106 protein-coding genes and 1 other RNA gene (2 of these 107 only partly in view) are annotated in these 112,593 nt (G+C 61.5%); 68 read left to right on the top strand and 39 right to left on the bottom strand.

Features of this window, described 5'->3' with window-relative positions:
• Positions 1-759: the 5' portion of a transporter substrate-binding domain-containing protein gene (locus tag ACEN93_RS15615; RefSeq protein ID WP_074690049.1), read on the bottom strand. 27 nt of this gene lie to the left of the window's left edge; only the first 759 of its 786 coding nucleotides appear in the window; its start codon is at positions 757-759; the stop codon falls past the left edge of the window.
• Positions 760-1,015: 256 nt separating this feature from the next.
• Between ACEN93_RS15615 and ACEN93_RS15610 the strand changes: the two genes are divergently transcribed.
• The 7 genes from ACEN93_RS15610 to ACEN93_RS15580 all read left to right on the top strand — a co-directional run bounded on the left by ACEN93_RS15610 (position 1,016) and on the right by ACEN93_RS15580 (position 9,219).
• On the top strand, positions 1,016-1,723 hold the full coding sequence (locus ACEN93_RS15610) for a FadR/GntR family transcriptional regulator (RefSeq protein WP_007951828.1): 708 nt from the start codon (positions 1,016-1,018) through the stop codon (positions 1,721-1,723).
• Between the two features lie 120 nt (positions 1,724-1,843).
• A complete protein-coding gene (gene trxA, locus ACEN93_RS15605) occupies positions 1,844-2,173 on the top strand; it encodes a thioredoxin TrxA (RefSeq protein ID WP_003206727.1) in 330 nt (109 codons plus the stop codon).
• Positions 2,174-2,421: 248 nt separating this feature from the next.
• On the top strand, positions 2,422-3,681 hold the full coding sequence (gene rho, locus ACEN93_RS15600) for a transcription termination factor Rho (protein ID WP_011336486.1): 1,260 nt from the start codon (positions 2,422-2,424) through the stop codon (positions 3,679-3,681).
• A 171-nt stretch (positions 3,682-3,852) separates the two neighbouring features.
• Positions 3,853-5,850 carry an acyltransferase family protein gene (locus tag ACEN93_RS15595; protein ID WP_495610238.1) on the top strand — a complete coding sequence of 666 codons (1,998 nt, stop codon included), beginning with the start codon at positions 3,853-3,855 and terminating at the stop codon, positions 5,848-5,850.
• 69 nt (positions 5,851-5,919) lie between these two features.
• Positions 5,920-7,386: a 4-hydroxy-3-polyprenylbenzoate decarboxylase gene (gene ubiD, locus ACEN93_RS15590; RefSeq protein WP_064379935.1), complete on the top strand. Its 1,467-nt coding sequence runs from the start codon at positions 5,920-5,922 to the stop codon at positions 7,384-7,386.
• A complete protein-coding gene (locus ACEN93_RS15585; protein ID WP_495610237.1) occupies positions 7,386-8,354 on the top strand; it encodes a CDP-6-deoxy-delta-3,4-glucoseen reductase in 969 nt (322 codons plus the stop codon). Before ubiD ends, ACEN93_RS15585 begins: the two co-directional genes overlap by 1 nt.
• A 196-nt stretch (positions 8,355-8,550) precedes the next feature.
• Positions 8,551-9,219, top strand: coding sequence for a gamma-glutamylcyclotransferase (locus ACEN93_RS15580; protein WP_039765337.1), 669 nt, complete (start codon positions 8,551-8,553; stop codon positions 9,217-9,219).
• Here the strand turns inward: ACEN93_RS15580 and glpT are convergent.
• Both glpT and ACEN93_RS15570 read right to left on the bottom strand, forming a co-directional pair.
• Positions 9,195-10,544: a glycerol-3-phosphate transporter gene (glpT, locus tag ACEN93_RS15575; protein WP_039765339.1), complete on the bottom strand. Its 1,350-nt coding sequence runs from the start codon at positions 10,542-10,544 to the stop codon at positions 9,195-9,197. The genes ACEN93_RS15580 and glpT overlap by 25 nt on opposite strands.
• A 338-nt stretch (positions 10,545-10,882) precedes the next feature.
• Positions 10,883-11,860, bottom strand: a complete 978-nt coding sequence (locus tag ACEN93_RS15570; RefSeq protein ID WP_039765341.1) for an NADPH:quinone oxidoreductase family protein — start codon at positions 11,858-11,860, stop codon at positions 10,883-10,885.
• A 150-nt stretch (positions 11,861-12,010) separates the two neighbouring features.
• On the opposite strand from ACEN93_RS15570, the gene ACEN93_RS15565 reads away from it, so the two are divergent.
• Positions 12,011-12,418 (top strand): flagellar basal body-associated protein FliL, encoded by a 408-nt coding sequence (locus ACEN93_RS15565; RefSeq protein WP_007951814.1) that lies wholly within the window; start codon positions 12,011-12,013, stop codon positions 12,416-12,418.
• 156 nt (positions 12,419-12,574) lie between these two features.
• On the opposite strand, the gene ACEN93_RS15560 is transcribed toward ACEN93_RS15565, so the two are convergent.
• The gene (locus ACEN93_RS15560; protein ID WP_039765343.1) at positions 12,575-13,027 is read right to left on the bottom strand and encodes an EVE domain-containing protein; all 453 of its coding nucleotides are present in this window, start codon (positions 13,025-13,027) and stop codon (positions 12,575-12,577) included.
• Between the two features lie 197 nt (positions 13,028-13,224).
• On the opposite strand from ACEN93_RS15560, the gene ACEN93_RS15555 reads away from it, so the two are divergent.
• A complete protein-coding gene (locus ACEN93_RS15555; RefSeq protein WP_007911192.1) occupies positions 13,225-13,380 on the top strand; it encodes a hypothetical protein in 156 nt (51 codons plus the stop codon).
• A 35-nt stretch (positions 13,381-13,415) separates the two neighbouring features.
• Here ACEN93_RS15555 and ACEN93_RS15550 read toward each other — a convergent pair whose 3' ends face one another.
• The 4 genes from ACEN93_RS15550 to ACEN93_RS15535 all read right to left on the bottom strand — a co-directional run bounded on the left by ACEN93_RS15550 (position 13,416) and on the right by ACEN93_RS15535 (position 14,834).
• Entirely contained in the window at positions 13,416-14,021 is a 606-nt protein-coding gene (locus tag ACEN93_RS15550) for a 5-formyltetrahydrofolate cyclo-ligase (RefSeq protein ID WP_039765344.1), read from the bottom strand.
• Between the two features lie 80 nt (positions 14,022-14,101).
• Positions 14,102-14,280, bottom strand: a non-coding RNA gene (gene ssrS / locus ACEN93_RS15545) — 6S RNA.
• Between the two features lie 30 nt (positions 14,281-14,310).
• Positions 14,311-14,628 (bottom strand): cell division protein ZapA, encoded by a 318-nt coding sequence (locus tag ACEN93_RS15540; RefSeq protein WP_039765346.1) that lies wholly within the window; start codon positions 14,626-14,628, stop codon positions 14,311-14,313.
• Positions 14,625-14,834: a TIGR02449 family protein gene (locus tag ACEN93_RS15535; protein WP_007940359.1), complete on the bottom strand. Its 210-nt coding sequence runs from the start codon at positions 14,832-14,834 to the stop codon at positions 14,625-14,627. The genes ACEN93_RS15540 and ACEN93_RS15535 overlap by 4 nt, the downstream gene beginning before the upstream one ends.
• Before the next feature lie 125 nt (positions 14,835-14,959).
• Between ACEN93_RS15535 and ACEN93_RS15530 the strand changes: the two genes are divergently transcribed.
• From ACEN93_RS15530 to gcvP, 10 genes are all read left to right on the top strand, one after another.
• Complete coding sequence (locus ACEN93_RS15530) at positions 14,960-15,520, top strand: YecA/YgfB family protein (protein WP_039765349.1); 561 nt, start codon at positions 14,960-14,962, stop codon at positions 15,518-15,520.
• 27 nt (positions 15,521-15,547) lie between these two features.
• On the top strand, positions 15,548-16,882 hold the full coding sequence (gene pepP / locus ACEN93_RS15525) for a Xaa-Pro aminopeptidase (protein WP_039765352.1): 1,335 nt from the start codon (positions 15,548-15,550) through the stop codon (positions 16,880-16,882).
• A complete protein-coding gene (gene ubiH / locus ACEN93_RS15520) occupies positions 16,879-18,066 on the top strand; it encodes a 2-octaprenyl-6-methoxyphenyl hydroxylase (protein ID WP_011336470.1) in 1,188 nt (395 codons plus the stop codon). The genes pepP and ubiH overlap by 4 nt, the downstream gene beginning before the upstream one ends.
• Positions 18,059-18,544: a DUF4442 domain-containing protein gene (locus ACEN93_RS15515; RefSeq protein WP_495610236.1), complete on the top strand. Its 486-nt coding sequence runs from the start codon at positions 18,059-18,061 to the stop codon at positions 18,542-18,544. The genes ubiH and ACEN93_RS15515 overlap by 8 nt, the downstream gene beginning before the upstream one ends.
• Positions 18,545-18,553: 9 nt before the next feature.
• Positions 18,554-19,771, top strand: coding sequence for a 2-octaprenyl-3-methyl-6-methoxy-1,4-benzoquinol hydroxylase (locus ACEN93_RS15510; protein WP_178082846.1), 1,218 nt, complete (start codon positions 18,554-18,556; stop codon positions 19,769-19,771).
• 107 nt (positions 19,772-19,878) lie between these two features.
• The gene (locus tag ACEN93_RS15505) at positions 19,879-20,883 is read left to right on the top strand and encodes an extracellular solute-binding protein (RefSeq protein ID WP_007951802.1); all 1,005 of its coding nucleotides are present in this window, start codon (positions 19,879-19,881) and stop codon (positions 20,881-20,883) included.
• Positions 20,884-21,050: 167 nt separating this feature from the next.
• On the top strand, positions 21,051-22,667 hold the full coding sequence (locus ACEN93_RS15500; RefSeq protein WP_039765360.1) for an ABC transporter permease: 1,617 nt from the start codon (positions 21,051-21,053) through the stop codon (positions 22,665-22,667).
• A gap of 157 nt (positions 22,668-22,824) precedes the next feature.
• Positions 22,825-23,907 carry a glycine cleavage system aminomethyltransferase GcvT gene (gcvT, locus tag ACEN93_RS15495; protein ID WP_495610235.1) on the top strand — a complete coding sequence of 361 codons (1,083 nt, stop codon included), beginning with the start codon at positions 22,825-22,827 and terminating at the stop codon, positions 23,905-23,907.
• A gap of 49 nt (positions 23,908-23,956) precedes the next feature.
• Complete coding sequence (gene gcvH, locus ACEN93_RS15490) at positions 23,957-24,340, top strand: glycine cleavage system protein GcvH (RefSeq protein ID WP_039765364.1); 384 nt, start codon at positions 23,957-23,959, stop codon at positions 24,338-24,340.
• Positions 24,341-24,474: 134 nt separating this feature from the next.
• Complete coding sequence (gene gcvP / locus ACEN93_RS15485) at positions 24,475-27,348, top strand: aminomethyl-transferring glycine dehydrogenase (protein ID WP_495610234.1); 2,874 nt, start codon at positions 24,475-24,477, stop codon at positions 27,346-27,348.
• A 52-nt stretch (positions 27,349-27,400) separates the two neighbouring features.
• On the opposite strand, the gene ACEN93_RS15480 is transcribed toward gcvP, so the two are convergent.
• The 3 genes from ACEN93_RS15480 to ACEN93_RS15470 form a co-directional block, all read right to left on the bottom strand.
• Positions 27,401-27,718, bottom strand: coding sequence for a DUF2388 domain-containing protein (locus ACEN93_RS15480; protein ID WP_007951791.1), 318 nt, complete (start codon positions 27,716-27,718; stop codon positions 27,401-27,403).
• 69 nt (positions 27,719-27,787) lie between these two features.
• Entirely contained in the window at positions 27,788-29,572 is a 1,785-nt protein-coding gene (tfpB, locus tag ACEN93_RS15475; protein ID WP_039765369.1) for a type IV pilus assembly ATPase TfpB, read from the bottom strand.
• Between the two features lie 90 nt (positions 29,573-29,662).
• Positions 29,663-30,001: an ACT-like domain-containing protein gene (locus ACEN93_RS15470; protein WP_085667365.1), complete on the bottom strand. Its 339-nt coding sequence runs from the start codon at positions 29,999-30,001 to the stop codon at positions 29,663-29,665.
• Between the two features lie 126 nt (positions 30,002-30,127).
• On the opposite strand from ACEN93_RS15470, the gene ACEN93_RS15465 reads away from it, so the two are divergent.
• A complete protein-coding gene (locus ACEN93_RS15465; protein ID WP_007951785.1) occupies positions 30,128-30,598 on the top strand; it encodes an Lrp/AsnC family transcriptional regulator in 471 nt (156 codons plus the stop codon).
• Between the two features lie 157 nt (positions 30,599-30,755).
• On the opposite strand, the gene ACEN93_RS15460 is transcribed toward ACEN93_RS15465, so the two are convergent.
• On the bottom strand, positions 30,756-32,126 hold the full coding sequence (locus ACEN93_RS15460) for a CYTH domain-containing protein (protein WP_236187539.1): 1,371 nt from the start codon (positions 32,124-32,126) through the stop codon (positions 30,756-30,758).
• Positions 32,127-32,282: 156 nt separating this feature from the next.
• Here ACEN93_RS15460 and argE point away from each other — a divergent pair, with 156 nt between their 5' ends.
• Both argE and argA read left to right on the top strand, forming a co-directional pair.
• Positions 32,283-33,431 (top strand): acetylornithine deacetylase, encoded by a 1,149-nt coding sequence (argE, locus tag ACEN93_RS15455; RefSeq protein WP_495610233.1) that lies wholly within the window; start codon positions 32,283-32,285, stop codon positions 33,429-33,431.
• 135 nt (positions 33,432-33,566) lie between these two features.
• Positions 33,567-34,865, top strand: a complete 1,299-nt coding sequence (argA, locus tag ACEN93_RS15450; protein WP_007951778.1) for an amino-acid N-acetyltransferase — start codon at positions 33,567-33,569, stop codon at positions 34,863-34,865.
• Positions 34,866-34,947: 82 nt separating this feature from the next.
• Here the strand turns inward: argA and tauA are convergent, their stop codons facing one another.
• Positions 34,948-35,937 (bottom strand): taurine ABC transporter substrate-binding protein, encoded by a 990-nt coding sequence (gene tauA / locus ACEN93_RS15445; RefSeq protein WP_039765377.1) that lies wholly within the window; start codon positions 35,935-35,937, stop codon positions 34,948-34,950.
• A gap of 365 nt (positions 35,938-36,302) precedes the next feature.
• Here tauA and ACEN93_RS15440 point away from each other — a divergent pair, with 365 nt between their 5' ends.
• The 8 genes from ACEN93_RS15440 (at position 36,303) to ACEN93_RS15405 (ending at position 43,577) form a co-directional block, all read left to right on the top strand.
• Positions 36,303-37,643: an OprD family porin gene (locus ACEN93_RS15440; RefSeq protein WP_495610232.1), complete on the top strand. Its 1,341-nt coding sequence runs from the start codon at positions 36,303-36,305 to the stop codon at positions 37,641-37,643.
• Between the two features lie 295 nt (positions 37,644-37,938).
• Positions 37,939-38,577 carry a peroxiredoxin gene (locus ACEN93_RS15435; RefSeq protein WP_011336455.1) on the top strand — a complete coding sequence of 213 codons (639 nt, stop codon included), beginning with the start codon at positions 37,939-37,941 and terminating at the stop codon, positions 38,575-38,577.
• Between the two features lie 245 nt (positions 38,578-38,822).
• Positions 38,823-39,416 (top strand): NADPH-dependent FMN reductase, encoded by a 594-nt coding sequence (gene ssuE / locus ACEN93_RS15430; RefSeq protein WP_011336454.1) that lies wholly within the window; start codon positions 38,823-38,825, stop codon positions 39,414-39,416.
• 89 nt (positions 39,417-39,505) lie between these two features.
• Positions 39,506-40,486 (top strand): sulfonate ABC transporter substrate-binding protein, encoded by a 981-nt coding sequence (locus ACEN93_RS15425; RefSeq protein WP_007953529.1) that lies wholly within the window; start codon positions 39,506-39,508, stop codon positions 40,484-40,486.
• A gap of 25 nt (positions 40,487-40,511) precedes the next feature.
• A complete protein-coding gene (ssuD, locus tag ACEN93_RS15420) occupies positions 40,512-41,660 on the top strand; it encodes an FMNH2-dependent alkanesulfonate monooxygenase (RefSeq protein ID WP_495610231.1) in 1,149 nt (382 codons plus the stop codon).
• Positions 41,661-41,669: 9 nt separating this feature from the next.
• The gene (ssuC, locus tag ACEN93_RS15415) at positions 41,670-42,452 is read left to right on the top strand and encodes an aliphatic sulfonate ABC transporter permease SsuC (RefSeq protein WP_134334162.1); all 783 of its coding nucleotides are present in this window, start codon (positions 41,670-41,672) and stop codon (positions 42,450-42,452) included.
• Positions 42,449-43,255: an aliphatic sulfonates ABC transporter ATP-binding protein gene (ssuB, locus tag ACEN93_RS15410; RefSeq protein WP_039765381.1), complete on the top strand. Its 807-nt coding sequence runs from the start codon at positions 42,449-42,451 to the stop codon at positions 43,253-43,255. The genes ssuC and ssuB overlap by 4 nt, the downstream gene beginning before the upstream one ends.
• Positions 43,256-43,361: 106 nt before the next feature.
• Complete coding sequence (locus ACEN93_RS15405) at positions 43,362-43,577, top strand: TOBE domain-containing protein (protein ID WP_007953520.1); 216 nt, start codon at positions 43,362-43,364, stop codon at positions 43,575-43,577.
• Positions 43,578-43,757: 180 nt separating this feature from the next.
• On the opposite strand, the gene ACEN93_RS15400 is transcribed toward ACEN93_RS15405, so the two are convergent.
• Positions 43,758-44,390, bottom strand: coding sequence for a TetR/AcrR family transcriptional regulator (locus ACEN93_RS15400; RefSeq protein ID WP_039765384.1), 633 nt, complete (start codon positions 44,388-44,390; stop codon positions 43,758-43,760).
• Between the two features lie 227 nt (positions 44,391-44,617).
• Positions 44,618-45,994, bottom strand: a complete 1,377-nt coding sequence (locus ACEN93_RS15395) for a glutamine synthetase family protein (RefSeq protein WP_039765386.1) — start codon at positions 45,992-45,994, stop codon at positions 44,618-44,620.
• Positions 45,995-46,723: 729 nt separating this feature from the next.
• Between ACEN93_RS15395 and ACEN93_RS15390 the strand changes: the two genes are divergently transcribed.
• From ACEN93_RS15390 to ACEN93_RS15360, 7 genes are all read left to right on the top strand, one after another.
• Positions 46,724-48,082: a glutamine synthetase family protein gene (locus ACEN93_RS15390; RefSeq protein ID WP_007953514.1), complete on the top strand. Its 1,359-nt coding sequence runs from the start codon at positions 46,724-46,726 to the stop codon at positions 48,080-48,082.
• A 56-nt stretch (positions 48,083-48,138) separates the two neighbouring features.
• On the top strand, positions 48,139-49,503 hold the full coding sequence (locus ACEN93_RS15385) for an aspartate aminotransferase family protein (RefSeq protein WP_039765388.1): 1,365 nt from the start codon (positions 48,139-48,141) through the stop codon (positions 49,501-49,503).
• 172 nt (positions 49,504-49,675) lie between these two features.
• Positions 49,676-50,788 (top strand): polyamine ABC transporter substrate-binding protein, encoded by a 1,113-nt coding sequence (locus ACEN93_RS15380; RefSeq protein WP_011336446.1) that lies wholly within the window; start codon positions 49,676-49,678, stop codon positions 50,786-50,788.
• 187 nt (positions 50,789-50,975) lie between these two features.
• A complete protein-coding gene (locus tag ACEN93_RS15375) occupies positions 50,976-52,073 on the top strand; it encodes a polyamine ABC transporter substrate-binding protein (protein WP_039765389.1) in 1,098 nt (365 codons plus the stop codon).
• Between the two features lie 73 nt (positions 52,074-52,146).
• Positions 52,147-53,289, top strand: coding sequence for an ABC transporter ATP-binding protein (locus ACEN93_RS15370; RefSeq protein WP_007953506.1), 1,143 nt, complete (start codon positions 52,147-52,149; stop codon positions 53,287-53,289).
• A gap of 35 nt (positions 53,290-53,324) precedes the next feature.
• Complete coding sequence (locus tag ACEN93_RS15365) at positions 53,325-54,206, top strand: ABC transporter permease subunit (RefSeq protein WP_170844921.1); 882 nt, start codon at positions 53,325-53,327, stop codon at positions 54,204-54,206.
• Positions 54,203-55,093, top strand: a complete 891-nt coding sequence (locus tag ACEN93_RS15360; RefSeq protein WP_007953503.1) for an ABC transporter permease subunit — start codon at positions 54,203-54,205, stop codon at positions 55,091-55,093. The genes ACEN93_RS15365 and ACEN93_RS15360 overlap by 4 nt, the downstream gene beginning before the upstream one ends.
• A 58-nt stretch (positions 55,094-55,151) precedes the next feature.
• On the opposite strand, the gene ACEN93_RS15355 is transcribed toward ACEN93_RS15360, so the two are convergent.
• Positions 55,152-55,793, bottom strand: a complete 642-nt coding sequence (locus ACEN93_RS15355; protein ID WP_495610230.1) for an HD domain-containing protein — start codon at positions 55,791-55,793, stop codon at positions 55,152-55,154.
• A gap of 190 nt (positions 55,794-55,983) precedes the next feature.
• Between ACEN93_RS15355 and ACEN93_RS15350 the strand changes: the two genes are divergently transcribed.
• Positions 55,984-56,949, top strand: coding sequence for a GlxA family transcriptional regulator (locus ACEN93_RS15350; protein WP_495610229.1), 966 nt, complete (start codon positions 55,984-55,986; stop codon positions 56,947-56,949).
• Positions 56,950-56,963: 14 nt separating this feature from the next.
• Here the strand turns inward: ACEN93_RS15350 and ACEN93_RS15345 are convergent, their stop codons facing one another.
• Complete coding sequence (locus tag ACEN93_RS15345; protein WP_495610228.1) at positions 56,964-59,375, bottom strand: penicillin acylase family protein; 2,412 nt, start codon at positions 59,373-59,375, stop codon at positions 56,964-56,966.
• A gap of 103 nt (positions 59,376-59,478) precedes the next feature.
• Positions 59,479-60,057: a DUF6436 domain-containing protein gene (locus ACEN93_RS15340; RefSeq protein ID WP_262158920.1), complete on the bottom strand. Its 579-nt coding sequence runs from the start codon at positions 60,055-60,057 to the stop codon at positions 59,479-59,481.
• Between the two features lie 97 nt (positions 60,058-60,154).
• Here ACEN93_RS15340 and bipL point away from each other — a divergent pair, with 97 nt between their 5' ends.
• Complete coding sequence (gene bipL, locus ACEN93_RS15335) at positions 60,155-61,105, top strand: phospholipase BipL (RefSeq protein WP_085667372.1); 951 nt, start codon at positions 60,155-60,157, stop codon at positions 61,103-61,105.
• Position 61,106: 1 nt separating this feature from the next.
• Here bipL and ACEN93_RS15330 read toward each other — a convergent pair whose 3' ends face one another.
• A complete protein-coding gene (locus tag ACEN93_RS15330) occupies positions 61,107-61,859 on the bottom strand; it encodes a DUF2059 domain-containing protein (RefSeq protein WP_011336435.1) in 753 nt (250 codons plus the stop codon).
• Between the two features lie 108 nt (positions 61,860-61,967).
• Here ACEN93_RS15330 and ACEN93_RS15325 point away from each other — a divergent pair, with 108 nt between their 5' ends.
• Positions 61,968-62,600 (top strand): 2OG-Fe(II) oxygenase, encoded by a 633-nt coding sequence (locus tag ACEN93_RS15325; protein ID WP_074690091.1) that lies wholly within the window; start codon positions 61,968-61,970, stop codon positions 62,598-62,600.
• A gap of 1 nt (position 62,601) precedes the next feature.
• Entirely contained in the window at positions 62,602-63,087 is a 486-nt protein-coding gene (locus ACEN93_RS15320; protein ID WP_490840573.1) for a 2-thiouracil desulfurase family protein, read from the top strand.
• Positions 63,088-63,098: 11 nt separating this feature from the next.
• Here the strand turns inward: ACEN93_RS15320 and ACEN93_RS15315 are convergent, their stop codons facing one another.
• A complete protein-coding gene (locus ACEN93_RS15315) occupies positions 63,099-63,677 on the bottom strand; it encodes a transporter substrate-binding domain-containing protein (RefSeq protein WP_285413297.1) in 579 nt (192 codons plus the stop codon).
• A 132-nt stretch (positions 63,678-63,809) separates the two neighbouring features.
• Between ACEN93_RS15315 and ACEN93_RS15310 the strand changes: the two genes are divergently transcribed.
• A complete protein-coding gene (locus ACEN93_RS15310) occupies positions 63,810-64,235 on the top strand; it encodes a DUF4399 domain-containing protein (RefSeq protein ID WP_007953489.1) in 426 nt (141 codons plus the stop codon).
• Between the two features lie 112 nt (positions 64,236-64,347).
• On the opposite strand, the gene serA is transcribed toward ACEN93_RS15310, so the two are convergent.
• Entirely contained in the window at positions 64,348-65,577 is a 1,230-nt protein-coding gene (gene serA / locus ACEN93_RS15305; protein ID WP_007953487.1) for a phosphoglycerate dehydrogenase, read from the bottom strand.
• A 204-nt stretch (positions 65,578-65,781) separates the two neighbouring features.
• Here serA and ACEN93_RS15300 point away from each other — a divergent pair, with 204 nt between their 5' ends.
• The 4 genes from ACEN93_RS15300 to ACEN93_RS15285 all read left to right on the top strand — a co-directional run bounded on the left by ACEN93_RS15300 (position 65,782) and on the right by ACEN93_RS15285 (position 70,064).
• Positions 65,782-67,176: an FAD-binding oxidoreductase gene (locus ACEN93_RS15300; RefSeq protein ID WP_039765411.1), complete on the top strand. Its 1,395-nt coding sequence runs from the start codon at positions 65,782-65,784 to the stop codon at positions 67,174-67,176.
• Positions 67,177-67,216: 40 nt separating this feature from the next.
• Positions 67,217-67,882 (top strand): fumarylacetoacetate hydrolase family protein, encoded by a 666-nt coding sequence (locus ACEN93_RS15295; protein WP_007953483.1) that lies wholly within the window; start codon positions 67,217-67,219, stop codon positions 67,880-67,882.
• 223 nt (positions 67,883-68,105) lie between these two features.
• Positions 68,106-69,029 carry an SdiA-regulated domain-containing protein gene (locus tag ACEN93_RS15290; RefSeq protein ID WP_074690097.1) on the top strand — a complete coding sequence of 308 codons (924 nt, stop codon included), beginning with the start codon at positions 68,106-68,108 and terminating at the stop codon, positions 69,027-69,029.
• 117 nt (positions 69,030-69,146) lie between these two features.
• Positions 69,147-70,064: an SdiA-regulated domain-containing protein gene (locus ACEN93_RS15285; protein WP_074690099.1), complete on the top strand. Its 918-nt coding sequence runs from the start codon at positions 69,147-69,149 to the stop codon at positions 70,062-70,064.
• 84 nt (positions 70,065-70,148) lie between these two features.
• On the opposite strand, the gene rpiA is transcribed toward ACEN93_RS15285, so the two are convergent.
• Positions 70,149-70,823 carry a ribose-5-phosphate isomerase RpiA gene (rpiA, locus tag ACEN93_RS15280; protein WP_007953476.1) on the bottom strand — a complete coding sequence of 225 codons (675 nt, stop codon included), beginning with the start codon at positions 70,821-70,823 and terminating at the stop codon, positions 70,149-70,151.
• A 146-nt stretch (positions 70,824-70,969) separates the two neighbouring features.
• Here rpiA and ilvA point away from each other — a divergent pair, with 146 nt between their 5' ends.
• Both ilvA and ACEN93_RS15270 read left to right on the top strand, forming a co-directional pair.
• Entirely contained in the window at positions 70,970-72,484 is a 1,515-nt protein-coding gene (gene ilvA, locus ACEN93_RS15275) for a threonine ammonia-lyase, biosynthetic (protein WP_011336426.1), read from the top strand.
• A gap of 41 nt (positions 72,485-72,525) precedes the next feature.
• Positions 72,526-72,939 carry a DUF2269 family protein gene (locus ACEN93_RS15270; RefSeq protein ID WP_039767881.1) on the top strand — a complete coding sequence of 138 codons (414 nt, stop codon included), beginning with the start codon at positions 72,526-72,528 and terminating at the stop codon, positions 72,937-72,939.
• Positions 72,940-73,056: 117 nt separating this feature from the next.
• Here the strand turns inward: ACEN93_RS15270 and ACEN93_RS15265 are convergent, their stop codons facing one another.
• A complete protein-coding gene (locus ACEN93_RS15265; protein ID WP_039767882.1) occupies positions 73,057-73,713 on the bottom strand; it encodes a histidinol-phosphatase in 657 nt (218 codons plus the stop codon).
• A gap of 143 nt (positions 73,714-73,856) precedes the next feature.
• Between ACEN93_RS15265 and ACEN93_RS15260 the strand changes: the two genes are divergently transcribed.
• Positions 73,857-74,336, top strand: a complete 480-nt coding sequence (locus tag ACEN93_RS15260; RefSeq protein ID WP_003229203.1) for an RNA pyrophosphohydrolase — start codon at positions 73,857-73,859, stop codon at positions 74,334-74,336.
• Positions 74,337-74,358: 22 nt separating this feature from the next.
• Positions 74,359-76,635 carry a phosphoenolpyruvate--protein phosphotransferase gene (ptsP, locus tag ACEN93_RS15255; protein ID WP_414882391.1) on the top strand — a complete coding sequence of 759 codons (2,277 nt, stop codon included), beginning with the start codon at positions 74,359-74,361 and terminating at the stop codon, positions 76,633-76,635.
• 225 nt (positions 76,636-76,860) lie between these two features.
• Here ptsP and ACEN93_RS15250 read toward each other — a convergent pair whose 3' ends face one another.
• Positions 76,861-77,607: an NRDE family protein gene (locus tag ACEN93_RS15250; RefSeq protein WP_495610227.1), complete on the bottom strand. Its 747-nt coding sequence runs from the start codon at positions 77,605-77,607 to the stop codon at positions 76,861-76,863.
• 131 nt (positions 77,608-77,738) lie between these two features.
• Here ACEN93_RS15250 and ACEN93_RS15245 point away from each other — a divergent pair, with 131 nt between their 5' ends.
• The 3 genes from ACEN93_RS15245 (at position 77,739) to ACEN93_RS15235 (ending at position 80,455) form a co-directional block, all read left to right on the top strand.
• Entirely contained in the window at positions 77,739-78,521 is a 783-nt protein-coding gene (locus ACEN93_RS15245) for a sulfite exporter TauE/SafE family protein (protein WP_085612006.1), read from the top strand.
• Between the two features lie 96 nt (positions 78,522-78,617).
• Positions 78,618-79,433, top strand: coding sequence for a prolipoprotein diacylglyceryl transferase (gene lgt / locus ACEN93_RS15240; protein ID WP_039767887.1), 816 nt, complete (start codon positions 78,618-78,620; stop codon positions 79,431-79,433).
• A 50-nt stretch (positions 79,434-79,483) separates the two neighbouring features.
• Positions 79,484-80,455 (top strand): thymidylate synthase, encoded by a 972-nt coding sequence (locus tag ACEN93_RS15235; RefSeq protein ID WP_011336420.1) that lies wholly within the window; start codon positions 79,484-79,486, stop codon positions 80,453-80,455.
• A gap of 119 nt (positions 80,456-80,574) precedes the next feature.
• Here the strand turns inward: ACEN93_RS15235 and cadR are convergent, their stop codons facing one another.
• A complete protein-coding gene (cadR, locus tag ACEN93_RS15230; protein WP_007953454.1) occupies positions 80,575-81,024 on the bottom strand; it encodes a Cd(II)/Pb(II)-responsive transcriptional regulator in 450 nt (149 codons plus the stop codon).
• Positions 81,025-81,108: 84 nt separating this feature from the next.
• Between cadR and ACEN93_RS15225 the strand changes: the two genes are divergently transcribed.
• From ACEN93_RS15225 to ACEN93_RS15190, 8 genes are all read left to right on the top strand, one after another.
• Positions 81,109-83,418, top strand: coding sequence for a heavy metal translocating P-type ATPase (locus tag ACEN93_RS15225; RefSeq protein ID WP_495610226.1), 2,310 nt, complete (start codon positions 81,109-81,111; stop codon positions 83,416-83,418).
• A 16-nt stretch (positions 83,419-83,434) separates the two neighbouring features.
• Positions 83,435-84,298 carry a LysR family transcriptional regulator gene (locus ACEN93_RS15220; RefSeq protein WP_490840577.1) on the top strand — a complete coding sequence of 288 codons (864 nt, stop codon included), beginning with the start codon at positions 83,435-83,437 and terminating at the stop codon, positions 84,296-84,298.
• Between the two features lie 233 nt (positions 84,299-84,531).
• On the top strand, positions 84,532-85,608 hold the full coding sequence (locus ACEN93_RS15215) for a putative 2-aminoethylphosphonate ABC transporter ATP-binding protein (protein WP_039767891.1): 1,077 nt from the start codon (positions 84,532-84,534) through the stop codon (positions 85,606-85,608).
• Entirely contained in the window at positions 85,608-87,332 is a 1,725-nt protein-coding gene (locus tag ACEN93_RS15210) for a putative 2-aminoethylphosphonate ABC transporter permease subunit (protein WP_495610225.1), read from the top strand. Before ACEN93_RS15215 ends, ACEN93_RS15210 begins: the two co-directional genes overlap by 1 nt.
• Positions 87,333-87,379: 47 nt before the next feature.
• Complete coding sequence (locus ACEN93_RS15205) at positions 87,380-88,405, top strand: putative 2-aminoethylphosphonate ABC transporter substrate-binding protein (RefSeq protein WP_074690117.1); 1,026 nt, start codon at positions 87,380-87,382, stop codon at positions 88,403-88,405.
• A gap of 152 nt (positions 88,406-88,557) precedes the next feature.
• Complete coding sequence (locus tag ACEN93_RS15200) at positions 88,558-89,691, top strand: TIGR03364 family FAD-dependent oxidoreductase (protein ID WP_495610224.1); 1,134 nt, start codon at positions 88,558-88,560, stop codon at positions 89,689-89,691.
• A complete protein-coding gene (locus tag ACEN93_RS15195; RefSeq protein WP_495610223.1) occupies positions 89,691-90,257 on the top strand; it encodes a phosphonate degradation HD-domain oxygenase in 567 nt (188 codons plus the stop codon). Before ACEN93_RS15200 ends, ACEN93_RS15195 begins: the two co-directional genes overlap by 1 nt.
• 86 nt (positions 90,258-90,343) lie before the next feature.
• Positions 90,344-90,769 (top strand): hypothetical protein, encoded by a 426-nt coding sequence (locus tag ACEN93_RS15190; RefSeq protein ID WP_085667380.1) that lies wholly within the window; start codon positions 90,344-90,346, stop codon positions 90,767-90,769.
• Here ACEN93_RS15190 and ACEN93_RS15185 read toward each other — a convergent pair.
• Positions 90,766-92,151: a GTPase/DUF3482 domain-containing protein gene (locus tag ACEN93_RS15185; protein WP_074690123.1), complete on the bottom strand. Its 1,386-nt coding sequence runs from the start codon at positions 92,149-92,151 to the stop codon at positions 90,766-90,768. The two genes, ACEN93_RS15190 and ACEN93_RS15185, sit on opposite strands and share 4 nt — an antisense overlap.
• Positions 92,144-93,517 (bottom strand): DUF2868 domain-containing protein, encoded by a 1,374-nt coding sequence (locus tag ACEN93_RS15180; protein ID WP_495610222.1) that lies wholly within the window; start codon positions 93,515-93,517, stop codon positions 92,144-92,146. Before ACEN93_RS15180 ends, ACEN93_RS15185 begins: the two co-directional genes overlap by 8 nt.
• 85 nt (positions 93,518-93,602) lie before the next feature.
• Between ACEN93_RS15180 and ACEN93_RS15175 the strand changes: the two genes are divergently transcribed.
• A complete protein-coding gene (locus ACEN93_RS15175) occupies positions 93,603-94,115 on the top strand; it encodes a dihydrofolate reductase (protein WP_039767902.1) in 513 nt (170 codons plus the stop codon).
• 72 nt (positions 94,116-94,187) lie between these two features.
• On the opposite strand, the gene ACEN93_RS15170 is transcribed toward ACEN93_RS15175, so the two are convergent.
• Positions 94,188-95,576 (bottom strand): L-cystine transporter, encoded by a 1,389-nt coding sequence (locus ACEN93_RS15170; RefSeq protein ID WP_039767903.1) that lies wholly within the window; start codon positions 95,574-95,576, stop codon positions 94,188-94,190.
• 241 nt (positions 95,577-95,817) lie between these two features.
• On the opposite strand from ACEN93_RS15170, the gene ACEN93_RS15165 reads away from it, so the two are divergent.
• Positions 95,818-96,879: an HAD family hydrolase gene (locus ACEN93_RS15165; protein ID WP_011336406.1), complete on the top strand. Its 1,062-nt coding sequence runs from the start codon at positions 95,818-95,820 to the stop codon at positions 96,877-96,879.
• A gap of 207 nt (positions 96,880-97,086) precedes the next feature.
• Here ACEN93_RS15165 and ilvD read toward each other — a convergent pair whose 3' ends face one another.
• From ilvD to ACEN93_RS15135, 6 genes are all read right to left on the bottom strand, one after another.
• On the bottom strand, positions 97,087-98,928 hold the full coding sequence (gene ilvD, locus ACEN93_RS15160; protein WP_011336405.1) for a dihydroxy-acid dehydratase: 1,842 nt from the start codon (positions 98,926-98,928) through the stop codon (positions 97,087-97,089).
• Between the two features lie 256 nt (positions 98,929-99,184).
• The gene (locus tag ACEN93_RS15155) at positions 99,185-100,402 is read right to left on the bottom strand and encodes a multidrug effflux MFS transporter (RefSeq protein WP_039767904.1); all 1,218 of its coding nucleotides are present in this window, start codon (positions 100,400-100,402) and stop codon (positions 99,185-99,187) included.
• On the bottom strand, positions 100,395-101,351 hold the full coding sequence (locus tag ACEN93_RS15150; RefSeq protein WP_039767905.1) for a diiron oxygenase: 957 nt from the start codon (positions 101,349-101,351) through the stop codon (positions 100,395-100,397). Before ACEN93_RS15150 ends, ACEN93_RS15155 begins: the two co-directional genes overlap by 8 nt.
• Entirely contained in the window at positions 101,348-102,421 is a 1,074-nt protein-coding gene (locus ACEN93_RS15145) for a SagB family peptide dehydrogenase (RefSeq protein ID WP_490840586.1), read from the bottom strand. Before ACEN93_RS15145 ends, ACEN93_RS15150 begins: the two co-directional genes overlap by 4 nt.
• 441 nt (positions 102,422-102,862) lie before the next feature.
• Entirely contained in the window at positions 102,863-104,059 is a 1,197-nt protein-coding gene (locus ACEN93_RS15140) for a class I SAM-dependent rRNA methyltransferase (protein ID WP_085667381.1), read from the bottom strand.
• 123 nt (positions 104,060-104,182) lie between these two features.
• Positions 104,183-104,722, bottom strand: a complete 540-nt coding sequence (locus ACEN93_RS15135; protein ID WP_039767908.1) for a type 1 glutamine amidotransferase domain-containing protein — start codon at positions 104,720-104,722, stop codon at positions 104,183-104,185.
• Between the two features lie 227 nt (positions 104,723-104,949).
• Here ACEN93_RS15135 and ACEN93_RS15130 point away from each other — a divergent pair, with 227 nt between their 5' ends.
• From ACEN93_RS15130 to ACEN93_RS15120, 3 genes are all read left to right on the top strand, one after another.
• Positions 104,950-105,762: an HDOD domain-containing protein gene (locus ACEN93_RS15130; RefSeq protein WP_163976907.1), complete on the top strand. Its 813-nt coding sequence runs from the start codon at positions 104,950-104,952 to the stop codon at positions 105,760-105,762.
• A 29-nt stretch (positions 105,763-105,791) separates the two neighbouring features.
• Positions 105,792-106,604: a bifunctional DNA-formamidopyrimidine glycosylase/DNA-(apurinic or apyrimidinic site) lyase gene (mutM, locus tag ACEN93_RS15125; RefSeq protein WP_007953423.1), complete on the top strand. Its 813-nt coding sequence runs from the start codon at positions 105,792-105,794 to the stop codon at positions 106,602-106,604.
• A gap of 69 nt (positions 106,605-106,673) precedes the next feature.
• Positions 106,674-106,997 (top strand): multidrug transporter, encoded by a 324-nt coding sequence (locus ACEN93_RS15120; protein ID WP_074690137.1) that lies wholly within the window; start codon positions 106,674-106,676, stop codon positions 106,995-106,997.
• A gap of 38 nt (positions 106,998-107,035) precedes the next feature.
• Here the strand turns inward: ACEN93_RS15120 and ACEN93_RS15115 are convergent, their stop codons facing one another.
• From ACEN93_RS15115 to ACEN93_RS15095, 5 genes are all read right to left on the bottom strand, one after another.
• Positions 107,036-107,287 carry a YfhL family 4Fe-4S dicluster ferredoxin gene (locus ACEN93_RS15115; protein ID WP_003195146.1) on the bottom strand — a complete coding sequence of 84 codons (252 nt, stop codon included), beginning with the start codon at positions 107,285-107,287 and terminating at the stop codon, positions 107,036-107,038.
• 102 nt (positions 107,288-107,389) lie between these two features.
• Positions 107,390-107,869 (bottom strand): pantetheine-phosphate adenylyltransferase, encoded by a 480-nt coding sequence (gene coaD / locus ACEN93_RS15110; RefSeq protein WP_007953414.1) that lies wholly within the window; start codon positions 107,867-107,869, stop codon positions 107,390-107,392.
• 115 nt (positions 107,870-107,984) lie between these two features.
• Positions 107,985-109,580, bottom strand: a complete 1,596-nt coding sequence (locus ACEN93_RS15105; protein ID WP_495610221.1) for a GMC family oxidoreductase — start codon at positions 109,578-109,580, stop codon at positions 107,985-107,987.
• Between the two features lie 42 nt (positions 109,581-109,622).
• Positions 109,623-110,168, bottom strand: a complete 546-nt coding sequence (locus tag ACEN93_RS15100) for a hypothetical protein (protein ID WP_039767912.1) — start codon at positions 110,166-110,168, stop codon at positions 109,623-109,625.
• Between the two features lie 24 nt (positions 110,169-110,192).
• A complete protein-coding gene (locus ACEN93_RS15095; RefSeq protein ID WP_495610220.1) occupies positions 110,193-111,623 on the bottom strand; it encodes a coniferyl aldehyde dehydrogenase in 1,431 nt (476 codons plus the stop codon).
• 146 nt (positions 111,624-111,769) lie between these two features.
• On the opposite strand from ACEN93_RS15095, the gene ACEN93_RS15090 reads away from it, so the two are divergent.
• Positions 111,770-112,441, top strand: a complete 672-nt coding sequence (locus ACEN93_RS15090; RefSeq protein ID WP_039767914.1) for a TetR/AcrR family transcriptional regulator — start codon at positions 111,770-111,772, stop codon at positions 112,439-112,441.
• Positions 112,442-112,469: 28 nt separating this feature from the next.
• Positions 112,470-112,593: the 5' portion of a sulfurtransferase gene (locus ACEN93_RS15085; protein WP_163976725.1), read on the top strand. It continues 731 nt past the right edge of the window; only the first 124 of its 855 coding nucleotides appear in the window; it begins with the start codon at positions 112,470-112,472; its stop codon lies beyond the right edge, outside the window.

Raw genomic sequence — 112,593 nt, 5'->3', positions numbered from 1 at the left:
GAGCCAGGTCTGCGCGTTCTTTTCCAGCGCGCCGTCAGCCTTGGCGGTGGTCAGGATCTCGTTGACCTTGCCCAGCAGCGCCGGCTCGTTCTTGTTCACGCCGACGTAGACCGGCGAATCCTTGAGCTTCACTTTCAGCGCGGGGACGCGTTTGGGGTTCTTTTCACTGATCGCGACCATTACCACGTTGCCACTGGCGATCAGGTCGACCTGACCTGCGAGGTAGGCGGCGATGGTCGAGTTGTTGTCTTCGAAGCGTTTGATGGTCACGCCTTCTGGGGCGACCTTGGTCAGCTCGATGTCTTCGATGGCACCACGGGTGACGCTGATGGTTTTGCCCTTGAGATCGTCGAGGGTGCTGACCGCTGCGTCCGGCGGGCCGAACACGGCGAGGTAGAACGGCGCATAGGCGCGGGAGAAATCGATGACCTTCTCGCGCTCGGGGTTCTTGCCGAGGCTGGAAATCACCAGGTCGACCTTGCCGGTGGTCAGGAACGGGATGCGGTTGGTGCTGTTGACCGGGGTCAGTTCGAGTTTGACCTTGAGCTGCTCGGCCAGCAGTTTCGCGGTGTCGATATCGAGGCCGCGCGGCTTCATGTCCGGGCCGACCGAACCGAACGGCGGGAAGTCCTGGGGCACGGCAACTTTCAAGGTGCCGCGTTTGACCACGTCATCCAGACCGTCGGCATGGGCGGGGGTCTGGCTCAGCATCAGACCGGCAAACAGGGCGGCGAGGAGGGCGCTGTAACGCTTCGTCATGGACAATCTCCGGATCGGCGGGAAGTGAATTCTGCGTTCGGACAGAGCACGGGCCGTGCCAAGACAGGGGTTCGGCGTCGCAAAGCCACGGGTTTGGCGGGTTTGTTCGGTCTTACTGGTCTGAACAGTCAGGTCGGATTTCGCACTGCGATAGCGCATCGACGCGCACCGTCGAACCCCGCTGGGGCACGACTTGCCTGATGCCTCGAATAGCTTTACAACTGGCCGCACCTTGGCCTGGTCCGTCTGGAAAACCATGAACTCGATCTCCCGCGCCGTACCCGAAGTGGCGCTGCAAGCGATCCGCAAACTGATTACCGAGCAGGGCTTCGGCCCCGGCGATGCGCTGCCCTCGCAACGGGATCTGGCGGTTCAGCTGGGCGTCAGCCGCGCCTCGTTGCGTGAGGCGTTGTCGTCCTTGAGTGCGCTGGGTGTGGTCAGCATTCAGCCGGGCAAAGGCGTGTTCGTGCAGGCGCCGGTCGAGTTGCCTCGTGGCGAGGGCGCACCGGCCTGGCCGTTCGCCGCCCAGGCTTCGCCGCTGGAAATCTTTCAGTTGCGCTATGCGCTGGAAGGGTTTGCGGCCGGTCTGGCGGCGGTGACGTTGAGCACGTTTGATCTGGACGAACTGGAAGACAACGTCGCCGCCATGCGCGAGCAACTGCGCGCCGGCGACTTCGAGGCAGCGGCGAAACTGGATTTCGAATTCCACCGGCGGATCCTGCTGGCCAGCGGCAATCAGGCGATGCTGAGCATCCTCACCGCCAGCGCCGACATCTTTCTGGAGAGCCAGAAACTACCGTTCATCCGCGCCGAACGGGCCATGGAAACCTGGCAGGAACACCGCAAGATCCTCCGCGCCCTGGCCCGCCGGGCCTCCGCTGCCGCGCAGAAGGCCATGCAGGAGCACGTGCGCAATGCGGCCCTGCGTACCGGAATTTCCTTCATCGCCCCCGCCAGCGCGTGACTTGAGCTATACCCAAACTCATCGAGTGCCATAGCAAGACTCAATCATCTGCGGCTTCCTGAACAAGGGAAGGGCGGCTATGATGGGCCACGTTTTTTTGCTTACAACCTGGAGAATTCCATGAGCAGCGATCTGATCAAACACGTTAGCGACGCTAGCTTCGAAGCCGACGTACTCAAGGCCGAAGGCGCTGTCCTGGTCGACTACTGGGCTGAATGGTGCGGCCCTTGCAAAATGATCGCTCCGGTTCTGGACGAGATTGCAGAGACTTACAAAGGCAAGCTGACCGTTGCCAAACTGAACATCGACGAAAACCAGGAAACCCCTGCCAAGCACGGCGTACGTGGTATTCCGACCCTGATGCTGTTCAAGAACGGCAACGTGGAAGCGACCAAGGTCGGCGCTCTGTCGAAGTCGCAACTGGCTGCTTTCCTCGACGCCAACATCTAAGCGTCGCGGTAAAGTTGTCCTCAAAAAGCCCCGCAAATTGCGGGGCTTTTTGCGTATTCAGGGCTAGACGCTCCGAAACTCAGGTGGTACATTCGGCCCCGCACTGGTTTCTCCACTGCCCCCTGCTAGCCGTCGCCGACGCACTTCCTTTCGAATAAGTACGCGATCCTGTCGCCTTCTCCGCGGCGCGGCCTCATTAAGCCAAAAGCTTAATTTCCCCCCTCCATAAATGATTACGTCATTCCTATATGAATCTGACTGAACTCAAGCAAAAGCCGATTACCGAACTGCTCGAATTGGCCGAACAGATGGGCATAGAAAATATGGCCCGTTCGCGCAAGCAGGACGTGATTTTCTCCCTGCTGAAAAAGCACGCTAAAAGCGGTGAGGAAATCTCCGGTGATGGCGTGCTGGAGATTCTCCAGGACGGCTTCGGCTTCCTGCGCTCCGCTGACGCTTCCTACCTCGCCGGCCCTGACGACATCTACGTCTCGCCGAGCCAGATCCGCCGTTTCAACTTGCGCACCGGTGACACCATCGTTGGCAAGATCCGCCCTCCGAAGGAAGGCGAGCGTTATTTCGCCCTGCTCAAGGTCGACACGATCAACTTCGATCGTCCTGAGAACGCGAAAAACAAGATTCTCTTCGAGAACCTGACCCCGCTGTTCCCGACCGTGCGCATGAAGATGGAAGCCGGCAACGGTTCCACCGAAGACCTGACCGGTCGTGTGATCGACCTGTGCGCCCCGATCGGCAAAGGCCAGCGTGGTCTGATCGTTGCACCGCCGAAAGCCGGTAAAACGATCATGCTGCAGAACATCGCAGCGAACATCGCCCGTAACAACCCTGAAGTTCACCTGATCGTGCTGTTGATCGACGAGCGTCCGGAAGAAGTGACCGAAATGCAGCGCACCGTGCGCGGCGAAGTGGTTGCCTCGACTTTCGACGAGCCACCGACCCGTCACGTGCAAGTGGCTGAAATGGTGATCGAGAAGGCCAAGCGCCTGGTCGAACACAAGAAGGACGTGGTGATCCTGCTCGACTCCATCACCCGTCTGGCCCGTGCCTACAACACTGTGATCCCGAGCTCCGGCAAGGTGCTGACCGGTGGTGTCGATGCCCACGCCCTGGAGAAACCGAAGCGTTTCTTCGGCGCCGCGCGAAACATCGAAGAAGGCGGCTCGCTGACCATCATCGCCACCGCGCTGGTTGAAACCGGCTCGAAGATGGATGAAGTGATCTACGAAGAGTTCAAGGGCACCGGCAACATGGAACTGCCACTGGACCGTCGTATCGCCGAGAAGCGTGTGTTCCCGGCCATCAACATCAACAAGTCCGGTACCCGTCGTGAAGAGCTGCTGACTGCCGACGACGAACTGCAGCGTATGTGGATCCTGCGCAAACTGCTGCACCCGATGGACGAAGTCGCGGCCATCGAGTTCCTGGTCGACAAGCTGAAAACGACCAAGACCAACGACGAATTCTTCCTGTCGATGAAGCGCAAGTAACATCGTCGGTTGATTCAGAAAATGGCGTCCTTTCGAGGGCGCCATTTTTTTGCCTGTTTTTTGTCCGGCCGATAGGAGGTTTGCGATCTGGTAAGGTCAGTGACTGGGCAAAACAAGAAGCAGCGTTCGATGCTGTACAAAAAATAACCATCTGATTGGCATTAAAGATTTATGAGCACACTCGCTTATCGAAGGGATATCGACGGCTTGCGGGCAGTCGCGGTGATAGCCGTGGTGCTGTTCCATTTTGGCGTCCCTGGGTTTACCGGCGGTTTTGTCGGTGTGGACGTGTTTTTCGTGATCTCCGGTTACCTCATCACCTCGATCATCTGGAACCAGCGCCAGGCCGGCCGGTTCAGTTTCGTCGAGTTCTGGTCGCGGCGTGCGCGGCGGATCCTGCCGGCGCTGTTTGCGATGATCATCGCGGTGCTGGCGGTGGGCTGGTTTCTGATGGCGCCCAAGGACTACGAAGAACTCGGGCGCTCGGTGCGCTATCAGGTGCTGTTTGTCTCGAACATCCTGTTCATGCGCCAGGACGGCTACTTCGATGTCGCCTCGGATCTCAAACCGCTGCTGCACACTTGGTCACTGGCGGTAGAGGAGCAGTTCTACATTGTCTTCCCGCTATTGCTGACCCTGATGTCGAGCCGCTTGAAGCACTGGCGGCTGGCGCTGTTCGGCGTGCTGCTCGTTTCATTCGGGTTGAGCGTCTGGGCGGTCCACCACCATCCGGAAAAAGCCTTCTTCCTGCTGCCGATGCGCGCATGGGAGCTGCTGGCGGGGGCGATGCTGGCGATCGCACCGAAGCATGCCTGGCGCCTCAAGCCGATGGCCGCGCAACTGTTGAGCCTGCTCGGCATGGGCCTGATTCTGTTGGCGGTGTTCGGTTTCGACAAACGTACGCCGTTCCCCGGTGCGGCCGCATTGCTGCCGGTGCTTGGCGTGGTGCTGTTGATCCTGGCCAACGGTCATCGCCAGACCTGGGTAGGTCAATTCTTGAGCGGTCGGGTCATGGTAGGTCTGGGTCTGATTTCCTATTCCTGGTACTTGTGGCACTGGCCGGTGTTCGTGTTTTCCAGCTACGCCAGCGTCGACGAGCCGAGCGCCTTCGACAGCGCCGGGTTGATCCTGCTGACCCTGGTGCTGGGTTATCTGTCGTGGAAATTCGTCGAGACGCCGTTCCGCGAGCGGCGCTTGCTGGCCGGACGTCGGCAGATTCTGATCGCCGGTGCGTTCGGCGTGCTGATAATCGGACTGGCCGGGCAAACCCTGCGCTGGACCGACGGCCTGCCGTGGCGCCTGTCCGATCAGGCATTGCAATACGCCAAGGGGCGCGAGTGGCGGCCGGAGTTGATGGCATGTCTGGCGGACGACAAGACCCCGGATGACAAGTTGTTCTGTCATTACGGTCTGCAGAACCAGGCTTCGCGAGCGCTGGTCTGGGGCGACAGTCATGCCACGGCGTTGATTCCGGTCTTCGATGATGGTGCGCAAGCCCATGGCGTCAGTGTGATCCTCGCCAGTTCGCCGGGGTGCATACCGGTGGAAGGTCTGGAGCATGACGCCCGCTGCGCACGGTTCAACCAACGTGTGGTGCAGGCAATCAAACCGCAAACCGTCAGTGATGTGGTGCTGGTTGCGCGCTGGAGTCTGTATCTCTATGGCGATGCCAGAGGTGATCTGGGCCATGTCTTGAGAACGCCTGACGGGCACTACGACCGTGCCGTCGCCGAGCAGCGTCTGGCTGACGGTCTGCGCGCGCGAGTGGCGCAATTGCGTGCGGGCGGGCATCGGGTCTGGCTGGTGAAAGAGGCGCCGTTGCAGGCTTTCAGTCCGCCGTACCGTCTGACGCGACTGGCGATGCTGGATCGTCCGGTGGATGACGTCGGGCTGAATGTCGCCGAACACCAAAAGCGCCAGGCCTTCATCAGTCAGCTGTTCGCCGATCTGGCGAAAGACCCGGCGGTACGCGTGGTCGATCCGGCGCCGAAGCTGTGCGATGAAAGCGGTCTGTGCCGTGCCGAGCTCGGTGGGTATTCGCTGTACACCGATGACAATCACCTGTCGGAGGTCGGCGCGCGTTTCGTTGCGCCGATCCTCGAACCGCTGTTTGTCGACCTGCAGGCCAGGGCAAATCTGGGAAAAGGTCAGGCGAATGCAGCCAAGTAAGCAGTGACGGGCTGCCAGCGACCGGCATAGCAGGTAGGATGTACGCCTATTTTGAGGGTGCCATCGTCAATGAAATTCAAGGATCTTCGGGATTTCGTGCAGCAGCTTGAGCAGCGCGGAGAGTTGAAACGCATCCAGATTCCCGTTTCGCCGGTGCTGGAAATGACCGAGGTGTGCGACCGCACACTGCGGGCCAAGGGCCCGGCGCTGCTGTTCGAGAAGCCGACCGGTTACGACATCCCGGTGCTCGGCAACCTGTTCGGCACGCCCGAGCGGGTGGCCATGGGCATGGGCGCCGAGTCGGTCAGCGAGCTGCGCGAAATCGGCAAGCTGCTGGCGTTCCTCAAGGAACCGGAGCCGCCGAAGGGTTTGAAGGACGCGTGGTCGAAGCTGCCGATCTTCCGCAAGATCATTGCGATGGCGCCGAAAGTCATCAAGGACGCGCCGTGCCAGGAAGTGGTCATAGAAGGCGACGACGTCGATCTGGCGATGCTGCCGGTGCAGACCTGCTGGCCGGGCGACGTGGCGCCGCTGATCACTTGGGGCCTGACGGTCACCAAAGGTCCGAACAAGGATCGGCAGAACCTTGGCATCTACCGTCAGCAAGTGATCGGCCGCAACAAGGTCATCATGCGCTGGCTCAGCCACCGTGGCGGTGCGCTGGATTTCCGTGAGTGGTGCGAGAAGCACCCGGGCCAGCCGTTCCCGGTGTCCGTGGCCCTCGGTGCCGATCCGGCGACCATTCTCGGCGCCGTTACTCCGGTGCCGGACAGCCTCTCCGAATACGCCTTCGCCGGTCTGCTGCGCGACAGTCGCACGGAGCTGGTGAAGTGCCGTGGCAACGACCTGCAAGTGCCGGCCACTGCCGAAATCATCCTTGAAGGCGTGATCCATCCGGGCGAGATGGCCGACGAAGGCCCGTACGGTGACCACACCGGTTACTACAACGAAGTCGACAGCTTCCCGGTGTTCACCGTCGAGCGCATCACCCACCGGATCAAACCGATTTACCACAGCACCTACACCGGCCGTCCGCCGGATGAGCCGGCGATTCTCGGCGTGGCGCTGAACGAAGTGTTCGTGCCGATCCTGCAGAAGCAGTTTCCGGAGATCACCGACTTCTACCTGCCGCCGGAAGGCTGCTCGTACCGCATGGCCGTGGTGACGATGAAGAAGTCGTATCCGGGCCACGCCAAGCGCGTGATGCTGGGTGTCTGGTCGTTTTTGCGACAGTTCATGTACACCAAGTTCGTTATCGTCACCGACGACGACATCAACGCGCGTGACTGGAACGACGTGATCTGGGCCATCACCACGCGCATGGACCCCAAGCGCGACACGGTGATGATCGACAACACGCCGATCGACTACCTCGACTTTGCCTCGCCGGTGTCGGGACTCGGCTCGAAGATGGGCCTGGACGCCACCCACAAGTGGCCGGGCGAAACCACTCGCGAGTGGGGCCGCGTCATCGTCAAGGATGATGCCGTCACTCAACGGATCGATGCCATCTGGAATCAGTTAGGAATAGATTGATGCGTGTAACCCTGCAGCCCTCCGGAGCGGTGCTCGAGATACAGCCCGGAGAGCAGATTCTCGATGGTGCGCGGCGCCTGGGCTACGAATGCCCGCAAAGCTGTCGCAACGGCAATTGTCACGTGTGCGCGGCGCTGCTGGTGGAAGGCCGGGTCCAACAGGCCGGCAAGGTGCACGACCACGGCGAGTTCTACACTTGCATAGCGGAGCCGCTGGAAGACTGCATCGTGCTGTGGGATGGCGTGCTCGCGCTGGGAGAACTGCCGGTGCGCAGCGTGTCGTGTCAGGTCATCGAATGCAGGGACGTCGGTGGCGATACCTTTCGCGTGCGCCTGCGGGCGCCGGCCGGCAAACCGCCGCGCTACCACGCTGGCCAGTATTTGATGATCGAGCGCGAGAACGGCGAGAAGTCGGCGTTCTCCATGGCCTCGGCGCCCCACGGCGGGCGCGATCTGGAAATCCATGTGCTGGCGCGCGAATCCAGTGCGCTGAGCCTGATCGATCAGCTCAAGCGCAACCCGATGGTGCGGGTCGAACTGCCGTTCGGCGACACCCATCTGGCGGAACTGCCGGACGGGCCGCTGGTGCTGATCGCCGCCGGCACCGGCATGGGTCAGATCCACAGCCTGATCGAACATTGCCGGGCTTCGGGCTTCAAACATCCGGTGCACTTGTATTGGGGCGTGCGTCGTCCGGAAGATTTCTACGAAATCGAACATTGGGACGAATGGCTGAAATTGCCCAATCTGTTCCTGCACAAAGTCGTCAGTGACCAGTGCGGCTGGGAGGGGCGCTGCGGGATGTTGCACGAAGCGGTGTGCGAGGATTTCCCTGATCTGAAACCGTTGCACGTCTATGCCAGCGGCTCGCCGGCCATGGTCTACGGCACGCTGGATGCGCTGGTGGAAGCAGGGATGGATGCCCATCAGATGCGTGCGGATGTGTTTGCTTACGCACCCCGCGCCTGAGTTCGTTATAACTCTCCATATAGCCGATCGGTATTTATGTAATTGCATAAATGCCGGTAGGTTATATATCAAACAGGCATCAATTAAGAACTGTGCCATGGCACTCAAATTGCCTTAAAACATATGTGCCTTATTGTTACAGCGGTGCGTTCTATTAAGTAATTCTTCACCCGCGGGGAGCTGAACGCTATTCGCCATGAGCGCCATTGAAAACGCTTTTCTGAATCTGGCTTACCCTCCGCGGCTCGATCTTGGGCCGCAGCTGACGCACGAACAACTTCTCGCATCCATGCAATCGACCATGGCACGCCACAAGGGCGGGCCGGTTTGGCTGTTCGCCTACGGTTCGCTGATCTGGCGGCCGGAATGCACAGCCGTGGAGCGGGTGCGTGGGCGCGTGCATGGCTATCACCGTGGCTTGTACTTGTGGTCCCACGAGCATCGCGGCACGCCGGAAATGCCGGGTCTGGTCTTTGGTCTGGATCGTGGCGGCTCGTGCAGCGGCTTCGCCTACCGGTTGCCGGAAGACAATCTGGACAGCGCGCTGTATGCGTTGTGGAAACGCGAAATGCCGTTCCCGTCCTATCGGCCACACTGGCTCAACTGCCGACTCGAAGATGGCAGCCAGGTTCAGGCGTTGGGATTCGTATTGGAGCGACACCTGCCCAGCTATGCCGGCAACTTGCCGGATCATGTGCTGAGCCAGGTGTTCGAAAGCGCTTGCGGGCGGTACGGCACGACTCGCGATTATGTCGAGCAGACCGCTCACGCCCTGCGCAGCCACGCCATGCCAGACCGGAATCTGGAGGCGCGGCTCAAGCGCTGTAAGTCAAAGGCCGATCAGGCGACTGCTTCGCGGCTCTGACTGGCGACTTGCTTGTGCCACAGGGTCGGGGCCAGGAAGGCCATCGACAGCAGGCAAGCGCCCACCAGCAGCACGAAACCGCCATCCCAGCCGAAGTGGTCCACGGTGTAGCCCATCGCTGCACTGGCCGCGACCGAACCACCCAGATACCCGAACAGACCGGTGAAGCCTGCGGCAGTGCCGGCGGCTTTCTTCGGCGCCAGTTCCAGCGCCTGCAGGCCGATCAGCATCACCGGGCCATAGATCAGGAAGCCGATGGAGAACAGAGCGATCATGTCGATGGTCGGGTGGCCGGCCGGGTTAAGCCAATACACCAGGGTCGCGACGGTCACCAATGCCATGAACACCATACCGGTCAGGCCACGGTTGCCACGGAAGATCTTGTCCGACATCCAGCCGCACAGCAGCGTGCCCGGAATCCCCGCCCACTCGTAGAAGAAATAGGCCCACGAGGTTTTATCCACGGTGAAACCCTTGGCTTCTTTCAGGTAGGTCGGCGCCCAGTCCAGCACGCCGTAGCGCAGCAGGTAGACGAAGACGTTGGCCATGGCGATGTACCAGAGCATTTTGTTGCGCAGCACGTATTTGACGAAGATTTCCTTGGCGCTGAATTCGTCTTCGTGGCTGGCGTCGTAGCCTTCCGGGTAGTCGTTCTTGTACTTCTCGATTGGCGGCAGGCCGACCGATTGCGGGGTGTCACGCATGGTCACGAAAGCGAACACCGCTACTGCCAGCGCCACGGCGGCCGGGACGTAGAACGCTGCGTGCCAGTCGTTGAACAGGCCCATGCCGATCAGGAACAGCGGGCCGATCAGACCGCCACCGACGTTATGCGCCACGTTCCACACCGACACCACGCCGCCACGTTCCTTCTGCGACCACCAGTGCACCATCGTGCGTCCGCTCGGCGGCCAGCCCATGCCCTGGGCCCAACCGTTGATGAACAGCAGGATGAACATCATGGTCACGCTGGAGGTTGCCCAAGGCGCGAAACCGAAAATGAACATGACCCCGGCCGATACCAGCAGGCCGAACGGCAGGAAGTAACGCGGGTTGGAGCGGTCGGACACCAGGCCCATGAGGAACTTGGACAGACCGTACGCGATGGCGATTGCCGACATCGCCAGACCCAGATCGCCACGGCTGTAGCCTTCGTCGATCAGGTACGGCATGGCCAGCGAGAAGTTCTTGCGCAGCAGGTAGTAACCCGCATAGCCAAAGAAGATGCCGGCGAAGATCTGCCAACGCAGGCGTCGGTAGGTGCTGTCGATTTTTTCTTCAGGCAATGGAGCCTGATGTGCGGCAGGACGAAAGAAAGCAAACATTCAAGAGCTCCAGATTTCTTGTTTTGACTGCGGATGCGAATGTTACAGTTTCGTTACCGAAAATAGCACCGCTTCCCATCGGCAAAACAGTGGAAATGTTGGATGTCGCACGTTCCTTTATGAACATGTCGCTCAGATATAAGTGCAGGGCGTTGTGGGAATGGTTACCTCCGCAGCTTCCTGCCGGGTTTCAGGATTTTGCAGGACGCAGGTTTGAGAAATGTCCTGCGAGCAATGCAGAAGGTGCTTTCTGTTTGAGGCTGCCGGCACATTTGCAGCCTGGAATGTTCTGAGGGGCGATCCGGAGGTGGGCATCAATTCCGGGTCGCCCGAGCAGGTCAGCGCACTTGCACCACAACCTTGCCTACAGCCTTGCGCTGCCCGAGATCATTGATCGCCTGCGCGGCATTGCCCAGCGGATAGACCTGCGACACCAGCGGCTTCAGCTTGCCCTCGGCAAACCAGCCGAACAATTGCTGGAAATTCGCCGCGTTGTCCTGCGGCTGGCGCTGGGCGAAGGAGCCCCAGAACACGCCGAGTACCGCAGCGCCTTTGAGCAGGGCGAGGTTGACCGGCAGTTCGGGAATGCGGCCGCTGGCGAAACCGACCACCAGCAGGCGGCCGTTCCAGGCGATGGCGCGGACAGCCTGATCGAAAAGGTCGCCGCCGACCGGGTCGTAGATCACGTCGGCGCCCTGGCCGTCGGTCAGGCGCTTGATCTCGTCCTTGAGGCTGGTTTCGCTGTAGTTGATCAGTTCGTCTGCCCCGGCAGCCTTGGCCACCGCGAGTTTTTCCGCGCTGCTGGCGGCGGCGATCACCCGCGCGCCCATGGCTTTGCCGATTTCCACGGCGGCCAGGCCAACGCCGCCGGAGGCGCCGAGTACCAGCAGGGTTTCGCCTGGTTGCAGATTGCCGCGCTGCTTGAGGGCGTGCATCGACGTGCCGTAGGTCATGCTGAAGGCGGCGGCGGTGTTGAAATCCATCGATGGCGGGATCGGCAGCACGTTGTAGCCCGGCACTGCGACCTGCTCGGCGAAGCTGCCCCAGCCGGTCAGTGCCATGACCCGGTCACCGACTTTCAGGTGACTGACCTTTTCCCCCACCGCGCTGACCACGCCGGAGGCTTCGCCACCCGGCGAGAACGGGAAGGGCGGCTTGAACTGGTACTTGCCCTCGATGATCAGCGTGTCCGGGAAGTTGACCCCGGCGGCGTGCACGTCCAGCAGGATTTCGTTCTTCTTGGCGACAGGACTGGCGACGTCTTCCAGCACCAGCGATTCGGCAGGGCCGAAGGCTTTGCACAGCACGGCTTTCATCAGGGCTATTCCTTTGGGAGTGATGGCCGATAAGTGTAGGTGTGGCAGTCAACGGGTCAACGAGCATGCCCGGCCCTGATAGTCCGCCATAAGCTTGTGCTTGCGCGGCGGGTCGTTATGCTAGGCCGCAAACCGGATAAGGAGCGAATTGTGAAAGCGTGGATCATGTTGTTGCTGGCCCTGTCTCTGCCTGTGGCAGCGCTGGCCGAAGAAGCCAAAGAGGGCGAGGCGCCGAAGGTCAACTACATCACCCTGAGCCCGCCGTTCGTGGGCAACTACGGGCTGGATGGCACCCCGAAACTCAAGGTCTACAAGGCCGACGTGGCACTGCGGGTGACCGGTGAAGAGGCGACCAAACTGGTCAAGGCCAATGAACCGCTGATCCGCAATCAGCTGGTGGCGCTGTTCACTCAGCAGACCACCGATGCGATGGGCAGCATCGAGGGCAAGGAAAAACTGCGTCAGGAAGCCTTGAAACAGACCCAGCAAGTGATGAACGACGAGACCGGCAAGCCGGTGGTTGAAGACCTGTTGTTCAACAACCTGATCATTCAGTAACAACTTTGCTGTCCGGCCCGGCCCCTTCGCGAGCAAGTCGAATCGTCGCACCGCAGCTCCCATAGGTATTTCTGGTGGTCACAAATTATGTGTTCACTAAAAATCCCTGTGGGAGCTGGCTTGCCAGCGAAGGCATCTTGTCAGGCGAAGGATGATTCAGGGTTTGAGCGCCATCACCGCCGCCCACTGCTCGGCAGTCACCGGCATCACCGACAGCCGCGAACCTTTTTGCACCAGCGGCATCTCGGCCAGCGCGGTCTGCTGCTTCAGATAATCCAGCTTCAAGACCCGGTTGAATGTCTCTACGTGGGCGACATCGATCGCGCTCCAGGCGTTTTTCTCCGGCGTGGCTTTCGGATCGAAGTAATGGCTTTCCGGTTCCAGTGCGGTGGGATCCGGGTACGCGGCTTCGATTATTTTGCCGATTCCGGCAATGCCCGGCTCCGGGCAGCTGGAGTGGTAGAAAAAGAACTCGTCCCCCACCGCCATGGCGCGCAGGAAATTGCGCGCCTGATAGTTGCGAACCCCGTCCCAGCGCGCTTTGCCGAGCTTTTCCAGGCCCTTGATCGAGAGCTCGTCGGGCTCGGATTTCATCAGCCAGTAGGCCATGGTGTGTGCTCCTCAAGCGGTCATTGGGCAGGTTGTCCGGCAATTTTATGACAAACCGACGGTCGGTTGACGTCAGCATTTGCGCGACGGTTCACGTTGTCGCAAAATGCCGGCCTTTAAAGCTTGACGCTGCTGCACGGCCTACGAATGGAAACCGCTGCTGTCATCGTGATGATGTGCCTTGAGGGGGGCAATCGATGAAACGCAAACCGGATTTGCTGTGGACTTTGGTAATTTTGTTCGGTCTGGGCGTCGTGACCACCGGTTATGCGCAAAGTCTGTGGGCCAACAAGGCCGATGCACCGATTGAAGTGGCGCAACAAGTACAACAGTCGACAGCCTTCAAGCGCTGAAACTGCTTTTTCGACGCCGCTGATCCGCGCGGCGTCTATCCCGCGAAATACCACGCCTTGTCTGTCACCGTTCCCTGCAACGGCACATCCCAGCTCGCTTGCGCGAGACGTTCGACTTTCTGACATTCATGGGCCAGTCCCAATAGCGTCGGCTTGCGCCAGTTCTGGCGTCGGGCCAGATAGGCCAGGCTGCGATCGTAGAATCCGCCGCCCATGCCCAGGCGCCCGCCGACATCGTCGAATCCCACCAGTGGCAACAACACCAGATCCAGTGCCCAGACCTTGCGCTGACGGGCCAGATTGGCGCGCGGCTCAAGAATGCGGAAACGGTTGGGTTTGAGCTTTTCGCCGGGGCGGATCTGCTGAAAGACCATTTTGGTCCGTGGCCAGGCACTGAGCACCGGCAGGTAGGTTTTCTTGCCGCGACGCTGGGCAGCGCTGAGCAACAGGCGCGGGTCGATTTCACCGTCGGTGGGCAGGTACAGGGAAATGTGTTTCGCCCGGCGAAAGTGCGGGTTTTGTGCCAGTTGTTTATACAGGCCTTCGGCGGCCTGGCGTTGTTCGCTTCGCGTCAGCGAGCGGCGGGCCTTGCGCAACAGGCGGCGCAGTTGGGGGCGGGGCAGCAACGCGGGTTCGGTCATGGTTCGGCTTCGGCAGGGTGGGACGAAAACGTACGCATAAAAAATCCGATGCCGGCATGCACCGGCATCGGATTCGAATCAGGCTCCCCGGATGAGCCGCTGTCGACTTAGCCCTTGAACCCGAGAGTTCAAGGTGGAGGATGCAGTAGGCTTTAAGGCTTTCCGTCTGGCGGACATGCACACCAGCCCAACGTGCAACCCCCAGGGTAGTGCAAATCGGCTCAGGGACATCGTCAACTGGCAAGCACCCCAGGGAGTGCGGCGAGTATAACTCAAGCGGCCTGGCGAATCAGCCCTTGGTGACGTCCGGATCGGTCGCCAGCACCAGATCGACACGATCGAGCAAGTCACGCACCTGTTCACGGGTCGAACCGCTGGCCTGGATGTCCGGACGCTCTTCTTTGTGCAAGAGGTCGTGGGTGATGTTCAGCGCGGCCATCACGGCGATGCGGTCGGCGCCGATGACTTTGCCGCTGCTGCGGATCTCGCGCATCTTGCCGTCCAGGTAGCGGGCGGCGCTGATCAGATTGCTGCGCTCTTCCTGGGGGCAGATGATCGAATACTCTTTGTCGAGGATCTGCACGGTAACGCTATTGCTTGAACTCATGAGTCTTGCTCCAGGGCCTTGAGGCGCGAAATCATCGATTCGACCTTACGCCGGGCGATTTCGTTTTTTTCAATGAGGTGCGCGCGTTCCTCGCGCCAGGTCTTTTCCTGAGCAAGTAAGAGTGCATTTTGACTCTTTAGTTGCTCGACTCGGGTAATCAGCAGTTCGAGTCTGGCCATCAGCGCTTGCAGGTCGGTGTCTTCCATTGTGTCCACTGATTCGGTCTGATGGGTTTGGCTGGCGGACAGCCTTTAATGGTCTTGGCGAGTCTGTCGATGTAGGATACAAGGCCTTCATTCTAGACATAGCGCCGTCTGGCGCCTAGCTGCCCATGCCCATTCAGAATTCCCCGTACCAAGGCTTTGCCACCCTGCTGAACTCCAGCGGTCACTCCGTTTCGCCTGCCGAACTGCACGGCCTGTTGCTGGGCCGCAGTTGCGCTGGCGCCGGCTTCAATGCCGAAGAGTGGCTGATCGATGCCGCCGAGCTGCTCGAGAGTGAGCCGCAGGACAACGTCCGCAACGCGCTGATCGGTCTGCAGGAAATGGTCAAGAGCGAACTCACCGGCGATGACGTCACCGTGGTTCTGCTGTTGCCGAACGATGACACGCCTCTGGCCGAGCGTGCCGCCGCGCTGGGCGAATGGTGCCAGGGCTTCCTCACCGGGTTCGGCCTGAACTGCCGCGACAGCAGCATGCTGAGCACCGAGGCCACGGAAGTGTTGCAGGATCTTGCAGCGATCTCCCAGGTGCAAGACGCACTGGAAGAGTCCGAAGACGGCGAAAGCGACTATATGGAAGTCATGGAGTACCTGCGTGTCGCGCCGCTGCTGCTGTTCTCCGAAACCAAAAAGGCCGACGTGCCGCCAGCGGCCAAGCCGTCGCTGCACTGATCGCGTGCCAGGGAAAGCCATCTGCCCATGATCCATATCCCGAAAGCGGAATACGCCCGGCGCCGCAAGGCGCTGATGGCGCAGATGGAACCCAACAGTATCGCGATCCTGCCGGCCGCCGCGGTCGCCATCCGCAACCGCGACGTCGAGCACGTCTATCGCCAGGACAGCGACTTCCAGTACCTCAGCGGTTTCCCCGAGCCACAGGCGGTCATCGTCCTGATGCCCGGTCGCGAACACGGCGAGTACGTGCTGTTCTGCCGTGAACGCAACGCCGAACGCGAACTCTGGGACGGCCTGCGCGCCGGCCAGGAAGGCGCGATCCGCGATTTCGGCGCCGATGACGCTTTCCCCATCACCGATATCGACGACATCCTGCCGGGCCTGATCGAAGGCCGCGACCGGGTGTATTCGGCCATGGGCAGCAACCCGGAATTCGACCGCCACCTGATGGACTGGATCAACGTGATCCGCTCCAAGGCGCACCTCGGCGCCCAGCCGCCGAACGAATTCGTTGCTTTGGATCACCTGCTGCACGACATGCGCCTGTATAAATCGGCGGCAGAAGTGAAGGTGATGCGCGAGGCCGCGCGGATTTCCGCCCAGGCCCACATCCGGGCGATGCAGGCCAGCCGGGCCGGGCTGTATGAGTACAGCCTCGAAGCCGAACTGGATTACGAGTTCCGCAAGGGCGGGGCGAAGATGCCGGCCTACGGTTCGATCGTCGCTGCCGGGCGCAACAGCTGCATCCTGCATTACCAGCAGAATGACGCGCTGCTCAAGGACGGCGATCTGGTGCTGATCGACGCCGGTTGCGAGATCGACTGCTACGCCAGCGACATCACCCGCACCTGGCCGGTCAACGGTAAGTTTTCCGCCGAGCAGAAAGCGATCTACGAACTGGTGCTGGCTTCGCAGGAAGCGGCATTCGCCGAAATCGCTCCGAACAAGCACTGGAACCAGGCGCACGAAGCCACGGTTCGGGTCATCACCACCGGGCTGGTGAAGCTGGGGTTGTTGCAGGGCGAAGTCGACGAGTTGATCGCCTCCGAGGCCTACAAGGCGTTTTACATGCACCGCGCCGGTCACTGGCTCGGGATGGATGTGCATGACGTTGGCGAATACAAGGTCGGCGGCGAATGGCGGGTGCTGGAAGTCGGCATGGCGCTGACCGTGGAGCCGGGCATCTACATCGCCCCGGACAATCAGAACGTAGCGAAGAAATGGCGCGGCATTGGCGTGCGCATCGAGGATGACGTGGTAGTGACCAAGAGCGGTTGTGAAATCCTGACCGGCGGCGTGCCGAAAACCGTCGCCGAGATCGAAGCCCTGATGGCGCAAGCACGGACCTGCGCGGCATGAGTCGGGTCAATCTGGCAATCATCGGTGGTGGTCTGGTCGGCGCCAGTCTGGCGTTGGCCTTGCAGGCCGGGGCCAAGGCCCGTGGCTGGAAGATCGTGCTGATCGAACCGTTCGCCCCCGGTGACACCTGGCAGCCAAGCTACGACGCGCGCTCCTCGGCGCTGTCTTTCGGTTCGCGGCAGATTTATCAGCGGCTGGGCGTGTGGCAGGAAATCTCCCGCCGCGCCGAGCCGATCAAACAGATTCACGTGTCCGACCGTGGTCGGTTCTCCACTGCTCGCCTGTCGGCGATGGAAGAGGGCGTCCCGGCGCTCGGCTATGTCGTTGAAAACGCCTGGCTCGGCCAGTGCCTGTGGCAGCACCTCGACAAAGACGTGATCAGTTGGCGCTGCCCGGCGGAAGTTTCCCGCATGGAGCCGCTGCCCGACGGCTATCGGCTGACCCTCAACGATGAAACCACGGTCGAATGCGATCTGGCGGTGCTCGCCGATGGCGGCCGTTCCGGTCTGCGCGAGCAACTGGGCATCAACGTGCGCAAGCGCCCGTACAACCAGAGCGCGCTGATCGCCAACATCACCCCGAGCGAAGCGCACAACGGCATGGCGTTCGAGCGCTTCACCGACGAAGGCCCGATGGCGCTGCTGCCGCTGCCGGAAAACCGCTGCGCGCTGGTCTGGACCCGTCTGGGCATGGACGCGCAACGTCTGGCCGACCTGAGCGAGCGTGATTTCCTCAGCGAGCTGCAAGGTGTGTTCGGCTACCGTCTCGGCACTCTGAAACAGGTTGGCGCGCGGCATCTGTATCCGCTGTCGCTGGTGGAGGCGGAAGAGCAGGTGCGTTCGCATCTGGCCGTTCTCGGCAACGCCGCCCACAGCCTGCACCCAATTGCCGGGCAGGGTTTCAACCTGTCCCTGCGCGATGCCGATGCGTTGGCCGCCGCGCTGCTGGCCAGCGACAAACCGCTGGGGGATTTCGCCACGTTGCAGGCCTATCGCGAGCGTCAGCGCCTCGATCAGGACCTCACCGTCGGTTTCTCCGATCAGGTCACGCGCCTGTTCGGCAGTACCCAGCCGCTGGTATCGCTGGGGCGCAACATCGGTCTGCTCGGCCTTGATCTGCTGCCGCCGGCCAAACGCTGGTTCGCCCGTCAGGCCATGGGACTGGGGACGCGGCCGGATGCGTGAGTGGCTGATCAAACAGTTTGGCAAGGCGCGGCTGATGCGCTGGATCATGACGCTCTACCCGCCGTACTTCGGCGCCGGTGTCCGGGTGCAGCACATCAGCGATGACTTTCGTGACATCCGGGTCTCGATGGGCCTGGGCTGGTACAACCGCAATTACGTCGGCACCCAGTTTGGCGGCAGTCTGTATTCGATGGTCGACCCGTTCTTCATGTTGATGCTCATGGAAAACCTCGGCTCGCGGTACATCGTCTGGGACAAGGCTGCCGACATTGATTTCATATCGCCGGGCAAAGGCCCGGTGTTCGCCCGGTTCAACATCGACGACACCCTGCTCGACGAGATCCGTCGGCAGACCGCCAGTGGCGAGAAATACCTGCCGCAGTTGCAGGTCGACATTCATGACGGCGCCGGCAACCTGGTGGCGCGGGTCGGTAAAACCCTTTACGTGCGGCTCAAGCCGCCAGCGAGACAGGCTTAAAGCATGGAAATGCGCGCGGATGTGCTGATTGTCGGAGCCGGAATGGTCGGCAGTGCCCTGGCGCTGGCGTTGCAGGGCAGCGGGCTGGAAGTCCTGTTGCTCGACGGCAGCCCGCTGAGCGTCAAACCCTTCGACGGCGATGCGCCGTTCGAGCCGCGGGTGAGCGCGCTGTCGGCGGCCAGCCAGCGGATCCTCGATCGCCTCGGCGTATGGGACGGCATCGTCAACCGACGCAGCAGCCCGTACACCGACATGCACGTCTGGGACGGCAGCGGCACCGGCCAGATTCACTTCTCGGCCAGCAGCGTGCACGCCGAGGTGCTCGGCCACATTGTCGAAAACCGCGTGGTCCAGGATGCCTTGCTCGACCGTCTGCACGATTGCGACCTGGGCCTGCTGGCCAACGCGCGGCTGGAGCAGATGCGCCGTTCCGGTGACGACTGGCTGCTGACCCTGGCCGATGGCCGCACCTTGCGCGCGCCGCTGGTGATCGCGGCGGACGGCGCCAACTCCGCGGTGCGCCGTCTGACCGGCGTCGCCACCCGCGAATGGGATTACTTGCACCACGCCATCGTCACCAGCGTGCGCAGCAGCAAGCCGCACCGCATGACCGCGTGGCAGCGTTTCACCGATCACGGGCCGCTGGCGTTTCTGCCGCTGGAGCGTGACGGGCAGCAGGACTGGTGCTCGATCGTCTGGTCGACCACACCGAGCGAAGCCGAACGGCTGATGGCGCTGGATGAGGCGGATTTCTGCCGCGAGCTGGAGCGCGCGTTCGAAGGTTGCCTCGGCGAGGTCATCAGCGCCGACCCGCGCCTGTGTGTGCCGCTGCGTCAGCGTCACGCCAAGCGCTACGTGGCCGAAGGCCTGGCGCTGATCGGCGATGCCGCACACACCATTCACCCGTTGGCGGGGCAGGGCGTGAATCTCGGCTTCCTTGACGCCGCGGTGCTGGCCGAAGTCTTGTTGCAGGCCAACGAACGCGGCGAACGCCTGGCGGACGTGAAAGTCCTGAGCCGCTACGAACGCCGGCGCATGCCGCACAATCTGGCACTGATGGCGGCGATGGAAGGCTTCGAGCGGCTGTTCCAGGCCGATCCGCTGCCGCTGCGCTGGCTGCGCAACACCGGACTGAAAATCGTCGAGCAGATGCCTGAGGCCAAGGCGTTGTTCGTGCGCGAAGCATTGGGGCTGACCGGGGACTTGCCGGCCTTGGCCAAGGCCTGACAAATGTTGTGCAACATCTGGTAACTCCTTGGGAAAGTGTTCGATTGAGCTGGTAAATGTGAGTCCTTATCATTTGGGCCACTTTTCCCGACCGAGAGACCGCTCCCATGTTGGCATCCAAGCGTGTTCTGACCGCACTGGCCCTGACCCTGATCGGCAGCACTGCCGCCCAGGCCGCCGACGAGGTGGTGGTCTACTCCTCGCGTATCGATGAGCTGATCAAGCCGGTGTTCGATGCCTACACCGCCAAGACCGGGGTGAAGATCAAGTTCATCACCGACAAGGAAGCGCCGCTGATGCAGCGGATCAAGGCCGAAGGCGAGAACGCCACCGCCGACCTGCTGCTGACCGTCGATGCCGGCAACCTCTGGCAGGCCGAGCAGATGGGCATTCTCCAGCCGTTCACCTCGAAAACCATCGACACCAACATTCCCCTGCAATATCGCTCGTCCAGCCACGCCTGGACCGGCCTGAGCCTGCGCGCACGGACCATCGCCTACTCCACCGAACGGGTGAAACCGGGCGAACTGACCACCTACGAAGCACTGGCCGACAAGAACTGGGAAGGTCGCCTGTGCCTGCGCACGGCGAAGAAGGTCTACAACCAGTCGCTGACCGCCACCATGATCGAAGTCCACGGTGCCGAAAAGACCGAGAAGATCCTCAAGGGCTGGGTCAACAACCTGTCCACCGACGTGTTCTCCGACGACGTCGCGGTGCTGGAGGCGATCAACGCCGGCCAGTGCGACGTCGGCATCGTCAACACCTACTACTACGGTCGCCTGCACAAGCAGAAGCCGGAACTGCCGGTGAAACTGTTCTGGCCGAATCAGGCGGATCGTGGCGTGCACGTCAACCTGTCGGGCATCGGCCTGACCAAACATGCGCCGCACCCGGAAGCGGCCAAGGCTTTGGTCGAGTGGATGACCACGCCTGAGGCGCAGAAGATCTTTGCCGACGTGAACCAGGAGTTCCCGGCCAATCCAGCGGTGAAGCCTTCGGAAGAAGTGGCGGCGTGGGGACAGTTCGTGGCTGATACGCTGCCGGTTGAAGTGGCGGGCAAGCGTCAGGCTGAAGCGATCCGGATGATGGATCGGGCGGGTTGGAACTGAGTCATTCCTGACAGCACTGTTTGATCGTTCCCACGTCGAACCGTCTGCGTGGGAATGCAGCCCTCGGTGCTTGCTCTGCGTCGCATCATCGACAGCGTGACGCGGAGCGTCACAGAATGTGTGCCCACGCAGAGCGTGGGCACAATCATTTGAACGAGACTGTTTCCTTGGCCCACCCCGCCCAACGCCGCTGGTACCCCATCGTCTTCGCCATCGCCGCGTTGGTGCTGCTCCCCCTCAGCGTGCTCCTGCTCTCATGGCAAACCATCGATCACCAGATCTGGTCGCACCTCTGGGAAACCCAGATGCCACGCCTGCTGGGCAACACCCTGACACTGGTCTTCGGCGTAGGCATCGGCGTAACCCTGCTGGGCGTAAGCCTCGCCTGGCTCACCAGCCTTTGCGAATTCCCCGGCCGCCGCTGGCTCGACTGGGCGCTGATGCTGCCGTTCGCAATCCCGGCCTACGTGCTGGCGTTCGTGTTCGTCGGCCTGCTGGACTTCGCAGGCCCCGTGCAAACCCTGCTGCGCGAATGGTTCGGCAGCGGCCTGCGCCTGCCGCGAGTGCGCTCCACCGGTGGCGTGATTCTGGTGCTGGTGCTGGTGTTTTATCCCTACGTTTATCTATTGGCGCGTACTGCGTTCCTGGCTCAGGGCAAGGGCCTGATGGAAGCGGCGCGAGTGCTCGGTCAGTCACCGTGGCAAGCGTTCTGGCGCGTGGCATTGCCGATGGCGCGGCCGGCCATCGGTGCTGGTGTGGCGCTGGCGCTGATGGAAACGCTGGCGGATTTCGGCGCGGTGTCGGTGTTCAACTTCGACACCTTCACCACCGCGATCTACAAGACCTGGTACGGCTTTTTCAGTCTGCCCAGCGCTGCGCAACTGGCCAGCCTGTTGCTGCTGGTGGTGATGTTGGTGCTGTACGGTGAACGTCGCGCGCGCGGCGCCAATCGGGCGAGTAACGAGCGGCCACGGGTCAAGGCGCTGTATCACCTGCGCGGGCCCAAGGCCTGGGCGGCGACCGGCTGGTGCGGTCTGGTGTTCGCCTGTGCATTTGTCATTCCGGTGCTGCAACTGGTGGTCTGGTTCTGGCAGCGCGGGCGCTTCGACCTGGATGAGCGCTACGCCGGGCTGATTCTCCATACGCTGTATCTGGGCGGCATGGCCGCGTTGATCACAGTCAGCGTGGCGATGTTGTTGGCCTTCGCCCGGCGTCTGGCGCCGACCCGGACGATCAACTCCGCAGTCGGTCTGGCCAATCTCGGTTATGCCTTGCCGGGCTCGGTGCTGGCGGTGTCGATCATGCTCGCGTTCAGCTATCTGGACCGGGAGCTGGTGATTCCGCTGTCCGGCTGGCTTGGCGGGGCGGGCAAGCCGTTGCTGCTGGGCAGTCTGGCGGCGTTGCTGCTGGCGTATCTGGTGCGGTTCGTGGCCGTGGCCTATGGGCCGCTGGAAAGCAGTCTGGCGCGTATACGGCCTTCTTTGCCTGAAGCGGCACGTAGCCTGGGTGTCAGTGGGCCGCGACTGTTTTTCAAAGTGTATCTGCCGTTGCTGCTGCCCGGCACGCTCAGCGCCGCGCTGCTGGTGTTCGTCGACGTGCTCAAGGAAATGCCCGCCACCCTGCTGATGCGCCCGTTTGGCTGGGACACACTGGCGGTGCGGATCTTCGAAATGACCAGCGAAGGCGAATGGGCAAGGGCGTCGTTGCCGGCGCTGACCCTGGTATTGGTCGGTCTGTTGCCGGTCATCGGTTTGATCCGACGCTCGGCGCACAGAAACACTTAGTCGTCAGTCCTGAATCATGCGGCTACAATGCGCGGCATTCGGTGCGGTCCGTCTGACAGACCCTGTCGCTGAAATCGGCTGAAGGCCCTTTTTTACAGGGCTTTCCGAACCGTGCAGCAGCGCTCCGCACCTTCGCCACGCCCGGAAGGAGAAACCCATGGGACAGCGTACGCCTCTGTATGACCTGCATCTCGCCCTCGGCGCGAAGATGGTCGATTTTGGCGGTTGGGACATGCCCCTGCATTACGGCTCGCAGGTCGAGGAGCACCACGAGGTGCGTCGCGATTGCGGGGTGTTCGATGTTTCCCACATGACCGTGATCGATGTCACCGGCCCCCAGGCCAAGGCCTGGCTTCAGCATTTGCTGGCCAATGACGTCGAACGCCTGCACAGCCCCGGCCGTGCGTTGTACAGCACCATGCTCAACGAGCGCGGCGGCATCGTCGACGACATGATCGTTTACCGCCTCGAAGACGGTTATCGTCTGGTGGTCAACGCCTCCACTCGCGATCAGGATCTGGCCTGGATGCAGGCACAGTTGGGCAGCTTCGATGTGCAAATGCACGAACGCTCCGAGCTGGCGATGCTTGCCATTCAAGGCCCCCATGCCCGGCACAAGATTGCCGAACTGGTGACCCAGTCCCGCGCCAACCTGATCCAGATGCTCAAGCCTTTCGAGGGCCACGTCGACGGCGACTGGTTCATTGCGCGCACCGGCTACACCGGTGAGGACGGTTTGGAAATTGCCCTGCCGGCCGATCAGGCCCCCGGATTTTTTAACGATCTGGTGGGCGCCGGTATTTCCCCCATTGGCCTCGGCGCTCGCGACACGCTGCGGGTCGAAGCCGGCATGAACCTTTACGGTCAGGACATCCACCAGGACGTTTCGCCACTGGCCTCGAACATGGCCTGGAGCATCGCCTGGGAGCCGGCCACGCGTCGGTTCATCGGTCGCGATGCGCTGGAAGCGGAAAAAACCGCCGGCGTGCAGCACAAACTGGTCGGTCTGGTGCTTGAGGAACGCGGGGTTTTGCGGGCTCATCAGGTGGTTCGTATCGCTGATGTTGGCGAAGGGGAGATCACCAGTGGTAGTTTCTCTCCTACGCTTAGCAAGTCGATTGCCCTGGCGCGTGTACCGATGGCGACTGCCGACCGCGCCGAAGTGGAAATCCGTGGCAAGTGGTATCCGGTACGTGTGGTCAAACCGACCTTTGTCCGTCACGGCAAAACCTTGATCTAAACCTTTTCCGGCGGGCACGACCGCTGACAATTTCTTGAGGACACCGAGCATGAGCAACATCCCAGCTGAACTGCGTTTTGCCGAAAGTCATGAATGGGCGCGCCTGGAAGCCGACGGCACCGTCACCGTGGGCATCAGCGATCACGCCCAGGAAGCGTTGGGTGATGTGGTGTTCGTTGAACTGACCGAAGTGGGTAAGGTTTTCGCCGCCGAAGACCAGGCCGGTGTCGTTGAGTCGGTGAAAGCCGCTTCCGATATCTACGCTCCGATCAGCGGTGAAGTGATTGCCGTCAACGAAGAGCTGAGCGGCTCGCCGGAGCTGTTGAACTCTGATCCTTACGGTGCCTGGATCTTCAAGCTCAAGCCAAGCGACAAGGCCGAGCTGGACAAGCTGCTTGACGCTGCCGGCTACAAGGCTGCCATCGGCGAATAAGCTGCACGCCAGCCCCCAAAGCCCCGACCCGTCGGGGCTTTTTTCTGCCCGGGACTTTGGCTTTCGGGGTGGCTGCTATGCTGGTTTGACCGTGTTGCATTGACGCTGAGCCGCCAGCCAAGAGAGAGCCCGTCATGTCCCAGTTGCCATCCCTGAGCCAGTTACGCGATCCCCATGCCTTTCTGCGCCGCCACCTCGGCCCCGATGCCGCCGAGCAACAGGCGATGCTCGACAGCCTCGGCCTCGGCAGCCGGGTCGAACTGATCGAACAGACCGTGCCGCCGGGCATTCGCCTCAACCGCGAGCTGGACCTGCCGCCGGCGCTGGACGAGCAGGCAGCGCTGGCCAAACTGCGTGGTTATGCCGAACAGAATCAGGTGTGGACCAGCCTGATCGGCATGGGCTACCACGGCACCCTGACGCCGACCGTCATCCTGCGCAACGTGCTGGAAAATCCCGGCTGGTACACCGCCTACACGCCTTACCAGCCGGAAATCGCTCAGGGTCGGCTCGAAGCGTTGCTCAACTTTCAGCAATTGACCATTGACCTCACCGGCCTTGAACTGGCCAACGCTTCGCTGCTCGATGAAGCCACCGCCGCCGCGGAAGCCATGGCCCTGGCCAAGCGCGTGGCGAAGTCGAAAAGCAATCTGTTCTTCGTCGACGAAAACTGTCATCCACAAACCATTTCCGTGGTGCAGACCCGCGCCGAAGGCTTCGGCTTCGAGTTGATCGTCGACGCTGTGGATAACTTGAAGCAGCACCAGGTATTCGGCGCGCTGCTGCAATACCCCGACACCCACGGCGAGATCCGTGACCTGCGACCCTTGATCGATCACCTGCACGCGCAGCAGGCGCTGGCCTGCGTGGCGACCGACCTGTTGAGTCTGTTGCTGCTGACCCCGCCGGGCGAACTGGGTGCCGATGTGGTGTTCGGCTCATCCCAGCGCTTCGGGGTGCCGATGGGTTACGGCGGCCCGCACGCGGCGTTTTTCGCCAGTCGCGAGGAATACAAACGAGCGATTCCCGGGCGGATCATCGGCGTGTCGAAAGATGCCCGTGGCAACGTCGCGCTGCGCATGGCCCTGCAAACCCGCGAGCAGCATATTCGTCGGGAGAAGGCCAATTCGAACATCTGCACCGCCCAGGTCTTGCTGGCCAACATCGCCAGTTTCTATGCGGTCTATCACGGCCCGGAAGGACTGAAACGAATCGCCCAGCGCGTGCACCGATTGACCTGCATTCTCGCCGCCGGGCTTGAGCGCCATGGCATCCAGCGCCTCAACCAACACTTCTTCGACACCCTCACGCTGGACGTGGGCGGGGCGCAAACCGCGATCATCGAAAGCGCTCGGGCCGCGCAGATCAACCTGCGCATCCTCGGTCGTGGTCGACTGGGTCTGAGCCTTGACGAGACCTGTGATGAAAGCACCGTGGCCAGACTGTTCGATGTGCTGCTGGGCGCCGATCACGGGTTGAACGTCGCTGATCTCGACGCTGAAACGCTGACCTCCGGCATTCCCGACGCGCTGCAACGCAGCACGCCGTACCTGCGTCATCCGGTGTTCAACGCCCACCACAGCGAAACCGAGATGCTGCGCTACCTCAAGCAACTGGAGAACAAGGATCTGGCGCTTAACCAGTCGATGATTCCGCTGGGCTCCTGCACCATGAAACTCAACGCCACCAGCGAAATGATCCCGATCACCTGGCCGCAATTCGCCAACCTGCACCCGTTCGTGCCCCGGGAGCAGGCAGTCGGGTACACGCTGATGATCGAGGAACTGGAGCGCTTGCTGTGTGCGATCACCGGGTTCGATGCAATCTGCATGCAGCCCAACTCCGGCGCTCAGGGCGAGTACGCCGGGTTGCTGGCGATCCGCAAATACCACGAGAGCCGCCAGCAGGGCGGGCGCGACATCTGCCTGATTCCTTCTTCGGCCCACGGCACCAACCCGGCCTCGGCGCAGATGGCCGGGATGCGCGTGGTGATCGTCGAGTGCGATGAGGCGGGCAACGTTGATCTGGAGGATTTGAAAGCCAAGGCGTCCGAAGCCGGAGCCAAGCTGTCGTGCCTGATGGCGACCTATCCGTCGACCCACGGCGTGTACGAGGAAGGCATCAGCGAAATCTGCGAAGTTATCCACCAGCACGGCGGCCAGGTGTACATGGACGGCGCCAACCTCAATGCCCAGGTCGGGTTGGCGCGGCCGGCGGACATTGGCGCCGACGTGTCACACATGAACCTGCACAAGACCTTCTGCATACCCCACGGCGGAGGCGGGCCGGGCATGGGGCCGATTGGTGTGCGTGCGCATCTGGCGCCGTTCGTTGCCAACCATCCGGTGGTGCCGATCGACGGGCCGCAACCGCAGAACGGAGCGGTCAGTGCCGCGCCGTGGGGCAGTGCGAGCATTCTGCCGATCAGCTGGATGTACATCGCGATGATGGGGCCGCAACTGGCGGATGCCAGCGAGGTGGCGATCCTCGCGGCCAATTATCTGGCGCAGCATCTATCCGGTGCTTTCCCCGTTCTGTACACCGGCCGCAACGAGCGGGTCGCCCACGAATGCATTCTGGATCTGCGGCCACTCAAGGCTGCCACCGGCATCAGCGAGGAAGACGTCGCCAAGCGCCTGATGGATTACGGCTTCCACGCGCCGACCATGTCATTCCCGGTGCCAGGCACCTTGATGGTCGAGCCGACCGAGAGCGAGTCCAAGGCCGAACTGGATCGCTTCATCGGCGCGATGCTGAGCATCCGCGCAGAAATCACCGAGGTGCAGAACGGCAACTGGCCGGCCGAGGACAACCCGCTCAAACGGGCGCCGCATACCCTGGCCGATATCACCGGCGTGTGGGAGCGGCCGTACAGCATCGAGCAGGGCATCACGCCGGATGCACACACCAAGGCGCACAAGTATTGGCCGGCAGTGAACCGGGTCGATAACGTCTACGGCGACCGCAACCTGTTCTGCGCTTGCGTGCCGGTGGACGATTACCGCTGATCAGCGGGCAAAAAAATGCCGCTCATGTAGAGCGGCATTTTTTTTGAGCCTCTTATTCCGACGCCACGGCATTCTTCGCCAGGATCGCGTTCGCCAGTTCCATATCGGTGGCCTGCAGGCCCGGGTTGTCGGCGCGGACTTTCTGCATCGCCGCTTCCAGGTACGGGCCACGGATACCGCCGTCGCTGGCGACGAAGCTGCCCGCGTCGTCCTGGGCGGCAACGATCAGTTTGTGATCCTTGAAGGTCAGGTAGGTCGAGCCGGTGGTGGCACCGGACGAAATGACGTTACGCCAAAAGCTGTCGGCCATCGCTGAACCAACAGGGAGGGACAGCAAGGCGAGGGTGGCGACAGCAAGTTTGAGACGCATGTTGGGTGACTCCACTGGTGTTGAATAACCGCTTGGATCGCCGTTTCCCCGATCCGGTTCCGTGAGCGGCTATTTCTGCTCGCTCTGTGGTGTCACCCGCAATACTTCTTCAAGAGTTGTCAGCCCCGCCGCGACTTTCTGCGCGCCGGACAATCGCAGGCTGCGCATGCCTTCCTTGAACGCCTGCCGACGGATCGCGGTGAGATCGGTGTCGGGGCTGATCAAGGCCTTGAGGCTGTCGCTCAGTTGCATGATTTCGTAGACCCCGGCGCGCCCGTGATAACCGGTGTCGCGACACTCCAGGCAACCGATGGCCCGTTGCGCATTGCCCGGCAGCGGCGCCTGCCACGGCCGGGTCAGGGTTTGCCAGTCTTCTTCATCAAGAGTCAGCGGCGCCTTGCAGTGCGGGCACAGGGTTCGCACCAGTCGTTGCGCCATCACACCGAGCACGGTGGCCTTGATCAGGTAATGCGGCACGCCGAGTTCCAGCAGACGGCTGATGGCGCTCGGCGCGTCGTTGGTGTGCAGGGTCGAGAGCACCAAGTGCCCGGTCAGCGCCGCCTGGATCGCCATTTCGGCGGTTTCCAGGTCGCGGATCTCGCCGATCATGATGATGTCCGGGTCTTGTCGCATCAGCGCGCGCACACCGGCGGCGAAGGTCAGGTCGATGTTGTGCTGGACCTGCATCTGGTTGAAGGCCGGCTCGACCATCTCGATCGGGTCTTCGATGGTGCAGAGGTTGACCTCCGGGGTCGCCAGTTTTTTCAGCGTGGTGTACAGCGTGGTGGTCTTGCCGGAACCGGTCGGGCCGGTGACCAGGATGATGCCGTTGGGCTGGCGGGTCATGTCCTGCCAGCGGCGCAGGTCGTCGGCGGAAAAGCCAAGTTGATCGAAATCCTTGAGCAGCACCTCCGGGTCGAAGATTCGCATGACCATTTTTTCGCCGAACGCGGTGGGCAGGGTCGACAGCCGCAACTCGACTTCACCGCCGTCCGGAGTCTTGGTCTTGACCCGGCCGTCCTGGGGTTTGCGTTTCTCGGCGACGTTCATCCGGCCAAGGCTTTTCAGGCGGCTGACGATGGCCATCGTCACCTGCGGCGGAAATTGATAGACGTTGTGCAGCACGCCGTCGATGCGAAAACGCACCGTGCCTTGTTCGCGCCGGGGTTCGATGTGGATATCGCTGGCCCGTTGCTGGAAGGCGTACTGGAACAGCCAGTCGACGATGTTGACGATGTGCGCATCGTTGGCGTCCGGCTCCTGATCGCTGGCGCCGAGGTTGAGCAGTTGCTCGAAGTTGCCGAGGTTGCCGCCCTGCGCATCGGCATTGCTGGCGCCGCTGACCGATTTGGCGAGGCGGAAGAACTCGACGCTGAAACGCTGAATGTCCGCCGGGTTGGCCACCACTCGCTTGATCGGCAATTTGAGGACGTGAGTCAGATCCGCCTCCCAGCCGCTGACATAGGGCTGGGCGCTGGCCACGGTCACCGCGTCGCGGTCGACCGACACCGCGAGGATCTTGTGGCGCTGCGCAAAGGCATAGGACATCAGCGGCGTGATGGCGGCGACGTTGATCTTCAGCGGATCGATTCGCAGGTACGGCTGGCCGGCCTGCTGCGCCAGCCACAGGGTCAGGCTTTCCAGGTCGAGGTGTTTGCCCGGACGGCTGAGGTCGTCCAGTTGCTGGCTGGCGATGAATTCCAGCGGGTGCTTCTGGCCGTGGGCGGCATGCCGGCGCCGGGCATTCAGCGCCTGCTCGGCCGAGTCCTGGCTGATGAAACCCTGGGCGACCAGTTCACGCAGTACCTCATTGAGATCCAGCCAGCGGTCCTGAGTGGCGAGTTGAACGGACATGCGGGCTCCTTTTGAACGACAGTGCGCAAAGGATAGTCGTGGCCCCGCCGACCGTTGGGCCACTACCCGACGAAGACGTTTCGGTTCTTGTCAGCCGGCCGCCTGTGCTGGCGCATCCCACGCCGCTTCGGGGTTTTGCAGGTCCACCGAGCAGACGCTGATCAGGTTACGAAGTTTTTCCGCGATCACCTGGGCGCGGTGCCAGCTCAGGCCACCCATGACGATGTCGATCGACAGCAAGTCGTCCAGCCGCTGGACATTGAGCTGTTCCGGGGTGAGGCACTGCAAGGCGAACAGGTTCAGCACCCGCACCAGCAAATCCGGCTCGGCCTCGGCCAGGATCTGGTATTGCGCAAGGCAGTGGGCGTTGCTGGCGTTCCACACATCGGCACGGGGCGCAGGGGTGTTGACGGCTTCGAGGTGTGGCATGGCAGGTCTCCGAAATCAGTGGAGGAATTTTTACATTCGATGCCGGGCATTTCTTATCTAAGATGAGCCGATTACGTTATTGATCGGGTAGATCAATTCAGGTTTGGTTGAATTTGAGGATTATTTATGCACAGCGAGCTGGACAGCTACGACCGGCGCATTCTCGCCCTGCTGCAAGAGGACGCTTCCTTGTCCAGCGCACAGATCGCCGAACAGGTGGGCCTTTCGCAGTCGCCGTGCTGGCGGCGGATTCAGCGGATGAAGGAGGAGGGGATCATTCGCGGCCAGGTGACCTTGCTCGATCGCAAGAAAATCGGCCTGAACACGCAGATTTTCGCCGAGATCAAACTCAACGCCCACGGCCGTTCGAACTTCACTGAGTTCACCGAGGCGATTCGCGGCTTTCCCGAAGTGCTGGAGTGTTACGTGCTGATGGGGGCGGTGGATTTTCTGTTGCGGATTGTCGCGGCGGACATCGAGGCGTATGAGCGGTTCTTTTTCGAGAAGCTGTCGCTGGTGCCGGGGATTCAGGAAGTGAACTCGATTGTGGCGTTGTCGGAGATCAAGTCGACGACGAGTTTGCCGGTACTGCGCTGATCACGCGGGGGATGATCGTTCCCACGCTCCGCGTGGGAATGCCTCAATGGACGCTCTGCGTCCGCTTTGGGACGCGGAGCGTCCCGGGCTGCATTCCCACGCAGACGGTTCGACGCCTCGACGTGGGAACGATCACAGTCTGCTGGCAATGGCGGTGTTACATGCGCAGCAGCATTTTCCAGGCACGGTTCTGGTAAACCGCAATCGCCTGATGCTTGCGTGCATCGAGCAGTTCGTCGGTGATGGTCGGTTCGTTGGCCAGTTGCGCGAGTTTGTTCAGCTCGCCGTACAGGCGATCCATTTCCGGGATCTCCAGCACGTTGCGCGCGTGGTGCAGCCAGACCTGGATGCGTTCGATGCGCGGCAATTGCTCGGCCAGATCTTCCGGCTGCTGCTGATAACGCTGCAGTTGCAGCGAAGTGGCTTCTTCGCCCAGCAGGCGCGGCAGCCAGCTTTGCAACTGCGCGGCACCCTGACGATTGCCACGGGTGTTGCGGTCAGCAGTCCAGGTACGGGCCAGCAACCAGCGCGAAGCGTTCAGCGAGAACAGGCCCCAGCGCGGGTCTTCCAGCTCTTCGAGGAACTGCTCCGGCGCGGCTTTGCGCACGTCTTCGTCTTCGATGCCGACTTGTACCAGCGGGCGCCAGTCTTCCAGCAGGGCATCGAGGGCAACGCGCAAGTCGTGGGTCGACGGACGCGGTGCGGCCTGGCCGAGGCTGCTGAGCAGGGCGCGCATTTCCGCGAGGTTCTCGACCCAGTCCTGCAGCAGGCGCCAGTGGCCGTTGAAGCGATACTGTTCGGCCAGACGCTGGCTGCTGCCGAGCAGGTGCCAGGCCAGGGCGGCGAAAGCGTCGTCCAGCGGGGTTTCGGCGGTAATGGCCGGCGCCGGCAGGCTCAGCGAATAGCTGTTGGCGTCGTACAGGCGATAGCCGCGCTCGGCCTTGCTGATGTCGCACGGCATCAGGGCCAGGGTTTCGGCCAGCTCGGCGGCCAGTTCCAGCAGCGCGGCAGGCTCGCCTTCGCGCAGCTCCAGTTCCAGCTCGCAGATTTCTTCTTTCTGTTTGCCGACTACCACGTGGCCCAGGTCCAGCGCGGCTTCGATGACCACTTTGGTCTTGCCACGGCCCCAGGCGATTTCGGCGCGTTCGCGGACGAAATCGGTGGTGAAGATCGGCTTCAGGGTTTTCTTGTCCAGCTCGGCGAGGGACTCGGGCCAGCATTCACCGTCGAGTTTTTTCACGTCGAGCTTGGCTTTGGGCAGGTTCCAGTCGTACTCGTTACGCTCGGACAGACCAGCAACGCTCTGGCCACGGGTCTTGAGGGTCTGAATCACGTCTTCGCCGTCCTTGCGCAGGCGCAGGGCAACCTTGGCCCGGGCCAGGTCACGCTCAGGCGTGTCGAAGTACTGATTCATCAACTCACGGCGTTCCCAGCCACTTTTGTTGCGTTTTTTCAGGAGAGGGTGCTCGCGCAGGGCGGCGAGGGTTTCGCGGCTGACGCGGAGTTTGATTTCGGTTTCTTTCTGCATGGCCGGAAAATCCAGGATCGGGAGCGCAGCCGGGGGAATGTGTGGCTGCCAAGGCCGTGCAGTGTACAGGACTGAACCTTCCTACGCTTTGCGGCGGTTTATTCTCGGCGCCGGATGGTTCTATGATGAACCTCAATCCGGGAGTTGGAGTCAGCGATGCCTTTGCCGTCCATGCAAGACCAGTTCGCTGCACTGATCGCCGCGCCGTCGGTCAGTTGCACCCAGCCGGGCCTCGACCAGTCCAACCGGGCGGTGATCGATCTGCTCGCGGGCTGGCTCGGCGACCTGGGTTTCAGCTGCGACATCCAGCAGGTCAACCCCGGCAAATTCAATCTGCTCGCCAGTTTCGGCAGCGGCCCCGGCGGGCTGGTGCTGGCCGGACACAGCGACACGGTGCCGTACGACGATGCGCTGTGGAAAACCGACCCGCTGAAACTCACCGAAGTCGACGGCCGCTGGGTCGGCCTCGGCAGTTGCGACATGAAGGGCTTCTTCGCCCTGATCATCGAAGCCGTGCAACCGCTGCTCGATCAATCGTTCAAGCAGCCGCTGCTGATCCTCGCTACCTGCGATGAAGAAAGCTCGATGTCCGGTGCCCGTGCGCTGGCCGAAGCGGGGCGACCGCTGGGCCGGGCGGCAGTGATCGGCGAGCCGACCGGGCTCAAGCCGATCCGCATGCACAAGGGCATCATGATGGAGCGCATCGATATCCTCGGGCAGAGCGGCCATTCGTCGGATCCGCGGCTGGGGCACAGCGCCCTCGAAGCGATGCACGACGCCATCGGCGAGCTGCGCGGCCTGCGCCTGCTGTGGCAGCGCGAATTCAACAACCCGCAGTTCAGCGTGCCGCAGCCGACCATGAACTTCGGCTGTATTCACGGTGGCGACAACCCGAACCGCATCTGCGGCCAGTGTTCGCTGGAGTTCGACCTGCGGCCGTTGCCGGGGATGGACCCGAAAGTCTTGCGCAGCGAGATCCTGCGCAAGCTCAACCCGGTTGCCGAGCGGCATAAAGTGAAGATCGATTACGCGCCGCTGTTTCCCGAAGTGCCGCCGTTCGAACAGGCCGAAGACGCGGAACTGGTGCGAATTGCCGAAAAACTCACCGGCCACAAGGCCGAAGCGGTAGCGTTCGGCACCGAAGCGCCTTATCTTCAGCGCCTTGGCTGCGAAACCATCGTGCTCGGCCCCGGCGACATCGGCTGTGCGCACCAACCGGGCGAGTACCTCGAAATGTCACGTTTGCAGCCTACCGTGCATCTATTGCGGCAGTTGATCGAACATTACTGTCTCAAAGCTGTATAAATTGCCCAAACACCCACCCGTATTCATGAGGAGAGCGCGCGTGTCGCCAAGCCTGTTCCGACGATAACCATCAGCCCGCTGTGCGTTTTCCGTTCTGCCCTTTTTCCGGCTGCTATTTATTACAGGCCCAGGTTCATGCCCGAATACGTCAATTGGCTTCGCCACGCGTCTCCCTATATCAATGCTCACCGCGATTGCACCTTCGTCGTCATGCTTCCGGGCGACGGCGTGGAGCATCCGAATTTCGGCAACATCGTCCATGACATCGTGCTGCTGCACAGCCTCGGCGTGCGGCTGGTGCTGGTGCATGGTTCCCGCCCGCAGATCGAAACCCGCCTTGCCGCACGCGGCCTGACCCCGCATTACCACCACGGCATGCGCATCACCGATGCCGCGACGCTGGAGTGCGTGATCGACGCGGTCGGCCAACTGCGCATCGCCATCGAAGCGCGTCTGTCGATGGACATGGCCTCCTCGCCGATGCAGGGCTCGCGCCTGCGGGTGGCCAGCGGCAACCTCGTGACGGCGCGGCCGATCGGCGTGCTGGAAGGTGTCGATTATCACCACACCGGCGAAGTGCGCCGGGTCGACCGCAAAGGCATCAACCGCCTGCTCGACGAGCGCTCCATCGTATTGCTCTCGCCGCTGGGCTATTCGCCGACCGGTGAGATCTTCAACCTGGCCTGCGAAGACGTGGCGACCCGTGCCGCCATCGATCTGGGCGCCGACAAGCTGCTGCTGTTCGGTGCCGACCTCGGTCTGATCGATGAAAACGGCAAACTGGTGCGTGAGCTGCGTCCGCAACAGGTGCCGGCGCATTTGCAGCGTCTGGGCAGCAACTATCAGGCGGAACTGCTGGATGCCGCCGCCGAAGCCTGTCGTGGCGGCGTGGCGCGCAGCCATATCGTCAGTTATGCCGAGGACGGCGCGCTGCTGACCGAACTGTTCACCCGTGACGGTGGCGGTACGCTGGTGGCCCAGGAGCAATTCGAACTGGTACGCGAGGCGGCGATTGAAGACGTCGGCGGCTTGCTCGATCTGATCAGCCCGCTGGAAGAGCAGGGGATTCTGGTGCGTCGCTCGCGCGAAGTGCTGGAGCGCGAGATCGAGCAGTTCAGCGTGGTCGAGCGTGAAGGGATGATCATCGCCTGTGCGGCGCTGTATCAGATTGCCGATTCGGATGCCGGCGAGCTGGCGTGCCTGGCGGTGAATCCTGAGTATCGCCATGGCGGTCGCGGCGACGAACTGCTCGAGCGCATCGAGACCCGTGCCCGGGCGCAAGGCCTGAAAACCCTGTTCGTTCTCACCACCCGCACCGCCCACTGGTTCCGCGAGCGTGGCTTCGAACCAAGCAGCGTCGAACGTCTGCCGGCGGCTCGGGCTTCTCTTTATAACTATCAGCGCAATTCGAAGATCTTCGAGAAGTCTCTGTGATGTGACGCCCTCATCGCGAGCAGGCTCGCTCCCACAAAGGTTCACCGAGCCTGTGGGGGAGCGAGCCTGCTCGCGATAGCGTTTATTCGGCTACAAACTTCGCACTGACATACGGCGAGTAGTCAGGCAAAACGCTTTCGACCTTGCCCTGCTCCTTCAAAAACTTCGCCGTCTCACCAATCGCCTTCGCCGTGCCGCCGTCCAGCAGCGCCGTGGTCTGTTGCGCCTTGGCGTCCGGGAACGCCGAGCCCGCGAGCAATTCCGGAACGTCGGCAGGATTGGCACCGGTCAGTTTGGCGATTTTCTGTACAGGTACGGAATCGGCTGTCCAGCTGTCTTTATGGGCGGCGTAATCAGCGAACGAGTCCAGAGTCACCTTGGCGAATTTGGCCACGGCTTCAGGATGCTTCTCGGCAAAGTCCTTGCGCGCTACCCAGACTTCAAAGGTCGGCGCGCCCCACTGGCCGACCTGCGCGGCATCGGTCAGGGTCTTGCCGGTTTTGCGGATTTCACCCAGCGCCGGCGACCAGACAAAGGCGCCGTCGATGTCGCCACGTTTCCAGGCGGCCGCGATTTCTGCGGGTTGCAGGTTCACCACTTTGACTTTCGAAGTGTCCAGGCCCCAGTGCTTGAGCGCGCCGAGCAGGCTGTAGTGGGAGGTGGAAACGAACGGGGTGGCGATGGTCTTGCCGATCAGGTCTTCGGGCTTGTTGATACCGCTGCCGTTGCGCACCACCAGCGCTTCGGCGGCATTGATCTGCGCCGAGACGATAAAGGCCACGATTGGCAGATTGCGCGAAGCGGCGGCCGCCAGCGGGCTCGAGCCGAGGTTGCCGATCTGCACATCGCCGGAGGCGATGGCTGTCACAACTTCCGGGCCGCTGTTGAACCGACGCCAGTCGATTTTCTCGCCGATGGCCTTCTCGTACACGCCGTCGGCCTGGGGGACTTTGCTTGGGTCGATACCGGTCTGGTAGCCCACGGTGAGGTTGGCGGCATGGGCTGAAAAAGAAATCAGCGCCGACACACAAACTGTAACAAATTGACTAGATAGTGCGCGTTTGGCCATCATGGCGTCGCCTTTTCGATAGGGTTTGACGAATCGGGGTTGCGTCAAAGCTAATCGATCTAAAAAAAGGCTAACGAATACCATTTAGTAATGAGCTTAGTCGCCGATACGCTGTATCCCGGTGCAGATGGCAATTGGCTGGCCATATAGCCGAATGGTATGAAAAAGAATGAATAAATTCTTTTTGGGTTTATCAGGAAGTCTTTACCCTGCAGGGACCAAATCACTGCGATTAGACCTTGGTCGTAGACATACAAGGTTACGATTGACTTGTCAGTCACGGTCTGGCGCTAATCGCGCATCTTAGGATCCAGGGGCATCAGACCCCGGACCAGGAACACAAGAATTAGAAACGAGAGGAGCGAAACATGAACAAGTCCACCTTGGCCCTGGCCGTGGCCGTAGGGGTTTTGGCGCAGCAGGCAGGCGCCGCCGGTTTCATCGAAGACAGCAAGGCCACTCTGGGTCTGCGTAACTTCTACATCAACACAGACAACCGTGACAGCGCTGCCAACACCCCTGCCAACAAGCGTGCAGGCGTTCAAAGCAAGCAGGAAGAATGGGGCCAAGGCTTCGATCTGCGCTTCATCTCCGGTTACACCCAAGGCACTGTAGGCTTCGGTATCGACGCCATCGGCCTGCTGGGCGTGCGTCTGGATTCGGGCGGCGGCACCAACGGTGCAACCTCGTCTTCCTACGGCGGCACTGTGTTCCCGAGCAAGTCCAACGGCGAAGCTGTTGATAACTTCTCGAGCCTGGGCCTTACCGCCAAGGCCAAGATCTCCCAGACCGAACTGAAGCTGGGTACTCTGCAGCCGAAGAACCCGGTGATCGTGACCAACGACGGTCGTCTGCTGCCACAAACCTGGCAGGGTGGCCAGATCACTTCCGCCGAGATCAAGGACCTGTCTCTGGTCGCTGGTCAGATCGAGGAAGTCAAAGGTCGTAACTCCAGCAACAACGAGAACCTGGCCATTGGTGGCGTGAACCCACGCATTTCCAACAGCAACAAGTTCATCTATGCCGGTGGCGACTACAAAATCACCAAAGACCTGACTGCCCAGTACTACTACGGCAACCTGGAAGATTTCTACAAGCAACACTTCCTGGGTCTGGTACACAACTGGGCAATCGGCCCGGGCGTATTGAAGTCGGATCTGCGCTACTTCAACAGCCGTAGCGACGGTGCCAACGGTCATGACAGCACTTACTTCACCAACGGTTACTACGGCGGCACAGTCACCAAAGGTAAAGTCGACAACAACCTGTACAGCGGTCTGTTCCTGTACACCGTCGAAGGTCACACCTTCGGTGGCGGTTACCAGGTCAGCAACGGTGACAGCGACTTCCCTTGGCTGAACCAGGGTGACGGTTCGTCCAACTACACCATCACCGACATGCAGATCCAGAAGTTCGGCCGTGCCGGCGAACGCACCTGGCAGGGTCGCTACTCGTACGACTTCGCTAAAGTGGGCGTGCCTGGCCTGACCGCCGGTGTCGTTTACCTGCGTGGCGATAACATCGACAACGCCACTGGCGACAAGACCGAATGGGAACGCGACCTGACCATCGGTTACGTCGTACCTGAAGGCCCGCTGAAAAACGTCGGCTTCATGTGGAAAAACGCTGTATGGCGCAACGACATTCCAGGTCAGCGCGACCAGGATGAAAACCGCCTGATCGTCAGCTACTCGATCCCGCTGCTGTAATAGCGCGCTCAGGTAACTGACGAAAAAAAGCCCCGTCCGGCATCGCGCCGGACGGGGCTTTTGCGTTTTCGGGTCCGGCTCACCCGCGTAAGCCTTTCCCGATGTTCCCCTCTTTACAGCAACTCAAGGCCTTCTCGAACCTTGAGGGCGATGTTCGTCGCGATGCTGCGGGGCGTCCAGTGAACAGATGTTTAATATTCAATAAAGATATAGATATCTAGTTATTTATTCTTTTTCAGAAGAACGAATCACAAGCTACAGTTGAGGTCTCCAACCACTCATCAGGAGCCGCACCATGAGCCTCAGACTTGGCGATATCGCCCCCGATTTCGAACAGGATTCCAGCGCCGGCAAGATTCGTTTCCACGAATGGCTGGGCGATAGCTGGGGCGTGCTGTTTTCCCACCCGGCAGACTTCACCCCGGTGTGCACCACCGAGCTGGGCTTCACCGCCAAACTCAAGGACGAGTTCACCAAACGCGGCGTGAAGGCCATTGCACTGTCGGTCGACCCGGTGGATTCGCACCACAAGTGGATCGAGGACATCAACGAAACCCAGAACACCATCGTCAACTTCCCGATCCTGGCCGATGCCGATCGCAAGGTGTCCGATCTGTACGATCTGATCCACCCGAACGCCAACGACACCCTGACCGTGCGTTCGCTGTTCGTGATCGATCCGAACAAGAAGATCCGCCTGACCATCACCTACCCGGCGAGCACCGGGCGCAACTTCCACGAGATCCTGCGGGTGATCGATTCGCTGCAGCTCACCGACAACTACAAGGTAGCCACCCCGGCCAACTGGCAGGACGGTGAAGAAGTGGTGATCGTGCCGTCGCTCAAGGACGAAGACGAAATCAAGCAACGCTTTCCGAAAGGCTACCGCGCGGTGAAACCGTACCTGCGCCTCACCCCACAGCCGAACAAATAACCTATCTCGGATCGTTCCCACGCGGAGCGTGGGAACGATCAGTCACTAGGAACCACGATGCAGGGTTTCAGGCCGTTTTCACGGCCTGTTTTTTTGTCCGCAGGAAAGTGAAATGCATATCTCCATAAGGAATAACCAAATGAATAAATATGATTTATGGATATATAAATCAGCTGGTAAGGTCACTCACATCGAAGCGAGATCGCAACCCGCGAATCGCCTGTAACGCGCAAGGAATTTTCTGAATGCTGGTCGTCTCACTCGGTGGCAGTCCCAGTCAACGTTCCCGCTCCGGGGTGTTGCTGGAACGCTCGCAACGCTGGTTGCAGCAGCAAGGGGTGGAAGTGGTGAGTTATCAGGTGCGGGACTTCCCGGCCGAAGATCTGCTCCACGCCCGCTTCGACAGCCCGAAGGTGCTCGACTTGCTGCAACAGATTGAAAACGCCGATGGCCTGCTGATCGCCACGCCGGTGTACAAGGCGTCGTTTTCCGGTGCCCTGAAGACCGTGCTGGATCTGCTGCCCGAGCGTGCGCTGAACCACAAGATTGTTTTGCCGATGGCTACCGGCGGCAGCATCGCTCACATGCTGGTGGTGGATTACGCCCTCAAGCCTGTGCTGTCGGCGTTGAAGGCCCAGGAAATGCTGCAAGGGATTTTTGCCGAGGACAGCCAGATCGCCTACGGCGAAGGCAGTGCCCAGGCCCAGTTGGCTCCGGCTCTGGAGCAGCGGTTGCATGAAGCGCTGGACCAGTTTGTCAGCGCCATGGCCCGCCGGCCGAAGCCGCTGGAGCCGGGGCTGCTGAACGAACGTTTGTTGAGTGCTCGCTGGAGCATTTGAGCCACACCGAAACTTGAAGTACTCACCTTACTCAGCCGCCAACGGCCAAGCAGGTGCAGCCAAAACCCAACAGCAAAAAGGAGAGCGCTATGCGCACTGTATTTTTGCGTCGTGGTCTGGTCGCTCTGTTTGCTGCGGCTGTGTCCTTCGGCGCCATCACTCAAGCTCAGGCCGAGACGCTACGAATCGGTTATCAGAAATACGGCACGCTGGTGCTGCTCAAAGCCAAGGGCACCCTGGAAAAACGTCTCGCCGCCCAAGGCGTCGACGTGCAATGGACTGAATTCCCCGGCGGCCCGCAACTGCTCGAAGGCCTGAACGTCGGCTCGATCGACTTCGGCGTCACCGGCGAAACCCCGCCGGTCTTTGCCCAGGCGGCCGGTGCCGATCTGCTCTACGTGGCCTACGAGCCGCCAGCGCCGAACAGCGAAGCGATCCTGGTGCCGAAAGATTCGCCGATCAAATCGGTGGCGGATCTCAAGGGCAAGAAAGTCGCGCTGAACAAAGGCTCCAACGTCCACTACCTGCTGGTGCGTGCGCTGGAAGATGCCGGCCTGAAGTACACCGACATTCAAACCGTATTCCTGCCGCCGGCCGATGCCCGCGCCGCGTTCGAGCGTGGCAGCGTCGACGCCTGGGTCATCTGGGACCCGTACCAGGCCGCCGCCGAGAAGCAACTGCAAGCGCACACCCTGCGTGACGGTAAAGGCATCGTCGACAACCACCAGTTCTACCTGGCGACCAAACCCTACGCACAGAAAAATCCCGAGGTGATCAAGACCCTCGTGGAAGAAGTGCGCGCCGTCGGTGAGTGGTCCAAGGCCAACCCGGAAGACGTGACTCAACAGGTATCGCCGCTGCTTGGCCTGCCGGCAGACATCACCCTGACCTCGGTGAAGCGCCAAGGCTACGGCGCGTTGTTCCTGACCCCGGAAGTGGTCGCCGCGCAACAGAAAATCGCTGACACCTTCTACCAGCTCAAGCTGATTCCCAAGCCGTTGAGCATCAAGGACGTGATCTGGACCCCGCCGGCCGCAGTGGCCCAAAGCTCGGTCACCCAAGCCCAGTAAATCGAATCCCCAAGGAGACCACTCCATGAGCCTCAACATCTTCTGGTTCCTGCCTACCCACGGCGACGGCCATTACCTTGGCACCGCCGAAGGCGCCCGCGCCGTCGATCACGGCTATCTGCAACAGGTCGCGCAAGCGGCGGATCGCCTGGGTTTCGGCGGCGTGCTGATTCCCACCGGCCGTTCCTGCGAAGACTCGTGGCTGGTGGCGGCCTCGCTGATCCCGGTGACCCAGCGTCTGAAGTTCCTTGTCGCCCTGCGCCCCGGGATCATTTCCCCGACGGTGGCAGCGCGTCAGGCAGCAACGCTGGATCGGTTGTCCGGCGGTCGTGCGCTGTTCAACCTGGTGACCGGTGGCGATCCGGAAGAGTTGGCCGGCGACGGTCTGTTCCTTGATCACGAAGCGCGCTATCAGGCCTCGGTGGAATTTACCCGGATCTGGCGTCGTGTGCTGGAAGGCGAAACCGTGGATTACGACGGCGAGCACATCAGCGTGAAGGGCGCCAAATTGCTCTATCCGCCGATCCAGCAACCGCGTCCGCCGCTGTACTTCGGTGGTTCTTCGGAAGCCGCGCAGGATCTGGCCGCCGAACAAGTGGAAATGGTCCTGACCTGGTGCGAGCCGCCCGCCGCCGTTGCCGAGAAAATCGAGCAGGTTCGCGCCAAAGCCGCCAAGCTCGGCCGCACCGTGCGCTTCGGCATTCGTCTGCATGTGATCGTGCGGGAAACCAATGCCGAGGCCTGGCAAGCGGCAGATCGCCTGATCTCGCACCTGGACGACGACACCATCAAACGTGCCCAGGCTTCGCTGGCGCGGTTCGATTCGGTCGGCCAGCAGCGCATGGCCGCGCTGCACGGTGGCAGCCGCGACAACCTCGAAGTCAGCCCGAACCTGTGGGCCGGCGTCGGTCTGGTGCGCGGGGGTGCCGGGACGGCGTTGGTCGGCGACGGCCCGGCCGTAGCTGCACGGGTGAAGGAATACGCGGATCTGGGCATCGATACCTTCATCTTCTCCGGTTATCCACACCTCGAAGAGTCGTATCGGGTGGCCGAACTGCTGTTCCCGCACCTCGACGTCGAGCGCCCGGAACTGCCGAAAAGCGCCGGTTACGTCAGCCCGTTCGGGGAGATGGTGGCCAACGACATTCTTCCCAAAGCCGCGTCCCAGAGCTGAGGCGCCGCCATGAAGAAATTTATCCACAGCCTCGCGCCCTGGGCGTTGCCGGTGTTGTTGCTGGCGGTGTGGCAGGTGTCGGTGTCGGCCGGTTGGCTGTCGACGCGGATTCTGCCGGCGCCGGTGGCGGTGATCGAAGCCGGCGTGAGCCTGGTACGCAGCGGCGAAATCTGGACGCACCTGGCAATCAGCGGCTGGCGCGCCGCGCTGGGCTTCACCATCGGTGGCAGCATCGGCCTGGTGCTGGGGTTCATCACCGGCCTGTCGAAGTGGGGTGAACGCCTGCTCGACAGCTCGGTGCAGATGATCCGCAACGTGCCGCACCTGGCGCTGATTCCGCTGGTGATCCTGTGGTTCGGCATCGATGAGTCGGCGAAGATTTTCCTGGTGGCATTGGGCACCTTGTTCCCGATCTACCTCAACACCTATCACGGCATCCGCAACGTCGACCCGGCGCTGGTGGAAATGGCGCGCAGTTATGGCCTGTCCGGTTTCAGCCTGTTCTGGCAGGTGATTCTGCCGGGCGCGCTGCCTTCGATTCTGGTCGGCGTGCGCTTCGCCCTGGGCTTCATGTGGCTGACGCTGATCGTGGCGGAAACCATCTCCGCGAGCTCCGGCATCGGTTACCTGGCGATGAACGCCCGCGAGTTCCTGCAGACCGACGTGGTGGTGCTGGCGATTCTGCTGTACGCGGTGCTCGGCAAACTGGCCGACCTCGCGGCCCGTGGACTTGAACGTGTGTGGCTGCGCTGGCATCCGGCGTATCAAGTGGCGAAAGGAGGTGCGGCATGACCGCTCAACAACCTCCACGCCTGCTGCGCGGGATTCCGCTGGCGGTGCGCAACCTGCAAAAGACTTTCGGCTCGCGGCAGGTACTGCGTGACATCGATCTGCACATTCCGGCAGGGCAGTTTGTCGCCGTGGTCGGGCGCAGCGGATGCGGCAAGAGCACATTTCTGCGCTTGCTCGCCGGCCTCGATCAACCCACTGGCGGCGATCTGCTCGCCGGTGCCGCACCGCTCAGCGATGCGCGGGATGACACCCGGTTGATGTTCCAGGAAGCGCGGCTGCTGCCGTGGAAAAAGATCATCGACAACGTCGGTCTCGGTCTCAAGGGCGACTGGCGTCCGCAAGCCTTGCAGGCGCTGGATGCAGTAGGCCTCGCCGATCGCGCCAATGAATGGCCGGCGGCATTGTCCGGTGGGCAGAAGCAGCGCGTGGCGCTGGCCCGGGCGCTGATCCATCAACCGCGTCTGTTGCTGCTCGACGAGCCGCTGGGCGCACTGGATGCGCTGACCCGGATCGAGATGCAGCAACTGATCGAGCGTCTCTGGCAACAGCACGGGTTCACCGTGTTGCTGGTGACCCACGACGTCAGCGAAGCGGTGGCGATTGCCGACCGGGTGATTCTGATCGAGGACGGCGAAGTCGGCCTCGACCTGCAAGTGGAGCTGCCGCGCCCTCGGGTGCGTGGCTCCCATCGCCTGGCCGCGCTGGAAACCGAAGTGCTCAACCGAGTGTTGTCCCTGCCCGGCGAGCCGCCGGCGCCGGAACCCGTTTCACCCTTGCCTACGCAACTGCGTTGGGCGCAATGAAGCAGCTGCGAGCAGCAAGCTACAAGCTGCAAGTAGAAGCTCAGTGCTTTTGCTTGCAGCTTGAAGCTCGCAACTTGCGGCTTATTTCGACCTCAGGAGAAATATCATGACTATCAAAGCCATCAACGTACGCAACCAGTTCAAAGGCGCGATCAAGGAGATCGTTCTCGGCGACGTGCTGTCGGAAATCGACGTGCAGACCGCTTCCGGCATCGTCACGTCGGTGATCACCACCCGTTCGGTCAAGGAGCTGGAACTGGAGGTCGGCAGCGAAGTGATCGCCTTCGTGAAATCCACCGAGGTGTCCATCGCCAAGTTGTAAGGGCGTGGGACAAAAACAACCCCGAAGGGTGTGAGCCCTTCGGGGTTTTTTATTGGCTTGAGATTGACCGTGCTGATCGTTCCCATGCTCTGCGTGGGAATGCCTCTGGGGACGCTCCGCGTCCAGTGACGCGGAGCGTCACGGGCTGCATTCCCACGCAGAGCGTGGCAACGATCATCGCTAGAGAATCCGTTTGGGCAGATAGGGCGGAAGATACAGCCCGATGTAGGCATCGAACACCCGCATGCCTTCCTCGGCCATGCGCGGGGTGATCTGCCCGTGCTGCTGCACCGAGCGGGCGTAGACGCGGTCGCCCAGTTCCATGGCCAGTGCGAACACATCGACGTCATCCGGCAGTCGCGGCAGTTCGAAGTGATGATCGAACAGCTTGTGCATCAGGTCGCCGAGTTCGAGGTCGTGCTGGCGGTCGGCCTGGGTGACTTCGGTGAGGCCGTGCTGCGCGAGGATCAGTTGGCGGGCGGCGGCATCCTCGCCATAGATCTCCAGCATCCGCTCTTCGACCAGCCGCGACAGGTCGCGCCAGTCGCGCAGGGCATCGTGATCGATCGGTGCTTGCAGGCAGGCACGGAAGGCCGCGTGCACATCCGCCGTCAGCGCTTCGAGCAGCGCCGGAACACTGGCGAAGAAGTGGTAGACCGAGGAGGGCGGAATCTGCGCGCGCTCGGCCACGCTGTAGATCGACAGGCTCGCCACGCCCTCGGCGGCCAGCAGCGTGCGCGCGGCGTCGAGTATCGAATCGATCCGCGCCTGACTGCGGGCACGAGGTTTGCGAACGGGGGCGGGACGCGTCATGAAAGTCTCCTGCGGGGCAGCGGGCATTGTACGAGCCGGCTCTTGCGTTGTCTTGTCGGCCGCCATCGCTGGCAAGCCAGCTCCCACAGGTATCTGTGTCGAACACAAGATTTGAGTACACAACAGAACCCTGTGGGAGCTGGCTTGCCAGCGATCCGCCGCAGGCGGCCATAAAAAAACGCTGCGGGCTGATGAAGCCGGCAGCGCTTTTTATTCCTGCAATCCGCTTAAACGGTATGCAGGTACCAGTTGTACTCGAGGTCGGAGATGGAGTGTTCGAACTCCTCCAGCTCGCTCTCTTTACAGGCGACGAAGATATCGATGTATTTCGGATCGATGTACTTGGCCATCACCTCGCTGTCGTCCAGCTCGCGCAGGGCATCGCGCAAGTTGTTCGGCAGGCTCTGCTCGTTCTGCTCGTAGCTGTTGCCTTCGGTGGGAGGCGGCGGCTCGATCTTGTTGGTCAGGCCGTGATGCACGCCCGCCAGCACCGAAGCCATCAGCAGGTACGGGTTGGCGTCGGCGCCGGCCACGCGGTGTTCCAGACGGACCGCGTCGGCGGAGCCGGTCGGTACGCGCAGGGCCACGGTGCGGTTGTCCAGGCCCCAGCTCGGCGAGTTCGGCACGTAGAACTGTGCGCCGAAACGACGGTAGGAGTTGACGTTCGGGCAGAGGAAAGCCATCTGCGCGGGCAGGGTCTCGAGCACACCGCCGATCGCGTGACGCAGCGCGGCGTTCTGCTCGGGATCCTCGCTGGCAAAAATGTTTTTGCCTTCTTTGTCGAGAACCGAAATGTGGACGTGCAGACCGTTGCCTGCCTGGCCCGGGTACGGCTTGGCCATGAAAGTGGTGTCCATTTCATGGTCGTAGGCGATGTTCTTGATCAGACGCTTGAGCAGGACCGCGTAGTCGCATGCCTTGATCGGGTCGGCGACGTGGTGCAGGTTCACTTCGAACTGCGCCGGGGCACTTTCCTTGACGATGGCGTCGGCCGGAATGCCTTGCTCTTTCGCGCCTTCCAGAATGTCCTGGAGGCAGTCGACGTATTCGTCGAGGTCGTCGATCAGGTAAACCTGGGTCGAATGCGGGCGTTTGCCGGAGATCGGCGAGCGTGGCGGCTGAGGGCGGCCGTTCACGTTTTCCTGGTCGATCAGGTAGAACTCGAGTTCGAACGCGGCGCAGATGGTCAGGCCGAGCTCGTCAAACTTTGCAACAACTTGACGGAGCACTTCGCGCGGGTCGGCGAAGAAAGGGTCACCTTCCAGTTCGTGCATGGTCATCAACAGTTGCGCGGTCGGGCGCTTCTGCCATGGCTCGTTGCACAGGGTATCGGGGATTGGATAGCAGATACGGTCGGCGTCGCCGATGTCCAGGCCCAGGCCGGTGCTTTCCACCGTGGAGCCATTGATATCCAGAGCAAATAGAGAGGCCGGCAGGTTGATGCCTTTCTCGTAAACCTTGTGGAGGCTGGTGCGTTCGATGCGCTTGCCGCGCACCACACCATTCATATCCGCAATCAGAAGGTCAACGTACAGAACCTCAGGATGTTCCTTAAGGAACGCGTTCGCTTCGTTAAGCTGAACGGCACGCGGGGGTACCGACATGATGCAACACCTTTGTTGTTAAAAATATCAATCATTGATCTTTTCTGGTTTCAGTCAACCCGAACGGCCTGCCGAAGTCAAGCGAGGCCTTTTGTGCCCTGAAAAAGCGCTGCGAGGGCGTTTATGGGGCACTTTGGGGCATTTTTTTATCCGTGAAAGACGCGCCACCCGCAGGCTTGAGCAGACCGTGTTGTATTTTTTACGGGGGTGTTGTGTAAAAAAATGAACAAGGCTAAGCTCCGATCAAACCCATAACAGCAATAATACCGGGGTGCTTCATGTCTCGCCTGCCGTTAATCGGCGTCACCGACTGCTCTTTGCAGTCCGGTCTGCATGCTTATCACATCAGTGGCGACACGTCCGTCCGCAGCACGGCCAGCAAGGCCTGCAACGTGTCAGCGATCTCCCAGCCCGTGGCAGATCGAGCGGCAGCGTCCGATATTCTGGACGTGTGCGAAGGCATCCTCTTTAGCGGTTCTCCTTTCAATATAGATCTCTTTCCCGCTCCCGGCCCGCACCGCGTCCGTCGTCGTGCCCGTGATTCTGCACGCCCGGGATGTGCACAGGAAATGCAACGCCAGCGTAAAGGGCAGGTAAGCTCCTCCTTCATTGTCTATGCGCGGTGCCGGGCGTAAGCCGGCACTGCGCGCAAGCAAGGCCCTTTAACGCGACGCCTGGTGCGTCAAACATTGCCTGACATCTGTCAGGAGACTCAGCCCAGAGGCATTTATGAGTAACAACCTCGACCAGCTCACCGATTGGTTGAAAGACCACAAGATCACAGAAGTCGAATGCATGATCGGCGACTTGACCGGCATTACCCGGGGCAAGATCTCGCCGACCAACAAATTCATCGCCGAAAAAGGCATGCGCCTGCCAGAGAGCGTTCTGTTGCAGACCGTGACCGGCGACTACGTCGAAGACGACATCTATTACGAACTGCTCGACCCGGCCGACATCGACATGATCTGCCGTCCCGACCAGAACGCCGTGTACCTGGTGCCATGGGCCATCGAGCCGACCGCCCAGGTGATCCACGACACCTACGACAAGCAAGGCAACCCGATCGAGCTGTCGCCGCGCAACGTCCTCAAGAAAGTCCTGAAACTCTATGCCGACAAGGGCTGGCAGCCGATCGTGGCGCCGGAAATGGAGTTCTACCTGACCAAGCGCAGCGACGACCCCGACTATCCGTTGCAGCCGCCGGTCGGCCGCTCCGGGCGCCCGGAGATCGGGCGTCAGTCGTTCTCCATCGAAGCGGCGAACGAATTCGATCCGCTGTTCGAAGACGTCTACGACTGGTGCGAATTGCAGGAGCTGGACCTCGACACGCTGATCCACGAGGACGGTACGGCGCAGATGGAAATCAACTTCCGTCACGGCGATGCCCTGTCGCTGGCCGACCAGATCCTGGTGTTCAAACGCACCATGCGTGAGGCCGCGCTCAAGCACAACGTGGCCGCGACCTTCATGGCCAAGCCGATGACCGGTGAGCCGGGCAGTGCGATGCACCTGCACCAGAGCATCATCGACATCGAGACCGGCAAGAACGTGTTCTCGAATGAAGACGGGACCATGAGCCAGCTGTTCCTGCACCACATCGGTGGCCTGCAGAAACTGATCCCTGAGCTGTTGCCGCTGTTCGCCCCGAACGTCAACTCGTTCCGCCGCTTCCTGCCGGACACCTCGGCGCCGGTGAACGTGGAGTGGGGCGAAGAAAACCGCACCGTGGGCCTGCGCGTCCCGGATGCCGGCCCGCAGAACCGCCGGGTGGAAAACCGCCTGCCGGGCGCCGACGCCAACCCGTACCTGGCGATTGCCGCGAGCCTGCTCTGCGGCTACATCGGCATGGTCGAAGGCATCAACCCGAGCGCGCCGGTCGTGGGCCGTGGTTACGAGCGCCGCAACCTGCGCCTGCCGCTGACCATCGAAGACGCCCTGGAACGCATGGAAAACAGCGCGACCATCGAGAAGTACCTGGGCAAGACCTTTATCACCGGCTACGTCGCGGTCAAGCGGGCCGAGCATGAAAACTTCAAGCGCGTGATCAGTTCCTGGGAGCGTGAGTACCTGCTCTTCGCCGTCTGATACGCCGGGCGCGGTGGTCAGCCGCCGCGCCTTCACCGATAACAAGGAGAATTGGCATGACCAGCAACAACCCGCAAACCCGTGAGTGGCAAGCCCTCAGCAGCGATCACCACCTGGCCCCGTTCAGCGACTTCAAGCAGCTGAAAGAAAAGGGTCCACGGATCATCACCAACGCCAAGGGCGTGTACCTGTGGGACAGCGAGGGCAACAAGATCCTCGATGGCATGGCGGGTCTGTGGTGTGTGGCGATCGGTTATGGACGCGATGAGCTGGCGGATGCTGCCGCCAAACAGATGCGCGAACTGCCTTACTACAACCTGTTCTTCCAGACCGCGCACCCGCCGGCGCTGGAACTGGCCAAGGCCATCGCCGACGTGGCGCCAGAAGGCATGAACCACGTGTTCTTCACCGGCTCCGGTTCCGAAGGCAACGACACCATGCTGCGCATGGTTCGCCACTACTGGGCGATCAAGGGCCAGCCGAACAAGAAAGTCATCATCAGCCGCAAGAACGGCTACCACGGTTCCACCGTGGCCGGCGCAAGCCTGGGCGGCATGACCTACATGCACGAACAGGGCGACCTGCCGATTCCGGGCATCGTCCACATCGCCCAGCCGTACTGGTTCGCCGAAGGCGGCGACATGACCCCGGAAGAGTTCGGGATCTGGGCGGCAAATCAGCTGGAAGAAAAGATTCTGGAAGTCGGCGTGGACAACGTCGGTGCCTTTATTGCCGAGCCGATCCAGGGCGCCGGCGGTGTGATCATTCCGCCAGACACCTACTGGCCGCGCATCAAGGAGATCCTCGCCAAGTACGACATTCTGTTCGTGGCTGACGAAGTGATCTGCGGTTTCGGCCGTACCGGTGAATGGTTCGGCAGCGATTTCTACGACCTCAAGCCACACATGATGACGATCGCCAAAGGCCTGACGTCCGGCTACATCCCGATGGGTGGCCTGATCGTGCGTGACGAAGTGGTGGCGGTGCTCAACGAGGGCGGCGACTTCAACCACGGCTTCACCTACTCCGGTCACCCGGTGGCGGCGGCGGTGGGTCTGGAAAACATCCGGATTCTGCGCGAAGAGAAAATCATCGAACGCGCCCATGAAGAAACGGCACCGTATTTGCAGAAACGTCTGCGCGAACTGAACGATCACCCGTTGGTGGGTGAAGTGCGCGGAGTCGGTCTGCTGGGGGCCATCGAGCTGGTGCAGGACAAGGCCACTCGCAAGCGTTACGAAGGCAAGGGTGTGGGCATGATCTGCCGCCAGTTCTGCTTCGACAACGGGCTGATCATGCGTGCCGTGGGCGACACCATGATCATCGCGCCGCCGCTGGTGATCAGCAAGGCGGAGATCGACGAGCTGGTGACAAAGGCACGCAAGTGCCTGGACCTGACCCTGAGTGCGTTGCAGGGCTAAGTGCTAGGCTCTGAGCGATGGAGCTGTTGCGCTGTCGCTCGGAGCTGTCAGAAGGGCTGGTCTTTTCTTGAAAGACTGCCTCGGATCTTGCCAGACTAGCCGCGGTTCCAGTTGTCCGGGTTCGGCCGCTGAACAAAGTGGTTCAAAAAAGAAAAATTTGGAGCATTAACGCATGAAGGCATTAGGCAAAAAGCTCGCTGGCAAGACTCTGCTCGCCATGTCCCTGATGGGCGTGATGGCGGGTGCGGTTCAGGCGGACGACAAGGTGTTGCACGTTTACAACTGGTCCGACTACATCGCGCCGGACACGGTTGCCAATTTCGAAAAAGAGACGGGCATCAAGGTCGTCTATGACGTTTTCGACAGCAACGAAACCCTGGAAGCCAAGCTGCTGGCCGGCAAATCCGGTTACGACATCGTGGTGCCTTCCAACAACTTCCTGGCCAAACAGATCAAGGCCGGCGTTTATCAGGAACTGGACAAGTCCAAGCTGACGAACTGGAAGAACCTCGACGAAGACCTGCTCAAGGCCGTTGGCGACGCCAGCGACCCGGGCAACAAGCACGCGTTCCCGTACATGTGGGGTTCGATCGGCATCGGCTACAACCCGGCCAAGGTCAAGGCTGCACTGGGCATCGACAAGATCGATTCCTGGGACATCGTGTTCAAGCCTGAAAACATCGAGAAGCTGAAAAGCTGCGGCGTGAGCTTCCTCGACGCGCCGACCGAAATGATTCCGGCGGCTCTGCACTATCTGGGCAAACCGACCAACAGCAAGGACAAGGCTGACCTGAAAGCCGCCGAAGACCTGTTCCTCAAGATTCGTCCTTCGGTGGCTTACTTCCACTCCTCGAAGTACATCTCGGACCTGGCCAACGGCAACATCTGTGTAGCGGTCGGCTACTCGGGTGACCTGGAGCAATCCAAGACCCGCGCCAAGGAAGCCGGTGACAAGGTCAAACTGGCCTACACCATTCCAAAAGAAGGTGCCGGTACTTTCTACGACATGGTCGCCATTCCAAAGGATGCCGAAAACGTCGAAGCCGCCTACAAGTTCATGAACTACCTGCTCGAGCCGAAAGTGATGGCCGAAATCACCAACGCCGTGCGTTTCCCGAACGGCAACAAGGCGGCCACCGCCCTGGTGGACAAGGAAATCACCAGCGATCCGAGCATCTACCCTTCGGCTGAAGTGAAGAAGCAGCTCTATGCGATCAGCGATCTGGACGCGGCCACCCTGCGCCTGATCACTCGCAGCTGGACCAAGATCAAATCCGGTAAATAAGCCGGTTTGAAGCGGCCACCGTTGGCCGTCGCCTTCAACCGGGCGGTCAGCGGTGCAATTAAATGACGGAAAGTTTTGCTGGAACGGTTTTTCGAAGGTAAGTTGCGCGCCGGTTTTGTTGCCGGGCAACCGTGACTGTCATGCAGCACGGGGCAACTTGGGCCCAACTAAATCAGAGGACCTCCACTTGCCTGTTTTTTCTTCTTTGCGCAATGCCCTGCTGGCCGCTGCCGGCCTGACGTTCGCTGTCGGTGCCCACGCCGCCGGTACTGTGCATATTTATAACTGGTCGGATTACATCGGCGAGACCACCCTGGCCGATTTCCAGAAAGAAACCGGGATCAAACCGGTCTACGACGTGTTCGACTCCAACGAAACCCTGGAAGGCAAACTGCTCGCCGGGCGTACCGGTTACGACGTGGTCGTGCCGTCGAACCACTTCCTCGGCAAGCAGATCAAGGCGGGCGCTTTCCAGAAGCTCGACAAGGCGCAGCTGCCGAACTATTCCAACCTTGATCCGGTGCTGCTCAAGCGTCTGGAGCAGAACGATCCGGGCAACCTGTACGCCGTGCCGTACCTGTGGGGCACCAACGGCATCGGCTACAACGTCGACAAAGTGAAAGCCGTGCTCGGCGTCGACAAGATCGACTCCTGGAGCGTGCTGTTCGAGCCGGAGAACATCAAGAAGCTGCAGAGCTGCGGCGTGGCGTTCCTCGATTCGGCCGATGAAATGATGCCGACCGTGCTCAACTACATGGGCCTGAACGCCAACAGCACCAATCCCAAGGATTACGAGAAGGCCACGGCCAAGTTGCTGGCGGTGCGTCCTTACGTGACCTACTTCCATTCTTCGAAATACATCGGTGATCTGGCCAACGGCGACATCTGCGTGGCCATCGGTTTCTCCGGCGACATCTTCCAGGCCAAGAATCGCGCCGAAGAAGCCAAGAAGGGCGTGAACATCGCCTACTCGATCCCGAAAGAGGGCGGCGCGCTGTGGTTCGACATGCTGGCGATTCCGAAGGATTCGGCCAACGTCAAGGAAGCCCACGCCTTCATCAACTATTTGCTGAAACCTGAGGTGATCGCTCAGGTCAGTGATTACGTCGGTTACGCCAACCCCAACCCGGGTTCGGACAAGCTGATGGAGCAGTCCATCCGCACCGATGAGTCGGTTTATCCACCGCAGGCGGTGCTCGACAAGACCTACGTGTCGATCGAGCTGCCACCGAACATTCAGCGTTTGATGACCCGCAGCTGGACCAAGGTCAAGTCGGGTAAATAGCGTCAACGTACCAACTATCCTGGGTTCGTCTTGCGTGGGCGGACTGCACTCTTTTTTTCTGGGAGTTTCGTAAATGGCAGTTGCCTCCGGCGCCTATAAGAAAGCCCTCGAGGGCGACCAGACACCGAAACAGGTGCTGGTCAAAATCGACCGGGTCACGAAGAAGTTCGACGAGACGGTTGCCGTGGACGATGTGTCCCTGGAAATCAAGAAGGGCGAAATCTTTGCCCTGCTCGGCGGTTCGGGATCGGGCAAATCCACTCTGCTGCGGATGCTGGCAGGGTTCGAACGGCCCACGGAGGGGCGCATTTTCCTCGACGGCGTCGACATCACCGACATGCCGCCGTACGAGCGACCGATCAACATGATGTTCCAGTCCTACGCCCTGTTCCCGCACATGACCGTGGCGCAGAACATCGCCTTCGGCCTGCAACAGGACAAGATTCCCAAGGCCGAGATCGACGCCCGCGTGGCCGAGATGCTCAAGCTGGTGCAGATGAGCCAGTACGCCAAGCGCAAGCCGCACCAGTTGTCCGGCGGCCAGCGTCAGCGTGTGGCACTCGCGCGTTCGCTGGCCAAGCGGCCGAAACTGCTGCTGCTCGACGAGCCGATGGGCGCACTGGACAAAAAATTGCGTTCGCAGATGCAGCTGGAGCTGGTGGAGATCATCGAGCGCGTCGGCGTGACCTGCGTGATGGTGACCCACGACCAGGAAGAGGCCATGACCATGGCCGAGCGTATCGCGATCATGCACCTGGGCTGGATCGCCCAGATCGGCAGCCCGATCGACATCTACGAAACGCCGACCAGCCGTCTGGTCTGCGAATTCATCGGTAACGTGAACATCTTCGAAGGCGAAGTGATCGACGACGCCGAAGGCCACGCGACCATCACCTGCAAGGACCTCGACCGGCAGATCTACGTCGGCCACGGCATCAGCACCTCGGTGCAGGACAAGTCCGTCACCTACGCGATCCGTCCGGAGAAACTGCTGGTCACCGCCGACCAGCCGACCTGCGAATACAACTGGTCGAGCGGCAAGGTGCATGACATCGCCTACCTCGGCGGCCACTCGGTGTTCTACGTCGAATTGCCGAGCGGCAAGCTGGTGCAGTCGTTCGTGGCCAACGCCGAACGCCGTGGCGCACGTCCGACCTGGGGCGATCAGGTCTACGTGTGGTGGGAAGACGACAGCGGCGTGGTACTTCGCTCATGAACATGCGCAAATTCAAACGCCGGCTCAATCGAATAATTCCCGGTGGCCGCCAACTGGTCATCGGGGTCCCGTTCATCTGGCTGTTCCTGTTCTTCATGCTGCCGTTCTTCATCGTCCTGAAGATCAGCTTCGCCGAAGCGGACGTGGCCATTCCGCCGTACACCGAGATCTACACCTACGCCGAGCAGAAGCTGCAACTGCTGCTGAATCTGGGCAACTACGCGATGCTCGGCGACGACGAGCTGTACATCGCCGCCTACCTCGGCTCGCTGAAGATGGCGTTTTTCAGCACGCTGCTGTGCCTGTTGATCGGTTACCCGATGGCCTACGCCATCGCCAGCGCCCGCAAAGAGCTACAAACGGTGCTGGTGCTGCTGATCATGATGCCGACCTGGACCGCGATCCTGATCCGCGTCTATGCGTGGATGGGCATCCTCAGCAACAACGGCCTGCTCAACGGTTTCCTGATGAGCATGGGCCTGATCGATGAGCCGCTGCAGATCCTCAACACCAACCTCGCGGTGTACATCGGCGTCGTCTACTCGTACCTGCCGTTCATGATCCTGCCGCTGTACGCCAACCTGGTGAAGCACGACACCAGCTTGCTGGAGGCTGCCTCCGACCTGGGTTCGAGCACCTTCAACAGCTTCTGGAAAATCACCGTGCCGCTGTCCAAGAACGGCATCATCGCCGGCTGCATGCTGGTGTTCATCCCGGTGGTGGGCGAGTTCGTGATCCCGGAACTGCTTGGCGGTCCGGAAACCCTGATGATCGGTAAAGTGCTCTGGCAAGAGTTCTTCAACAACCGTGACTGGCCGGTGGCGTCCGCCCTGGCGGTGGTGATGCTGGCGATCCTGATCGTGCCGATCATCCTGTTCAACCGCAGTCAGGCCAAGGAAATGGAGGGTAAAGAATGAAGCGCTTCCGTTTCTCCAGCCTGATGCTGGTGCTCGGCCTGTTGTTCATCTACCTGCCGATGCTGATCCTGGTGATCTACTCGTTCAACGCCTCGAAACTGGTAACGGTGTGGGGCGGCTGGTCGGTGAAGTGGTACGTCGGCCTGCTCGACAACTCGCAACTGATGGGCTCGGTGGTGCGCTCGCTGGAAATCGCCTGCTACACCGCGATTGCCGCCGTGGCGCTGGGTACGCTGGCAGCCTTCGTGCTGACCCGCATCACCCGCTTCAAGGGCCGCACGCTGTTCGGCGGCCTGGTCACCGCGCCGCTGGTCATGCCTGAGGTGATTACCGGTCTGTCGCTGTTGCTGCTGTTCGTGGCGATGGCGCAGATGATCGGCTGGCCACAGGAGCGTGGCATCGTCACCATCTGGATCGCCCACACCACGTTCTGTGCGGCGTATGTGGCGGTGGTGGTGTCGGCGCGTCTGCGGGAGCTGGATCTGTCGATCGAAGAAGCGGCGATGGACCTTGGTGCGCGTCCGTGGAAGGTGTTCTTCCTGATCACCATTCCGATGATCGCGCCGTCGCTGGCGGCGGGCGGCATGATGTCGTTCGCGCTGTCGCTGGATGACCTGGTATTGGCGAGCTTCGTCTCCGGCCCGGGTTCAACGACCCTGCCGATGGAAGTGTTCTCGGCGGTGCGTCTGGGCGTGAAGCCTGAGATCAACGCCGTGGCCAGCCTGATTCTGCTGGCGGTGTCGCTGGTGACCTTCCTGGTCTGGTTCTTCAGCCGCCGTGCCGAAGAAGCCCGCAAGAAAGCGATTCAGCAGGCCATCGAAGAGGGCGCTGCGGATTCGTGGAAGCAACCGGACGTGCGCCGGGCGCCGACGCCGGAAGCGGCTTAAGTCTGCGGATACAAAAAACCTCGCGACCGGAAATGGTCGCGAGGTTTTTTTATGCCGGTCAGGAAACCCAGGGCGACTGGCGAATCACCTCGACGAAGTTCATCGGCTTGAACCCCGGCACCTGATCCTTCAGCACATCGGTCTTCACATTGCCGAACGTGGTCTGCGGACGATGACGCAAGCCGTCGGCGAACGCGCAGATGATGCATTCCTTGAAGCTCTGGCCCCGTGGGTGCGCATGCACCACCGCCTCACGCTGCACCGTGGTGAACGCCGCGTAGTCCATGCCCAGCACGTCCATCTCGACGCCTGCGGTCACCAGCGCCACGGTCGGGCGCAGATGCTTCGGCACCCCCGGCGTGGTGTGCAGGGCGATCGACATCCACACCTGCTCGATGTCGTCGTCGCTCAGCCCATACGGTTTTAGAAACGCTGCGGCTGCGTTGGCACCATCGACCTCGAAGCGCTCGTCGTCGCTGCGGTGGCCTTCGACCAGACCCAGGTCGTGGAACATCGCGCCGACGTACAGCAGCTCCGGATCGTAGGCCAGTTGCTGGCGTTCTCCACTCAAGGCACCGAACAGAAACACCCGGCGCGAGTGGTGGTAAAGCAGGTCGGATTCGATGTCGCGGATGTATTCGGTGGTGGCCCGGGCGAGGGCGCTGTCGGGGATCCGGATACCGGCAATGGTCGTGGTCATGTTGAGCTTCCTCGTCGAAAACGCCGTCACGGCGCTGATGGAGAAAGTCTGTTCCCGGGGGCCAGACCGGACAATCGATCCATGGCTGCGATCCTTGCCATTGCACCTGCAAATCGTGCCAGCTCGCTTCTGCGGCGAGGATTGGCTAGGGTTGGCGCTGATCCGCCATTCCCCGGGAGCTGACATCGTCATGAACAAAACCGTCGCCATCGTGGTGTTTCCCGGCGTGCAGGCGCTGGATGTAAGCGGGCCGATGGACGTGTTTGCCGAGGCCAACCGCTTCCTGGCGCCGGAGGATCATTACCGGCTCGACGTGATCGGCGTCGAGCGCGGGCCGATGGCGTGTTCCAACGGGCTGACCCTGAGTGCGCATCGGCATTTCAGCGAAGCGTCGCAGGTCTACGATTTGCTGCTGGTGGCGGGCGGACCGCAGTTGCCGTTTCTGGATTTCGGCGAGGCATTCGATGCCTGGTTGCGTGAGGCCTGTGGTCGGGCGCGGCGTTTTGGCTCGATCTGCAACGGCGCGTTCATGCTCGCCCGTGCCGGGTTGCTGGATGGGCGCACGGTCACCACCCACTGGAACGACGCCGAGGCACTGGCGCAGTTGTGCCCGTCGAGCCGGGTTGAGGCCGATCGGTTGTACGTCGAGGACGGCCAGCTCTACACCTCGGCGGGGGTGACGGCGGGGATCGATCTGTCGCTGTACCTGCTGGCGCGTGATCACGGGGCCGAGGTGGCGCTGAGTGTGGCCAAGCGGCTGGTGGTGTTCACCCAGCGCTCGGGCGGGCAGTCGCAGTTCAGTCCGTTCCTTACGCCCCACGCCGAACCGACGTCGGCGGTGGCGATGGTGCAGCTGTATGTGCTGGCCAATCTCACCGGCGACCTGACCATCGCTGATCTGGCGAATGCCGCGAACATGAGTGCGCGGAATTTCTCTCGGGTGTTTGCCAGGGAGGCGAAAGTCACCCCGGCGGAATTCGTCGAACGGGCGCGGGTGGATGCGGCGCGGGTGATGCTCGAAAGCACCAGGGCGCCGCTGAAGACGGTGGCGTATCAGTGCGGGTTTCGTGATGCGCAACATATGCGCAGCGTGTTCAGCCGGCGGTTGGGGGTGACGGCGCAGCAGTTTCGGCTGAATTTTGCGGCGATGGTTTGAGCCGAGGGCGGCTTTTATGGCTCAGCCCGCTTTGGCAGCAGCTTCAGCGTACTCCGCGTATTCGCCGTCACCTCTTCCTCACTGAAATGCGCCTGCACATACATCCCGTCCACATACGCCTCTGCCTGATCGTCATAGTGACTGTCGAACGGCACGCCGCTCTGGCCGACCGGGTTGATGGTCAGGCTGTGAGCCGGATCAGCGAAGTCCACCAAGCGCCGGGTCGACGGGCCGTAGGTCACGGGCCACGGCGCCGGGCCGATCTTCGCCGAGAGGTTGTTCGGCACTTCATGGGAGCCCGGTGCGGCGAACGGGCCGACGTTGAAAATGCGATCCAGCGGTTTCTGCTGACCCAGCGGATGACCATGGGTTAGGGTGTGGGCCTTGCCCCATTGCCAGCCGGAAGCGTCGTCGCCGAGGGTCGACTTCAGGTGCGCCATGCTCGCCTGCCATGCGCTGCGCACGGTGTCGACGCGGGTCTCCTTGTTCGGCGTGCTGCGGTTGTCCCACCACGGTGAATCGGCATTCGCCGCGAGCCGGGGCAGCGCCGCATCGATCACTCGGGTCGACAGCAGGGTTTCGAAGAAATCATTGCCCAGCTCATCGCGCATTGCTGCGTCGGCGAGGTTGAACAGGAACTGGTTGAACACCGTCGCACTGACCGAATCCAGCGGATAGTCGCCTTGCCACTGGGCCAGTTGCTCGATCAGCTTCTGCTCGGCGGGATTGCCCGCCACTTCACGCAGCACCGGCAGCAACGGCGCCAGCAGACGCGGGCCATAACCGGTGGCGGTACCCAGTTGCAGCTTCTGGTTGGCCTCGTTGTCCCATTTCACGTTCTTGTCGGCGAGCTGGCGGTTGAGCTGCTGGCCACGGTCGGCGAGGTTGTAGTAACCGGGAATCTCCATGCCGGTCGGTGACACGGGCTGGAAGTTGGCCGAGACGATATAGCCCCGTGCCGGGTTTTCTTCCTGCGGGTTGGCGCTGAACGGGAAGTAGCCGTCCTTGTCCGCCTGATTGCTGCTGCCGTCGAGAATGAAGCCAGGCTTCACCCCGGTCGGACGTTTGGGCAACAGCGCCGAGGCCCACCAGGCGATATCGCCCTTGGCGTTGGCATAAACGATGTTCAGCCCCGGCGCCTGCACCTTGGCGGCTGCGGCACGAGCCTTGGCCAAGGTGTCGGCGCGGTTGAGCTGGTAGAAACCTTCAAGGATCGGATTCGGTGTTTCGATAAACGCCCACCACATCGCAATCGGGGTTTTTCCGGCGGCGCTGCCGAGGGCGTCGTTGACGATCGGGCCGTGGGGCGACTGGCGCAGGGTGATGGTCACCGGGGCCTGGCCTTTTACCGCGATCTGCTGCTCGGTCTTGACCATGTCGGTCCACTGGCCGCGATGCCAGACCTGATCCGGGTTGTCCGGATTGACCTTCTCGGCGATCAGATCCAGGTCATCGTTCTGGAACATGGTCAGGCTCCAGCCGAAATCCAGGTTGTGGCCGAGAAAGGCAAACGGCACCAGCGCCTGATGATGACCGTAGAGTTCGAAGCCCGGCGCCGACAGCTGCGCCTCGTACCACACCGACGGCACCGAAAAACGAATGTGCGGATCGCCCGCCAGCAACGGCTTGGTGCTCTTGCTGTGGCTGCCGGCGATCACCCAGGCGTTGCTGCCTTCGAATTGCGGCAGGCCGTTGTCGATCAGCGCCTGTTCGCTGACGCGGGCGAGGGTGTTCAGGTCTTTCCAGTCTTCGGCGGCGAGGGTCGGTGCGCTGCTGGCGTGGCCCTTGGCGAGCACGCCCTTGGGCTGCCAGTCGAGGTCGAAGACGTTGAGGTAATCGGCGCCCAGTTGATCGCGCACGTAGGTCAACAGCGGTTCGGTGCGAAACGCGGCGGCAAAGCTGTAGGCCATGTAGCCGGCGACGCTGATGCTGTCTTCGGCGGTGAACGGCCGCTTGGGGATGCCCAGCACGTCGAACTCCACCGGGGCGGCGTGCGAGTCCTGATATTGATTGATGCCGTCCAGATAGGCTTGCAGGGCCTTCCACGCCGGGGACTGCTTGTCGAGGCCGGCCACGTAACTGGCGGCGCGTTCGCGGATGCGCAGGCTGCGGAACAGCTTGTCGGTGTCGAGCAGTTTCGGCCCGAGCACTTCGGCCAGCTCGCCCCGGGCCAGACGACGCATGGCTTCCATCTGAAAGAGGCGATCCTGGGCGTGCACATAGCCGAGGGCGCGGTAGAGGTCGGTCTCGTTTTCGGCACGGATGTGCGGCACACCGCGCTCGTCGTAACGCACGGTCACCGAGCCTTGCAGGTTGCGAAGTTCCACCTGCCCCTGACGCGTCGGTTGCTTGCTGTAGACATACCACCCGCCAGCGGCGAGCAGGACAACGATGAGCAAGGCAAGAACGGTGAAGACGCGTTTCATGGTGACTCCTTGTGCATTCGGGGTTGCCGCCCGTGCGGGCTGCAAACAATTAGCACACGCCTCGTGTGCTGCGCATCGCCGTCCTTGAAAAGTCCGGAATGCCTTACTTCGTCTCCGCCGGCCACGGACAGTAGCAACCGACCGCCAACGTATGAGTCGCATTGACCGGGCGATCATCACTCAACGCTTGCAGGATCGGTTCGATAAAACTGTTGCTGGAGTTGCACGTCAGGCCTTCGCTGTACGGGCCGAAGTACGCCAGTCTGCCGCTGCGGTCCCAGATCGCCACGGCCGGGCTCGCGGGAATCTGTTCGGAGCCGGGCAGCACCGCGATGGTTTTGAGATTGCTGAGGGTGGCGGGCAACTGGCCGTGGCTGCCGGCCTTCTGCACGGCGAAGAACTCCACGCCCTTGGGGCCGAACTGTTCGACCATTTCGGTCAGGTGCTGTTGATTGCCGACGTTGCATGGGCAGGCCGGATCCCAGAAGTGCACCAGACGGATATTGCCGGGGCCGGCGAGGTCGTCGGGCAGGCGCAATGGGTCGCCGGAAAACACCGCAGTGTGTTCGCTGAACGCCCGCAGGTAGCGGCCCTGAAACCAGTCGTACGCGGCCCACAGCACGCCGGCACACACGATGGCGAGCAGGCTGGCAAACAGTGCGGTGCGGTAGGGCGAACGCATGGTTTTGATTCCTCGAAGGCCGGCTAGCTTGCCATGCTTGCCGCGACAGATGAATATCGCAGGCCGATAAAGTCCGTTTACCGTTCTGGAATTGCCCATGTCTGTTGCTTTCGATCCCGATCATCTGCGTGCGAGCCTCAAGCCTCTGGCCGAGTGGCAGCCGTTGTCCGAGGAGGCGAAGGCGTATCAGCGGTTCTACAAGACCGACTTTCCGGAACGTGATGTCTGGCGCGGCATGGGCCGGTTCGACATCAATGGCTATCAACTGGTCAGCCATTGCTGGTGGCCGGCGGAAACGGCCAGGGCCACGCTGTTTCTTGTGCACGGTTTTTATGATCACACTGGTCTTTACCGGCATGTGATCGAGTGGGCACTGGATCAAGGCTTCGCGGTGATTGCCTGCGATCTGCCGGGGCATGGTCTGTCCAGCGGCGAGCGGGCGAGCATCCGTGACTTCTCGGAATATCAGGATGCGCTGCAAGGCCTGTTCGCCGAGGCGCGCTCGATGGCCCTGCCGCAGCCTTGGCACCTGTGCGGGCAAAGCACCGGCGGCGCGATCATTGTCGATCACGTGCTCAATCATGGTGAAAACAGCCCGGCCCAGGGGCAGTTGATTCTGCTGGCGCCGTTGGTGCGCCCGCGTGCCTGGGGTTGGTCGCAGTTCAGTTATTACCTGCTGCGGCCCTTTGTCAGGGGTATCGCCCGGCGTTTCAGCGAGAACTCCAATGACCCGGATTTCCTGCCGTTTCTGCAGGCCGATCCGTTGCAGCCAAAACGCTTGCCGACCGCATGGGTCGGGGCGTTGTCACGCTGGATCAACCGCGTTGAATACGCGAAGAAAAGTCCGCGCCGGCCGCTGATTGTTCAAGGCCAGGCGGACATGACCGTGGACTGGCAGCACAACCTGCAGGTGTTGAAGTGGAAGTTCGACCGGCCACAGATTCTGTTGCTGGCCGAGGCGCGGCATCACCTGGCCAACGAGACGGCAGAAATGCGCGAGGAGTATTTCGAGTTTCTGAGCAAGCGGATCAAGGGCCGCAACCCCTAGATCACTGACTGAGGTTCGAGGTGCTCTGGCCTACGGCCAGCCCGGCGCGGATCGCGGCCAGCGCGGCCTGGTAGTAGGCCTTGCCTTCGGTGGATTCGGCAAAGGTCGCGAACTCTTCCAGTTCTTCATCCGACAGGTCGCGATAGACGTACAGCAGGGTGTTGTTCAGGTCGGCACCGATCTGATCCATCAGGCGCTGGCGTTGACCGTTCAACATGCCCTGGGCCTGACCGCCGCCGAGCAGGCCGGGGATCATCGAACTCAGGCTGTCCGCCGCCACGCCGGCAATCGCCAGGCTGACTTCGGCGCCGGCTTCACGGGCGGGAAGGGCCTGGGCGAGGTGGCCGATGATCAGCAGGCGGCTGTCGCTGGCCGGCATCTTCGGCAGGCCCTTGGCGTTTTTTGCCAGTTGATCGCGGCGGGTCGCCAGCAGTTCGGCGGCGACGATCTTCTTGCCCAACGGAGACTGAAAGAACGACAGGGCCGGTTGCGGATCAGCGAGGTTCTTGCGCAGTTGCGCTTCGGCGCGTTGATCCACGGCCTGGGGGGCGAAGCGCTGGTTGCTGTTGTTCACCAGCGCCTGAAACACCGCCGGCGGCAGGCTGTTCTGGTAACGCTGCTGCGCGGCACTCAGGGCGTCGTTGAAATGCGCGCGTTGTTCTGGCCAGCCGGCGACCTTGTACAACTGGTCGTGGCCGTCCGCCCAGGCGGGCAAAACGCAGAACATCAACAGTGAAAAAAGCAAACGGCGCATAAGGACTCCTGTCGGCAGCCGACTATTCTCCGTGCGGTGCCAGTACTTGTCGAGAATTCGTATCCAGCCGCCGCGTGGCTCTGTCGGATTTCTTGCCGCAGGCATACTATGCGCGCCATGCAAATATCCTCTGATCACCCGCTGCTGTTACGTATCGTCGACGACCTGGCCGAGCACGGCTGGTCGCAGCAGAACATTTTCCTGCCTGCGGATTTGACCCGCGCACTGGCGGCCGAGTGCCGCAAACGTGACGCCGAAGGTGAACTGGCGCCGGCGGGGGTCGGACGTGGCCCGTTTTCGGAGATCCGCGAGGGGATTCGTGGCGACCATATCCAATGGATCGATCCTGGTCAGGCCGAAGCCAGCGACCGTTACCTGAACCTGATGGACAGCTTGCGCGAGGCGCTCAACCGGGGGCTGTTCCTGGGGCTGGAAGACTTCGAGTGCCACTTCGCCCTGTACCCGCCGGGTGCTTTCTATCGCAAGCATGTCGACCGTTTCCGCGACGATGACCGGCGCATGGTCTCGGCGGTGATCTACCTCAATGACGGCTGGTTGCCGGAGGATGGCGGGCAACTGCGCATGTACCTGGAGCATGATCGCGTTCATGACGTGCAGCCTACGGGCGGTTGTCTGGTGGTGTTCCTCTCCGGCGAAGTCCCTCATGAAGTGTTGCCGGCCAATCGCGAGCGGCTGTCGCTGACAGGCTGGTTCCGCCGCCGTGGCAACGAGCCGTTCTGAGATGCACAGGATTCTGGTCAGTCGCTGCCTGCTGGGCCATCGCGTGCGTTACGACGGTGGAGCCAGCGGGCCGTTCGATCTGCTGGAGCAGTGGATCAGCGAAGGCCGGGTAGTGCCGTTGTGTCCGGAAGTCGCCGGTGGTTTGCCGACGCCACGGGCGGCGGCGGAGATTCCGGGCGGGCAGGGCCGCGAAGTGCTGGACGGGCTTGCCTCGGTGATCACCACCGACGGCGAAGACGTCAGTGCGCAGTTTCTCGACGGTGCGCGGCAGGCGCTGGCGCTGGTGCAAAAGCACGGGATTCGGGTGGCAGTGCTCAAGGCCAACAGTCCTTCGTGCGGGAATCTGTTGACCTATGACGGCACGTTCAGTGGGGTGAAGGTGAGTGGCGAGGGGGTTACCGCCGCGTTGCTGAAGCGCCATGGGGTGCAGGTCTTCAGCGAACTCGAACTGCCGCAAGCCGCACAGGCCCTCAGCTTGCTCGACTAGTCACGTTCACTTCAGTTTTCCGTAGCCTGCACACTCAACCACTTCTGCCTCAATGCCTCAAGCCGCCCATCCGCCCTGATCCGCTGCAAGGCATTCTCCAGACTCGCGTGAAACGCCGGGTTACCCTTCTGAAACGGAATCGCCAGATCTACCGGCGGCCCAACCTTCGGCTTTTCCTCAGTCAACGTCTGCACCAGCACCATCGGCCGAGGTTGCTCGTCCTTTTTCGCCAGCAATTGCGCATTGACCTGCGTGTAAGGTTCGCTGACGTCGAAACGATCCTTGAGTTCCGGGGTCAGTGCTATGTGGTTGAGCGCGACGTCGTACTTGCCGCTTTCAACACCCTGGAGCAGGTCGGCCTCGTCGGTGACGATGAAGTCGGCCCGCACATCCAGTTCGTTGGCCAGCAATTGCCCAAGCTCGACCTCGAACCCCGTGAGCGTGTCGCCGTCCTTGAAATTGAAGGGCGGTGTATTAGCCTCAAGGGCTATGCGCAACTCGCCACGGTCGTAGACGTCATCAATCAGTTCGGCGTGAGCCAGAGGGCTCAGAAGGGGAAGCAGGCAGATCAGGCCAGGCAGAAAACGCATGGTCACTCCTTTGAAATCGATATCGGCCTGTTTTCCAGGCTCGCTTTGCTATGGTTGTCGAGTGCCTTCGACAACGAATGGTCATGAAGTTGTCATGACCGTGCGGATTTTACGGAAAAACTGGAGAAGAAAATGAAAAGCTTTATGTCACGTGCAGCGTTGGCCGGTGTGCTGATGGGTGTTTCGGTACTGGCCAGTGCGGCCACACCGGCACCGAAGGGCGCCGAAGTGTTCATCGTTTCTCCCGAGGACGGAGCCACGGTTCCGCAGACCTTCACGGTCAAGTTCGGTGTAAAGGACATCGCGCTGGCACCGGCCGGTGACGTCACCAAGAACACCGGTCATCACCATCTGTTGATCGATGCCAAGGAAATCGTTCCGGCCGGATCCGTGGTGCCGACCGACGCCAACCACATGCACTTCGGCAAGGCGCAGACCCAGGCCGACATCAAACTCGCGCCGGGCAAGCACACCTTGCAACTGGAGCTGGGTGACAGCGGCCACATGGCCTTCGATCCGCCGATCGTGTCGAAGAAGATCACCGTCAACGTCGAATAAAAAAGGGAGCCCTTCGGGGCTCCCTTTTTTATCAGTGGCGAGTTGCGAGCTTCAAGCTTCAAGCAAAAGCGCTGTTCACTTGCCGCTTGAAGCTTGCTGCTCGCAGCTGCTCTTAAAACAGCACGCGGCTACGGATGGTGCCGTTGACGTGTTGCAGCTTCTCTTGCGCCAGCTCCGAGTACTCGGCGTCGACGTCGATCACCACGTAGCCGACCTTCTCGTTGGTCTGCAGGAACTGACCGGAGATGTTGATGCCGTTTTCGGCGAAGACCTTGTTGATCTCGCTCATCACACCCGGGATGTTCTCGTGGATGTGCAGCAGGCGGTGCTTGCCAGGGTGAGCCGGCAGGGCCACTTCCGGGAAGTTCACGGACGATACCGAAGTACCGTTGTCGCTGTACTTGACCAGTTTTTCTGCCACTTCCAGACCGATGTTGGCCTGCGCTTCAGCGGTGGAACCGCCGATGTGCGGGGTCAGGATCACGTTGTCCAGGCCACGCAGCGGGCTTTCGAACTCTTCGTCGTTGGAACGCGGCTCGACCGGGAACACGTCGATGGCGGCGCCGATCAGGTGTTTGTCCTTGATCGCAGCGGCCAGGTGATCCAGCTCGACCACGGTGCCGCGTGCAGCGTTGATCAGGATGCCGCCCTTCTTGATGGCGCGGATTTCCTTCTCGCCGATCATCCACTGGGTCGCAGCGGTTTCCGGAACGTGCAGGGTGACGATGTCGGACATGCCCAGCAGCTCGTGCAGGTTGCCGACCTGGGTCGCGTTGCCCAGTGGCAGCTTGGTCACGGTGTCGTAGAAGAACACCTGCATGCCCAGGCCTTCAGCCAGGACCGACAGCTGAGTACCGATCGAGCCGTAGCCGACGATGCCCAGTTTCTTGCCACGGATCTCGAAGGAGTTGGCTGCGGACTTGATCCAGCCGCCACGGTGGCAGGAAGCGTTTTTCTCAGGGATGCCGCGCAGCAGCAGGATCGCTTCGGCCAGCACCAGCTCGGCAACGGAGCGAGTGTTGGAGTACGGCGCGTTGAACACGGCGATGCCGCGCTCGCGGGCCGCTTCCAGGTCAACCTGGTTGGTGCCGATGCAGAAACAGCCGACCGCGACCAGTTTCTTCGCGTGATCGAAGATCTCTTCGGTCAGCTGGGTGCGCGAACGAATGCCGATGAAGTGAGCGTCAGCGATCTTTTCCTTGAGCTGGGCTTCCGGCAGGGAGCCTGTCAGGTATTCGATGCTGGTGTAGCCCGCCGCCTTGAGGACGTCGACAGCCGATTGGTGGACGCCTTCGAGAAGAAGGAACTTGATCTTGCTCTTATCGAGAGAAGTCTTGCTCATCTGCGTAAACCTGTATCCCGGAGAAAAATGGCAGGAAATGGTCAACAGATATTGACCTGGACGACAAGAAAGCCGTCACCGCAGAACCGGCCTTGGGCACTGGCCTGCGGGGTCGGTATGCTAGCATAGCCACCCCGCTAAACACTCATTCCTGCGACGTGAAGCGTTCTCAGGATGACCATGAATTGTTCGAGAGTTCCGTCGATGACCAATCCTGCCCTGATTGATGAACTGAAGACCCTGGTCGAGCCTGGCAAAGTCCTGACCGATGCCGACTCCTTGAACGCTTACGGCAAGGACTGGACCAAACACTTCGCCCCGGCGCCCAGCGCCATCGTGTTTCCCAAGACCATCGAGCAGGTGCAGGCCGTCGTCCGCTGGGCCAACGAACACAAAGTGGCGCTGGTGCCGTCGGGCGGGCGCACCGGGCTTTCCGCCGCAGCCGTGGCCGCCAATGGCGAAGTGGTCGTGTCGTTCGACTACATGAACCAGATTCTCGACATCAACCTGACCGACCGCACCGCCGTCTGTCAGCCGGGCGTGGTCACCGAGCAATTGCAGAACGCCGCCGAAGAACATGACTTGTACTACCCGGTGGATTTCGCTTCGGCAGGTTCCAGCCAGATTGGCGGCAACATCGGCACCAATGCCGGCGGAATCAAGGTCATTCGCTACGGCATGACCCGCAATTGGGTGGCGGGCATGAAGGTCGTGACCGGCAAGGGCGACGTGCTGGAACTGAACAAGGATCTGATCAAGAACGCCACCGGTTACGATCTTCGGCAGTTGTTCATCGGCGCTGAAGGCACCCTCGGTTTTGTGGTCGAGGCCACCATGCGCCTGGACCGCGCGCCGAAAAACCTGACCGCGATGGTCCTCGGCACCGCTGATTTCGATTCGATCATGCCGGTGCTGCACGCCTTCCAGGGCCGGCTCGACCTGACCGCGTTCGAATTCTTCTCTGACAAGGCGCTGGCCAAGGTCATGGGCCGTGGCGATGTCCCGGCGCCATTCGAAACCGACTGCCCGTTCTATGCTTTGCTGGAATTCGAGGCGACCACCGAAGAAGTGGCCAACACCGCCCTGGAAACCTTCGAGCATTGCGTGGAGCAGGGCTGGGTGCTGGACGGCGTGATGAGCCAGAGCGAAACCCAGTTGCAGAACCTGTGGAAGCTGCGCGAGTACATCTCCGAAACCATCTCCCACTGGACTCCGTACAAGAACGACATCTCGGTCACCGTCTCCAAAGTCCCGGCGTTCCTGCAGGAAATCGACGCGATCGTCGGCGAACACTACCCGGACTTCGAAATCGTCTGGTTCGGCCACATCGGCGATGGCAACCTGCACCTGAACATCCTCAAGCCGGACAACCTGAGCAAGGACGAGTTTTTCGCCAAGTGTGCCACCGTCAACAAATGGGTATTCGAAACCGTCGAGAAGTACAACGGTTCGATTTCCGCCGAACACGGGGTGGGCATGACCAAGCGCGACTACTTGACCTACAGCCGCTCACCGGTGGAAATCGAATACATGAAAGCGGTCAAGGCGGTGTTCGACCCGAACGGCATCATGAATCCGGGCAAGATTTTCGCGGTTTGATTGGCAATCCCTGATGAATCAATAAAGGCAGGAGTCGGTAATGAGCTATCAGCACCAGTATGTCGACGGTACGCGGATTCATTTTCCGCTGGGGAAAGTGGTGTGCATCGGCCGTAACTACGCCGAACACGCCAAGGAACTGGACAACCCGGTGCCTACCGAGCCGTTGCTGTTCATCAAACCGGGCAGTTGCGTGGTGCCGCTGGAAGGCGGTTTCAGCATTCCGACCGAGCGTGGCTCGGTGCATTACGAGGCGGAAATCGCCGTGTTGATCGGCAAACCGCTGTCGACCAAACCGAGCCGTGAAGAAGTGCTGGACGCGATCTCCGGTTTCGCCCCGGCGCTGGACCTGACCCTGCGTGACAAGCAGGCCGAGCTCAAGTCCAAGGGCCTGCCGTGGGAAATCGCCAAGTCGTTCGACGGCGCGGCGGTGATTGCGCCGTTCGTGGTGGGCAGCACCTTTGCCGACCTGACCGACATCGGCATTCGCCTGACCATCAACGGCGAAGTGCGCCAGGACGGCAACAGCAGCGCGATGCTCAACCCGATCGTGCCGATGATCCAGCACATGGCCGGCTGCTTCTCGCTGCAGGCCGGTGACGTGATCCTGACCGGCACGCCGGTGGGCGTCGGCCCGCTGAATGTCGGTGATGAGATCGTGCTGGAGCTGCCGGGCGCCAGTCGCTTCACCAGCAGCGTTCGCTGATCCGTACATCGCGTTACCGAGCGGGAGATTGCAGGTTTGAGCTCAGCCCTCAAGTCTGCAATCTCCCGTTTTCGTTTTGTGATGCGGCCTGCAAAGACGCAGGGCATTCCGGCCATTTACCGTTTTTTTCACATTCTGTCCGGATAATTCCGGCCATTCTGGCGTCTGAGCCGGCCTCTTTGTGCTATTACCCGTAGCCTGAATTTTCGGAACGCGTCCTTTGATGTCATCTCAAACTCAGCTCAAACCCGCCCGCCGTTCACGCTTCGCCCTGCGCTGGTATTCCTGGCTGTTGCTGGCAGCCGCCGCTGCGTACGGGCTGGCGTTTGCCATGCATTGGGATGATCGGGGTGTGCTGTGGCTGCTGGAGCGCTTCGAAAGTACGGCCGAGAAGCAGGAAAGCGTCTGGCTCCCGGACTACCGGGTGGTCATCGACGCCAAGCTGTTGCCGGGCATGGAAAAGGACGAAGCTTCGGACCTTTCCTATAACCCGCAGACCAAAACCCTGTTTTCGGTGATGGGCAAGAATCCGTTCCTGGTCGAGCTGACCCTGCAGGGCGACGTGTTGCGCAAGATGCCCCTGGTGGGCTGGAGCAATCCGGAAGGCCTTACGGTGATGGAAAACGGCTTGATGGCGATTGTCGATGAGCGCGAGCACTTGCTCTCCATCGTCAAGGTCGATGCCGAGACTCGTGAACTGAAGCGTGACGATTTCCCTAAATACGACCTCGGCCCGTCAAAGGACCAGAACAAGGCCTTCGAAGCCATCACCTGGGACGCCCGTAACCAGCAACTGCTACTGGGCGAAGAGCGTCCACCCGCGCTGTTCACCTGGAAAAGCGACGGCAGCCAGACGCTCAAGGGCGACAAGCAGAAACTCGACAGCGACGAACTCGATATTCGTAACCTGTCGGCCCTGGCGATCGATCCGCGCACCGGTCACACCCTCGTTCTGTCCGCTGATTCGCACCTGTTGCTGGAGCTGGACGAGAAGGGCGAACAGGTCAGCTTCATGACCCTGCTCGGCGGTTTCAACGGTTTGAAGAAAACCATTCCCCGCGCCGAAGGCGTAACCATGGACGACTCGGGCACGCTGTACATGGTCAGCGAGCCGAACCTGTTCTACCGCTTCGAAAAGCAGAAGTAATCTCTCCTACAGCAATTGCAGATCTGTGCAGTTGTGGCCTGAGGCAAGTGGCCATTAAGCTTCAGTTCAGACAGGCGTGATATTTCATCCGCCTGTTTTGACTCCGAGCCTGCCTGAATGCGTCGACTTGCCCGTCCCAAGCCTCTGTTCATAATCCTGTCGATGATTGCCCTGGTCGCATTGATTGCGATCGGCCAATACATGCGCCTGTTCGAGCGTGCCTGGTTCAACCTGCATACGCTCTGGCAGCCGATGAGCAGCCAGTCCATCGGGCTGGATCAATATCGGGCAGAGATTGAAGCGAAAGTCATCGATGGGCTGAACGACGACGTCTCGGCGCTGACCTACGACCCGGTGCGCAAAAGCCTGTTCACCGTGACCAACAAGAATGCCGAACTGATCGAGCTGTCGCTGGATGGCACGATCCTGCGCCGTGTCGCCTTGATCGGCTTCGGCGATCCGGAGGCGGTGGAGTTCATCAGCGCCGACACCTATGTGATTACCGACGAGCGCCAGCAGCGCCTGATCAAGATCCATCTGGAGCATGACACCACGTTCCTTGATGCGGCGGACGCCGAGCAAATGACCCTCGGTGTGCACATGAGCGGCAACAAGGGCTTTGAAGGCCTGGCGTACGATTCGGTGGGCAAGCGCCTGTTCGTGGCCAAGGAGCGGGACCCGATGCTGATCTATGAAGTGCACGGTTTCCCGCACTTCAATCCGGAAAAATCCTACGCAGTACACGTGATCAACAATCCCAAGCGCGATGCCGGGATGTTCGTGCGCGATCTGTCGAGCCTGCAATACGACGAGCGCAGCGGTCATTTACTGGCGCTGTCCGACGAGTCGCGGCTGATTCTGGAACTGGATGTGGACGGGCGCCCGTTGAGCACCATGTCGTTGAGCGGTGGCCGGCAGGGTCTGAAGAAAACCGTGCCGCAGGCGGAAGGTATCGCGATGGATGACGATGGGGCGTTGTATCTGGTGAGCGAGCCGAATCTGTTTTATGTCTTCAGGAAGCCTGTGCAGAACTAACCAACACCTTCAAACAATGTGGGAGCTAGCAAACTGGCTCCCACAGTTTTTTCATCTGCCCACAAAAATGTGGGCAGTTTCGGCTTACTCAGCCTTCAGGGTCTTCACACCTTCGGAAGTCCCCAGCAACAACAGATCCGCCGGACGCGCCGCGAACAGGCCGTTAGTGACCACGCCGACGATCGCGTTGATCTGCGCTTCCAGCTCCACCGGGTTGGTGATCTGCAGGTTGTGCACGTCGAGGATGATGTTGCCGTTGTCGGTCAGCACGCCTTCGCGATAGACCGGGTCGCCGCCCAGTTTCACCAGTTGGCGGGCGACGTGGCTGCGGGCCATCGGGATCACTTCCACCGGCAGCGGGAACGCGCCGAGCACCGGCACCAGTTTGCTGGCGTCGGCGATACAGATGAAGGTCTGGGCCACGGCCGCGACGATCTTCTCGCGGGTCAGGGCTGCGCCGCCGCCCTTGATCAGGTTCAGGTGTTCGTCGCTTTCATCGGCGCCGTCGACGTAGAACTCCAGGTTGCTCACGGTGTTCAGCTCGTACACCGGAATCCCGTGGCCCTTGAGGCGCGCGGCAGTGGCTTCGGAGCTTGCGACCGCGCCATCGAACGCGCCCTTGTGCTGGGCCAGGGCGTCGATGAAGCAGTTGGCGGTGGAGCCGGTGCCGACGCCGACGATGCTCTTGTCGTCGAGTTTCGGAAGGATGAAGTCGACGGCAGCCTGGGCCACGGCCTGTTTGAGTTGATCCTGGGTCATGCGGGCTCCGGAAGCGGGCAAGGTAAGAACGGAAAGGCCGGCATTATAGCCTCAAGCCGGGCTAAAACCTCTGGATTCGTGTGGTCGTGCGCCCAAAAGCCGGGTTAGACTCGCTGGTCCCGCCCAATCGCCAGTGATGCTTTCCGATGCTCGAACAGTACGTCAAGAAGATCCTCACCTCGCGCGTTTATGACGTTGCCGTAGAAACCCCGCTGCAGAACGCCCGCCAGCTCTCCGAGCGGCTGGGCAACGACATCTGGCTCAAGCGTGAAGACTTGCAGCCAGTGTTCTCGTTCAAGATTCGCGGCGCCTACAACAAGCTGACCCAGTTGAGCGACGAAGAGCGCGCACGCGGCGTGGTCACCGCGTCGGCGGGCAACCACGCGCAGGGCCTGGCCCTGGCGGCGAAAGTGCTGGGCGTGAAAGCGACCATCGTGATGCCCAAGACCACCCCGGAGATCAAGGTCGAAGGCGTGCGCTCGCGCGGTGGCAAAGTGGTGCTGCACGGCGATTCCTTTCCGGAAGCCCTGGCTTACTCGCTGAAACTGGTCGATGAAAAAGGCTACGTCTACATCCACCCGTACGATGATCCGCACACCATTGCCGGGCAGGGCACCGTGGCGATGGAAATTCTGCGCCAGCACCCGCAGCCGCTGGATGCGATTTTCGTTCCGGTGGGCGGCGGCGGTCTGATCGCCGGCATCGCGGCCTACGTGAAATACCTGCGTCCGGACATCAAGGTCATCGGCGTCGAGCCCGACGACTCCAACTGTTTGCAAGCGGCGATGGCGGCAGGCGAACGCGTGGTGCTGCCGACCGTAGGCATCTTCGCCGATGGCGTGGCGGTGGCGCAGATCGGCCAGCACACCTTCGACATCTGCAAGGATTACGTCGACGAAGTGATCACCGTCAGCACTGACGAAATCTGCGCGGCGATCAAGGACATCTACGACGACACCCGTTCGATCACCGAACCGGCCGGCGCCCTGGGCGTGGCCGGGATCAAGAAGTATGTCGAGCAGCGCGGCGTCAGCGGCCAGACCTTCGTGGCCATCGACTCCGGGGCCAACGTCAACTTCGACCGCTTGCGCCACGTCGCCGAGCGCGCCGAGCTGGGTGAAGGCCGCGAAGCGATCATCGCTGTGACCATCCCCGAGAAGGCCGGCAGCTTCAAGGCCTTCTGCGAGGCCATCGGCAAGCGCCAGATCACCGAATTCAACTACCGCTATAACAATGGCAGCGAAGCGCACATCTTCGTTGGCGTGCAGACCCACCCGGACAACGACCCGCGCAGTGCGTTGCTGGCGAGCCTGACCGAACAGGGTTTCCCGGTGCTTGACCTGACCGACAACGAACTGGCCAAACTGCACATCCGTCACATGGTCGGCGGGCGCGCCGCGCACGTGGTCGATGAAGTGGTGCTGCGCTTCGAGTTCCCGGAGCGTCCGGGCGCGCTGTTCAACTTCCTCAACAAGCTCGGCGGTCGCTGGAACATCTCGATGTTCCACTACCGCAACCACGGTGCTGCGGACGGCCGCGTGGTGGCGGGCCTGCAAGTGCCCCACGACGAACGTCATCTGGTTCCCGCAGCCCTTGAGGAAATCGGCTACCCGTACTGGGACGAAAGCGACAACCCGGCCTATCAGCTGTTTCTTGGCTGAACGGCTACGCTGATGGGTATGGCCTAAGGAAAGAGAAATACATGGAAACCCTGACCACCCTGAAAGTCCTTCACGTCGCGGCGACCGTGGTAATCCTGGCGAGCGGGCTGGGGCTCGCCGCTGCTTCCTGGCGTAATCGCAGCGAAGGGCCGGCCAGCACGATGCAGCGACCCTGGCTGTTCGTCTGGTGTCTGATGCTGATCGGCGTGCTCAGCATGCCTTTCACCGGCTGGTGGCTGGTGCACCTGGTTGGCTGGCCACTGGGGCAGTTCTGGATTCTGGGGTCCAGCGTGATCTATGCCGTGGCCACCTTTAGTGCGGTCTGGCTGCTTGTTCGGCTTAATCGGCTGTGGACAAGCGGGGTCGGCAACCGGAAATTCAATCTGGCGCTGGCGATTGTCAGCGGCGTCGGATTTCTGGCCATTGCGGCGTTGATGGGGGCCAAGCCGGTTTAAGGCTTGGGACCGTGTCGATCCGTTCGCGAGCAGGCTCGCTCCCACATTGATCTGAGGCGTTCACACATCCCCTGTGGGAGCTGCGGTGCGACGATTCGACTTGCCTGCGACGCGATATCAGCCGCGCAGGCTGATGACGGGCCAACCGCGCTTCTCGGCTTCGGCCAGCAGGTTCGGGTCAGGGTCGACCGCCACCGGATTCGTCACCTGCTCCAGCAGCGGCAGGTCATTCATCGAGTCGCTGTAGAAGTAGCTGCCTTCCAGCGAATATCCGGTTTCTTCCAGCCAGCGGTTCAGGCGCGTCACCTTGCCTTCGCGGAAGCACGGCACGTCGGTGCTGCGTCCGGTGTAGCGACCGTCCTGCATCTCGCACTCGGTGGCGATCAGGGTTTCGACGCCCAGGCGCACGGCGATCGGCGCGGTGACGAAGCGGTTGGTGGCGGTGATGATCACCAGTTTGTCGCCGGCATCGCGGTGCTTTTTCAGCAGATCGAGCGCCTTGGGCAGGACGATCGGCTCGATGCAGTCGCGCATGTAATCGCTGTGCCACTGCTCAAGCACGGCCATCTCGGTGCGGCCGAGGATTTCCAGGCAGAAGTTCAGGTATGCGGCGTTATCCAGTTTGCCGGCCAGGTAATCCTGATAGAACTCGTCGTTGCGCGCCTTGTAGGCGATCGGGTCGAGGAAGCCGCGTTCGCACAGATAATCGCCCCAGGCGTGATCGCTGTCGCCGCCCAGAAGGGTGTTGTCCAAATCGAATAAAGCCAGGCGCATTGCAGTTACCCGCTGAAAAGTCAGTAAAAAGGCCACAAGAATACGGTCTTTTCACAAGAGTGCACATAAGCTCGGAACCTTCGTTGCCGCCTTCACAACCTTTGTGGAACAATGCGGCGACATGCGTTTGCGAGGTTGTTGCCGTGATCGACCCCGATGGTTTCCGCCCTAATGTCGGGATCATTCTGACGAATGACGCCGGCCAGGTGCTATGGGCTCGCCGTATCAATCAGGATGCCTGGCAGTTTCCGCAAGGGGGAATCAACCCCGAGGAGACGCCCGAAGACGCCTTGTACCGCGAGCTGAACGAAGAAGTTGGCCTGGAACGCGAAGATGTTGAAATACTGGCCTGCACCCGGGGCTGGTTGCGCTATCGTTTGCCGCAACGTCTGGTGCGAACCCACAGCCAACCGCTGTGCATCGGCCAGAAACAGAAATGGTTTCTCCTGCGCCTGATCTCCAACGAGCAGCGGGTGCGGATGGATTTGACCGGTAAACCGGAGTTCGATGGCTGGCGCTGGGTCAGTTATTGGTATCCGTTGGGCCAGGTGGTGACATTCAAGCGCGAAGTGTATCGCCGCGCTCTCAAAGAGCTTGCCCCGCGCCTTTTAGCGCGCGACTGACGACGGAGTTCGACCCCGAGCCATGCTCAATACGCTGCGCAAGATCGTCCAGGAAGTTAACTCCGCCAAGGATCTCAAGGCGGCGTTGGGGATTATTGTGTTGCGCGTCAAAGAGGCCATGGGCAGCCAGGTCTGCTCGGTCTACCTGCTTGATCCAGAGACCAACCGCTTCGTGCTGATGGCCACCGAGGGCTTGAACAAGCGCTCGATCGGCAAGGTCAGCATGGCACCCAACGAAGGTCTGGTCGGCCTGGTCGGCACGCGTGAAGAACCCCTGAACCTCGAAAACGCCGCGGATCACCCGCGCTACCGCTACTTCGCCGAGACCGGCGAGGAGCGCTACGCCTCGTTCCTCGGGGCGCCGATCATTCACCACCGCCGCGTCGTCGGCGTGTTGGTCATCCAGCAGAAAGAACGCCGCCAGTTCGATGAGGGTGAAGAAGCCTTCCTCGTGACCATGAGCGCGCAGCTCGCGGGCGTAATCGCCCACGCCGAGGCCACCGGCTCGATCCGTGGTCTGGGCCGTCAGGGCAAGGGCATCCAGGAAGCCAAGTTCGTCGGCGTCCCGGGTTCGCCGGGCGCAGCGGTCGGTACCGCGGTGGTCATGCTGCCACCGGCGGATCTGGACGTGGTGCCGGACAAGACCATCACCGACATCGACGCGGAACTGGCGCTGTTCAAGACCGCCATCGAAGGCGTGCGCGCCGACATGCGTGCGTTGTCGGCCAAACTGGCGACCCAGCTGCGTCCGGAAGAGCGCGCGCTGTTCGACGTCTACCTGATGATGCTCGACGATGCCTCGCTGGGCAGCGAAATCACCAACGTGATCAAGACCGGGCAGTGGGCCCAGGGCGCACTGCGCCAGGTCGTGACCGATCACGTCAACCGTTTCGATCTGATGGACGACGAGTACCTGCGGGAGCGGGCGTCGGACGTCAAGGACCTGGGCCGCCGGCTGCTCGCCTATTTGCAGGAAGAGCGTCAGCAGAACCTGGTCTACCCGGAAAAAACCATTCTGGTCAGCGAAGAACTGACGCCGGCGATGCTCGGCGAGGTGCCGGAAGGCACGCTGGTCGGTCTGGTGTCGGTACTCGGTTCGGGCAACTCCCACGTCGCGATCCTGGCCCGGGCCATGGGCATCCCGACAGTAATGGGTCTGGTCGATCTGCCGTACGCCAAGGTCGACGGCATCGAAATGATCGTCGACGGCACACGGGGCGAGGTTTACACCAACCCCAGCGAAGTGCTGCGCAAGCAGTTCACCGAGGTGGTGGAGGAAGAGAAGCAACTGGCGCTGGGGCTCGATACCCTGCGCGACCTGCCGTGCGTGACCCTGGACGGCCACCGCATGCCACTGTGGGTCAACACCGGCCTGCTGGCGGACGTGGCGCGAGCGCAGAAGCGCGGCGCCGAAGGCGTCGGTCTGTACCGCACCGAAGTGCCGTTCATGATCAACCAGCGCTTCCCGAGCGAGAAGGAACAACTGGCGATTTACCGCGAGCAGCTCGCTGCATTCCACCCGCAACCGGTGACCATGCGCAGCCTGGACATCGGCGGTGACAAGTCGCTGTCGTACTTCCCGATCAAGGAAGACAACCCGTTCCTCGGCTGGCGCGGGATCCGCGTCACTCTCGACCACCCGGAAATCTTCCTGGTGCAGACCCGCGCGATGCTCAAGGCCAGCGAAGGCCTGAACAACCTGCGAATCCTGCTGCCGATGATCTCTGGCATCCACGAGCTCGAAGAGGCGCTGCACCTGATCCACCGGGCCTGGGGCGAGGTACGCGACGAAGGCACCGACGTGCCGATGCCGCCGGTGGGCGTGATGATCGAAATTCCTGCGGCGGTTTACCAGACCAAAGAGCTGGCGCGGATGGTGGACTTCCTGTCGGTCGGCTCCAACGACCTGACCCAGTACCTGCTGGCGGTGGACCGCAACAACCCGCGGGTGGCCGATCTCTACGACTACCTGCACCCGGCGGTGCTGCAAGCCCTGCAAACCGTGGTGCGCGACGCCCATGCCGAAGGCAAGCCGGTGAGCATCTGCGGCGAGATGGCCGGTGACCCGGCGGCAGCGGTGCTGTTGATGGCAATGGGTTTCGACAGCCTGTCGATGAACGCCACCAACCTGCCGAAGGTGAAGTGGATGCTGCGTCAGATCAACCTGAGCAAGGCCAAGGACCTGCTGGCGGAACTGATGACCATCGACAACCCGCAGGTCATCCACAGCTCGCTGCAACTGGCGCTGAAGAACCTTGGGTTGGCGAAGATGGTCAATCCGGCGGCGGCCAAGGTCTGAAGTCAAAAGCCTGAGATCAAAAGCTTACCCTCACCCTAACCCTCTCCCGGAGGGAGAGGGGACTGATTGGGGGTTGCTGCAGAGATCCGTCGACCTGGAGTTGCTGTAGTGAATCCATAATCGACACAGGTTTTTCAGGTCGATGTCTAGCTCAAGACACCTCGGTCGGCCCCCTCTCCCTCCGGGAGAGGGCTGGGTGGGCGGCGTTCCGATGAGGGCTTGCTTTTAAAGGTAAATCTCAACTTCCCCCAAGTGCCCGCCATACGGCCCGAAACTCCGCTCCACCATCCGCCGCGTCCCATCCGCCTGCACAATCAACGCCGTACTCGCCCGAGTCCCGTAACTCTGGCTGGCAATAAACACACTCGACAACAACGACTCGGTCGCCAGGCCCACGCCGGTGTCCGGCAGCTCGGCAAACGGCGCGGTCTGGGCATCGCTCAATAAGGCCAGCAGCCGCTCGGGCTGCGGATCATCCAGCACCGCACTCAATGCCGCCTTGGCCTTGAGTAGTTTCGGCCACGGCGTATCCAGCCCGGCGTTGGACAGGCCATAGACGCCGGGCTGCAACATCACCGGTTCCGAAGACCGCGCATTGAAGTGCCACAGCTCGTTGGCATTGCCCAGCAGCAGGTTGAAGCCGGCATAGTCCGGCGAACGGGCGACAACGTCGGACAAATAGTCATCGATCGACAGGTTTCCGGTCAGAAACCCTGCCACCAGCTCGCCCCGAGAACGTCGCGCCGGCGGCTGATGTGGATCGCGTATGTTGGTCAGCGCCGCGAAGCGACCGTTGGCGCCCAGGCCGAGCCAGGTTCCCCCGGCCTCGAGATCGCGACCGGCGTGAACCTGCGGCGACTCGGGCCACTGGGCCAGCGGCAGGCTGGGCCGGGCGTAGAACTCGTCACGGTTGGCCGCGACGATCAGCGGCTGGGCATGCCCCGGCCGCCAGGCGAAAACGATCAGGCACATAAGGTGGTCCTTGTGTGTTTTTTGCCCACTCTACGCAGACATCGTCCGTGCATCCATCGCCAGTGGAGCCGAAGGGTATCCATCCGTTACCATGCCGCTCCGGTTTTGGGGACGCGCCTTGGGAGGCAGTCATGGAATTTCTGCTCTATCTGGCGCTGGGCGCCTGTGCGGGCGTACTGGCCGGGCTGTTCGGGGTGGGCGGCGGGATCATCATCGTCCCGGTGCTGGTGTTCAGTTTCACCTTGCAGGGCTTCGATCCGTCGATCCTGACCCATCTGGCGGTCGGCACGTCCCTGGCGACGATCATCTTCACTTCGGTCAACGCCGTGCGTGAGCATCACCGGCGCGGTGCGGTGCGCTGGCCGATCTTCCGCTGGATGACCGTGGGCATTCTGCTCGGCGCCGGTTTCGGTGCATTGACCGCCGAAGCGATATCCGGTCCGAACCTGCAAAAGATCATCGGTGTGTTCGCCCTGATAATCGCCGCGCAGCTGGCGCTGGACGTCAAACCCAAGGCCAGCCGAACGGTGCCGGGCAAACTCGGTCTGACCGTGGCCGGCAGTGTGATTGGCTGGGCATCGGCGATTTTCGGGATTGGCGGCGGTTCGCTGACCGTGCCGTTCCTGACCTGGCGCAGCGTGCCGATGCAGCAGGCGGTGGCGACCTCGTCGGCCTGTGGCCTGCCGATCGCCGTCGCCAGTGCCATAAGTTTCATGATTCTGGGCTGGCATGATCCGTTGCTGCCGGCCCATAGTCTCGGTTTTGTGTATTTGCCGGCGCTTTTGGGCATTGCCCTGACCAGCATGGTGTTCGCCCGTCTCGGCGCGCGGCTGGCGCACAGGTTGTCGCCGAAGTTGCTGAAACGGCTGTTCGCGGCTTTGCTGTTTTGCGTGGGCCTGAGCTTTCTGTTCTGAGCCGTCTGTTTTGGCAGGTCGCAATCCTGGCTTAATCCTGAGGTGACAGCGTCGCCCGGGAATTTTTGAAGATTTGAACGCTAACGAGGAGTCGCAATGCTGCCTTACCCGCAGATCGATCCGGTGGCTTTGGCCATCGGTCCGCTGAAAATCCACTGGTACGGCCTGATGTACCTGGTCGGCATCGGCGGCGCGTGGCTGCTGGCATCGCGCCGGCTCAACCGTTTCGACCCGACCTGGACCAAGGAAAAACTGTCCGACCTGGTGTTCTGGCTGTCGATGGGGGTGATTGTCGGCGGGCGTCTGGGTTATGTGCTGTTCTATGACCTGAGCGCTTACCTGGCCAACCCGACACTGATTTTCGAAGTGTGGAAGGGCGGCATGTCGTTCCACGGCGGTTTCATCGGCGTGATGCTGGCCGCACTGTGGTTCGGCAAGCGTAACGGCAAGTCGTTCTTCCAGCTGATGGACTTCGTCGCGCCGATGGTGCCGATCGGCCTGGGCGCCGGGCGTATCGGCAACTTCATCAACGCCGAGTTGTGGGGCAAGGCCACCGACGTGCCGTGGGCCATGGTGTTCCCGCCGTTCAGCGACCCGGCGCAACTGCCTCGTCACCCGTCGCAGCTGTATCAGTTCGCGCTCGAAGGCGTGGCGCTGTTCCTGATCCTCTGGCTGTTCTCGCGCAAGCCACGGCCGACCATGGCGGTCTCGGGCATGTTCGCGCTGTTTTATGGCATCTTCCGTTTCATCGTCGAATTCGTCCGCGTGCCGGACGCGCAACTGGGCTATCTGGCCTGGAACTGGCTGACCATGGGTCAGGTACTCTGCGTACCGATGATCATCGGCGGGCTGTTCCTGATCTGGCTGGCCTACCACCGCGCCCCGGCGGCGCCGGTTGCACCGACAGCTTAAATATTCGAACCCCGGCGATGTCTGCCGGGGCTCAAGGACACAGGTAACTCATGAAGCAATATCTCGATCTGGTGTCGCACGTCATCAACAACGGCACCAAACAGGCCAACCGTACCGGCGTGAACACCATCAGCTTTCCGGGCGCCATGCTGCGCTTCGATCTGCAGGAAGGTTTCCCGGCGATCACCACCCGCAAGATGGCCTTCAAATCGGCCATCGGCGAGATGTGCGGCTTTCTGCGTGGCGTGAACAACGCCGCCGAATTCCGTGCGCTGGGCTGCAAGGTCTGGGATCAGAACGCCAACGAAAACGCTCAGTGGCTGGCCAATCCGTTCCGTCAGGGCGAAGACGACCTCGGCGAAATCTACGGCGTGCAATGGCGCAAATGGCCGGCGTACAAGCAGATCCCGCTGAGCAACACCGCCGCCATCGAACAAACCCTGAGCAACGGCTACAAGCAGATTGCCCAGGGCGAAGAAGACGGCCAGGCCTACGTGGTGCTGTACAAGGCCATCGATCAGGTGCGCCAGTGCGTCGACACGATCATCAAGGATCCGGGCAGCCGGCGCATCCTGTTCCACGGCTGGAACTGCGCCCAGCTCGATGAAATGGCCCTGCCGCCGTGCCATCTGCTGTACCAGTTCCACCCGAATGTCGAGACCAAGGAAATCTCCCTGACCCTCTACATCCGCTCCAACGACCTGGGCCTGGGCACGCCGTTCAACCTCACCGAAGGCGCCGCGCTGCTGAGCCTGATCGGTCGCCTGACCGGCTACACGCCGCGCTGGTTCACCTATTTCATCGGTGACGCCCACGTCTACGAAAACCACCTCGACATGCTCAACGAACAGCTCAAGCGCGAGCCGTTCGCCATGCCGAAACTGAAAATTTCGGATCGCGTGCCGGAGTTTGCCAAGACCGGTGTTTATCAGCCGGAGTGGCTGGAGCTGGTTGAGCCGAGTGATTTTTCGCTGGAAGGCTACGAGCACCATGCGCCGATGACCGCGCCGATGGCGGTCTAGTCGGCAGGATCGTTCCCACGCTCTGCGTGGGAATGAATCCCGTGACGCTCCGCGTCACTTTGGACGCGGAGCGTCCATGGCGGCATTCCCACGCGGAGCATGGGAACGAGCGTCAATCGTTAGTGGCCGTGGCTGCGGCCCACATGCGAATGCTCAACCTCCGCCGCCACAACCCCGCCACTCACTTCCAGCCGCTGCAGGATCCCGCACTGATCCGCCTCCGGCCCTTCGCCACAACGCTGGCGCAGGTCGAGCAGTTGCGTCTGCAACGCCAGTAGCCCGTCGATCCGCGCCTTGACGTGCTGGATGTGTTCGTCGATCAGCGCATTCACGCTTTCGCACTGATCCTGCGGGCTGTCGCGCAGGGCGAGCAGGCTGCGGATTTCTTCGAGGGTCATGTCGAGTGTGCGGCAGTTGCGGATGAAGGTCAGGCGCTCGGCATGCGCCTGGGTGTAGACGCGGTAGTTGCCGTCGCTGCGGGCCGGTTCCGGCAGCAGGTTTTCACGCTCGTAGTAGCGGATGGTTTCCACGGCGCAATCGGTCTGTTTCGCCAGTTCTCCGATCTTCATGACGGCAATCTCCAAAAGGGTGCTTGACCCTATAGTGGCTACAGGGTCTTTACTTGGCAACAGGCACCTTCATGGACGCGACCAATGAGCGATTCCCTGCACACCCACAAGCCCGGCGACGGGCACGATCACAGTCACAAACTGCAGCCTGTGCATAAACATGCCCACGCCGGCGATTCCTGCTGCGGGTCGAAAACCGTTACGCCTGCGCCGGTTCATTCGAGTGAAGACTCGTGCTGTTCGTCGAAAGTCGCCGCACCTTCGCTTGTTCAACTGAGCGAGGCAAAAAGCGCCGACGCCCGGCTGAGCAGCTTCCGCATCGAAGCGATGGACTGCCCGACCGAACAGACGCTGATCCAGAACAAGCTCGGCAAACTGGCCGGGATCCAGCAGCTGGAATTCAACCTGATCAATCGCGTGCTCGGCGTGACCCACAATCTGCCGGACACCGCGCCAATCATCGACGCGATCAAATCCCTCGGTATGCAGGCCGAGCCGCTGGAGGCGGGCGTTGAATCGCCGGTTGCAGCGCCGGTGAAAAAACATTGGTGGCCACTGGCGCTGTCCGGCGTCGGTGCGCTGGCTGCTGAAGTTATCCACTTCACCAGCGCCGCGCCGACCTGGGTGGTGGCGATCATCGCGTTGATCTCGATCCTCAGCGGCGGCCTCACCACCTACAAAAAGGGCTGGATCGCCCTGAAGAACCGCAACCTCAACATCAATGCGCTGATGAGCATCGCCGTGACCGGCGCCGTGTTGATCGGCCAGTGGCCGGAAGCGGCGATGGTGATGTTCCTGTTCACCGTGGCCGAGCTGATCGAAGCGCGCTCGCTGGATCGCGCGCGCAACGCCATCAGCGGCCTGATGCAGATGACTCCGGAGCAGGCGACGGTGTTGCAGGCTGACGGCAACTGGGTCGAACTGGACGTCAAAAGTATCGATCTCGGCGCCCGCGTGCGGGTCAAGCCCGGTGAGCGTATCGCGCTGGACGGTGAAGTCGTCAGCGGCAGTTCGACCATTGATCAGGCGCCGATCACCGGTGAAAGCCTGCCGGTGGAAAAAACCGTTGGCGACAAGGTGTTCGCCGGCACCATCAACCAGGCCGGTTCGCTGGAATATGCGGTGACCGCTGCGGCGAACAATTCCACCCTGGCGCGAATCATCCACGCCGTGGAACAGGCGCAAGGTGCACGGGCGCCGACTCAGCGCTTCGTCGATCAGTTCTCGAAAATCTACACCCCGGTGGTCTTCGTCCTGGCCCTGGCCGTGGCGATCATCCCGCCGCTGTTCATGGGCGCCGCGTGGTTCGACTGGATCTACCGCGCGCTGGTGCTGCTGGTGGTCGCTTGCCCGTGTGCGCTTGTTATTTCCACCCCGGTGACCATCGTCAGTGGCCTCGCCGCAGCGGCGCGCAAAGGTATTCTGGTCAAGGGCGGCGTGTACCTGGAGGGCGGTTTCAAGCTCGACTATCTGGCCCTCGACAAGACCGGCACCCTCACCCACGGCAAACCGGTGCAGACCGATTACCTGTCCCTCGACCCGACCGCCGACGCCACGGCCCCGGCGATTGCCGCCGCGCTGGCCGGGCGTTCCGATCATCCGGTGTCGCTGGCCATCGCCAACGCGGCTGTGGATAAAGGTTTCGCGGCTCTGGTTGTGGACAACTTCGAAGCGCTGGCCGGCCGTGGGGTAAAAGGCGAGGTCAACGGTCAGGTCTACCATTTGGGCAACCACCGTCTGGTCGAAGAGCTGGGCCTGTGCTCGCCGCAACTGGAAGAAAAACTGTTCGCGCTGGAGAAACAGGGCAAGTCCGTGGTGCTGCTGCTCGACCGCTCCGGCCCGCTGGCGCTGTTCGCCGTGGCCGATACCGTCAAGGAAACCAGCCGCGAGGCGATCCGCCAATTGCACGAACTGGGCGTGAAAACCCTGATGCTCACCGGCGACAACGTCCACACCGCCCAGGCGATTGCGGCGCAGGTCGGGATCGATCAGGCCAAGGGCGACTTGCTGCCCACCGATAAACTGCAAGCCATCGAAGACCTGTATGCGCAGGGCCGTCGGGTCGGCATGGTCGGCGACGGCATCAACGATGCGCCGGCACTGGCTCGCGCCGAAATCGGTTTTGCGATGGCGGCGGCAGGCACCGACACGGCGATCGAAACCGCCGATGTCGCCCTGATGGACGACGATCTGCGCAAGATACCGGCGTTCATCAGCCTGTCGCGTCATACCGCCGCTATCCTGAAACAGAACATCGCACTGGCGCTGGTGATCAAAGCGATCTTTCTTGGGGTAACCTTCGCCGGGCTCGCCACCATGTGGATGGCGGTGTTTGCCGACATGGGCGTGAGCCTGCTGGTGGTGTTCAACGGTTTGCGCCTGCTGCGCAAATAGAGGAAGAGGGGCGGTTGTGCTGAGTGCCGAGCTGAAGGCTTTTTACATGGTGGCCCGCTTGGGCAGCATCACGCTGGCGGCGAAAAAGCTCGGCCTCAGCCAACCGACCGTGACCACCCAGATCCGCAATCTGGAAAGCCAGTACTCGGTTGAGCTGTTCTACCGTGGCGGCCGGCGTCTGAGTGTCAGCGACGAAGGCGCGCGGCTGTTGCCGATGGTCAAGGCGCTGTTGCAGCAGGAAGCCGATATCGAATTCTTCCTGCGCAACAGCGGCCAGGTCCAGGGCACGCTGCGCATCGCCGCCACCGCGCCGTATTACATCCTCGATCTGGTGAAGACCTTCCGCGAGCGCCTGCCGCAGGTGGAAGTGTCGGTGGAAATCGGCAACTCGCAGCAGGTGCTCGAAGCGCTGGAGGATTACCGGGTGGATGTCGCGGCATCCTCGCAGTTGCTCGACGATGCGCGGCTGATCCGTCGGGTGTTGGGCAGCGACCCGCTGGTGCTGGCGGTGCATCGCAATCATCCGCTGGCAGCGCACGAGCATGTGACGCTGAGCTCACTGGCCGGGCATACCCTGTTGATGCGTGAATCCGGCTCGACCACTCGGCGGCTCACCGAAGAATTGCTCGCCAGTGCAGGCGTCAGTTTCGGCCCGCTGCTGGAGATCGGCAGCCGTGAGTCGATCCGCGAAGCGGTGCTGCGCAACATCGGCATCAGCATCATCGCCCGCCAGGAAGTGCCGCACGATCCGCAGTTGCGGGTGCTGACCCTCGAAAATGCGCCGCAGATTCCCGAATACCTCTACTGCCTCAAGGAACGCAAGAACGCTCGCTTGCCGGCCGCGTTTCTCGGGCTGGCGCAGGAAATGTCCCCGGCTTGATCGTAATGATCGTTCCCACGCTCTGCGTGGGAATGCCTCATTGGACGCTCTGCGTTCGCTCTTGGGACGCGGAGCGTCCCGGGCTGCATTCCCACGCAGAGCGTGGGAACGATCCGCGATCCGCGGTGAACCAAAATCCCTGAATACCACTATCGGTCGATTTTGCCTTGTTGCCATATGACCGACGCATTACAACTCTAGGATTCGTCTCATCTGCTTGATGAGGCCTGTCCATGAACCCTGCAATCGCAACTGCCCTGACCAACCCCGGCGCACCGATGAAAGTGCGCGGCGTGCAGAAGCGCTTCGGCGCTTTCACGGCGCTGGATAACGTCTCCCTCGATGTCGCGGCCGGTGAGCTGGTGTGCCTGCTCGGCCCGTCGGGCTGTGGCAAGACCACTTTGTTGCGTTGTATCGCCGGTCTGGAGAAACAAGACAGCGGCGAGTTGTACCTCGGCGAGCGCGACGTTTCCCATCTCGCGCCGCAGGCTCGGGACTACGGCATTCTGTTCCAGTCCTACGCGCTGTTCCCCAATCTGACTGTCGAAGCGAACATTGCCTACGGCCTCGCCGGCAGCGGTCGCGATGAAGTGCGCCGTCGCATCGGTCAGATGCTGGAGCTGGTCGGCCTCACCGGCAGTGAGAAAAAGTACCCAGGCCAATTGTCCGGTGGCCAGCAGCAACGGGTGGCACTGGCCCGCGCCCTGGCTCCCGCGCCGTCGTTGCTGTTGCTCGACGAACCGATGTCGGCCCTCGACGCCCGGGTCCGCGAGCATCTGTGCACCGAGCTGCGCCAACTGCAACGCAACCTCGGCATCACCACCCTGATGGTTACCCACAATCAGGACGAAGCCATGCTGATGGCCGATCGCATCGCCGTGATGAACAACGGCAAGGTCGAGCAGTACGCCACCCCGCAGGAAATCTACAACCGCCCGGCCACACCTTTCGTGGCCGAGTTTGTCGGCCAGGGCAACTGGCTGCCGTTCCAGCGCAGCAGCGACAGCCACGCCAAGGTCGGCGGGATGAACCTGCGCCTGGCCGACGGCAGCGTCCATAGTCCGTCGGGCCGGTTGTTCTGCCGTCCGGAAGCGATCAACGTCAATCCGTTGGTGCACGAAGAAAACCTGTTCCCGGCCAAGGTTCGCGAGATCACCTTCCTCGGCAACCGCTGCCGCATGAGCTTCGAGCTCGATCAACTTCCCGGTCACGCCTTGCTCGCCGAACTGGCACCAGAAGCCATGCCACGCCTCGGCGCCCAGCAGATCATGGTCGCCTTGCCGCCACGCAGCCTGCAGGTGTTTGCCTGATGAACAGCAACCTCGCACTGCCGCTACCGCAAAAGCAGGCGCGGCAGGTGTCCGGGGCCGAGGTCGGCGACCGGATCTTCGTCCTCGGCGGCAAACTCCTGCTGTTGGTGCTGCTCGGTGTGGCGGTGCTGTTGCCATTGCTGGCGATCTTCTGGCGCGGCTTCAGCAGCGAAGCCGGGCAGGGCGGTGGCTGGCTCGCTGCGAAGGAACTGGTGACCAGCGACAATTTCCACTGGCTGCTCGGCAACAGCCTGAAAGTTTCCCTCAGCGTCGCTGCGATCGTCGTACCGCTGGCCTACCTGTTTGCCTACGCCTTGCAGCGCACGATGATTCCGGCAAAAGGCATCTGGCGCGGGGTTTCGCTGCTGCCGCTGATGGCACCTTCGATGTTGCCGGGGATCGCGCTGGTCTATCTGTTCGGCAATCAGGGGATGTTGCGCGGGCTGCTGTCGGACAACATCTACGGTTTCTGGGGCATTGTTCTGGGCGAGGTGATCTACACCTTCCCACACGCCTTGATGATTTTGCTGTCAGCCCTGTCGCTGGCGGATGCGCGATTGTTCGACGCTGCATCGAGCATGGGCGCCAGTCCTGCGAAAGCCTTCCGCAGCATCACCTGGCCGGCGACCCGTCAGGCTGTGTTCGCCGCGTTCTGTCTGGTGTTCACCCTGACCATCACCGACTTCGGTGTGCCGGTGGTGGTCGGTGGCGACTATCAGGTGCTGGCGCTGGAAGCCTACAAAGCGGTGGTCGGCCAGCAGCAATTCGGTCGCGGCGCGTTGATCGGCATGGTTCTGTTGCTGCCGGCACTGTTCAGCTTCGGCGTCGATGCCTGGCTGCGTCGGCGTCACGGTGATTCCATGAGCGGCCGCGCCCAGGTGTTCAAACCGGCGCCATCGAAGAAGCGCGATGCCTTTTATCTCAGCGTGGTCCTGCTGATCAGCGCCGCGTTGCTGCTGGTGTTCGGCATGGCGGTGTTCTCGTCGCTGGTGAAATTCTGGCCGTACAACCTGTCGTTGTCGCTCAACCACTATCAGTTCAACGAGACCGCTGGCGGTGGCTGGCTGGCCTACGGCAACAGTTTGAAGATGGCGCTGGGCACGGCGTTGATCGGCAGCATGCTGATCTTCACCGGCGCCTATCTGATGGAAAAGACCCGCAGCCAGCGCGGGCTGAATCTGACACTGCGCATGCTCAGTTTCGTACCGATGGCGGTGCCGGGGCTGGTGCTCGGTCTGGGTTACGTCTTCTTCTTCAACCTGACCGGCAACCCGCTGCACGTGTTGTACGGAACCATGACCCTGCTGATCGTCTGCACCATTGCTCACTATTTGACCACTGCGCAGATGACCGCCACCACCGCGCTGCGTCAGCTCGACGCCGAATTCGAAGCCGCCGCGCTGTCGCTGAAGGCGCCGCTTTACCGGCATTACCTGCGGGTCACCGTGCCGATCTGTCTGCCGGCGCTGCTGGACATCGTGCGCTACCTGTTCGTCTCGGCCATGACCACCGTGTCCGCCGCGATCTTCCTCTACAGCCCCGACACCCTCCTTGCGGCGGTGGCGGTGCTGAACATGGATGACGCCGGCAACGTCGGCGGCGCGGCGGCGATGTCGACCCTGATTCTGTTCACCTCGGCGGGCGTGTCCTTGCTGCTGGCGTGGGCTTCGCGCGGCTTGCTGCGCCGTTCCCAGGCCTGGCGGCAAACGGCGCCCGGTCACTGATCCACGACTTATCCCTATCGCCTCAACTCACCTACAGGAAAACGATCATGTTCAAGCCTATGGCCCTGGCCGCTGCTGTGCTCGCTGCTTTCAGCCTGAATGCCTTCGCGGCAAAAACCGAGTTGACGGTGTACACCGCCCTCGAAGCCGAGCAGTTGAAGTCCTACAAAGAGGCCTTCGAAAAGGCCAACCCGGACGTCGAGATCAAGTGGGTGCGCGACTCCACCGGGATAATCACCGCCAAACTGCTGGCCGAAAAGGATCGCCCGCAGGCTGACGCAGTGTGGGGCCTGGCGGCGTCGAGTCTGGCGATCCTCGATCAGCAAGGCATGCTGCAAAGCTATGCACCGAAGGATCTGGGCAAGATCGGCGCGAACTACCGCGACGCCGCCAACCCGCCAGCCTGGGTCGGCATGGACGTCTGGGCCGCAACCATTTGCTTCAACACCGTCGAGGCCGAAAAACAGGGCCTGACCAAACCGGTGAGCTGGCAGGATCTGACCAAGCCGGAGTACAAAGGCAAGATCGTGATGCCGAACCCGGCCTCGTCCGGCACTGGTTTTCTCGACGTCAGCGCCTGGCTGCAAACCTTCGGCGAGAAACAGGGCTGGGCTTACATGGACGGTCTGCACCAGAACATCGGCCAGTACGTTCACTCCGGTTCCAAGCCTTGCAAACTGGCGGCGGCGGGCGAATTCCCGATCGGGATTTCCTTCGAATACCCGGCCGTTCAGCTGAAGCGCCAAGGTGCACCGTTGGACATCATCCTGCCGAAGGAAGGCCTGGGCTGGGAGATCGAAGCGACTGCCGTGATCAAAGGCACGCCGCATGAGGAAGCTGCGAAGAAACTGGCCGACTTCTCCGCCAGCGCCCCGGCGATGGACCTGTACAAGGAAAACTTCGCCGTCCTCGCCCAGCCGGGCATCGCCAAGCCACAGACGGAGCTGCCGGCCGACTACGAGCAGCGCCTGATCAAGAACGACTTCGCCTGGGCCTCGAAGAACCGCGACGAGATCCTGACCGAATGGCGCAAGCGTTATGACGGCAAGTCCGAGAAAGTCGCTGCCAAGTAAATCTTCTTACCCGATCGTTCCCTGACGGAGCTTTGATCGTTCCCACGCTCCGCGTGGGAATGCAGCCAAGGACGCTCTGCGTCCTCTGTGACGCAGAGCGTCACGGTATTCATTCCCACGCAGAGCGTGGGAACGATCATTGAGGTAGCTACATGACACAACACAAAGACTTGCTGATCGTCGGCGCCGGCATCCTGGGCCTGTCCCACGCCTGGGCCGCCGCCCGGCGCGGTCTCAAGGTCACGGTTTTCGAACGCACTGCCACGCCACTCGGCGCGTCGGTGCGCAACTTCGGCCAGGCCCTGGTCACCGGCCAGCCACCGGGTCCGATGCTCGAACTGGCCAAGGCCACCCGCGACATCTGGGGCCAGTGGGCGCAGCTCGCCGGCCTGCAACTCAAGCGCAACGGCTCGTACCTGTTCGCCCGCACCGAGGCCGAAGAGCACTTGCTCGAAACCTTCTGCGCCGGGCGCGCCGTCGAGCACGACTACCGCGTCGAACTGCTGCGCGGTGCCGCGTTGCGCGATCTGTACGGCGGTCAGTTCAGCCATCACCGCGCCGCGCTGCACGGCTTGGACGATCAACAGCTGTATTCCCGGGAAGCGATTCCGGGGCTGATCGAATATCTGCGCCGCGAACTCAAGGTCGAGTTTCACTTCTCGACGCTGGTGCGCGACGTCGAGCCTGGGCGCCTGCACAGCACCGCCGGGATCTTCTCCGCCGAACAGATCATCGTCTGCTCCGGCCACGACTATCAGACCTTGCTGGCCGGGCCGATTGCCGCCCTCGACCCGCAAATCTGCCGCCTGCAAATGCTCCGCGTCCGGCCGCAGATCGACCTGAACTTGCAACACGCCTTGCTCACCGGCCTCAGTTGCGTGCATTACGGCGCTTTCGCTGACCTGCCGGAAGCATCGGCAGTTCAGGCGCAAATCCTGCGCGAACAACCGCACTTGCAGGCAAACGGCATTCATCTGCTGATCAGCCCGACGCCGTATGGCGAACTGATCATTGGCGATTCTCACCATTACGGCAGCGATCCATCGCCGTTCAACGCCGAGCAGGTCGATGACTGGATGCTCGAACTGGCCGAGCACACCCTCGGTTGCAAGGTGCAAGTGGTCGAGCGCTGGCAGGGTGTCTATGGTGCCCGGGGGCCGGGGCCGTTTTCATTCCTGCGTCCGGCGCCGGGGCTGAGTGTGGCGCTGATGCACAGCGGCGTCGGCATGAGCGTCGGCCCGGCCATGGCCGAGCGCAATGTCGCACAGCTTTTTGGAGAGAACTGATGTTGAGTCACGAACAAGTCATCGACCGGGTGTTCGGCCTCTATGAGCGCTTCGGCGCCAGCGACTACATCGGCGAACCGGTGTCGCAGATCGAGCACATGTCCCAGGCAGCGCAACTGGCCATCGCCGAAGGCTTCGACGACGAAGTGGTGCTCGCCGCGTTCTTCCACGACATCGGTCATTTGTGTGCCGTAGGCGCAGAGAACATGGGCGGTTACGGCGTGGTCAGCCACGAACGCCTCGGCGCGGACTATTTGCGTGAGGCTGGCTTCAGCGAACGCATGGCGCGGCTGGTGGAGTATCACGTCCAGGCCAAGCGTTATCTGACGCTCCGGGAGCCAGGCTATTTCGCGCGGTTGAGCGAAGCCAGCCGCCGCACCCTGGACTATCAGGGCGGAGTGATGACCGAGGCCGAGGCCGATGCGTTCGAGCAGGATCCGTTGTGCGCCGTCAGTCTGCGGATGCGCCAGTGGGATGAGCTGGCGAAGGAAATAGCGGTGCCGGTGATGGATCTTGCGGTGTTGAAGGATAAGGCCTTCACGTTGCTGTCCCGCGAGGCGCGCTGAAGCTTCTTACGCCAATCCGGGAAACAGTGCATGGCGTGTATTGCCCCTTCGGCCCAGACTGGTCTTTTTGCCGACGGAGCGCACGGATGCGTTTTTTGAAAGTGATTGCCCGGGATCGATCCGGCAGCGGCGCAGGGGACACTGTCCAGTTGCGCTTTCATGACAGCGAACAGGATTGGCGCGAAGCCTCTGCCCGTGAAGTCGCGCAACTGCGCAGCTTCACCCGAACCTATCTGAAATGTGCCTGGTTCAACGCGGCCGATGAGGACACGCGGCATCTGCGGATCTTCGCTCTGAACCCCGGCCGCGATGGAACGCCGGAATCAGTGAGGCTGCACTTTCATAAGGGCGAAACCATCGCTTACAAGGCCGCCGTCCACGACCTGGATAACGATGGCGGTTTCGAGGTTGTCCTGTGTTCGGACGTCGACAACGACGGGCGCGCCAATCGCACCGATCGCAGCCGGGTGACGGCGCTGGTCAAACAGTTCCTCAAGCTCGGCTGGTTCTAGAGTTCGAGGACTTTGCTCACCAGTTCATCGATCTGTTCCTGACGCTGGGCCTGATTCAGTTTCGGATGCGGGTTGAGCGACGACCATTGCGGGTGGGCCCGGGCGATGTTCAGCGCCTCCGGCAACTTGCCCTCGCGCCAGGTCTTGTCTTGCGGCGTCGCCACCTGAATGCTGTCCAGCGCCGCATGGCCGCGGGCATTCAGCGCTTGCAGCAGTTGCCGCTGACGCAGGGCCAGCAGGCGCAGCACGTTGTCGTCGACTGTCAGTTCCCGCTGCCCTTTGATCTTGCCCAGCAGGCGATTGCCATAGCTGCGGGCGGTTTGCAGGGCGCCGCCGGCAATGGCACCGGCCAGAGCGGCGGCGCCGAGGGTGATGCCGCCGACCAGCAAGTCCACACCCGCACCGGCGGCTGCACCGGCGGCAATCCCGCCGCCGACTCGCACGCCAAGCTGCTTAAGGGTTTCCGGGTTGAACAGGTCATCGCCCCAACGCCCGTCGAGCAGCGGCAGATCACTGGCGGCGGCGTCCTGCGGGCGGAAGGCGTAGAGCTTGAGCAGCGCTTCGACGCAGCGTTGTTCCCGCTGGCGCACGGCTTTGCGCAGTTCACTGATGGCCTGTTGTTCCTGTTCGGCGTTGCTCGCCACACTGCGTCGGCACGCGGCGCAGTCGATCAACAGTTCGGCGATCAAGCGTGCGGCGCTTTGCTCGCGGGCGAGGCGCTGGGCCTGTTGATCGGCGATCAGCCGTTCCAGTTGTGGGCGGGCGTTTTCCAGCAACAGTGCGAGGCTTTCATACAGCCGCCGCTCGCCATCTTCCGGCGGGGCGACGCTGTCGAAACGCACCAGCGCGTGCAGTCCCAGACGCGCCAGTGCTTCGCGCCAGTCCGGCTCGCGGTGGTTGGCGCTGCTGACGAAATTCAGCACCGGCAGCAACGGTTTGCCGCAACTGGCCAGCACTTCCAGTTCGTCGCGGTACTTGGCCAGCACCGGTTCGCGTGCATCGATCACATACAGGCCGGCGTCGGAATCAAGCAGTTGCCGCAGGACTTTGGCTTCCTGTTCGAAACGCTGGCGCGCCTCGCTGCCGTCGAGAAACCGCGCCAGCCGTGCCGGGCCGTCGAGGCGTTCGCCGGGGCGTTCCAGACGCTCGAGAAAATCCAGCAGGGCGATGGCATCTTCCAGACCGGGCGTGTCGTAGAGGTCGAGCAACGGCTCGCCATCCACCGACAACCGCGCGCCTTCGACATGCCGCGTGGTGCTCGGGCGATGGGAGACTTCGCCGAAGCCGACGTCGCGGGTCAGGGTGCGCAGCAGCGAAGTCTTGCCGACGTTGGTGTGGCCGACCACCGCCAGTTTCAGCGGCGCTTTCCAGGCATCAGTCATGTCCGTGCTCCAGCCAGTTCAACGGGGCGCAATCGGCGAACGGCAGTTCCAGCTGATGCAATGCCACGTGCCAGTCACCGAGGCGTTCGGCGTCCAGCGCTTGTCCTTGCGGCGCTTGCAACAGCCAGACACGGGTTGCGGCGGCGTTGCGCGCCAGCTCGGCAATCAGCGCCAGGCTGCCGCGATCCGGCGAACGCCGTGGGTCGCAGGCAATCGCGAGGCGCGCCGGCGGGAAGCGGCTGAGCTGTTCGAGCAGTTTGTTGCGCGATTCACGGCTGTCGAGGATGCCGGCGTTGCTGACGTTTTTCGGCAGCGTCGGCGGCCATGAGTGTTGGTCATCGAGTTCGATTGCCACCAGCAGCGCGCCGTCGCTGGCGTGTTCGCCCACGGTGCTTTCGACGCGGTGCAATTGCGCAGGCTCCGGGTCGGTGATGCCGAGGCGTTCGCTGGTCGGCATCAGGCGTTCGCGCAGTTGGGCGTAGCCGGGCAGGTTCAGGTCCAGGCGCAACGCAGCCTTGCCGCTGTTCCAGCGCCAGAAGCAAAAAAGCGCCAACAGCAGGCGCGGCAGCACGCCGTACACCACCAGCACGCCGACCAGCCAGGTCGCCCAGGCCTGACGGGCGCTTTCGATGTTCAGCGCGGTGTCGCCGCTGGCGCGGATCATTTCGACTGTGGGCACGTTAAAGCCCAGCAGCGCCGGCAATGCGCCGAGGGCCTGGGTCATGTTGATGAACGTGTCGGCACTGAGAATCGTGGTTTCCCAGACGAAGCCGTAGCGCCGGGTCGCCATCAGCGTCAGCAGCAAAAACAGCGCGCTGACCATCGCCAGCAACCACAGGCCATTGACCAGCGTACCGAGTGCCCAGCGATTGAGTTTCTGGCGTTGCAGCATCAGCAGCAGGGCCGGCGCCAGTTGCGCCGCCTTGGCATCGCGGGCGAGTTTTTCACTGAGCCACAGCCACAAGCGGCCGAGGGTGGCGCCATGTTCGCCAGCGAAGATCAGCCCCAGCGCCCAGCTCAACAGCAGAATCAGGTTCAGCCCGAGCAGACTGCCCAGGGCCCAGAACACATTGACCGGCGTCTGGCCCAGTGCGGCGAAGGCCAGCCCTGCGCCGCTCAGTACCGCGAAGATCGCCAGCAGCACCAGCGCCAGACGCGCGCCTTGCAGCCAGTGCTTGAGCGCGGCGGTCAGGCCGTCGCGCTCGGCCAGCCACAGGGCGCGGCGCTGAATGCGTCCCGGCAGATCGCCGCCGGCCGCGCGGGCCAGGCGATTGGCTTCCAGATCGTCCAGCGGGCCTGCGTGTTCTTCGCGCAGGCGCACGGTTTCGGTGAGCCAGAGGTTTTGCAGTGAAGTCAGTTCAGTCACGCGGCATCCCGTTGCTTGATTGAGCCGTGAGCATAACCGCTGTGGCGCTTATCGGGGTAAGGGCGGCTCTGGTATCCTCGCCGGCATGACTAAATCACTCCCCCTCAGCCTGATCGCAGCCCTCGGTGAAAACCGTGTGATCGGCGTCGACAACAGCATGCCCTGGCACCTGCCGGGGGACTTCAAATACTTCAAGGCCACGACGCTCGGCAAGCCGATCATCATGGGCCGCAAGACCTGGGACTCGCTGGGTCGTCCGCTGCCTGGGCGCTTGAACATCGTGGTCAGCCGTCAGGCCGGTCTGGTACTGGAAGGCGCGGAAGTCTATCCGTCGCTGGAAGCCGCGGTGGTTCGCGCCGAAGCGTGGGCGAAAGAGCAGGGCGTCGACGAGTTGATGCTGATTGGCGGGGCGCAGTTGTATGCGCAGGGGCTGGCGCAGGCGGATCGTCTGTATCTGACTCGCGTGGCACTGAGCCCGGAAGGGGATGCGTGGTTTCCGGAGTTCGATCTGAACCAGTGGACGCTGGTGTCGAACGTGCCGAATCCGGCTGAAGGCGACAAACCGGCTTACAATTTCGAAGTCTGGGAAAGAAGATAGCTACAAGCTTCGAGCTGCAAGCCGCAAGTAAAAGCTGGAATGCTCTTCTTGCAGCTTGCAGCTTGCAGCTTGCTAGCTCGCTAGCTCCGCATGCTCATCGGCATCCAGCAGGGCCTTGTCGGTCTGCTGCATCACCTGGCTGGTAATCGCACCGGCCGTGATCGAACCACTCACGTTCAGCGCCGTACGGCCCATGTCGATCAGCGGCTCGACCGAAATCAGCAACGCCACCAGCGAAACCGGCAAGCCCATGGCCGGCAGCACGATCAGCGCAGCGAAGGTCGCACCGCCACCCACGCCCGCCACACCGGCCGAACTCAAGGTCACGATCGCCACCAGCGTCGCGATCCACAGCGGATCCAGCGGGTTGATGCCGACGGTTGGCGCAACCATCACCGCCAACATTGCCGGGTACAGACCGGCGCAACCGTTCTGACCGATGGTCGCACCGAACGAAGCGGCGAAGCTTGCCACCGATTGCGGAATGCCCAGACGACGGGTCTGCGCTTCGATGCTCAGCGGGATGCTCGCCGCACTGGAGCGGCTGGTGAACGCGAAGGTCAGCACCGGCCAGATCTTGCGGAAGAAACGCAGCGGATTGATCCCGGCGGCCGATACCAGCAAGCCATGCACCACGAACATCAGGCCCAGGCCGAGGTACGACACCACCACGAAACTGCCGAGCTTGATGATGTCCTGCAGGTTGGAACCGGCGACCACTTTGGTCATCAGCGCCAGCACGCCGTACGGGGTCAGCTTCATCACCAGACGCACCAGACGCATCACCCAGGCTTGCAGGGTGTCGATGGCGTTGATCACTTTCTGACCTTTCTCGACGTCATCCTTGAGCAGTTGCAGCGCGGCAACCCCCAGGAACGCGGCGAAGATCACCACGCTGATGATCGAGGTCGGTTTGGCCCGCGCCAGGTCGGCGAACGGGTTCTGCGGGATGAACGACAACAGCAGTTGCGGCACATTCAGGTCGGCGACCTTGCCGGCGTAGTCGGTCTGAATGGTTTGCAGACGGGCCATTTCCTGAGTGCCGGCGACCAGGCCTTCGGCGGTCAGGCCGAACAGGTTGGTCAGGCCGATGCCGATCACCGCCGCAATCGCGGTGGTGAACAGCAGCGTGCCGATGGTCAGGAAGCTGATCTTGCCCAGCGAAGAAGCGTTGTGCAGACGGGCCACGGCGCTGAGGATCGAGGCGAATACCAGCGGGATCACGATCATTTGCAGCAGTTGCACGTAACCGTTGCCGACCAGATCGAACCAGCCGATCGAGGCTTTCAGTACCGGGTTGCCGGCACCGTAAATCGTGTGCAGCGCGACACCGAATGCCACGCCCAGCACCAGCGCGAGCAGGACTTTTTTCGCCAGGCTCCACGAAGTGTGGCGGGTTTGCGCCAGGCCGAAGAGCAGGGCGAGGAACACCAGCAGGTTGAGAATCAGGGGCAGATTCATGAGGACTCCAGAAAAGACTGTGCCAACAGCCTTCCGGGGCTGCTGCGAACCGGCAAGCCTAACAGTTTGATTTGCAATGATTTAATACCGAAATCAGAGGTCGTCCGTCGTTTTTGGAATAAGCGGGTGTCGCTCTCGGGGATGCAGCTGGCGCGAAACGGACGTGGACGGTCGCTGACAGACGAGGACTGTCACACATATTTGTTAGCGTCGATTTCTTTGACCCAGGGAGAAAGCGCCAATGAAGTTCACACCGAAATTTCTGGCTGTCGCACTGACTGTGGGGATGGGCCTGGCCACTCAGGCATTCGCCACCGACCTGAAACACTGGCCGGCGGATCAGGCCAAGGCATTGGACGCGATGATCGCTGCCAACGCCAACAAGGGTAACTACGCGGTGTTCGACATGGACAACACCAGTTACCGCTACGACCTCGAAGAGTCGTTGCTGCCGTTCATGGAAAACAAGGGCCTGATCACCCGCGACAAGCTCGACCCTTCCCTGAAACTGATGCCGTTCAAGGACACCGCCGACCACAAGGAAAGCCTGTTCAGCTATTACTACCGCCTCTGCGAAGTCGACGACATGGTCTGCTATCCATGGGTGGCTCAGGTGTTTTCCGGCTTCACCCTCAAGGAACTCAAGGGCTACGTCGATGAGCTGATGGCCTCGGGCAAACCGGTGCCGGCGACCTATTACGAAGGTGACGTGGTCAAGAATCTGGATGTGAATCCGCCGAAGATCTTCACTGGCCAGAAAGAGCTGTACAACAAGCTGATGGAGAACGGCATCGAGGTCTACGTGATGACCGCCGCCTCCGAAGAACTGGTGCGGATGGTCGCGGCCGATCCGAAGTATGGCTACAACGTCAAACCGCAGAATGTGATCGGCGTGACCACGTTGCTGAAGAACCGCGAGACCGGCGAGCTGACCACCGCGCGCAAGCAGATCACCGCCGGCAAGTATGACGAGAAAGCCAACCTCGGCCTCGAACTGACCCCATACCTGTGGACCCCGGCGACCTGGATGGCCGGCAAGCACGCGGCGATCCTGACCTACATCGACGAATGGAAAAAACCGGTACTGGTGGGTGGCGACACCCCGACCAGCGACGGCTACATGCTGTTCCACGATGTGGACGTGGCCAAGGGCGGCATTCACCTGTGGGTCAACCGCAAGGACAAATACATGACCCAGATTCAGGGCATGATGGCCAAGCATGCGGCGGCCCAGGCGAAAGAAGGTTTGCCGGTGACGGCGGACAAGAACTGGGTGATCGTGAAGCCGGAAGAAATCCAGTAATTGCTACGGTGATCGCTCTCGAGCAGAGCGCGATGATCGTTCCCACGCTCCGCGTGGGAATGCAGCCCGTGACGCTCCGCGTCACTGGACGCAGAGCGTCCCTTGAGGCATTCCCACGCGGGAGCGTGGGAACGATCAAACGATCAAACTGAAGGCAAAAAAATGCCCCGCACTTGGCGGGGCATTTTTGTTTCTGCGATTTGACGCTTACAGCCCGTCGAGCATCGCCTTGTTGCGCACCGCACCCTTGTCGGCGCTAGTCGCCAGCAAGGCGTAGGCTTTGAGGGCGGTGGTCACTTTGCGTGGACGCTGTTCGACCGGTTTCCAGCCTTTCTTGTCCTGCTCGACCCGGCGGGCTGCCAGTTCTTCGTCGCTGATCAACAGGTTGATCGAGCGGTTCGGAATGTCGATCAGCACCTTGTCGCCGTCCTGTACCAGACCGATCGCGCCGCCGGCCGCAGCCTCTGGCGAAGCGTGGCCGATGGACAGACCGGAAGTACCGCCGGAGAAACGGCCGTCGGTCAGCAGGGCGCAGGCTTTGCCCAGGCCTTTGGATTTCAGGTATGAGGTCGGGTAAAGCATTTCCTGCATGCCCGGGCCGCCTTTCGGGCCTTCGTAGCGAATGATGACGATGTCGCCTTCCTTCACTTCGTCGGCGAGGATGCCACGTACCGCGCTGTCCTGGCTTTCGAAGATCTTCGCGTTGCCCTCGAACACATGGATCGACTCGTCGACGCCGGCGGTTTTCACCACGCAGCCGTCCAGGGCGATGTTGCCGTACAGCACGGCCAGGCCACCTTCTTTCGAATAGGCGTGTTCGAAGCTGCGGATGCAGCCGTTTTCACGGTCGTCGTCCAGGGTTTCCCAGCGGGTTGACTGGCTGAACGCGGTTTGCGTCGGAATGCCCGCCGGGCCTGCCTTGAAGAAATGGTGCACGGCTTCATCGTCGGTCTGGGTGATGTCCCACTTGGCGATGGCTTCTTCCATGCTGCGGCTGTGCACGGTCGGCAGGTCGGTGTGCAGCAGGCCGCCACGGGCCAGCGAACCGAGGATGCTGAAGATGCCGCCGGCGCGGTGCACGTCTTCCATGTGGTACTTCTGGATGTTCGGCGCGACCTTGCACAATTGCGGCACCTTGCGCGACAGACGATCGATGTCACGCAGGTCGAAGTCGATCTCGGCTTCCTGGGCAGCAGCCAGCAAGTGCAGGATGGTGTTGGTCGAACCGCCCATGGCGATGTCGAGCATCATCGCGTTCTCGAACGCCTTGAAGTTGGCGATGTTGCGCGGCAGTACCGACTCGTCGTTCTCGCCGTAGTAGCGTTTGCACAGCTCGACGATGGTACGGCCGGCCTGCAGGAACAGCTGTTCGCGGTCGCTGTGGGTGGCCAGGGTCGAACCGTTGCCCGGCAATGCGAGGCCCAGGGCTTCGGTCAGGCAGTTCATCGAGTTGGCGGTGAACATGCCGGAGCACGAACCGCAGGTCGGGCAGGCGCTGCGCTCGTACTCGGCAACCTTCTCGTCAGAAGCGCTGGAGTCGGCGGCAATCACCATGGCGTCGACGAGGTCGAGACCGTGGCTGGCCAGTTTGGTCTTGCCGGCTTCCATCGGGCCGCCGGAGACGAAGATCACCGGGATGTTCAGGCGCAGAGCGGCCATCAGCATGCCCGGGGTGATCTTGTCGCAGTTCGAGATGCAGACGATGGCGTCGGCGCAGTGGGCGTTGACCATGTACTCGACGGAGTCGGCGATGATCTCGCGGCTCGGCAGCGAATAGAGCATGCCGTCGTGGCCCATGGCGATGCCGTCGTCCACGGCGATGGTGTTGAATTCTTTGGCAACGCCGCCAGCGCGTTCGATCTCGCGGGCAACCAGTTGGCCCAGGTCCTTCAGGTGCACATGGCCCGGTACGAACTGGGTGAAGGAGTTGGCAATGGCGATGATCGGCTTCTTGAAGTCGTCATCTTTCATCCCGGTGGCGCGCCACAGTGCGCGGGCGCCGGCCATGTTGCGGCCGTGGGTGGATGTTTTCGAGCGGTAATCTGGCATGGAGCACTCCGGGCGGCTAATCAGGTATCAAAAGGGAGTGAGCTTCTATTGACGTCTGGAACACTCAGAAATGGCCGTGTGTCCTTGATGTTGCCGATGACGTTGCGGGATCGCCGCTGGTCTCAGCCTGAGCTCATAAACCCGCCGGGGATGAATGGCGATGAATCTCGCGATTCTACACCGCTGGCGTCAGGAGGGAATGGCGCAAAGCGTTGTTCCAGTGCTGACGAAGCGTGCGGGATGACGACCGGCAGGATTAATCGCTGTCCGGTTGCCCCACCAGATCGTTGCGCCGACTGATCCGCGCGTTCAACGCCAGTGCCACCCCGCTGAGTATCACGAAGCTGTAGCCCAGCGTGGATTGCAGATTGGTGGGGCTCAGGCTGATCAAGGCACTGATCAAGCCTCCGCAGATGAAAATGATCGTGCTGCCGGCCGAGGCCGAGGTGCCGGCGTTTTCCGGAAACAGACTCATGGCCCGGGACGTGGCCGCCGGCCGGGCAATGGTGGTGCCGGCGGTACAGATCAGCATCGGGATCAGCACGGTCGCCGGAGCCAGTGCAAAGCTTGACGACAGGTACACCAGGGTCACGCCGGCGAACAGGATCAGACTCAAGCCGACGACCATCTGCTGGCCGCTGTTGATGCGCCTGCTCAGCACGCTGGCGAGGATACCCCCGGTGACGTAAGCCGCACCGTAGATCAGCAGGATCAACGAAAATTCGTAAGCGGACAGTTGCAGCCGATCCATGAAGATCAGCGGCGAGATCACGATGAATGAAAAGTGGCAGGCGAACGCAAATGCCGAAATCAGCCAGTAGCCGACGAAGTCGAAATCTCCCAGAACCTGTCGATAGGCCGTGAGGAAGTTCGTCCGGGTGCCACTGGCGGTCGGTCGGGTGTTCTCCAGAAACAGCCAGGCCTTGAGCAGTACTGCGGCTGATAATGCGATGAACACCCAGAAACTGCCGCGCCAGCCCAGTGTCGCCTGAAGAAAGGTGCCAGCCAGCGGCGAAACCGAGATGAAAATCCCGCCGGCGGTGACCATTAAAATCCGTAGGCGGTCACGTTCTTCGCCTTCGAACAGGTCCTGCACCAGCGCCTGTGACAGCACGAAGCAACCGCACCCCAGCGCCTGCACCACCCGAAAAATCAGAAACAGCGAATAGTCCGAGGTCATCACGCACCCGAGGGCACCGAGTATGGAAACGCTCATGCCGGCGAGCAGCAGCCCCTTGCGGCCGATCACATCCGACAGCGGCCCGATCAGCAACTGGGCGAAGGCAATCCCGACCGCAAACAGGCTGATCGACAGGGCGATGTCCGCCGGGGTGCGGCGAAAGTGTTCGGCCAGGGCCGGAAACGAGGGCAGCAGGACATCCAGTGGAAAGACGCCGAGCAACACCATTGCCAGCAAAAGACTGACAGCCCCGCGCCGCTGTCGTCGGGTCACCATAGATTGTCCTTCATCCATCGATCAGTCCTGCCCTGGCAAATAGTGTCTGGTTTTGAGGTTCGGCGAAAAAACCGGCTTTTTTCAGTGCGCTCAATGTGGCGAGGCTGCCAGCTCGCGCTCGTTGCCGACTGGCCTGGGTCGTTGTCATCGTGCCGAGAATGTCTCTCACCGTGGTGTTTGCAATGCCCGCGCCACCGAGGCTTTCCTGCAGCCAGTGCTCATCCACTTCGAAGAAGATTTGCAGAATGTCGAGCAAGGTCGTCGCGGCAAACGTTCGCTGTCGCGGATTCAAGTGCAGCCAGAGGTAGTGAAACACTTCGGTGAAATAGCGGCTGTGGCGCGCTTCGTCGGTGAGGTGATCGCGCAACATGTCGTTGACGCCGGACACCAGACTGTCGCGGCAGACATCCAGCAGTTCACGGGCAATGATGGTTTCCGAGACGAAACCCAGAAGAAAGCACGCCAGTGGCCGTTGCTCCTGACTGGTGCGAGCTATCAGCAGGTTCATCCGGGTGATCCGTCTGGGCATCACCGGGCGCCCGGTGATGGCGTAGAGGCTGGCGATCTGCTCGGCCACCTGACTGGAAAACAGGGCGTGGTAGCCCTCGTCGGTGTAGAGCTGGAGCGCGGCGGTTTTCATCGGCGCCGGCACCGCGACGGGCAGCTCGCCGTGGACGATGGTTTCGACGGCGCGATTGACGATCCGGTGTTCGAGCAGCGTGGTGTAGTCGAGAAAATGCACCAGATGTCGGGCCGTAAGTCGATGCAGCATCGAACGGCCCGCCGCTTCGATGGCTGGATGGGCCAGATACGGCAGGAACGCCGGCGGAAACCAGTGCCGGGTCTCCAGTTGTTCCTGCACGTTGTCCGGCAAGCGGTAATCGTGAGGACTGGTGCGAACCGAGGCGCGGCTGTTCCAGTCGCTCAGGGTGAACTGAAAGACCGGCTCCGGGGCGAGGGCGTTCATGGCTGTGCCTCACGCAACAGGTCGCGCATTTCCTCACACATCGCCTGGCCGTCGCTTTCCCCGCAACCGACAAAGAACAAGGGTTGTTCCGCACTGTTCTCGAGCTTCAGCAACGCTTCGACCTGCTCATCGGAAAACGCGCCTGTGAGCCAGGTATTCATGCCGAGCGCTGTCGCCACCAGTTGAAACGTCTGCGAAAGGTGCCCGGCTTCGACGAACGCCATTCGATAGGCGCGCGAATGCGGGTATTTCCACCAGAGCCGGTCGAAGCGGGCGGTGATGAACAGGCCCAATGGCAGGTTGTTGATGAAGTGCTGGCCCCCCAGCAGATTGCCAAATTCGCTGTCGGGCAAGGGACTGATAAAGCTCAAGGCGTGTTCGGCAGGGTGGTAGGCATACGCGCCAGGCGCCAAAGCGTCGACGTTCTGCACCAGCACGAACCCGGCGCAGGCATTGAGGCCGCCTCCGGAAGGGCTGCTGCGTCGCGCCCCAAGGCCGTCGGCGATGCTGTCGTCGCGGTCGGCTTCGCGTTCTCGCAGGTAACCGAGTGACAGGTAAAGCAAGGTGCCGACATCGTCCAGCGAAACGGCGGCACCGGTGAAGGAGCGGCAGGTTTTTCGCCGGGTCAGTGAGTTCAACAGGCTGTCGTCATTCAGTGCCAGCGGTTCGGGCAGTGCGATAAGTGCGTTCGGACCGGTATCCACAGGGGCATCGGCCGGCGGTGGAATGGTAAGCACTGTGTTGCAGTGTTCCAGGTACTGCCGAGACCATTCCTGAATATTTCGGGGAGTGTGTTCGCAGGGGATATCCCGGGTCCCGATATGGTAGATCCTGGACAGTTCATCCCAGCCCCAGGCAGGCGCCGGGATTTTATAAGAAGTCAGTATTCCTGCATTTAAAAGCTGCGTATCTATTATGTTGTTGTTGTCGTATAAGTCAGGGTTGTGAACAAGTTGCGCCAGTCGGGAAGCGTACTCAAGATCAAGTTCATGTTGAGCATGGTCTTTGTAATTCCAGACTATCTGGCCGGGCGTTCGGGGCAATATGAATAAATAAGGGTTTATATGCATGTTGGATCGCGCTGCTCTGGACAGGTAAATTCTCAGAGGCGCTGGGTAGCCGGCTATACCCAGCGCCAACCTTACTTAACGAGCTTTAGGTGCGACCAGAAAAGCCAGGTTTGCGAGGGTGCGGGATTCCAGAGTAATTGCTTTCATGATTGAACTCCTTGTTCATTTTGCTTCGTGGTTAGTTGGTGCCACCTTCGTGGTGACGACTTAATAATAGTTTGTAATGGATTAATCGCAAGCAAATATTAAGTAGGAATAATCCAGTAATTCTGTCGGAGTGATCTTTGGTATAGGGGTGAGTGTGTAAGTTAAATTCCGTAAATAAAATATTTAAGGAAATTTCCTGCGCGTCGGCAGGACGATAAATGTAGGAAAGTTCAGGACAAAAAGAAGGGGGGGCCCGTGGGCCCCCCTTCCGATAGCGTCAAAGCCTTGCGTCTGTCAGCTGTTCGGCAGCAGGCGGCAGGTGATGCTCTTGATGTAGCGGGTTTCCGGGATGGCCGGGTGTACCGGGTGATCCGGGCCCTGACCGCCACGCTCCAGCAGCTGAATGTTGCGGTCCAGGTGACGGGCGCTGGTCAGCAGGATGTTCTGCAGGTCGTCTTCCGGCAGGTGCATCGAGCACGAAGCGCTGAACAGGATGCCGTCCTTGTTGAGCAGGCGCATGGCTTGCTCGTTCAGGCGGCGGTAGGCGCCTTCACCGTTTTTCAGGTCTTTCTTGCGCTTGATGAATGCAGGCGGGTCGGCAACGATCACGTCGAAGCGCTCTTCGCTGGCCTTGAGTTCTTTCAGGGCTTCGAAGACGTCGCCTTCGATGCAGGTCATCTTGTCTGCAAAACCGTTCAGCGCAGCATTGCGCTCAACACCATCGAGGGCGAAGCCCGAGGCGTCGACGCAGAACACTTCGCTGGCGCCGAACGCAGCGGCCTGCACGCCCCAGCCACCGATGTAGCTGTACAGGTCCAGCACGCGTTTGCCTTTGGCGTAAGGGGCCAGGCGCGCGCGGTTCATGCGGTGATCGTAGAACCAGCCGGTTTTCTGACCTTGAACCACTGGCGCTTCGAATTTCACGCCGTTCTCTTCCAGAGCCACCCACTCCGGCACCACGCCGAATACGGTTTCGGTGTAACGCTCGAGGCCTTCGGCATCGCGGGCGGCGGAGTCGTTCTTGAACAGGATGCCGCTTGGCTTGAGCACTTGGGTCAGCGCCGCGATCACGTCATCTTTATGGGTTTCCATGGTCGCCGAGGCGAGCTGGACCACGAGGATGTCGCCGAAACGGTCGACCACCAGGCCTGGCAGCAGATCGGAATCGCCGTAGACCAGACGATAGAACGGCTTGTCGAACAGGCGCTCGCGCAGCGACAGGGCCACGTTCAAGCGATGCACCAGCAGCGACTTGTCCAGCGCCAGCTTGATGTCGCGCGACAGCAGGCGCGCGCAGATCAGGTTGTTCGGGCTCATCGCAACGATGCCCAGCGGCTTGCCGCCGGCGGCTTCGAGAATCGCCTGGTCGCCGGCCTTGAAGCCGTGCAACGGGGTCGCGGCCACGTCGATTTCGTTGCTGTAGATCCACAGGTGACCGGCGCGCAGGCGACGGTCGGCGTTGGCTTTGAGGCGCAAGCTAGGCAGGGACATGACGTCGCTCCGGAAAAAAGAGCGGGAGTATACCGTGTTGCGTCTTATGCCGGGTTTGTCGTGCGATGAAACGCGGCTGACCTCATCACGAGCAGGCCCGCCCCGTATCCACGCGCTTATGCCCTATGCCGACAGCGCGTCAATCAGCGCATTGCTGAACGCCGGAATATCATCCGGTTGGCGGCTGCTGATCAGGTGGCCGTCTTTTACTACCTCCTGATCAACCCAGTTCGCCCCCGCATTGACCAGATCGTCCTTGACCGTCTTGTAGCTGGTCATGGTCTTGCCATTGACCAGTCCTGCCGAAATCAACAGCCAGCTGCCATGGCAGATCACCGCGATCGGCTTGCCGGCGGAGGCACCGGTCTTGACCAGGTGCTGGGCGTCCTGGTCGATGCGGATGGTGTCAGAGTTCTGCACACCGCCGGGGAGTACCACGGCGTCGTATTGATCGATGCTTGCGCCCTGGAAGGTCTGGTCGACCTTGAAGTCGTCCGCCGGTTTGTCATGGTTCCAGCCTTTGACCTTGCCGGCTTCGGCAGAAAGGATGTCGACCTGCGCGCCAGCCTGCTCCAGTGCCTGTTTCGGGCCGGTCAGCTCGACCTGCTCGAATCCATCGGTTACCAGAAAAGCGACGCGCTTGCCGCTGAGAGAAGTGGCCATCGATAAGCTCCTGAGTCTGTTGAAATGACTGCCCGAGGCAGACAGTGATCTGTTCCGGGCGCTACAGATTCCGAAGGCTTGTGAAGAATGAAAGTTCCAGGGAATTGCCCACTGGTGTGTTGTCGGTAGGTTTTTAGGGGTTAGAATCGCCGCCTGTCCCAGAGTGTGTACTTATGTCCCAAGAGCTGACCACCGAACAGATTCAACAGTCCCTGCAGGGCATCAGTGTGCCCGCGCAGCCGCAGATCATGGTGGATCTGCAAATGGAGCAGTACATGCCCGACCCGGATCTGGAGACGATCGCCAAGCTGATCTCCCAGGATCCCGGCCTGTCCGGCTCGCTGCTGAAAATCGTCAATTCGCCCTATTACGGCCTGAGCAACAAGATCACTTCGATCAAGCGCGCGGTGAACCTGCTGGGCAGCCGCTCGATCATCAATCTGATCAACGCGATGTCGATCAAGGGCGAGATGAACGACGACACCATCGTCACTCTCAACCGATTCTGGGATACCGCCCAGGACGTGGCCATGACCTGCCTGACTCTTGCCAAGCGTGTCGGCACCGAGGCGAGCGACGAAGCTTACGCCCTGGGCCTGTTCCATGACTGCGGCGTGCCGCTGATGCTTCAGCGTTTCCCGGACTACATGACGACGCTCGAAACGGCTTACGCCAACGCGGGTGCCGAGCGCCGGGTCGTGGACACCGAGAACGATGTCTACAACACCAACCACTCGGTGGTCGGTTATTACACCGCCAAGTCCTGGCGCTTGCCGGAGCATGTCAGCGCGGCCATCGCCAACCACCACAATGCCCTGGCGATCTTCAGCGACGAGACTTCGCGCAACAGTCAGATGAAAAACCTGCTGGCGATCCTGAAAATGGCCGAGCACATCTGCGCGTCGTATCGGGTTTTGGGTAACCAGACCGAAGACTTCGAATGGCAGGCGGTCGGGCCGCTGGTGCTGGAGTACATCGGCCTCTCGGATTACGACTTTGAAACGTTGAAGCAGACCATCCGCGAACTTGGCGCGCACTGATTTAAAAAGACCCTTGATTCGAGACACTCATGCCTGAATTGCCGGAAGTCGAAACCACCCGCCGCGGTATTGCCCCGCACCTGGAAGGCCAGCGTGTCAGCCGGGTGATCGTGCGTGACCGGCGTTTGCGCTGGCCGATTCCCGAAGACCTTGATGTGCGGCTGTCCGGGCAGCGCATCGTGCTGGTCGAGCGGCGCGCCAAGTATCTGTTGATCAACGCCGAAGTCGGCACGCTGATCAGCCACTTGGGCATGTCGGGAAACCTGCGGCTGGTTGAGGTCGGGATGCCGGCGGCCAAGCATGAGCATGTCGATATCGAACTGGAGTCGGGCCTGGCCCTGCGCTACACCGATCCGCGGCGTTTCGGGGCGATGCTCTGGAGCACCGACCCGCTCAATCACGAATTGCTGATCCGTCTGGGTCCGGAGCCGTTGACCGATCTGTTCGATGGCGAGCGGTTGTATCAGCTGTCACGCGGGCGGTCGATGGCGGTCAAGCCGTTCATCATGGACAACGCCGTGGTGGTGGGGGTCGGCAATATCTACGCGACCGAAGCGCTGTTCGCCGCCGGCATCGATCCGCGCCGCGAAGCCAAGGGCATTTCCCGGGCGCGTTACCTGAAGCTGGCGATCGAGATCAAACGCATCCTCGCTGCCGCCATCGAGCGCGGCGGCACCACGTTGCGCGATTTCATTGGTGGCGATGGGCAGCCGGGGTATTTCCAGCAGGAACTGTTTGTCTACGGTCGCGGTGGCGAGCACTGCAAGGTCTGTGGCACGGGCCTGCGGGAAATGAAGCTCGGCCAGCGCGCCAGCGTCTGGTGTCCGCGCTGCCAGAGCTGAGCAGGGCGTCCGAAAAAGTCCTACGGTCTATAGTGAGATGTCTCACTGTTCAGCCCGAAGGATCGTGCCATGAAGTCCTTGCAAACCCTCATCGCCGCACTGCTGCTGTGCTTCAGTCTGACCGTTCAGGCCACCGAAGGCGGCAGCGGTGATCCGCGTTACGCCATCCAGAATCCACCGGCCTACGCCATGCTCGGCGATCTGCTGATTGCCCGACCATTGCTGGTGGTGGCGACGGTGATCGGCGCCGGGGCATTTGTCGTGTCGTTGCCGTTCACCGCGCTGGGTGGCGGGATTGGCGATGCGGGAGAGGCGCTGGTGGTGGCGCCGGCGAAAGCGGCGTTCGTGCGTTGCCTGGGCTGCACAGGGGAGGGGTTCGAGCAGCGTGAATGACGCGATCGCAGCCGGGAGCTGCGATCGGATTCAGTGGCTCAAGCCTTGCCGGTGATCTTGCGGTACTTCTCCATCAACTGTTCTTCAGTCTCCGGATGGGCTTCGTCCAGTGGAATGCAATCCACCGGGCAGACCTGCTGGCACTGCGGCTCGTCGTAGTGGCCGACGCACTGGGTGCACAGGTTCGGGTCGATCACGTAGATCTCTTCGCCTTGGGAGATGGCGGCGTTCGGGCACTCGGGTTCGCAGACGTCGCAGTTGATGCAATCGTCGGTGATGATCAGGGACATGCTAACTCCAGCCGGGGCGGGGAGCCCGGGCGCTATGAATCAATGCGCGCAATTGTGCCGCATTGGCGCCCGTAGTGCACGCGGGCGCCGTTTGAACGGTCGTTACTTCTTGAAGCGCAGGGTCAGGGCCTCGGCCACCGCCGGGTGGACGAACTTGCTGATATCGCCGCCCAGGGCCGCGATTTCCCGCACCAGGGTCGAGGAAATGAACGAATAACGTTCGGACGGGGTGAGAAACAGGCTCTCCACATCCGGCGCCAACTGGCGGTTCATGTTGGCCAGCTGGAATTCGTATTCGAAGTCCGATACCGCGCGCAGGCCACGCAGGAACACGTTGGCGTTCTGCTCTTTGGCGAAATGTGCCAGCAGCGTCGAGAAGCCGACCACTTCCACGTTCGGCAGGTGTTTGGTGACCTCGCGGGCCAGCTCGACCCGTTGTTCCAGCGGGAACAGCGGATTCTTCTTGGGGCTGGCGGCGACGGCAATGATCACGTGGTCGAACAGGCGCGAGGCGCGTTCGACCAGATCGCCATGGCCCTTGGTAATAGGGTCGAAGGTACCTGGGTACAACACTCGGTTCATCGCGTCGTCCTGGCGGGAATCCGTTGGGGAGTCGGATGGTATCGCAGCCGTCCCGGTCGGGAAAGTCGGCTGTTGGGTAAGAAAGCACTATAGACGATCGGAATTTTCGTCTTTTTCACGGGTTTCTCAGCCGTTCGCCGAGGGATGTCGCCAGTTGCGCCGTCAGACCGTACACCGACAACTGCGGGTTGGCGCCGATGCTGGTGGGGAACAGCGAGCCGTCATGGATCGACAGATTGCTCAGTTGATGATGGCGGCCGAGGCTGTCGGTGACGGCGGTTTTCGGGTCTTCGCCCATCGCGCAACCGCCCATGACGTGGGCGCTGCCCAGACGGGTGCGATACAGCTCCAGACTCAGGCTGTCGATCAACGAGCGGGCCTCGGCCAGGCTGTTCACGTAGCGCGCATCGGCGTGCATCGGCATCACCGCTTTGGCGCCGCCGGCGAACTGGATTTCCGCCATGCTGTGGAATGAGCGGCGCAGACCCTCCCAGGTGTAAGGCGACACCTGATAGTCGAGCACCGGCGAGCCGTCACCGCGCAACTCGACGCTGCCGCCCGGGCTGTCCGGGTGAAAACCGTCACGCAGCAGGGCCAGCATCGCGTGGGTGTGCGGCAGGTCCGCCATGTGTTGCGCGCTTTCCTGACCGAAACCACCGAGCAACGTGGCAGCCAGCGCCGGGTGCAGCGGTGGCACTTCGAGTTTGTAGGCCATCGGGCCAGTGGTGCCGTCCTTCCACTGGAAATGATCTGAATAGATCGACTGCGGCGCGCCGTAGAACGGGTTGATGACTTCGTCGAAACGCCCGGCGGACATGTTCACCAGATGCAGGAAGGTGCGCTTGCCCAGCCGTTGGTGCGGATCCGGTGCATCCGAGCGCATCAGCAGCGCCGGGCTGTTGATCCCGCCGCCGGCCAGCACGTAATGCCGCGCCTTGACGTTGATCGTGCGTCCAGTCGGCTCGACGCAGCGTTCGTCCATCGCCACGCATTGCAGGCCGGTGACCTTGTCGCCGCTGATCAAAAGCTTTTCGGCCCGGGCCAGATAGAGCAGTTCGCCACCCTTTTCCAAAGTCGCCGGAATGGTCGTGACCATCATCGATTGCTTGGCGTTGGTCGGGCAGCCCATGCCGCAGTAGCCGAGGTTCCAGCAGCCACGCACGTTGCGCGGGATCACGTGCCAGCTGTAGCCGAGCTGTTCGCAGCCTTTGCGGATCACGTCGTTGTTGGCGTTGGGCGGCACCATCCACGGGGCGACGCCGAGTCGCTGCTCCATTTTTTCGAACCACGGCGCCATGTCGGCGGGGCTGTGGCCTTTGACGTTGTGCTCCCTGGCCCAGTGTTCGAGGGTCGGTTCGGGGGTGCGAAAACTCGATGTCCAGTTGATCAGGGTCGTGCCGCCGACCGCGCGGCCCTGAAGAATGGTGATCGCGCCGTCCTTGCTCATGCGGCCGATGCCTTCCTGATAGAGGCTGCTGTAGGCCTGGTCCTCCAGCAGTTTGAAATCGCTGCTGGTCTTGAGCGGGCCTTCTTCGATCAGCAGAACTTTATAGCCGGCGGCGCTGAGGATTTCCGCCGTGGTCCCGCCGCCGGCGCCGCTGCCGATGATGGCGACATCGGCTTCCAGAGTCAGGTGATCGCTGAGTTGCGCGCCGTTGTAGGTTTTCCAGCCACGGGCAAGGCCTTCGCGAAACGGGTCGGGTACGGGCATCGATCAGGTTCTCTTATTATTGTTATGCGTGGGTCGCCAGGCTCAAACGGCGGGCGGACCGGGGTAACCACAATGGGCCCAGGATTCGGCGCGGGTGTACCAGGCCATCATCACCATTTGCAGCAATGAGCTGTGGCCCATGCGCAGCAGGCTCAGGGAGCTGTTTTCCCAGCGCTCGAGGAAGTGGCGGATCGCCTCGGGGCTGGCGTTTTCCCAACTGCCCCAGATTCCGGTCAATGGCCCGCGCGTCACCGCCATGCCCAGCACGTCGAACAGTTGTCGCGTGAGCTTGAGCATTTCCGGCGACAGGTGATCGAGGCTGTAGTCCAGCGACTTAAGCGTTCCGTCGACAGCAGCGGGCATCTTTTCCACAGCAACGGCGCCATCCAGCATCACTGGAATCAGCGCGCGCAGAAACAGCAGATCGCCGCTGCGCAACGTGGCGAATCCATTGGCCGATACGCTCGACGAACAGCCGCTGAGGCTGGCACCAAGGCCAGCGGTGGCGAGGAAAGCCGTGGCGCCGAGGCTGAATTTCAGCAGGCCACGGCGCGACAGGGCAGGTGTTTCGGTCAGGCTTGGGTGCATTATTGTTATTACCCGGCGGTGACGTTAGCGAATGAACAGTTTCTGGATCAGTTTCTGAATGGGTTTACCGTAAGGCGGGTAGATCAGCTTTGCCGCGTTGAAGCGCTGTTTGACCAGCACGCCTTTGGCCTTGCTGAACGTCAGAAAACCTTCGTGACCATGGTAATGCCCCATGCCTGACGGGCCGATGCCGCCGAACGGCATGTCGTCCTGCGCCACATGCAGCAGCGTGTCGTTGAGGCAGACGCCACCCGAATGGGTTTCGCTGAGCACGCGCTTCTGTTCGTGCTTGTCGTAGCCGAAGTAGTAAAGAGCCAGAGGACGTGGCCGCTGATTGATGTAAGCAAATGCCTGATCCAGATCCTGATACGGCACGATCGGCAACAGCGGGCCGAAGATCTCGTCCTGCATCACCGTCATCTCGTCGCTGACATTCAGCAGCAGGCTGTGCGGCATGCGTCGGCCCTGACCCTGATCGAACAGCGGAATCAGCAGCGCGCCTTTGCTGGTGGCGTCGCTGAGGTAGCTGTTGAGCCGCGCCAGTTGGCGCTCGTTGATGATGGCGGTGTAGTCCGGGTTGTCGGCGAGTGTCGGATAAAACCCGCGCACGGCCTGGCGATAGGCTTCGACGAAGCCGCCGATGCGCTCTTCCGGGACCAGCACGTAGTCCGGGGCCACGCAGGTCTGGCCGGCGTTGAGGGTCTTGCCGAAAGCGATGCGCTCGGCGGCGTCCTTGAGCGGCACGCCGCGGGAGACGATGGCCGGGGATTTGCCGCCCAGTTCCAGGGTCACCGGCGTCAGGTTTTCCGCCGCCGCGCGCATCACGCGCCTGCCGACGCTGGTGGAGCCGGTGAACAGCAGGTGGTCGAAGCGCATCTTCGAAAACGCCACGCCGACATCGGCCTCGCCGAGCACCACGCACACCAGATCTTCGGGGAAGATCCGCGCCAGCAGTTCCTTGAGCAAAAGGCCCGTGGCCGGGGTCGATTCGCTGAGCTTGAGCATCACCCGATTGCCGGCCGCAAGGGCGCCGGTCAACGGGCCGATGGCCAGGAACAACGGGTAGTTCCACGGCACGATGACGCCCACCACGCCCAGCGGCTGGTACACGACTTTCGCCGATGCGGGCTGGAAGGCAACGCCGACTTTGCGTTTTGAAGGTTTCATCCACTGACTGATGTGCTGGCTGGCGTAGTGAATGCCGTGCAGGCTCGGCATCAGTTCGGCGAGCAGGGTTTCATCGGCGCTGCGGTGGCTGAAGTCGGAGCTGATGGCGTCGATCAGGGCCTGCCGCTCGCTGCTCAGCAAATCGCGCAGGGCTTTGAGCCATTGCTGGCGCTGGGCCGCAGGCGGCATCGGGTTGGCGGCGTAGGCGGCACGCTGCGCGTCAAACAGCCGGTTAAGCTCTTCCAGCGGCTGTTGCAGCGTTTGCAGGTAGGCAATATCGGCAGTCATCGGCGGCTCCGGAGTTGTTGTTGTGAGGAGCTTTTTAGAGTCTATGCTCTAGAAAGTCAAATGGCTTCCTTGCGCATCCTGGTTTTATCCCGTTCCGGTTAGGCCGTAAGATGCCCCCCAACGCACTCTGAATTAAAGCTCAAGCCATGGCCCCACGGATCAAAACCAGCGAGCGCATCGTGCAGAACAGCCTCGAGCTGTTCAATCAGCAGGGCGAGCGCAGCATCAGCACCAATCACATCGCCGCCCACATGGAGATTTCTCCGGGCAATCTGTACTACCACTTCCCCAACAAGCAGGCGATCATCGCCGTGCTGTTCAGTGAGTACGAAAGCCTGGTGGACAGCTTCCTGCGTCCGCCTCAGGGCCGTGCTGCGACGGTCGAAGACAAGCGCTTCTATCTCAAGGAGCTGCTGTCGGCAATGTGGCGCTACCGTTTCCTGCACCGCGATCTCGAGCATCTGCTCGACAGCGATCCTGAGCTGGCCGGGCGCTACCGGCGCTTCTCCCAGCGCTGCGTGATCCAGGGCGCGGCGATCTATGAAGGGTTCGTTGCCGCCGGCATCCTGAAAATGGATCGGGTGCAGATCGAATCCCTGACCCTCAACGCGTGGATCATTCTCACCTCGTGGGTGCGCTTCCTGTGCACGACCCGGGAAAATTCCAACTACCTCAGCGAACAGGCCATCAAACGTGGCGTGTATCAGGTGCTGGTGCTGGAAGCAGGGTTCGTCACCGAGCAGGCCCGCGATGAGGTCAACGCCTTGTTCGAAGAATTCTACGTGCCGCTGGCCCAGGCCCTCGAAGAAAGACCCTAATCCCATTTCCTCACTGGAGTCGTTCGCTATGCCGATTGCGCAACTGATCAGCCCGACCGCACTGGATGCCCGCAAGGCGCAACCGGGGCTGGTGATTCTCGATTGCCGTTTTGCCCTCGAAGACCCGGATTATGGCCAGCGCAGCTATGCCG

Source organism: Pseudomonas sp. Pseusp21 (assembly GCF_059492145.1).
This window is presented reverse-complemented; position numbering and strand designations above follow the sequence as displayed.

Excerpts from the sequence above, each read along its gene's own strand:
- ptsP (WP_414882391.1), top strand. The coding sequence starts at position 74,359 with ATGCTCAATACGCTGCGCAAGATCGTCCAGGAAGTTAACTCCGCCAAG.
- ACEN93_RS15610 (WP_007951828.1), top strand. The coding sequence starts at position 1,016 with ATGAACTCGATCTCCCGCGCCGTACCCGAAGTGGCGCTGCAAGCGATC.
- ACEN93_RS15360 (WP_007953503.1), top strand. The coding sequence starts at position 54,203 with ATGAAGCGCTTCCGTTTCTCCAGCCTGATGCTGGTGCTCGGCCTGTTG.
- ACEN93_RS15095 (WP_495610220.1), bottom strand. The coding sequence starts at position 111,623 with ATGACTGCCGATATTGCCTACCTGCAAACGCTGCAACAGCCGCTGGAA.
- gcvH (WP_039765364.1), top strand. The coding sequence starts at position 23,957 with ATGAGCAACATCCCAGCTGAACTGCGTTTTGCCGAAAGTCATGAATGG.
- tfpB (WP_039765369.1), bottom strand. The coding sequence starts at position 29,572 with ATGTCCGTTCAACTCGCCACTCAGGACCGCTGGCTGGATCTCAATGAG.
- ACEN93_RS15140 (WP_085667381.1), bottom strand. The coding sequence starts at position 104,059 with ATGTCCCTGCCTAGCTTGCGCCTCAAAGCCAACGCCGACCGTCGCCTG.
- ACEN93_RS15310 (WP_007953489.1), top strand. The coding sequence starts at position 63,810 with ATGAAAAGCTTTATGTCACGTGCAGCGTTGGCCGGTGTGCTGATGGGT.
- ACEN93_RS15320 (WP_490840573.1), top strand. The coding sequence starts at position 62,602 with ATGCACAGGATTCTGGTCAGTCGCTGCCTGCTGGGCCATCGCGTGCGT.
- tauA (WP_039765377.1), bottom strand. The coding sequence starts at position 35,937 with ATGATGGCCAAACGCGCACTATCTAGTCAATTTGTTACAGTTTGTGTG.
- ACEN93_RS15515 (WP_495610236.1), top strand. The coding sequence starts at position 18,059 with ATGCGTGAGTGGCTGATCAAACAGTTTGGCAAGGCGCGGCTGATGCGC.
- ACEN93_RS15340 (WP_262158920.1), bottom strand. The coding sequence starts at position 60,057 with ATGCGTTCGCCCTACCGCACCGCACTGTTTGCCAGCCTGCTCGCCATC.
- ACEN93_RS15560 (WP_039765343.1), bottom strand. The coding sequence starts at position 13,027 with ATGGCCTACTGGCTGATGAAATCCGAGCCCGACGAGCTCTCGATCAAG.
- ACEN93_RS15105 (WP_495610221.1), bottom strand. The coding sequence starts at position 109,580 with ATGCCCGTACCCGACCCGTTTCGCGAAGGCCTTGCCCGTGGCTGGAAA.
- ACEN93_RS15345 (WP_495610228.1), bottom strand. The coding sequence starts at position 59,375 with ATGAAACGCGTCTTCACCGTTCTTGCCTTGCTCATCGTTGTCCTGCTC.
- ssuD (WP_495610231.1), top strand. The coding sequence starts at position 40,512 with ATGAGCCTCAACATCTTCTGGTTCCTGCCTACCCACGGCGACGGCCAT.
- ACEN93_RS15425 (WP_007953529.1), top strand. The coding sequence starts at position 39,506 with ATGCGCACTGTATTTTTGCGTCGTGGTCTGGTCGCTCTGTTTGCTGCG.
- ACEN93_RS15215 (WP_039767891.1), top strand. The coding sequence starts at position 84,532 with ATGAACCCTGCAATCGCAACTGCCCTGACCAACCCCGGCGCACCGATG.
- ACEN93_RS15195 (WP_495610223.1), top strand. The coding sequence starts at position 89,691 with ATGTTGAGTCACGAACAAGTCATCGACCGGGTGTTCGGCCTCTATGAG.
- ACEN93_RS15265 (WP_039767882.1), bottom strand. The coding sequence starts at position 73,713 with ATGCGCCTGGCTTTATTCGATTTGGACAACACCCTTCTGGGCGGCGAC.
- argA (WP_007951778.1), top strand. The coding sequence starts at position 33,567 with ATGCCCGAATACGTCAATTGGCTTCGCCACGCGTCTCCCTATATCAAT.
- lgt (WP_039767887.1), top strand. The coding sequence starts at position 78,618 with ATGCTGCCTTACCCGCAGATCGATCCGGTGGCTTTGGCCATCGGTCCG.
- ACEN93_RS15315 (WP_285413297.1), bottom strand. The coding sequence starts at position 63,677 with ATGCGTTTTCTGCCTGGCCTGATCTGCCTGCTTCCCCTTCTGAGCCCT.
- ACEN93_RS15440 (WP_495610232.1), top strand. The coding sequence starts at position 36,303 with ATGAACAAGTCCACCTTGGCCCTGGCCGTGGCCGTAGGGGTTTTGGCG.
- argE (WP_495610233.1), top strand. The coding sequence starts at position 32,283 with ATGCCTTTGCCGTCCATGCAAGACCAGTTCGCTGCACTGATCGCCGCG.
- ACEN93_RS15185 (WP_074690123.1), bottom strand. The coding sequence starts at position 92,151 with ATGACTGATGCCTGGAAAGCGCCGCTGAAACTGGCGGTGGTCGGCCAC.
- ubiD (WP_064379935.1), top strand. The coding sequence starts at position 5,920 with ATGAAATTCAAGGATCTTCGGGATTTCGTGCAGCAGCTTGAGCAGCGC.
- gcvT (WP_495610235.1), top strand. The coding sequence starts at position 22,825 with ATGGGACAGCGTACGCCTCTGTATGACCTGCATCTCGCCCTCGGCGCG.
- ACEN93_RS15330 (WP_011336435.1), bottom strand. The coding sequence starts at position 61,859 with ATGCGCCGTTTGCTTTTTTCACTGTTGATGTTCTGCGTTTTGCCCGCC.
- ACEN93_RS15150 (WP_039767905.1), bottom strand. The coding sequence starts at position 101,351 with ATGAACGCCCTCGCCCCGGAGCCGGTCTTTCAGTTCACCCTGAGCGAC.
- ACEN93_RS15210 (WP_495610225.1), top strand. The coding sequence starts at position 85,608 with ATGAACAGCAACCTCGCACTGCCGCTACCGCAAAAGCAGGCGCGGCAG.
- ssuC (WP_134334162.1), top strand. The coding sequence starts at position 41,670 with ATGAAGAAATTTATCCACAGCCTCGCGCCCTGGGCGTTGCCGGTGTTG.
- ACEN93_RS15135 (WP_039767908.1), bottom strand. The coding sequence starts at position 104,722 with ATGGCCACTTCTCTCAGCGGCAAGCGCGTCGCTTTTCTGGTAACCGAT.
- ACEN93_RS15465 (WP_007951785.1), top strand. The coding sequence starts at position 30,128 with ATGCACAGCGAGCTGGACAGCTACGACCGGCGCATTCTCGCCCTGCTG.
- serA (WP_007953487.1), bottom strand. The coding sequence starts at position 65,577 with ATGAGCAAGACTTCTCTCGATAAGAGCAAGATCAAGTTCCTTCTTCTC.
- ACEN93_RS15570 (WP_039765341.1), bottom strand. The coding sequence starts at position 11,860 with ATGAAAGCCGTGCTGTGCAAAGCCTTCGGCCCTGCCGAATCGCTGGTG.
- trxA (WP_003206727.1), top strand. The coding sequence starts at position 1,844 with ATGAGCAGCGATCTGATCAAACACGTTAGCGACGCTAGCTTCGAAGCC.
- ACEN93_RS15405 (WP_007953520.1), top strand. The coding sequence starts at position 43,362 with ATGACTATCAAAGCCATCAACGTACGCAACCAGTTCAAAGGCGCGATC.
- ACEN93_RS15285 (WP_074690099.1), top strand. The coding sequence starts at position 69,147 with ATGCGTCGACTTGCCCGTCCCAAGCCTCTGTTCATAATCCTGTCGATG.
- ACEN93_RS15370 (WP_007953506.1), top strand. The coding sequence starts at position 52,147 with ATGGCAGTTGCCTCCGGCGCCTATAAGAAAGCCCTCGAGGGCGACCAG.
- ACEN93_RS15390 (WP_007953514.1), top strand. The coding sequence starts at position 46,724 with ATGAGTAACAACCTCGACCAGCTCACCGATTGGTTGAAAGACCACAAG.
- ACEN93_RS15435 (WP_011336455.1), top strand. The coding sequence starts at position 37,939 with ATGAGCCTCAGACTTGGCGATATCGCCCCCGATTTCGAACAGGATTCC.
- ACEN93_RS15165 (WP_011336406.1), top strand. The coding sequence starts at position 95,818 with ATGAAGTTCACACCGAAATTTCTGGCTGTCGCACTGACTGTGGGGATG.
- ACEN93_RS15235 (WP_011336420.1), top strand. The coding sequence starts at position 79,484 with ATGAAGCAATATCTCGATCTGGTGTCGCACGTCATCAACAACGGCACC.
- ACEN93_RS15460 (WP_236187539.1), bottom strand. The coding sequence starts at position 32,126 with ATGCAGAAAGAAACCGAAATCAAACTCCGCGTCAGCCGCGAAACCCTC.
- ACEN93_RS15100 (WP_039767912.1), bottom strand. The coding sequence starts at position 110,168 with ATGCACCCAAGCCTGACCGAAACACCTGCCCTGTCGCGCCGTGGCCTG.
- ACEN93_RS15155 (WP_039767904.1), bottom strand. The coding sequence starts at position 100,402 with ATGGATGAAGGACAATCTATGGTGACCCGACGACAGCGGCGCGGGGCT.
- ACEN93_RS15190 (WP_085667380.1), top strand. The coding sequence starts at position 90,344 with ATGCGTTTTTTGAAAGTGATTGCCCGGGATCGATCCGGCAGCGGCGCA.
- ACEN93_RS15400 (WP_039765384.1), bottom strand. The coding sequence starts at position 44,390 with ATGACGCGTCCCGCCCCCGTTCGCAAACCTCGTGCCCGCAGTCAGGCG.
- ACEN93_RS15540 (WP_039765346.1), bottom strand. The coding sequence starts at position 14,628 with ATGAGTTCAAGCAATAGCGTTACCGTGCAGATCCTCGACAAAGAGTAT.
- ACEN93_RS15325 (WP_074690091.1), top strand. The coding sequence starts at position 61,968 with ATGCGCGCCATGCAAATATCCTCTGATCACCCGCTGCTGTTACGTATC.
- ubiH (WP_011336470.1), top strand. The coding sequence starts at position 16,879 with ATGAGTCGGGTCAATCTGGCAATCATCGGTGGTGGTCTGGTCGGCGCC.
- ACEN93_RS15270 (WP_039767881.1), top strand. The coding sequence starts at position 72,526 with ATGGAAACCCTGACCACCCTGAAAGTCCTTCACGTCGCGGCGACCGTG.
- ssuB (WP_039765381.1), top strand. The coding sequence starts at position 42,449 with ATGACCGCTCAACAACCTCCACGCCTGCTGCGCGGGATTCCGCTGGCG.
- ACEN93_RS15115 (WP_003195146.1), bottom strand. The coding sequence starts at position 107,287 with ATGTCCCTGATCATCACCGACGATTGCATCAACTGCGACGTCTGCGAA.
- ACEN93_RS15245 (WP_085612006.1), top strand. The coding sequence starts at position 77,739 with ATGGAATTTCTGCTCTATCTGGCGCTGGGCGCCTGTGCGGGCGTACTG.
- ACEN93_RS15295 (WP_007953483.1), top strand. The coding sequence starts at position 67,217 with ATGAGCTATCAGCACCAGTATGTCGACGGTACGCGGATTCATTTTCCG.
- ACEN93_RS15380 (WP_011336446.1), top strand. The coding sequence starts at position 49,676 with ATGAAGGCATTAGGCAAAAAGCTCGCTGGCAAGACTCTGCTCGCCATG.
- ACEN93_RS15595 (WP_495610238.1), top strand. The coding sequence starts at position 3,853 with ATGAGCACACTCGCTTATCGAAGGGATATCGACGGCTTGCGGGCAGTC.
- ilvA (WP_011336426.1), top strand. The coding sequence starts at position 70,970 with ATGCTCGAACAGTACGTCAAGAAGATCCTCACCTCGCGCGTTTATGAC.
- ACEN93_RS15200 (WP_495610224.1), top strand. The coding sequence starts at position 88,558 with ATGACACAACACAAAGACTTGCTGATCGTCGGCGCCGGCATCCTGGGC.
- ACEN93_RS15145 (WP_490840586.1), bottom strand. The coding sequence starts at position 102,421 with ATGCATATAAACCCTTATTTATTCATATTGCCCCGAACGCCCGGCCAG.
- ACEN93_RS15535 (WP_007940359.1), bottom strand. The coding sequence starts at position 14,834 with ATGGAAGACACCGACCTGCAAGCGCTGATGGCCAGACTCGAACTGCTG.
- pepP (WP_039765352.1), top strand. The coding sequence starts at position 15,548 with ATGATCCATATCCCGAAAGCGGAATACGCCCGGCGCCGCAAGGCGCTG.
- ACEN93_RS15470 (WP_085667365.1), bottom strand. The coding sequence starts at position 30,001 with ATGCCACACCTCGAAGCCGTCAACACCCCTGCGCCCCGTGCCGATGTG.
- ACEN93_RS15120 (WP_074690137.1), top strand. The coding sequence starts at position 106,674 with ATGAAGTCCTTGCAAACCCTCATCGCCGCACTGCTGCTGTGCTTCAGT.
- ACEN93_RS15350 (WP_495610229.1), top strand. The coding sequence starts at position 55,984 with ATGAACAAAACCGTCGCCATCGTGGTGTTTCCCGGCGTGCAGGCGCTG.
- coaD (WP_007953414.1), bottom strand. The coding sequence starts at position 107,869 with ATGAACCGAGTGTTGTACCCAGGTACCTTCGACCCTATTACCAAGGGC.
- ACEN93_RS15555 (WP_007911192.1), top strand. The coding sequence starts at position 13,225 with ATGAAACGCAAACCGGATTTGCTGTGGACTTTGGTAATTTTGTTCGGT.
- ACEN93_RS15300 (WP_039765411.1), top strand. The coding sequence starts at position 65,782 with ATGACCAATCCTGCCCTGATTGATGAACTGAAGACCCTGGTCGAGCCT.
- ACEN93_RS15480 (WP_007951791.1), bottom strand. The coding sequence starts at position 27,718 with ATGCGTCTCAAACTTGCTGTCGCCACCCTCGCCTTGCTGTCCCTCCCT.
- glpT (WP_039765339.1), bottom strand. The coding sequence starts at position 10,544 with ATGTTTGCTTTCTTTCGTCCTGCCGCACATCAGGCTCCATTGCCTGAA.
- ACEN93_RS15175 (WP_039767902.1), top strand. The coding sequence starts at position 93,603 with ATGACTAAATCACTCCCCCTCAGCCTGATCGCAGCCCTCGGTGAAAAC.
- ACEN93_RS15395 (WP_039765386.1), bottom strand. The coding sequence starts at position 45,994 with ATGTCGGTACCCCCGCGTGCCGTTCAGCTTAACGAAGCGAACGCGTTC.
- ilvD (WP_011336405.1), bottom strand. The coding sequence starts at position 98,928 with ATGCCAGATTACCGCTCGAAAACATCCACCCACGGCCGCAACATGGCC.
- rpiA (WP_007953476.1), bottom strand. The coding sequence starts at position 70,823 with ATGACCCAGGATCAACTCAAACAGGCCGTGGCCCAGGCTGCCGTCGAC.
- ACEN93_RS15510 (WP_178082846.1), top strand. The coding sequence starts at position 18,554 with ATGCGCGCGGATGTGCTGATTGTCGGAGCCGGAATGGTCGGCAGTGCC.
- ACEN93_RS15585 (WP_495610237.1), top strand. The coding sequence starts at position 7,386 with ATGCGTGTAACCCTGCAGCCCTCCGGAGCGGTGCTCGAGATACAGCCC.
- cadR (WP_007953454.1), bottom strand. The coding sequence starts at position 81,024 with ATGAAGATCGGAGAACTGGCGAAACAGACCGATTGCGCCGTGGAAACC.
- ssuE (WP_011336454.1), top strand. The coding sequence starts at position 38,823 with ATGCTGGTCGTCTCACTCGGTGGCAGTCCCAGTCAACGTTCCCGCTCC.
- ACEN93_RS15355 (WP_495610230.1), bottom strand. The coding sequence starts at position 55,793 with ATGACCACGACCATTGCCGGTATCCGGATCCCCGACAGCGCCCTCGCC.
- mutM (WP_007953423.1), top strand. The coding sequence starts at position 105,792 with ATGCCTGAATTGCCGGAAGTCGAAACCACCCGCCGCGGTATTGCCCCG.
- bipL (WP_085667372.1), top strand. The coding sequence starts at position 60,155 with ATGTCTGTTGCTTTCGATCCCGATCATCTGCGTGCGAGCCTCAAGCCT.
- ACEN93_RS15090 (WP_039767914.1), top strand. The coding sequence starts at position 111,770 with ATGGCCCCACGGATCAAAACCAGCGAGCGCATCGTGCAGAACAGCCTC.
- rho (WP_011336486.1), top strand. The coding sequence starts at position 2,422 with ATGAATCTGACTGAACTCAAGCAAAAGCCGATTACCGAACTGCTCGAA.
- ACEN93_RS15250 (WP_495610227.1), bottom strand. The coding sequence starts at position 77,607 with ATGTGCCTGATCGTTTTCGCCTGGCGGCCGGGGCATGCCCAGCCGCTG.
- ACEN93_RS15385 (WP_039765388.1), top strand. The coding sequence starts at position 48,139 with ATGACCAGCAACAACCCGCAAACCCGTGAGTGGCAAGCCCTCAGCAGC.
- ACEN93_RS15550 (WP_039765344.1), bottom strand. The coding sequence starts at position 14,021 with ATGACCGAACCCGCGTTGCTGCCCCGCCCCCAACTGCGCCGCCTGTTG.
- ACEN93_RS15505 (WP_007951802.1), top strand. The coding sequence starts at position 19,879 with ATGTTGGCATCCAAGCGTGTTCTGACCGCACTGGCCCTGACCCTGATC.
- gcvP (WP_495610234.1), top strand. The coding sequence starts at position 24,475 with ATGTCCCAGTTGCCATCCCTGAGCCAGTTACGCGATCCCCATGCCTTT.
- ACEN93_RS15580 (WP_039765337.1), top strand. The coding sequence starts at position 8,551 with ATGAGCGCCATTGAAAACGCTTTTCTGAATCTGGCTTACCCTCCGCGG.
- ACEN93_RS15530 (WP_039765349.1), top strand. The coding sequence starts at position 14,960 with ATGCCCATTCAGAATTCCCCGTACCAAGGCTTTGCCACCCTGCTGAAC.
- ACEN93_RS15205 (WP_074690117.1), top strand. The coding sequence starts at position 87,380 with ATGTTCAAGCCTATGGCCCTGGCCGCTGCTGTGCTCGCTGCTTTCAGC.
- ACEN93_RS15290 (WP_074690097.1), top strand. The coding sequence starts at position 68,106 with ATGTCATCTCAAACTCAGCTCAAACCCGCCCGCCGTTCACGCTTCGCC.
- ACEN93_RS15170 (WP_039767903.1), bottom strand. The coding sequence starts at position 95,576 with ATGAATCTGCCCCTGATTCTCAACCTGCTGGTGTTCCTCGCCCTGCTC.
- ACEN93_RS15225 (WP_495610226.1), top strand. The coding sequence starts at position 81,109 with ATGAGCGATTCCCTGCACACCCACAAGCCCGGCGACGGGCACGATCAC.